General features: G+C 40.6%; 77 protein-coding genes, 2 tRNA genes and 1 pseudogene. 22 read left to right on the top strand and 58 right to left on the bottom strand.

Annotated elements, in window-relative coordinates; all coding sequences use genetic code 11:
* Positions 1-222: 222 nt before the first annotated feature.
* On the bottom strand, positions 223-1,038 hold the full coding sequence (locus A3GM_RS0105805; RefSeq protein ID WP_018362452.1) for a PepSY-associated TM helix domain-containing protein: 816 nt from the start codon (positions 1,036-1,038) through the stop codon (positions 223-225).
* A 557-nt stretch (positions 1,039-1,595) separates the two neighbouring features.
* Between A3GM_RS0105805 and A3GM_RS0105800 the strand changes: the two genes are divergently transcribed.
* Positions 1,596-2,336 carry a class I SAM-dependent methyltransferase gene (locus tag A3GM_RS0105800; protein WP_018362451.1) on the top strand — a complete coding sequence of 247 codons (741 nt, stop codon included), beginning with the start codon at positions 1,596-1,598 and terminating at the stop codon, positions 2,334-2,336.
* A 115-nt stretch (positions 2,337-2,451) separates the two neighbouring features.
* Here the strand turns inward: A3GM_RS0105800 and A3GM_RS0105795 are convergent, their stop codons facing one another.
* Positions 2,452-5,652 carry a glycoside hydrolase family 2 TIM barrel-domain containing protein gene (locus A3GM_RS0105795; protein WP_044124938.1) on the bottom strand — a complete coding sequence of 1,067 codons (3,201 nt, stop codon included), beginning with the start codon at positions 5,650-5,652 and terminating at the stop codon, positions 2,452-2,454.
* Positions 5,653-6,252: 600 nt separating this feature from the next.
* Here A3GM_RS0105795 and leuS point away from each other — a divergent pair.
* The 9 genes from leuS (at position 6,253) to ispF (ending at position 20,542) form a co-directional block, all read left to right on the top strand.
* Positions 6,253-9,123, top strand: coding sequence for a leucine--tRNA ligase (gene leuS / locus A3GM_RS0105790; protein WP_018362449.1), 2,871 nt, complete (start codon positions 6,253-6,255; stop codon positions 9,121-9,123).
* Positions 9,124-9,154: 31 nt separating this feature from the next.
* Complete coding sequence (locus tag A3GM_RS0105785; protein ID WP_018362448.1) at positions 9,155-10,132, top strand: YitT family protein; 978 nt, start codon at positions 9,155-9,157, stop codon at positions 10,130-10,132.
* Positions 10,098-10,703, top strand: a complete 606-nt coding sequence (locus A3GM_RS0105780; RefSeq protein WP_018362447.1) for a non-canonical purine NTP diphosphatase — start codon at positions 10,098-10,100, stop codon at positions 10,701-10,703. The genes A3GM_RS0105785 and A3GM_RS0105780 overlap by 35 nt, the downstream gene beginning before the upstream one ends.
* Complete coding sequence (porZ, locus tag A3GM_RS0105775; RefSeq protein ID WP_018362446.1) at positions 10,700-12,703, top strand: type IX secretion system anionic LPS delivery protein PorZ; 2,004 nt, start codon at positions 10,700-10,702, stop codon at positions 12,701-12,703. The genes A3GM_RS0105780 and porZ overlap by 4 nt, the downstream gene beginning before the upstream one ends.
* A gap of 93 nt (positions 12,704-12,796) precedes the next feature.
* Positions 12,797-13,825 carry an acyltransferase family protein gene (locus tag A3GM_RS0105770; RefSeq protein ID WP_018362445.1) on the top strand — a complete coding sequence of 343 codons (1,029 nt, stop codon included), beginning with the start codon at positions 12,797-12,799 and terminating at the stop codon, positions 13,823-13,825.
* Between the two features lie 771 nt (positions 13,826-14,596).
* A complete protein-coding gene (locus tag A3GM_RS0105765) occupies positions 14,597-15,214 on the top strand; it encodes a fumarylacetoacetate hydrolase family protein (RefSeq protein ID WP_018362444.1) in 618 nt (205 codons plus the stop codon).
* A 44-nt stretch (positions 15,215-15,258) separates the two neighbouring features.
* Complete coding sequence (porU, locus tag A3GM_RS0105760) at positions 15,259-18,825, top strand: type IX secretion system sortase PorU (RefSeq protein ID WP_018362443.1); 3,567 nt, start codon at positions 15,259-15,261, stop codon at positions 18,823-18,825.
* Positions 18,826-18,881: 56 nt separating this feature from the next.
* Positions 18,882-20,063, top strand: a complete 1,182-nt coding sequence (gene porV / locus A3GM_RS0105755; RefSeq protein WP_018362442.1) for a type IX secretion system outer membrane channel protein PorV — start codon at positions 18,882-18,884, stop codon at positions 20,061-20,063.
* 5 nt (positions 20,064-20,068) lie between these two features.
* The gene (gene ispF, locus A3GM_RS0105750) at positions 20,069-20,542 is read left to right on the top strand and encodes a 2-C-methyl-D-erythritol 2,4-cyclodiphosphate synthase (RefSeq protein WP_018362441.1); all 474 of its coding nucleotides are present in this window, start codon (positions 20,069-20,071) and stop codon (positions 20,540-20,542) included.
* Between the two features lie 226 nt (positions 20,543-20,768).
* On the opposite strand, the gene A3GM_RS0105745 is transcribed toward ispF, so the two are convergent.
* Positions 20,769-21,326 (bottom strand): sugar O-acetyltransferase, encoded by a 558-nt coding sequence (locus A3GM_RS0105745; RefSeq protein WP_018362440.1) that lies wholly within the window; start codon positions 21,324-21,326, stop codon positions 20,769-20,771.
* 645 nt (positions 21,327-21,971) lie between these two features.
* On the opposite strand from A3GM_RS0105745, the gene A3GM_RS0105740 reads away from it, so the two are divergent.
* Both A3GM_RS0105740 and crcB read left to right on the top strand, forming a co-directional pair.
* Positions 21,972-23,147, top strand: a complete 1,176-nt coding sequence (locus A3GM_RS0105740) for a thioredoxin-like domain-containing protein (RefSeq protein WP_018362439.1) — start codon at positions 21,972-21,974, stop codon at positions 23,145-23,147.
* Between the two features lie 52 nt (positions 23,148-23,199).
* Positions 23,200-23,586 carry a fluoride efflux transporter CrcB gene (gene crcB / locus A3GM_RS0105735; protein WP_240430786.1) on the top strand — a complete coding sequence of 129 codons (387 nt, stop codon included), beginning with the start codon at positions 23,200-23,202 and terminating at the stop codon, positions 23,584-23,586.
* A 270-nt stretch (positions 23,587-23,856) separates the two neighbouring features.
* Here the strand turns inward: crcB and A3GM_RS0105725 are convergent, their stop codons facing one another.
* The gene (locus A3GM_RS0105725; protein WP_018362436.1) at positions 23,857-25,578 is read right to left on the bottom strand and encodes an ArnT family glycosyltransferase; all 1,722 of its coding nucleotides are present in this window, start codon (positions 25,576-25,578) and stop codon (positions 23,857-23,859) included.
* A gap of 251 nt (positions 25,579-25,829) precedes the next feature.
* A complete protein-coding gene (locus tag A3GM_RS0105720; protein ID WP_018362435.1) occupies positions 25,830-27,488 on the bottom strand; it encodes a T9SS type A sorting domain-containing protein in 1,659 nt (552 codons plus the stop codon).
* Between the two features lie 260 nt (positions 27,489-27,748).
* Between A3GM_RS0105720 and A3GM_RS11570 the strand changes: the two genes are divergently transcribed.
* Positions 27,749-27,889 carry a hypothetical protein gene (locus tag A3GM_RS11570; RefSeq protein WP_018362434.1) on the top strand — a complete coding sequence of 47 codons (141 nt, stop codon included), beginning with the start codon at positions 27,749-27,751 and terminating at the stop codon, positions 27,887-27,889.
* Positions 27,890-27,983: 94 nt separating this feature from the next.
* Here A3GM_RS11570 and A3GM_RS0105710 read toward each other — a convergent pair whose 3' ends face one another.
* From A3GM_RS0105710 to A3GM_RS0105680, 7 genes are all read right to left on the bottom strand, one after another.
* Entirely contained in the window at positions 27,984-29,342 is a 1,359-nt protein-coding gene (locus tag A3GM_RS0105710; protein ID WP_018362433.1) for a RagB/SusD family nutrient uptake outer membrane protein, read from the bottom strand.
* A gap of 65 nt (positions 29,343-29,407) precedes the next feature.
* Positions 29,408-32,671: a SusC/RagA family TonB-linked outer membrane protein gene (locus A3GM_RS0105705; protein WP_018362432.1), complete on the bottom strand. Its 3,264-nt coding sequence runs from the start codon at positions 32,669-32,671 to the stop codon at positions 29,408-29,410.
* A gap of 71 nt (positions 32,672-32,742) precedes the next feature.
* On the bottom strand, positions 32,743-35,319 hold the full coding sequence (locus A3GM_RS0105700; RefSeq protein ID WP_205618963.1) for a zinc-dependent metalloprotease: 2,577 nt from the start codon (positions 35,317-35,319) through the stop codon (positions 32,743-32,745).
* Positions 35,320-35,965: 646 nt separating this feature from the next.
* Positions 35,966-36,643, bottom strand: coding sequence for a GNA1162 family protein (locus A3GM_RS0105695; protein WP_018362430.1), 678 nt, complete (start codon positions 36,641-36,643; stop codon positions 35,966-35,968).
* Complete coding sequence (locus tag A3GM_RS0105690; protein WP_018362429.1) at positions 36,640-36,984, bottom strand: DUF4810 domain-containing protein; 345 nt, start codon at positions 36,982-36,984, stop codon at positions 36,640-36,642. The genes A3GM_RS0105695 and A3GM_RS0105690 overlap by 4 nt, the downstream gene beginning before the upstream one ends.
* Complete coding sequence (locus A3GM_RS0105685) at positions 36,984-37,322, bottom strand: hypothetical protein (RefSeq protein ID WP_018362428.1); 339 nt, start codon at positions 37,320-37,322, stop codon at positions 36,984-36,986. The genes A3GM_RS0105690 and A3GM_RS0105685 overlap by 1 nt, the downstream gene beginning before the upstream one ends.
* Before the next feature lie 5 nt (positions 37,323-37,327).
* A complete protein-coding gene (locus A3GM_RS0105680) occupies positions 37,328-38,266 on the bottom strand; it encodes a CsgG/HfaB family protein (RefSeq protein ID WP_018362427.1) in 939 nt (312 codons plus the stop codon).
* Between the two features lie 630 nt (positions 38,267-38,896).
* Between A3GM_RS0105680 and A3GM_RS0105675 the strand changes: the two genes are divergently transcribed.
* Entirely contained in the window at positions 38,897-39,154 is a 258-nt protein-coding gene (locus tag A3GM_RS0105675) for a hypothetical protein (RefSeq protein ID WP_018362426.1), read from the top strand.
* Positions 39,155-39,200: 46 nt separating this feature from the next.
* On the opposite strand, the gene A3GM_RS0105670 is transcribed toward A3GM_RS0105675, so the two are convergent.
* The 6 genes from A3GM_RS0105670 to A3GM_RS0105645 all read right to left on the bottom strand — a co-directional run bounded on the left by A3GM_RS0105670 (position 39,201) and on the right by A3GM_RS0105645 (position 50,463).
* Entirely contained in the window at positions 39,201-41,060 is a 1,860-nt protein-coding gene (locus tag A3GM_RS0105670) for a SusD/RagB family nutrient-binding outer membrane lipoprotein (protein WP_018362425.1), read from the bottom strand.
* 12 nt (positions 41,061-41,072) lie between these two features.
* Complete coding sequence (locus A3GM_RS0105665) at positions 41,073-44,549, bottom strand: SusC/RagA family TonB-linked outer membrane protein (RefSeq protein WP_018362424.1); 3,477 nt, start codon at positions 44,547-44,549, stop codon at positions 41,073-41,075.
* Positions 44,550-45,422: 873 nt separating this feature from the next.
* A complete protein-coding gene (locus A3GM_RS0105660; RefSeq protein ID WP_018362423.1) occupies positions 45,423-46,247 on the bottom strand; it encodes a CPBP family intramembrane glutamic endopeptidase in 825 nt (274 codons plus the stop codon).
* Positions 46,248-46,272: 25 nt separating this feature from the next.
* On the bottom strand, positions 46,273-47,211 hold the full coding sequence (locus A3GM_RS0105655; protein ID WP_018362422.1) for a bifunctional riboflavin kinase/FAD synthetase: 939 nt from the start codon (positions 47,209-47,211) through the stop codon (positions 46,273-46,275).
* A 4-nt stretch (positions 47,212-47,215) separates the two neighbouring features.
* Entirely contained in the window at positions 47,216-47,839 is a 624-nt protein-coding gene (locus A3GM_RS0105650) for an HAD family hydrolase (protein WP_018362421.1), read from the bottom strand.
* Positions 47,818-50,463, bottom strand: a complete 2,646-nt coding sequence (locus A3GM_RS0105645; RefSeq protein ID WP_018362420.1) for a calcium-translocating P-type ATPase, PMCA-type — start codon at positions 50,461-50,463, stop codon at positions 47,818-47,820. Before A3GM_RS0105645 ends, A3GM_RS0105650 begins: the two co-directional genes overlap by 22 nt.
* Before the next feature lie 598 nt (positions 50,464-51,061).
* On the opposite strand from A3GM_RS0105645, the gene A3GM_RS0105635 reads away from it, so the two are divergent.
* The 3 genes from A3GM_RS0105635 (at position 51,062) to A3GM_RS0105620 (ending at position 55,569) form a co-directional block, all read left to right on the top strand.
* A complete protein-coding gene (locus tag A3GM_RS0105635; RefSeq protein ID WP_018362418.1) occupies positions 51,062-53,272 on the top strand; it encodes an anaerobic ribonucleoside triphosphate reductase in 2,211 nt (736 codons plus the stop codon).
* Positions 53,273-53,425: 153 nt separating this feature from the next.
* Positions 53,426-53,929: an anaerobic ribonucleoside-triphosphate reductase activating protein gene (gene nrdG, locus A3GM_RS0105630; RefSeq protein WP_018362417.1), complete on the top strand. Its 504-nt coding sequence runs from the start codon at positions 53,426-53,428 to the stop codon at positions 53,927-53,929.
* Between the two features lie 293 nt (positions 53,930-54,222).
* Positions 54,223-55,569, top strand: coding sequence for a TIGR00341 family protein (locus tag A3GM_RS0105620; RefSeq protein ID WP_018362416.1), 1,347 nt, complete (start codon positions 54,223-54,225; stop codon positions 55,567-55,569).
* Here A3GM_RS0105620 and A3GM_RS11565 read toward each other — a convergent pair.
* From A3GM_RS11565 to A3GM_RS0105535, 15 genes are all read right to left on the bottom strand, one after another.
* The gene (locus A3GM_RS11565; protein WP_154648094.1) at positions 55,519-55,806 is read right to left on the bottom strand and encodes a hypothetical protein; all 288 of its coding nucleotides are present in this window, start codon (positions 55,804-55,806) and stop codon (positions 55,519-55,521) included. The genes A3GM_RS0105620 and A3GM_RS11565 overlap by 51 nt on opposite strands.
* Positions 55,807-55,870: 64 nt before the next feature.
* Positions 55,871-56,722, bottom strand: coding sequence for a leucine-rich repeat domain-containing protein (locus A3GM_RS0105615; protein WP_018362415.1), 852 nt, complete (start codon positions 56,720-56,722; stop codon positions 55,871-55,873).
* A gap of 370 nt (positions 56,723-57,092) precedes the next feature.
* Positions 57,093-57,166 (bottom strand) — tRNA-Ile (locus A3GM_RS0105605).
* A 129-nt stretch (positions 57,167-57,295) separates the two neighbouring features.
* Positions 57,296-57,901, bottom strand: coding sequence for a ribonuclease HII (locus tag A3GM_RS0105600; protein WP_026216135.1), 606 nt, complete (start codon positions 57,899-57,901; stop codon positions 57,296-57,298).
* Between the two features lie 101 nt (positions 57,902-58,002).
* Positions 58,003-59,217 (bottom strand): cysteine desulfurase, encoded by a 1,215-nt coding sequence (locus A3GM_RS0105595; RefSeq protein ID WP_018362412.1) that lies wholly within the window; start codon positions 59,215-59,217, stop codon positions 58,003-58,005.
* A 138-nt stretch (positions 59,218-59,355) separates the two neighbouring features.
* Positions 59,356-60,741 (bottom strand): Fe-S cluster assembly protein SufD, encoded by a 1,386-nt coding sequence (gene sufD / locus A3GM_RS0105590; RefSeq protein WP_018362411.1) that lies wholly within the window; start codon positions 60,739-60,741, stop codon positions 59,356-59,358.
* A 5-nt stretch (positions 60,742-60,746) separates the two neighbouring features.
* Positions 60,747-61,502 (bottom strand): Fe-S cluster assembly ATPase SufC, encoded by a 756-nt coding sequence (gene sufC / locus A3GM_RS0105585; protein WP_018362410.1) that lies wholly within the window; start codon positions 61,500-61,502, stop codon positions 60,747-60,749.
* A gap of 12 nt (positions 61,503-61,514) precedes the next feature.
* Positions 61,515-62,288 (bottom strand): hypothetical protein, encoded by a 774-nt coding sequence (locus tag A3GM_RS0105580; protein WP_018362409.1) that lies wholly within the window; start codon positions 62,286-62,288, stop codon positions 61,515-61,517.
* Positions 62,289-62,316: 28 nt separating this feature from the next.
* Complete coding sequence (gene sufB / locus A3GM_RS0105575; protein ID WP_018362408.1) at positions 62,317-63,771, bottom strand: Fe-S cluster assembly protein SufB; 1,455 nt, start codon at positions 63,769-63,771, stop codon at positions 62,317-62,319.
* Between the two features lie 107 nt (positions 63,772-63,878).
* Positions 63,879-66,740 (bottom strand): translation initiation factor IF-2, encoded by a 2,862-nt coding sequence (gene infB / locus A3GM_RS0105570; RefSeq protein WP_018362407.1) that lies wholly within the window; start codon positions 66,738-66,740, stop codon positions 63,879-63,881.
* Positions 66,741-66,828: 88 nt separating this feature from the next.
* Positions 66,829-68,094 carry a transcription termination factor NusA gene (gene nusA, locus A3GM_RS0105565; RefSeq protein WP_018362406.1) on the bottom strand — a complete coding sequence of 422 codons (1,266 nt, stop codon included), beginning with the start codon at positions 68,092-68,094 and terminating at the stop codon, positions 66,829-66,831.
* A 5-nt stretch (positions 68,095-68,099) separates the two neighbouring features.
* Entirely contained in the window at positions 68,100-68,567 is a 468-nt protein-coding gene (gene rimP, locus A3GM_RS0105560; RefSeq protein ID WP_018362405.1) for a ribosome assembly cofactor RimP, read from the bottom strand.
* A gap of 190 nt (positions 68,568-68,757) precedes the next feature.
* Positions 68,758-70,047, bottom strand: a complete 1,290-nt coding sequence (locus A3GM_RS0105550; RefSeq protein WP_018362403.1) for a histidine-type phosphatase — start codon at positions 70,045-70,047, stop codon at positions 68,758-68,760.
* A 430-nt stretch (positions 70,048-70,477) separates the two neighbouring features.
* Complete coding sequence (locus A3GM_RS0105540) at positions 70,478-72,460, bottom strand: glycoside hydrolase family 16 protein (protein WP_025830053.1); 1,983 nt, start codon at positions 72,458-72,460, stop codon at positions 70,478-70,480.
* A gap of 459 nt (positions 72,461-72,919) precedes the next feature.
* Positions 72,920-73,744 carry an alpha/beta hydrolase gene (locus A3GM_RS0105535; protein WP_025830052.1) on the bottom strand — a complete coding sequence of 275 codons (825 nt, stop codon included), beginning with the start codon at positions 73,742-73,744 and terminating at the stop codon, positions 72,920-72,922.
* 88 nt (positions 73,745-73,832) lie between these two features.
* Here A3GM_RS0105535 and A3GM_RS0105530 point away from each other — a divergent pair, with 88 nt between their 5' ends.
* Positions 73,833-74,366 (top strand): NUDIX hydrolase, encoded by a 534-nt coding sequence (locus A3GM_RS0105530; RefSeq protein WP_025830051.1) that lies wholly within the window; start codon positions 73,833-73,835, stop codon positions 74,364-74,366.
* Positions 74,367-74,554: 188 nt separating this feature from the next.
* Here A3GM_RS0105530 and A3GM_RS0105525 read toward each other — a convergent pair whose 3' ends face one another.
* The 4 genes from A3GM_RS0105525 to A3GM_RS11560 all read right to left on the bottom strand — a co-directional run bounded on the left by A3GM_RS0105525 (position 74,555) and on the right by A3GM_RS11560 (position 76,430).
* Positions 74,555-75,145, bottom strand: a complete 591-nt coding sequence (locus A3GM_RS0105525; RefSeq protein WP_018362398.1) for a DUF3109 family protein — start codon at positions 75,143-75,145, stop codon at positions 74,555-74,557.
* 62 nt (positions 75,146-75,207) lie between these two features.
* Positions 75,208-75,876: a uracil-DNA glycosylase gene (ung, locus tag A3GM_RS0105520; RefSeq protein WP_018362397.1), complete on the bottom strand. Its 669-nt coding sequence runs from the start codon at positions 75,874-75,876 to the stop codon at positions 75,208-75,210.
* 198 nt (positions 75,877-76,074) lie between these two features.
* Positions 76,075-76,329 carry a 30S ribosomal protein S20 gene (rpsT, locus tag A3GM_RS0105515; RefSeq protein ID WP_018362396.1) on the bottom strand — a complete coding sequence of 85 codons (255 nt, stop codon included), beginning with the start codon at positions 76,327-76,329 and terminating at the stop codon, positions 76,075-76,077.
* A 29-nt stretch (positions 76,330-76,358) separates the two neighbouring features.
* A tRNA-Glu gene (locus A3GM_RS11560) sits at positions 76,359-76,430 on the bottom strand.
* A gap of 513 nt (positions 76,431-76,943) precedes the next feature.
* On the opposite strand from A3GM_RS11560, the gene recO reads away from it, so the two are divergent.
* Positions 76,944-77,669, top strand: coding sequence for a DNA repair protein RecO (gene recO, locus A3GM_RS0105505; protein ID WP_018362395.1), 726 nt, complete (start codon positions 76,944-76,946; stop codon positions 77,667-77,669).
* A gap of 313 nt (positions 77,670-77,982) precedes the next feature.
* On the opposite strand, the gene A3GM_RS0105500 is transcribed toward recO, so the two are convergent.
* The 16 genes from A3GM_RS0105500 to A3GM_RS0105425 form a co-directional block, all read right to left on the bottom strand.
* Positions 77,983-80,817, bottom strand: coding sequence for a M16 family metallopeptidase (locus A3GM_RS0105500; RefSeq protein WP_018362394.1), 2,835 nt, complete (start codon positions 80,815-80,817; stop codon positions 77,983-77,985).
* Between the two features lie 51 nt (positions 80,818-80,868).
* Positions 80,869-82,140, bottom strand: coding sequence for a DUF4876 domain-containing protein (locus A3GM_RS0105495; protein WP_018362393.1), 1,272 nt, complete (start codon positions 82,138-82,140; stop codon positions 80,869-80,871).
* Positions 82,141-82,186: 46 nt separating this feature from the next.
* Entirely contained in the window at positions 82,187-83,704 is a 1,518-nt protein-coding gene (locus A3GM_RS0105490; RefSeq protein ID WP_018362392.1) for a DUF6850 family outer membrane beta-barrel protein, read from the bottom strand.
* On the bottom strand, positions 83,701-84,078 hold the full coding sequence (locus A3GM_RS0105485) for a hypothetical protein (RefSeq protein WP_018362391.1): 378 nt from the start codon (positions 84,076-84,078) through the stop codon (positions 83,701-83,703). The genes A3GM_RS0105490 and A3GM_RS0105485 overlap by 4 nt, the downstream gene beginning before the upstream one ends.
* Entirely contained in the window at positions 84,075-86,810 is a 2,736-nt protein-coding gene (locus A3GM_RS0105480) for a TonB-dependent receptor (RefSeq protein WP_025830047.1), read from the bottom strand. Before A3GM_RS0105480 ends, A3GM_RS0105485 begins: the two co-directional genes overlap by 4 nt.
* A 500-nt stretch (positions 86,811-87,310) precedes the next feature.
* On the bottom strand, positions 87,311-88,591 hold the full coding sequence (locus A3GM_RS0105475; RefSeq protein WP_018362389.1) for an FtsW/RodA/SpoVE family cell cycle protein: 1,281 nt from the start codon (positions 88,589-88,591) through the stop codon (positions 87,311-87,313).
* 75 nt (positions 88,592-88,666) lie between these two features.
* Positions 88,667-89,998 (bottom strand): UDP-N-acetylmuramoyl-L-alanine--D-glutamate ligase, encoded by a 1,332-nt coding sequence (murD, locus tag A3GM_RS0105470; RefSeq protein WP_018362388.1) that lies wholly within the window; start codon positions 89,996-89,998, stop codon positions 88,667-88,669.
* A 98-nt stretch (positions 89,999-90,096) separates the two neighbouring features.
* The gene (locus tag A3GM_RS0105465) at positions 90,097-91,365 is read right to left on the bottom strand and encodes a phospho-N-acetylmuramoyl-pentapeptide-transferase (protein ID WP_018362387.1); all 1,269 of its coding nucleotides are present in this window, start codon (positions 91,363-91,365) and stop codon (positions 90,097-90,099) included.
* 243 nt (positions 91,366-91,608) lie between these two features.
* Positions 91,609-93,063, bottom strand: coding sequence for a UDP-N-acetylmuramoyl-L-alanyl-D-glutamate--2,6-diaminopimelate ligase (locus tag A3GM_RS0105460; protein ID WP_018362386.1), 1,455 nt, complete (start codon positions 93,061-93,063; stop codon positions 91,609-91,611).
* Positions 93,064-93,166: 103 nt separating this feature from the next.
* Positions 93,167-95,323: a penicillin-binding protein gene (locus A3GM_RS0105455; protein WP_018362385.1), complete on the bottom strand. Its 2,157-nt coding sequence runs from the start codon at positions 95,321-95,323 to the stop codon at positions 93,167-93,169.
* Entirely contained in the window at positions 95,320-95,844 is a 525-nt protein-coding gene (locus A3GM_RS11760; protein WP_018362384.1) for an FtsL-like putative cell division protein, read from the bottom strand. Before A3GM_RS11760 ends, A3GM_RS0105455 begins: the two co-directional genes overlap by 4 nt.
* On the bottom strand, positions 95,841-96,779 hold the full coding sequence (gene rsmH, locus A3GM_RS0105445; protein ID WP_018362383.1) for a 16S rRNA (cytosine(1402)-N(4))-methyltransferase RsmH: 939 nt from the start codon (positions 96,777-96,779) through the stop codon (positions 95,841-95,843). The genes A3GM_RS11760 and rsmH overlap by 4 nt, the downstream gene beginning before the upstream one ends.
* 413 nt (positions 96,780-97,192) lie before the next feature.
* A complete protein-coding gene (locus A3GM_RS0105440) occupies positions 97,193-98,248 on the bottom strand; it encodes an IS5 family transposase (protein WP_018362382.1) in 1,056 nt (351 codons plus the stop codon).
* A gap of 143 nt (positions 98,249-98,391) precedes the next feature.
* Positions 98,392-99,816, bottom strand: coding sequence for a TolC family protein (locus A3GM_RS0105435; protein ID WP_018362381.1), 1,425 nt, complete (start codon positions 99,814-99,816; stop codon positions 98,392-98,394).
* On the bottom strand, positions 99,800-102,988 hold the full coding sequence (locus A3GM_RS0105430) for an efflux RND transporter permease subunit (RefSeq protein WP_018362380.1): 3,189 nt from the start codon (positions 102,986-102,988) through the stop codon (positions 99,800-99,802). Before A3GM_RS0105430 ends, A3GM_RS0105435 begins: the two co-directional genes overlap by 17 nt.
* A gap of 115 nt (positions 102,989-103,103) precedes the next feature.
* Positions 103,104-104,183, bottom strand: coding sequence for an efflux RND transporter periplasmic adaptor subunit (locus A3GM_RS0105425; protein WP_018362379.1), 1,080 nt, complete (start codon positions 104,181-104,183; stop codon positions 103,104-103,106).
* A 587-nt stretch (positions 104,184-104,770) separates the two neighbouring features.
* Between A3GM_RS0105425 and A3GM_RS0105415 the strand changes: the two are divergent.
* Positions 104,771-105,001 (top strand): annotated as a pseudogene (locus A3GM_RS0105415) (transposase); the annotation flags it as partial.
* A gap of 272 nt (positions 105,002-105,273) precedes the next feature.
* Here A3GM_RS0105415 and A3GM_RS0105410 read toward each other — a convergent pair.
* The 5 genes from A3GM_RS0105410 to nrfH all read right to left on the bottom strand — a co-directional run bounded on the left by A3GM_RS0105410 (position 105,274) and on the right by nrfH (position 111,340).
* Positions 105,274-106,554 (bottom strand): THUMP-like domain-containing protein, encoded by a 1,281-nt coding sequence (locus A3GM_RS0105410; RefSeq protein ID WP_018362377.1) that lies wholly within the window; start codon positions 106,552-106,554, stop codon positions 105,274-105,276.
* A gap of 262 nt (positions 106,555-106,816) precedes the next feature.
* The gene (ccsA, locus tag A3GM_RS0105405; RefSeq protein WP_018362376.1) at positions 106,817-107,689 is read right to left on the bottom strand and encodes a cytochrome c biogenesis protein CcsA; all 873 of its coding nucleotides are present in this window, start codon (positions 107,687-107,689) and stop codon (positions 106,817-106,819) included.
* Complete coding sequence (locus A3GM_RS0105400) at positions 107,686-108,657, bottom strand: cytochrome c biogenesis ResB family protein (protein WP_018362375.1); 972 nt, start codon at positions 108,655-108,657, stop codon at positions 107,686-107,688. Before A3GM_RS0105400 ends, ccsA begins: the two co-directional genes overlap by 4 nt.
* A 466-nt stretch (positions 108,658-109,123) precedes the next feature.
* Entirely contained in the window at positions 109,124-110,620 is a 1,497-nt protein-coding gene (gene nrfA, locus A3GM_RS0105395; RefSeq protein ID WP_018362374.1) for an ammonia-forming cytochrome c nitrite reductase, read from the bottom strand.
* Between the two features lie 117 nt (positions 110,621-110,737).
* A complete protein-coding gene (nrfH, locus tag A3GM_RS0105390; RefSeq protein ID WP_018362373.1) occupies positions 110,738-111,340 on the bottom strand; it encodes a cytochrome c nitrite reductase small subunit in 603 nt (200 codons plus the stop codon).
* 333 nt (positions 111,341-111,673) lie between these two features.
* On the opposite strand from nrfH, the gene A3GM_RS0105385 reads away from it, so the two are divergent.
* Together A3GM_RS0105385 and feoB are read left to right on the top strand one after the other, a co-directional pair.
* Entirely contained in the window at positions 111,674-112,678 is a 1,005-nt protein-coding gene (locus A3GM_RS0105385) for a metal-dependent transcriptional regulator (RefSeq protein ID WP_018362372.1), read from the top strand.
* Between the two features lie 85 nt (positions 112,679-112,763).
* Positions 112,764-114,914 carry a ferrous iron transport protein B gene (feoB, locus tag A3GM_RS0105380; RefSeq protein WP_018362371.1) on the top strand — a complete coding sequence of 717 codons (2,151 nt, stop codon included), beginning with the start codon at positions 112,764-112,766 and terminating at the stop codon, positions 114,912-114,914.
* Positions 114,915-115,343: the final 429 nt, after the last annotated feature.

Here is a 115,343-nt window from a genome sequence, read left to right as displayed (position 1 = left end):
CCATGCAAAAGGATTGTTATTACACTGCAAAAGCAATGCTTTTTGCAAGTGGGCTGAACTGTAAACAAAAAGAGATTATCGTCCTATTCATACAAAATAAAATCGCCTTCTATAGGATATAGAAAACGATTTTATTTAGAAATAGAGAACATTCGATGTTCAATTTATTTGCATTATGTACAAGATATAAATATTCTTGCCTACTTAAAAGGAACTTGTACACTACGCTTTCGCCTTCTTTTTCTTTGAAGAAGTACGTTTCCACCACATATAATAACCGCTGATAGGAAGGAAACCGCCTATGAGTGCAGCAAGAGCATAAAGGATTTTAGAGAACATTCCACCCCATGTACCTGTGTGAAGAGCTTTGAAAAGCTTGCCTTTTTTAGTTTTTTTGCCCTTTTCATCGTGCTTTTGGCCTTGTTTTTCATTCTCGAGCGTTTGTGGGTGCACCATCACTTGCTCGGGATTGGCGTGCGCAAAGGCATCATCTTTAGTTGGAACATTTTTAGTATCATCGCTCTTCGCCTCCTTCTTCACTTCTTTTTTCTCTATCTTCTGTCCAAATAGCTTCGACATTCCTTGTCTATACCAACCAAAAGAGAATACAGGTCCTGTTAATGCCATAAGAAAAAGGAAAATAAAGACATAAATACCCAAAGAAACATGAGTGTCGTAAACAAAACGACGGAAGCCTTGATTGGTTGTCACTTTCAAGCGATTTTTAAGCATTGCTTTGCTCTTTGGCCACCAAACAACAACGCCCGTTAATAGTATAAGCGATGCACACATTGCCGAAGTGCCCATGATTACACGCCCAAGAGATAAACCTCCATGTGGATTTTCGGGCATCATAAAGAGCCAGCGGTGTAGCTTCTTTACGGCAATAAAGAAGGGCATTTCTTTTGCATTGGTGTCTAATAGCGACGCAATATCGTCTCTAAACACTAAAAGAAGGCCAGTGAAGCAAGCTATACACATAAAAACTCCAAACGGAAGGGCTAAGTATCTGTGGACTTTCAAACAAAAATTTCTCATAATTTCTAATTCTTTTTGATCATTGCTCTATTTCTTATAGACAACAATTAGACTCTGTCTATACGTCAAAGGTTATCTATTGAAAACACTCTTATTATACACCTGCAAGAAAGCAAAAGGGTTCTTTCTACAAGTTGGTGCAAAGATAGCGATTATTTAGCATAAAAACGGGTTTTAAGGTCTTTACCTTTAGTTATTAGGAACATCATATTTTGAATTCAAGTTCAATGACTTCTAAACAATATAATATCGCTAAAGTTATGAAAAGCAGAATAGAGAGAATGAGTTATTAGTAATAATAATCCATGTGTTTGATATTATCCAATATCTTTTTCGCTGTCATTATGTCAAAAAAACTTGAAGAATTAAAAATCAGCTTAACCTCAACCCCTCCTATAATATATATTTTATTAACTTTGTTTCCACAGCTATCGCTAATTTAGATATAATTATTTGTAGATCAGCCCCTTAAAAGATGCAAAAGGCTTTACGTATTACTTGAATTATAGAGCTTTATAAACTCTTCAACCCCCTATTAAAATTATAACTTAATTATTATGACAACAGATATTTCAAAATGGCTAAAGCCGAGTATTAAGGCAGAAAACTTACAACAAGAAAATGGTATCTTCGTGTATATGAATAATGACTTTGTAAGTGGAGATAACCATAAATACATGAAAATGTACGATTGGATGTCTTATGTATATGACTTTGGAGAGAAATGGATAGGACGCCTTAAGTATGGTAAGGGAATCGATCTAATGCGCACAGAACTAATGAGCCGTTTAGAATGGCAAAACAATATTTCTGTACTATACGTTTCTATTGGCACAGGAACTGACTTGCATTACATACCCAAAAACATCGACCTTAAAACAATTGACATGGTAGGTGCTGACATTTCATTGGGTATGCTTAAGAAATGTAAGAATAAATGGCATAAAAAAACAAAGCTAACACTTGTGCAATGTCCTGCAGAAGAACTGCCTTTTGCTGATAATACTTTCGACATAGTTTTTCATAATGGAGCAATAAACTTCTTTAACGATAAGGCTCGTGCAATGAACGAAATGCTCAGAGTAGCAAAACCTGGCAGTAAAATTCTTGTTGCCGATGAAACTGCAGACTTTGTAGAAGCTCAATATAAGAAAAGCGTTTTCTCAAAATCTTATTTTGAGGGTAAAACGGTAGACTTACATGAGATTGAACAATGTATTCCAGCTTCAGCAGAAGAAATAAAAACAGAGTTATTCTGGGACAATCGTTTCTATGGCATCACGTTTAGAAAAAAGTGATGCAACCCCTTTTAAAGCACAAAAGAAAAGAGCTTCTACCTCCATGGCTAGAGGTAGAAGCCCATAAGAGAGGTTTTTAGGCCTTTCTTTATTTACTTTAAACTAACTTTCTATTTTATTTCTTGCAACATCCTTTTGCTTTACCCATGCTAAACTTAAAGGTTCTGTCGATGCAATGGATGCGATATTGCTCGAGAGCAATGCCTCGTTTACTCCAAGAATCTACACCTCCAAGACCTGCTTGATATGCATCGATGCACAAGTTGGTGAATTGCGACTTAGGAACTTGTTGGCTATGACGTTGTGTTTTCTTTTCACCATCGTCTAAGTCTTCGATGTTATAATGTAAAGCACTCATTGAACAAGGTTCGAATGGACGAAGAACTAGTCCTTGATCTGCTTTATTTGTTTGCTTCCAAACACGAATATCGCTCTTTGTTCCTGTTTCTTGTGGACGCACATAAGCAAAGAATTGATCGTCTACATTTTGCTTATAGATACCTACAAGCTGCGACTCTTTACGGTCTGAATAGTTCTCTACTGGACCTCTTCCATAGAATGTAGACTCGTCCATGTCGTAAGGCATTTGCATTAACATACCAAATCTAAACATATCAGGATTTTTCTTTCCTGGTGTTGTTTGCATGGTTTCTTCTACATCTACTCTACCTGTTGGATAAATGGTGTAGGTTAAGAACAACTTAGCCTCAACTTTTGGCATATCATAGCTAGTCTTCACTGTAATAATTGTTTGCTTATCACCAGTTGCTTGCTTTTCTTTTTGAACGTCTAATGCAGTAAGTTGCATTTCAGGATTGCGCCAAACAGCATAGTCTTGTTGTATGCCTGCACCCATATCGTTATCGGTTGGAGCTCTCCAGAAATTAGGTTTAAGTGTTCCGCCCTTAGCAATCATTGCTTGATTGTCTATATTATAAGAGGTGAGATAGCCGTTTTGCTTATTGAAAGTGAGACTAAACTTAGAGTTTTCTACTGTAAGTTCGTTGGTCTTCTTGTTTTCTTTCACCTTCACCTTGTTATCAACTTTCACGCCTTTTTCGCAAACTGCATTTAAGAAACAAGCTTGGAAAGGCATAACACCTTCTTGTAGTTGAATTTGATTGTATGCAACTACTTGTCCTTTTTCCATCAATGGTTCAGCATTCTTCAATGTGAAAGAAACATTTAAGAATACTTCTTCCTTTGGATTTTTGATGTCTTTCCATCCTAACTCAATCTGCTTAGAAGTTTGTGGCGCAATGTCTAGATTTTCAACAACACCCTTTTCCACTGATTTTCCATTAGCAATAACCTCCCAGTTCAACGCATAATTAGACAAATCTTTAAAGAAGTTTTCGTTGAACACGGTAATTGTCTTTTTCTCTTTGTTGATATTTCTCACCCAAATATTTTGGTAGAAATAGCCAATTTCAAACGCTTCGGGATTAGGAATACGATCAGGATTAATCAAACCGTTGCAGTTAAAGTTGTTATCACTTGGGTCGTAAGTGTTAAAGTCGCCACCATAAGTGTAGATAACATTTCCTTTTTCATCAGTTTTACGCAATCCTTGGTCTACGAAGTCCCAAATAAAGCCACCTTGAAGCTTGTTAGGATATTGACGAATGATATCCCAATATTCTTTGAATCCACCGCTTGAGTTACCCATAGCGTGAGAATATTCGCATTGAATAAGTGGACGTTGGTCTTCAGGAGCAGTAGAGTTAGCATAATCTTCCATTTCCTTTTGACTTCTATACATTGGGCAATAAATATCTGTGTGACTGTTCTTTATTGCTCTTTCGAATTGAACTGGACGAGAATAGTCCATTCCTTTAATCCAATCGTATGCAGCAACGAAGTTTGGTCCGTCTGCAGTTTCGTTTCCAAGTGACCAGAAAATAATACTTGGATGATTGAAATTAGTTAGAACATTGTGTTGATTGCGTTCTAATATCTGCTTAGCAAAGAGTGGAGTCTTTGATATTGCATCGTCTCCATAATGGAAACCATGACTCTCTTGATTTGCTTCTGCGCATAGGTAAATACCATATTCGTCGCAAAGGTCATACCACATTGGATCGTCTGGATAGTGACATGTACGCACTGCGTTGATATTAAAGCGTTTCATCAACTTGATATCTTCTATCATACGCTCACGAGTTACAACATAACCATTTAGTGGATCTACCTCATGACGATTGGCTCCTTTGAAGAATACAGGCTGTCCGTTTACCCAAACTTGGCTTCCTTGTATCGAAACATTTCTGAAACCGACTTTAAAAGGAATAACTCCTACTGTGGTATAGTTTACTTTTGCGTTCTTGCCTTTGCCCTTTCCTACAACCTCTTTGCGCATTACGTCTACTAAAAGAGTGTAAAGATAAGGATCTTCTGCATTCCATTGGCGAACATTCTTAACCTCATAAAGGTTTTGTTTGTCTGCAGATGTTGCATCAAGAACAAGATTTCCTTCTTTATCATACAAGCGATAACGAGTAGCGACATTGCCATTAGTCTCTTTCTTGATAAAAATTGTTCCATCTTTATAATCGTTTTTCAAACCAGCAACAAAGCGTATATCGTTTACACTTGTTGTTTTGTTACGCTTATACAAATAGCTTTGACGTGCAACTCCCGACAAACGCCAGAAGTCTTGGTCCTCACAATAAGTTCCATCGCACCATCTAAAGGTTTGGAAAGCTATGAGGTTCTTTCCTGGTTTAATATAAGGTGTAACGTCAAACTCTGCTGCTTGCTTTGAATCTTCAGCATAACCAACGAATTGTCCGTTTACCCAAAGATAGATATTAGATGTTACTGAGCCAAAATGTGCAATGATTTGCTCTCCATTCCAATCGCTTGGAACGTCGATATATCTACGGTATGAGCCTACTCTGTTATGCTCTGTTGGAACCATTGGGGGGTTATCTTTGAAATGACCACGCCATGGGAAGCCCACATTTACATAAACAGGGTCGCCAAATCCATTCAATTCCCAGTTGCCAGGAACAGGCATTGTTCCCCACGAAGAATCGTTGTAATCAAGTTTATAGAAATCGGTTGGTCGTTCATTGGCATTCTCAACACCTTTAAAGCTCCACTTTCCATTCAAAGACAAATAATTGCTTGATTGTTCTTGAAGTCCTTTTAAAGCACTGTTCTCATTTTCATACATAAAGAACGACGCATGAACAGGGAATCTGTTCAATTCATTCACACTCATATCGTGCCACTCTGTAAACGTAGGTACAACCGTAGCACTAGCAGAAACTGCGCTAAAAAGTAGGGCAGCCGTAATAAATGATTTTATCATGTATAGGTTGTTATGATTTAAGTTTGTGCAAATATACTTAAAAAGAACTACTTTTGTATCACATTCTCGTTTTTTATAAATCATTATTTAAATCAAACGTTTTTTATATAGTACCTTTTTATATGTCATTTCTCACCTAGTCGTATGACAGACGACCTGAAAGTTGTAAATAACAGAAAAACAATTTCTTACCAAAACGATGATGCTACTCACTTAAATATTTTTAAACGACCTACAACACCTCTCCTTTTATATTATCTTTGCAATAGAGTTTTCAAGGCGTTGAAATACTTTCAGAATATAAAAATGTTACCAAAAAGTTCCATTTCATCGAAGAAATCCTCCTAAATTTTCATCTGTTTGAAGAAAAAAGGTATAGGTTTACTTACAATTTATCACCTTTTATCTCGTAACACACTTTCTTCAGTGATTCATTCTATCTATATTTTATAGATAAAAAAGCAAATTAAAGGCTTTAAAAGCCCTGTAATAAATTTGTTCATTTATTACTTTTATACTAACTTTGCACATTAGCATAATATACAAACAATAACGATTTTCGTTAACTTTCATAACAATCACTGCACAAAAAGGAAAAAGATGGAATACAATTTTAGAGAAATCGAAAAGAAATGGCAACACTATTGGGTTGAGAATAACACTTATCGTGTTCAAGAAAACAATGAAAAACAAAAGTATTATGTACTCAATATGTTCCCATATCCTTCGGGTGCAGGTCTTCATGTGGGCCATCCTCTAGGTTATATTGCAGGCGATATCTTTGCAAGATACAAACGCTTGCAGGGCTTCAACGTATTGAATCCTATGGGATACGATGCTTATGGACTCCCAGCAGAGCAATATGCCATTCAAACTGGACAACATCCTTTGATTACAACTCAACAAAATATTGAGAGATATCGTAGTCAATTAGATAAGATCGGCTTTTCTTTCGACTGGGAAAGAGAGGTTAGAACTTGCGATCCTAAATACTATCATTGGACTCAATGGACATTCGTTAAGATGTTCGAGAGCTACTATGATACTGAAAAGAACAAGGCTTTGCCTATCAGTTTGCTTGTTGAGCAATTAGAAAAAGACGGCACTAACAACATTCATGCTGCGACTTCGAATGAAGAAAGCATTTCTGCTGAAGAGTGGAAAGCGATGAATGAAGAGGAACAACAACGTTTCTTGATGCATTATCGCATTGCTTATCAAGCTGAAACAAAGGTAAACTGGTGTGCAGCATTGGGCACAGTACTTGCTAACGACGAGGTTGTTGACGGCTTAAGTGTGCGTGGTGGTCACCCAGTTGTACAACGCAATATGTTGCAATGGTGCTTAAGAGTGTCGGCTTATGCGCAACGTTTGTTGGAAAGTCTTGACAACTTGCAATGGACCGACTCAATAAAAGAAACCCAAAGAAACTGGATTGGTCGTTCAGAAGGTGCTGAAGTAGAATTCAGATTACAATCAAACGATCTCCCTATAACCGTATTTACAACTCGTGCTGACACCATTTTTGGAGTGACATTCATGGTGCTTGCTCCTGAAAGTGAATACGTTGATCTCGTAACAACAGACGAACAAAGAGCTGAAGTTGAAGCATATATAGCTGAAACAAAGAAGAGAACAGAGCGTGAAAGAATCTCAGATCGCCGTGTAAGCGGTGTATTCTCGGGCTCATACGCTATCAATCCGCTCACAAAGGTGGCTGTTCCTATTTGGATTAGCGATTATGTTTTGGCAGGATATGGCACTGGTGCGATCATGGCTGTACCCGCTCACGACAGCAGAGACTATGCTTTTGCTAAGCATTTCGACCTTCCTATTATCCCATTAATTGAAGGAGCAGATGTTAGCGAGCAAAGTTTTGATGCCAAAGAGGGTATTGTAATGAACAGTCCTGTTGCCGAGTTAGAAGCTGAACTCAAAGCAAACGGAGGCTTAATACTTAATGGTTTAACTGTAAAAGAAGCTATTAAGACCACAAAAGCATACATTGCACAACATCATCTCGGTAGAGTGAAGGTGAATTATCGTCTTCGTGACGCTACATTCTCACGCCAACGCTATTGGGGAGAGCCCTTCCCTGTGTACTACAAGAATGGTATTCCTTACACACTTCCTGTAGATTCCCTTCCATTAGAGTTGCCTACGATTGACAAATACGAGCCAACTGAAAGCGGAGAGCCACCTTTAGGACGTGCAAAGCTATGGGCTTGGGACGAAAAGAACCGACAAGTGGTAGACAAGAGCTTGATAGATAACCAACAAGTGTTTGCTCTTGAGTTGAACACTATGCCTGGTTTTGCTGGAAGTAGTGCTTACTACCTTCGCTATATGGATCCTACTAACACCAATGAGCTTGTTAGTAGCGATGTAGTGAACTACTGGAAGAATGTAGATTTATATCTTGGCGGATCTGAACATGCCACTGGTCACCTTATTTATTCACGTTTTTGGAATAAATTCTTGTTTGACTTAGGCACCGCAAAGACCGAAGAACCATTTGAAAGACTTGTGAATCAAGGTATGATTCAAGGTCGTTCTAACTTCGTTTATCGTGTAAAAGACAGCGATAAAGAAGCTCCTTTATTTGTTTCACTCAATTTAAAAGACCAATACGACACCACACCTATTCACGTAGATGTGAACATTGTATCGGGTGATGTCTTAGATATTGAAGCCTTTAAGGCATGGCGTCCAGAGTTCAAGAATGCACAATTCGTTCTTGAAAACGATAAATATGTTTGTGGATGGGCTATCGAAAAGATGTCGAAGTCTATGTTCAACGTTGTTAATCCCGACATGATTGTAGAACGATATGGCGCCGATACCCTTCGACTTTACGAGATGTTCCTCGGTCCTTTAGAGCAAAGTAAGCCATGGGACACCAACGGAATCGATGGATGTCACCGCTTCTTAAAGAAATTCTGGGGATTATTCTTCGACAATAGAGACAGCGATCAGTTGGCAATAAACAACGAACCCGCAACAAAAGAGCAATTAAAATCTGTGCACAAGCTTATCAAGAAGATCACAGCAGACATCGAAAACTTCTCGTTCAACACTGCTGTTTCTGCCTTTATGATTTGCGTTAACGAGCTATCTCAGCTCAAGTGCCACAACAAAGAATTGCTCGAGCAAGTTGTTATATTGCTCAATCCATTCGCACCTCATATCACTGAAGAGCTTTGGAGCCTACTCGAACACACCAATAGCGTATGCGATGCAGCATGGCCACAGGTGAACGAGGCTTATCTTGTTGAAGATGAGCAACAGCTTACCATATCATTCAATGGCAAAGCACGTTTCCAAATGAACTTCGCAGCCACCGCTTCATCAGACGAAATCCAAGCTATCACCTTGCAAGACGAGCGTACTATTAAGTACATCGACGGCAAAACAGTAGTGAAAGTGATTGTTGTTCCGAAGAAGATTGTGAACATTGTATTAAAAGGATGATAACTATTTAAACACGAAAAAAATACTATTTATGAATTTACACAAAGAAATGGTATACGCAGAGATTAAAGACTATGCCTTCATAACCTTGGGTTTGCTTCTTTATACCTTTGCTTGGACTGTATTTCTACTACCTTATCAAATCGTAACAGGTGGAGTTACAGGTATCTCGGCATTGATATTCTTTGCTACTAAGATACCTATTGTTTACACCTATGTGCCTATTAACGCCGCACTTCTTGTGGTTGCACTCTTTGTCTTGGGCTTTAAATTCATGGCAAAGACCATCTATGCAATCTTTGTACTTGGTTTCTTCGTTAGTATTGCCCAGCAAATGGTTACCCAAGCTGATGGAACTATGATCCAAATCCTTGGTCCTGGACAGGAATTTATGTCGGTTATCATTGGTTGTTGCATAACAGGAACCGCTCTATCTATAGTCTTTCTTCACAATGGTTCAACGGGTGGAACAGATATTGTTGCTGCAGTTGTAAACAAATATCATAACCTTTCACTTGGAACAGTGCTCATCATTGTCGATGTAGCAATCATTTCAACTTCTTATTTCGTGTTTAACGATTGGAAGAGAATTGTTCTTGGTATGAGCTCTATGGCAGTTGAGTGTTTTGTTCTCGACTTTGTGATGAATAGTAGACGTGAGTCTGTGCAGTTCTTGATTTTCTCTCGCAAGTATAAAGAGATTGCAGAGGCTATCGGAACAGAGCTTTACCATGGTGTAACCATATTAGATGGACACGGATGGTATACAGGAAACGAAGTAAAAGTATTGTGCGTTTTAGCAAAGAAATACGAAAGTCAACACATTTTCTTCCTCATCAAGATGATAGACCCTAACGCCTTTGTGAGTCAGAGTGCCGTTATTGGTGTCTACGGACAAGGATTCGACGAGATGAAAGTGCGCAAAGCCCAAAAGAAAAAACTAAAACAAGTAATAAGCAAAGATGAAGGAAGTAATGAAAATAGTGTTTGCAACCAACAACAATCATAAGCTTTCCGAGATAAGAGACATTCTTAACGAGGCTTGTGAGGTAAAGAGTTTAAAAGAGATTGGTTGCGATGTAGACATTCCCGAAACAGGAACTACACTCGAAGAGAATGCTTTAATCAAAGCCAACTATGTGTGGGATCATTTCCATACCAACGTCTTTGCCGACGACACAGGTCTTGAAGTAGAAGCACTTAACGGCGAACCAGGCGTTTACAGCGCACGATATGCAGGCGGAGAGGGGCACGATAGCGAGGCTAACATACAAAAAGTGCTCAAGAACCTCGATGGCATAGAAAACCGCAAGGCACGCTTTCGCACCGTTATAGCATTCGTTCGCAAAAACAAAGTCACTGGCGAAAAAGAAGTTTCGCTTGTCGAAGGTATCGTCAATGGTAGCATCACCACCCACAAAAGGGGAACCGCTGGCTTTGGATACGATGCCATCTTCATTCCAGAAGGATACGACCAAACCTTTGGAGAACTTGGAATGGACATTAAAAACGAGATTTCTCACCGTGCAAGAGCCGTGAAGAACTTTGCCAAAGAACTTGAAGATTATATTAAAGAATGAAGAAGATATTAGTTTGTAGTATTCTTTTATTAACATCGTTAATAGCTTTCTGCGCTCCAGTTGGAACGTGGAAGAATTATTTATCCTATCACACTACCACAGAAATAGAGCACGTTGGCGACATCTATTACGTGCTTGCGTCGGGCGGTTTATATTCTTATAACGCAAAAGACGGAAGCATTTACACTTATGATAAGACCAACGGACTCAGCGATACAGGCATAAAAGCTATTCAATGGAATAAAAGTTCACGCAAACTGGTTATAGTTTATAAAGACAATAACATCGATCTGCTTTCTGAAAATGGCAAGATCGAGAATCTTCCCGACTATTATTTAAAGGCCATGACCGAAGATAAAACGATACACTCTATTTATAATAATGGTGTATTTGCTTATCTTTCCACCGCCTTTGGTATTCTTAAAGTCAACACAAAGAATGCCGAATTCAGCGACACTTATTTCCTTAACGAGTCGGTTGAATACGCTTATATAGCCAACAACCAGCTCTATGCAGCCATACCCACAAAAGGTTTAATGGCTTGTTCGCTCACATCTAATCCACAAAACAAAAGCAATTGGAGCGTAGTGGGAGCCTATGTAGCCCCCAACAAACAGCTCAACGCCAGCGACCTTGCTGTTATTAATAAGGTAAAACCCAACGGAGCGCAATACAATAGTTTTGCTTTCATGACCATAAAGGGCAACACACTTTACACCGCTCCAGGTGGATTCAATTCCGTTATAGATGCTTCTACCCCAGGAGCAGTGCAGGTTTACGATGGACAAAAGTGGACTATGTATGAAGACGACTTAACAACTAAGACGCCTAATATACCTTATGTGTCTATAACATCAGTGGCAGTAGACCCCAAAGACGCCCAACATGTATTTGCATCGGGCAGAACTGGCTTATACGAGTTTAGAGATGGCAAGTTTGTTAAGCACTACACCTATACCAATAGTCCGCTCAAAGCCTTCAAACCCAATAACCCCAACTATGTTATTACATTGAGCATCTCGTTCGATTCACAAGGAAATTTATACGTACTCAACGGCAATAACCCCGATGGAACATCTCTACTTCGCCTCAACAGCAATGGTTCTTGGGACGATTTGCATCAAGATGCCCTTGTTGCCAACGGCTATTCATTCCGCATTCTCACCAACCTCACATGGGATTCACGCAACCTTCTTTGGTTTGTTAACGACCACTGGGACAACAAGAGCTTAGCTTATTTCAACCCTAAAACCAATCAATTGAAGCTCTACTCTACCTTTTACAATCAAGATGGAGTAGCTTTAGGCGATGGACGAGTGCATTGTGTGGCTGAAGACAAACAGCAAAACATGTGGATTGGCACAGGAAATGGCCCTGTTATGCTCACCCCTTCGCAGATAAGAAGTGGCAGCGAGAACTTTAATCAGATAAAAGTTCCCCGCAACGACGGCACCAACTTTGCCGATTATTTATTGAGTGGAGTAGACATTACTTGTATTGTTGTAGACGGAGCCAATAGAAAATGGTTTGGAACCAACGGCAATGGTGTTTACCTTATCAGTGCCGACAACATACAAGAGCTAAAGCATTTCACTGCAGAAAATAGTCCTTTGCTCTCTAACACCATCGAGTCGATGGCCATTAACAACAACACTGGCGAAGTGTTCTTCGGTACTTCAGAAGGACTTTGCTCTTATGTCACCGATGCTACCGATGCTCCAAGCACCTCAAGCGATAGCGATGTGTTGGTATATCCTAACCCTGTGCTACCCGATTACACTGGTTTAATCACCATAAAAGGACTTGCTTTCGACTCACATGTGAAGATTGTCACCACCAATGGTGCATTGGTTGCAGAAGGAAGAAGCAATGGTGGTAGCTTTACTTGGGACGGAAACGACCAAAACGGACAACGTGTTGCAGGCGGAATGTATATCGTTTTATCGGCAACAGCAGAGGGTGAATCGAGCGTTGTCACCAAGATTGCTATCATAAGATAATGTCGTTTTCGAGGTGCAACACAACCTTTTACACCTTTACACCCTATTTTTATTAAGAGAAAACAAGCTAAGTGTCCTAACCAAACAATAGAGATGAAACCTTCTCAAAGCACCACTACCGAGCAACACCTCATTCAAAAAAATGCAAAAGCGGGTTCAAATCCACGCATTGAGTGGTTAGATGTGGCACGAGGACTATGTATGTTACTCATCATCTACGACCATTCCGATAGCTATTTCACCCTTCTCAAGCCCCTCTTACCCTACAATTGGTATGTTGCCAACGTGCTTTGCGCCTTCGTTTTCATTTCAGGCTATTTGTTTCCAACGCACACACAGCTTGTAGTGAGCAAGAAAATAAAAAGCATTTTCAGAACCCTTGTGGTGCCCTATCTCTTTTTTAGCACCCTTTTCACCTTCCCAAAAGCCTTTATTCATCAGCAAGATATAAGCATTTCAGAATCGCTTTTCAACATACTCAGCGGTCAATCGTCTTGGTTTATCTGCGCCCTTGTGGTGTCAGAACTGCTCTTCGTGGGTTTAGTTCAGCTGTTTAAAGGCAACAAAATAGCCGTTCTCATCGTGTCTTTAGCGTGCTTCATTCTTGCAACGCTATTCCCTGAGCCCAACAATAACTATTGGAGTGCCGTGCAAGCCCTCATTTTTATGCCCTTTTTGTGCATGGGTTGGCTCGCCAAACAACACTCATTCAAGATCAGTAACAAGCTTTTTGCCCTCGTTTTAGTCCTTTTCATCGTTTTAAAAGTGGTGGGCACACAAATCCACTTCAACGAAGTTATTGCGCCCATGCTCATCAATCAGCCCCTTCTTTTTATGGTAGATATGTTAGTTGGCATTGCTCTTCTCATCTTTATAGCACAGAAAATCAATCGAAACACCTTTATAGAACATGTTGGAAAGCACTCTTTGATATGTTATTTTCTATGCGGAGGCGTTCCACTTCTTTTCACTAAGCTATTCGAAAAGATAGGTTTGGGTTATCACAACGCCCCCTATCTCTTGCCGCTTATCTTTCTTTTCTCTACCATTATCATCGTTGTGGCTGCCACTTTGATACAAAAATATTTGGGCTTTTTATGGAGTTCTAAGCGTAAGTCATAATCAATTGAACTGCAATGGCAGTGCAACCAGGTGAAAAGGAAGATTAAAGGGCTAATTTGTTTAAACTCTTTCACATTTCAAAAGGCACTCTTTGAGTTACATTCTAAGTCATTTTTACAGCGTTTTTAGTCTCATCAGCCCTAAAAAGTTGCGGTTTCATCGCTTCTTTTTATCGATGAAATGGGCAAAAAGCATCGTTTTATAAAAATATTAGAGCTGTTTTTATTTTTCAACTTCACTCCTCTCTCACTGCAAAAGCATTGTTTTTAGGGCTCATCTCTCGCCTTCTTTCCAACAAAAAACATTCCTTTTGCCATCTTATCTCATTGCTTTTGCTTGCTAAAAGCTATCCTTTTGCCTCCTCAACTCAATGCTTTTACCTTCTAATTGATGCAAAAGCTATGCACTTTCTTGTCTTATTGGCTCTCAAGCGAAATCACATTAAAATCTACTCTCATTCTAAGTCATTTTCATAAGTAACTTTCTTTGTCTCCCTTTCTTCGCCTAAAATAGAAAAAAATCACTCCTTCAGATTAAAAAATCTTAACAATTAAATCATAAGAAAACAGCCATTTCATCGTTTTTATAACACACAAGCACCAAATGTTGCCCATTTCTTGAAAGTATTATTATTCATAATAATAACGAAATATGGGTAATAATAACTATCTTTGTACTCTTTCTACACGACTTTTACACTGCGCATCAGCATAAAAAGGGCGTTCAACAAAAAATGAAAAGACAACAAAAGCAATTTAAATACGTAAAAAGATGAAGATAATAGGCATAGTGAACAACTATCCCCAACACGATAACAAAACAGAAGAAACCAACAAAACAACTGCACAACCAGTTCTTTTTACTAAAACTGACGCTACCATTTTGAAAGATGGAAAGCCTTTCTTTGTGCCCGACAACATGGGAACAATATCTTGGAAGAGTGCTTTGGTGGTGCGTTTATGCAAATTGGGCAAGTCGGTTCCTGCTCGTTTTGCTCACAGATACTATGATGCTATTACCGTAGGAGTGGACTTTACGGCTACAGATATGCAAAAGCAACTGGCAAAAGAGGGTCTTCCTTGGGACTTAGCAAAAAGCTTTGATGGCTCGTTGGTATTGGGTTCGTGGCTCAGTATCGACCAAATTAAAGACGTAAACATGATTCAATTTAACACCAACATCAACGAAACACCCAGTAGTGAGGGCTTTACCAACGACATGTTGCACAAGATTGATGAACTAATTGAATATATTTCGCAATTTATAACCATCAAAACTGGCGATTTACTTATCACTGGTGGCGTTGGAGAAGAGCAAGAAGTGCTTATCAACCAACATTTCGAAGGATTTATAGAGAATAGAAAAGTGCTCGATTTTTATAGTCGATAACACTCTAAACCGCTTATCCTTGCACCGCAAAACTCCCTTTATCAATGAAACAACGACATGTGCATATATTGCTTTTAACGCTTGTGCTGACCTTTGCTGCACAACTATTACATGCCCAACGCTTTTATAATTTAACTTCAGATCAAGTTAAAATCGACTCGGTGTTGCCTCATTTCACCTACACCATTCCACTTTCTGAGAACTATAACGACTCTATCTATACCGTAGAAATTCTCTATCCTGAGTTTATAGATATGAGTTCTACCGACATTCAACGTTATAATGCGTTGTCGGGAAGCATTCTTCCCAATCTACCTGCAATACAACAACAGGTGGTTTTCGATAGAAAAAAGCCTTCTTTGCAAATTTCTTTCACTCCATTGGCTATGCGCCAAAACACCAGAAAGATTTTGGTGAGCTTTATGTTGAGCGTTAAATCAACAGCAAAGAAACGCACTCAAAAAGCCTCTCTCACCCGAGTTGCAACGCTTCCTGCCGATAGATATGCGGCTAACTCTAAGCTATCTACGGGCAAATGGGCAAAGATTAGGGTAAAAAACACGGGCGTTTATCAGTTGACTAACGATGTAATTAAACGTGCAGGCTTTACTGATATCAACAAAGTGAAGATATATGGCTATGGAGGTTGGTTGCAAAACGAGCAGTTAAGACCACAAGAATTGGAGCAATTAGACGACCTAAAGGAGGTGCCTACATGCAACATCAATGGCAAACGTTTGTTCTTTGCCAAGGGAACGGTGTCGTGGAATAGCAAAACAGCTACTCGACGAACACGTAATCCCTATTCTGATTATGGCTATTATTTCATCACTCAAACCGACGAAGAGCCACTTAAAATGGATAGTACTGCCTTTTTGGCGTCGTTCTATCCCACTTTTAACGACTATCACAGTCTTTATGAGGTGGATAACTATGCGTGGTTCGAAGGCGGACGCAATTTGTTTGATGCTGAAGTGCTCAATAATGGGGCATCAAAGACCTACTCTTTAAAGGCTCCTAAAGGGGTTTCAACTGCTAAAATGTTGGTGAACATCACCTCTAACAACACTTGTGAGGTGCAAGTGAGCTGCAATGGCAAGGTATATGGTAACATTCCGCTATCATGGAACAATTCTTCTAATGGCTCAGATGCCTTTAGTAAGGCGAAAGAGGTGGCTTTTGGCTATACCATCGACAATGTTTCTGAACAAAACAACATCACGCTTCAAGTAACAAAGGGCAACAATGTGCGCTTAGATTATATCACATTAACTTTTAATACTCCCTTTGCTGCTCCGCATTTAAAAACAGATAACTTCCCAAGTGCAGAGTATGTGTATAACATCACCAATCAAAATCTACATGCAGATGATTTCTATGACATGGTGATTATTATCCCTACCACACAGAAACTACTTGCACAAGCTAAGCGTTTAAAGGCTTTTCACGAGGAATTTGACAAGATGAAGGTGCGCATTGTGCCTGCTGATGAATTGTATAATGAATTCTCAAGCGGTACACCCGATGCCAATGCTTATCGCAGATACATGAAAATGCTATACGATAGAGCTGGAAATGACGAACAGAAAATGCCTAAATATCTTGTTCTTTTCGGTGATGGTAGCTTCGACAACCGCATGAATACAACGGAATGGCGTGGCAAAAATCCTGATGATTACTTGCTTTGCTATGAAAGTGAGAACTCTTTTCACAAGGTATATTGCTATGTTGACGACGGCTTTTATTGTCTTTTAGACGACAATGAGGGCGGAAATCTATTGTCGGCAGATAAACCTGACATTGCAGTAGGACGCATTCCTGTTGTGAACGACGCACAAGCTAAGGTGGTAGTAGATAAGATTGTGGCTTATAACACTAATCATAACGCTGGCGATTGGCAAAATACTATCTTCTTTATGGGCGACGATGGGAACGAAAACTTACACATGCAAGATGTGGAAGACGCTGCTACTATGATAGAAGGGCTCAATCCTGCCTATCATATTAAAAAGGTAATGTGGGACGCTTTCAACAGAGTTAACTCGGCACAAGGTGCTACTTATCCTGATGTTAGTAAGATTATTAAGCAACAACAGGCACAAGGTGCATTGATAATGGATTATGTTGGACACGGAGTGGAATATCAAATATCTCACGAAAACGTGTTGCGTCTGAGCGACTTCACCAGCTTTAACAACAAAAATCTACCCCTTTGGATCACTGCTTCGTGCGATATTATGCCCTTTGATGGCACTGTTGCGAACATAGGAGAAAGCGCATTACTGAATCCAAACGGTGGTGCTGTGGCGTTCTTTGGTACTACTCGCACGGTATATGCTAACTACAATAAACGCATCAACATGTCTTTCTTGAAGCATGTGCTTAGCAATGACGCTAAAGGAAAGCCCATTTCGATTGGTGAAGCACAACGTTTAGCGAAGAATGATATGATTGATTCGGGAGCGGATCACACGGAAAATAAACTGCAATACGCCCTTCTTGGCGACCCTGCATTGGTTCTTCGTCGTCCAACTCTCAACATATCTATCGACGAAATCAATGGAACTCCTTGTGTTGCAGGTAGTAACATCGTGATAAAGGCGGGCGAGGTGACTACCGTTAAGGGTCACATCGTGAACCATAACACCTTTAAAGGCAAGGCAACTATACTTGTTCGAGATGGCGAAGAGACCATTGTGGGCAAGCAAAACGATAAGGAAGAGACCACAACTCCATTTACATATAAAGACAGAACGAAGGTTCTTTTCAATGGAACGGATAGCATTAAGGACGGAAAGTTCACCTTCTCGTTTGCTATTCCTAAAGATATTAGCCACAGTAACAATAGCGGTTTGATCAATGTTTATGCAGTAAACGAGGATAAAACGGTGTCGGCAAACGGCTATAACAAAGACTTTACCATCCAAGGGGGCAACATCTCGCAGACAGACTCAGTGGGTCCGTCTATCTTCTGCTATCTCAATTCACCCTCATTCACTAACGGAGGCAAGGTGAACTCTACTCCTTTGTTGGTTATTGAGCTATTGGATAAGAGCGGAATTAATGTGAGTGGCAACGGAATTGGACACGACTTGCAAGTGACTATCGATGGAGATATGAACAAAACATATAACCTAAATAGTAACTTTAAATTCGACTTTGGCTCTTATACCAAAGGAACTGCGTTGTTTAACATACCTGAATTGGAGCCAGGAAACCACCAATTGCGCATAAGAGCATGGGATATCTTTAACAACTCGTCGACAACTGAAATGAACTTCACTGTTGTTAAGGGTCTTGAACCAACGATTTTGAATATCGATTGCTCTGAGAATCCAGCCAAGAACCACACAACCTTCATTGTGAACCACACCTATTCGGGTAACAACATGAATGTAAGTATCGAGCTATTCGATTCTAATGGTCAGCTACTTTGGACTCATTCGCAAAACAATGTGTCTACAAATGGCTCGTATATGGTGCCTTGGGACCTTACAAGCAACAAGGGATTTGCACTTAAAACAGGCGTTTATCTCTATCGAGTGCTTATCTCTGCAGAAGGAGGTAAACAGGTTTCAAAAACAAAGAAACTAATTATTTTAAAACAATAAAAATGTACTTTATGCGTTTATTGCTTAAAATACATCTCTAAAACATTGATAATACTATGAGTAGAATTAAACTGTTTTTCGCTACTTGCGCCCTTTTAAGCTGTTCACTCCATAGCTTTGCACAAATAGATAAGAACAATATATTTAACCCAGTCACTACTTCTGTAACCTCACAAAGCGTTGCTCCTGATGCAAGAGCAGGCGGTATGGGAGACGTTGGTGCTGCAACCGATCCCGATGTTGCATCACAATACTGGAATGTTGCTAAGTATCCGTTCACCATTAGTCGTGCAGGTGTGTCGCTAAACTACACTCCTTGGTTGCGAAAGCTTGTTAGTGACATGAACTTAGCATATCTTGTAGGTTATTATCGCATTGGAGAACACTCTGCAGTGTCGACCTCTTTGCGTTATTTCTCATTGGGAGAGGTTCAAACAAACTATAACTCTACAGGACAAGGAGGCGGTATTACGGTGAATCCTTATGAGATGTCGTTCGACGCTGGCTATTCTTTAATGTTGTCAGAGAAGTTCTCTATCGGTACAGCTGTACGCTTTATCTATTCTGATTTGAAAGCAGATTACACCGATGATGTCACTCCTGGCTCTGCATTTGCAGCCGACTTGGGTGCTTACTATCAAGATTATGTCAACATAGGACAACGTGAATGCCAGTTAGGACTTGGTTTAAACATCTCTAATATCGGTTCAAAGATCTCATTTGGAGGCGACAATAACAGCTATTTTATACCCACAAACCTTCGTTTAGGTGCTTCTCTTATGGTGCCAATCGATGAATATAACCGCATAACTTTTGCCGCAGATGCTAACAAGTTGCTTGTTCCTACTTATCCAAAGATAAGAGATGGCGAGTCACCAACAGACTTTGACGCTCGTGTTCAGAAAGAATATTACGACGTTTCGAGCATCAGTGGTATCTTTAAAAGCTTCGGAGATGCCCCCAATGGCTTTAAAGAAGAGTTGCAAGAGATACAATGGAGCCTCGGAGCTGAATATGTTTACAATGATAAATTCACACTACGTGCGGGCTATCACCACGAAAGTGAAAACAAAGGAAACCGCAAATATTTCACAGTGGGTGCGGGTTTCAAAATGAATGTGTTCTCTCTTGACGCTGGATATGTCATCTCTACAGCTGCAACTAACCCGTTAGACCAAACGTTAAGATTTACCTTAACATTTGATATGGACGGACTTTCAGACCTATTTAAACGATAATTGCCATGATAAGAGTTGGATTTGGATATGATGTCCATAAGCTTGTAGAAGGTAGAAGCTTATGGCTTGGCGGAATAAAGATCGACTATTCTCTCGGACTTCTTGGTCATAGCGATGCCGATGTCTTAATACATGCCATCTGTGATGCCATACTTGGAGCTGCAAACATGCGTGACATAGGCTTTCATTTCCCTGATACTGCGAATGAAACGCTCGACATGGACAGTAAGATTATCTTGAAACAAACCATCGAACTCATCGCAACAAAGGGCTATCACCTTGTGAATGTCGATGCAACAATATGCGCCGAACAACCCAAAATCAATCCCCATATACCCGCAATGCAACAATGTATGGCAGAAATAGCAGGCATAGACCCAGATTGTTTCAGCATAAAAGCCACCACAAGTGAACGTATGGGCTTTGTAGGAAGACAAGAAGGAATGGCTGCTTACGCAACTGTTCTCATCGAGAAATAAAACACTTTAATGATAAAAGCATTACTTTTACACTCTAATTGTAATGCTTTTGTTGTATAATAACAATGCTTTTACCAACCAAAAGGATAGCTTTTATTTTGCAATAAACAAGCCCCTCTTTCTCAATGGTTTAGCTATTGCCTTGCAACATCTTTTGGTTAGAGATACACTTCACAAACAAATAAAAAAAAGCGTCGACAAATGCAATTGTCAACGCTTACTATGTTTACTCCTTATTGAGCTTTCTCTTAATCACAGCAGGGCTTCCAGCCACCACACAATCATTAGGAATGTCATGCATTACCAAGCTGCCAGCAGCAATAATACATCTGTCTCCGATGGTTACACCAGGTAAAATTACCACTGAACCACCAATCCATGTGTCTTCTCCAATAGTTATTGGCAAGCAAACTTCTTGCGGTTTACGTCGCTCTAAATAATCTGTTGGGTGTTGATTGGTGTACAACTGGCAGGCAGGACCTATCAAAGTGTTCTTCCCTATTCGTATTTCTCCACCATCAAGAAACACACAATTACAATTAATAAACACGTTTTCGCCTAACACTATACCATGACCATGGTCACAATTAAATGGAGGTGTAACTACTGAAGAATTAGGAATACCAGGTATTAACTGACTAATCACCTTTCGATAATCATTACTATACACTGTCAGATTTTGTAACTGTACGCATAATTCCTTTGCATGTTTAAAGCTTTCTACGATCTCTTCTTTACTAAAGTCATAGAGTAAAGAAGCTCGCATCTTGTTCATCTCTTTCATACGTACCTCTCTTTCAATATAAAACTTTATTCAACCGCAAATATACTACATTGTTTTTACAATGCAAGAATAAATTACTTTTTTATTTAAAACATTTTTACGAGGAAACAATATATAAAATTTATTTGTACTTAAATTCTTTTATTATAACGTTAATATGTGTTTTTATTCTTCTTGAAAACGCCATTTTTCGTAACAGAAACATAACTGTTATATAAATTCAACACTTAAAGTATAATATTCTTCGAATATAAGTTTTTTCGATAAAAATGCTCTTTTTCAACAAGTGCTATCTATTTGCGAGCAAAGTTTCAACAATTTGAATCTCAATAGCTAACCAATTTGCCACAAATGGCTACAAGTTGAAAGCCAAACAGTATGAGTTGAAGCTTTAAACTGCAAGAAATAGGGTGACAAATAATAAGAAATTGCATTACAAATAGCATCGAATTACATTCAAAAAGAGTCGATAAAAGGAACAAAAAGCATTGAAAATGCAACTCCACACAACCCTTTTAGCCTCTAAGAAGAGCGAGAACGCACCCCAACGAAGCACGAAAAGGGACTAAAAAGCAAAAACATAGTCTTTTATTTTGTTGTTTATTGCTTTTCCACTACTTTTGTATTTAAATCAGAAAAACCTCTATGAAAAGACCAGTTACACAAATTGTACGTGCCATTTCATTTGCCTTTGCTCTATTGGCAATAGCATCTTGTGGCGAAAAGAAATTCCATGTTCAAGGCGAAATCAAAGAAGCTAAAGACTCAATGCTTTACTTTGAGAACATAAGTCTCGATGGAATTAAAGTTATCGACTCGTTAAAACTATCGGAAGAAGGTAGCTTTAGCTTTGCACAAAAGGCGCCTACCGCTCCTGAGTTCTATCGACTTAGAATTGCAAATCAAATCATTAACGTATCAATAGACTCTACTGAAACTGTTGATATCAAGGCTTCTTATCCTGATATGGCAGTGAAATATGAGGTGAAAGGATCGGAAAACTGTAGTAAGATACAAGACCTTGCCTTGCAACAAATTAGACTTCAAAACAGAATTAACGCCATTGTGAATAGTCCTTCGCTTGGAGTTAAAGCCGTTGAAGATAGCATTTCAAAGGTAATCTATGCTTACAAAGATGGCATTAAGATGAATTACATCTTCAAAGAGCCTATGAAAGCATACGCTTATTTTGCGCTTTTCCAAACCATTAACGTTGGCAATATCTCTACATTAATATTTAATCCTCGCTCAAATGAAGAGGATGTGAAAGCGTTTGCCGCTGTTGCTACCAGCTGGGACGCCTACCATCCCAACTCAGAAAGAGGCTTAAACCTTCATAATATCGCTATCGAAGGAATGAAAAACATTCGTATTATGAAGTCACAACAACAGCTTACAATCGACCCAAGCAAAGTAAAAGTGACCAATAGTGTCGACATTTCACTCGTAGACAATAAGGGAGTGGTTCGCAATTTGAGCGATCTTACGGGCAAAGTAGTGCTCTTAGACTTCCACATGTTTGCGAGTAAAGAAAGCACTAAGCGTATTATGATGCTTCGAGATCTATACAATAAGTATCATGATAGAGGCTTAGAGATCTATCAAGTGGCGATAGATGGCGACGAACACTTCTGGAAAACACAGACAGCAGCATTGCCTTGGGTTTGTGTTAGAGAAACAGAAAGCACCAAAGGTCAAAGCCTTGTGAGATACAATGTACAACAAATACCTACATTCTTCTTAATTGGTAAAGACAATGTAGTGTATAAACGAGACATACAAATTAAGGATTTAGATGCCGAAATAGCATCTTTATTATAACAAACATATCGGGTGTTGATTGCAACAAGCAGTTAACACCCTTTTTAAAAGAATGATGTTACTCAAAACAACACTAATTATTGCACTCGGAGGAGCACTCGGTTCGGTGGCACGTTTCATGCTTTCAAAACTCATTAGCGAAAGTTCTACCACCTCATTTCCCCTCTCTACCCTCGTTGTTAACGTGCTTGGCTGCCTCATCATCGGCTTTGTTTATACCTTGTTCGATAACAAAGAGAATGCAAGTGTTGCGCTAAAGCAGTTCTTAACCATTGGTTTTTGTGGCGGATTCACCACCTTTAGCACCTTCAGTAACGAGTCGTTCAACCTCTATCAACTGCAACATTTCACCCAATTAGCCCTCTACATCACCGCAAGTGTGGTACTTGGCTTCCTTGCTATTGCCTTAGGTGCCACCTTAGGTCAATGGATTAAATAAGCTATTTATTTGCGTTGAGACGCCAGAACGTACACTCAAGCAATAGCAACTCAACGCACTTGCAAACAATGCGCTATGCGCTTTAAAAACACCTTTCACGACATTCGTTCACAAAAGCATTGCTATTGCAAGGTAATATCAATGTAATTACAAGGTAAAAGCAATCCTTTTACCACCCAAAAGCAATGCTATTGCAAGATAGCATCTATCTCATTAAAATAGAAGGTTATACAACAAAAAGAGCAACACCTGTGATGTTGCTCTTGTATATTATCTCTTTTCGAAGTGAATAAACAAAATAATATCTTTTGTTTCGGTTCTCTTTCGTTGCGTTTTAGCAATCAATTTAAATTGATAAGTTGGATATTTCTTCATCCATTTGTTTATTTCTCCCTCCGAAATCAATAGTATTCCGCTCTGAGGTTGATCGAGATCGAATTGTCGAATGCGGTTGTTTGCATAGAAATTCAAACAGAAGAAGTGCATCATTCTACTCTCGATATAGCTGTAAAGCTGTTGATTGGGATAGTGATGCATGATATATTCGCCCACTTCTTTGTCGCTTTGAGGAGCCAACAAACGTGGAAGAACCACCCCGTCGAGGGTGAAATACAACGCAAACACGGGTAGGAACATCGCCACAAGTAGCTCGTGCGCCCACAAAGAGTTGCGTTTTATCTCCATCCAAACCAGTAAACAAATACCCAATATCATTGGAAGTAGACCCAAGAACCACTCTAACACATTCAAATCACTTGTAACAAGCGAGCGTAACATCAGCACTTTCACTGCTACATGCTTACCTGTGAAGATGGTAGAAGGCACTAAATCCATTCTAACAATGATGAAGATGCAGGTCATAAGTATTCCTATAACGCTCATTATAAATATAAAGATGCGCAAAGGACGTTGTCTTTCGCCAGCAAGCCACGCCACATAACGTGCCAATAGATAAGCCATAAAGGGATAACAGGGCAACAAATAGGTGCTACGTTTGCTCGATGGGAAGCAGAAGAACAGTAATATTAAACCGAAAGAGAGCCATGAAAATAGCTCAACAGGGTCGGCTTTTTTCGCTTTTTCTAATATTCTTGCCATCTTTTTAGTTCCTTTTGCGCCCTTTAAGCATACTTTTAATCGTCTCATTCCGTCTTTCCATGGAGCGAAGAACAAGCCTATTAAAGCTAAAAGAGTGTAGGGAAGCCAACCAGATAACAGCGAAGTGAAATTGTAAGTGAATGGATGTATGTGCGAGTCGTAGCTCATCTTGCCCATCATTCGACCGAAATTCTCTTCAATAACCAATGCTAAAAAGGCGTCGCCACCTTGTTTATAGGCCGCAACATACCACAAAGCGGGAACGATGCACGCCATTATTCCATACAAAGCAAAGCGCAATGTGGTTTTAAAGAAGCTTGCACCACGCAATAAAAAGAATGCCCACATCACCAAACAAGGCAATATTAAGCCTATAGGACCTTTGGTTAACACACCGCCAGTCATTGCTATTATGGCACCAAATGGCAACCCTTTGGCTCCTTTTTCCCACCATCTGTAAAATAAGAAGAGTGCCAATACAATGAAACAAGCCAGCATCATGTCTACTCTTGATGCCATTCCAGCTCGGTGACACTCAAAGTTTGTGAGCACAAGTAGTGCTGCAACCATTGAAATAACAGAATCTTTACGCTTAGCATAGAAGCAATAGGTGCCTAAAGTGGTTGCAATGAGCGACAAAGCAGATGGAAAACGTGCCGTGAACTCACTTACATAGCCTTGCAATAACGACGCAAGTGCAATGCACCAGTGAAAGAATGGCGGTTTATAAGGAATGTCTCCACCATTGTTTATGGGTAGAATCCAGTTCCCATCGTTTATCATCGACAGAGCAACAACAGCCTCTCTTGGTTCACCTTTCGAGTAGAATAGGGTCAAACCAATGAACGGAAGCACTGTAAGAATGCTCACTATAAGGAGTAAATTTCTGCGCATTATAATCTCTTTAGAGTGTTATTTATACCTAATTGTTAACGAAGTGAAATGTTGTTCGCTGTAAGTTACGTCCTAAATGCAATGCTTTTAGGAACTAAAAGGTATGTTTTTACACTGCAAAAGTAATACTTTTAATTTTAAAAAACAATACTTTTATTTCACAACTATTATGTTTTATCATAAAAAAAGCGATAGAACGCTGGAATAACTCCTTTGCCCTATCGCTTAAAATATGATTCTATGAAAGTTCTTTACTTCACAAATTTCACAGCTTTTGTACCAACTTTTAAGACGTAAACACCTTTAACAAGGTTGTCTACCGATAGAGTTGTGGTGTTAGAAGCACGAAGAACAACACGTCCTTGCAAGTCTACTACAACTGCATCTTGTGCCTTTTCGAAGCTAAACACGTTGCCATTGCGCACAACATCGTTTGTTTCTGTTAATTGATTGATGCCTGTTGTGGTAGACAAAGCATAACCATTGAACACAGAGTTAAGCTCGTTTACGCCTGAAGTAACCACTTGTTTGCTGTCACTTGCAAGACCTAACACTACATTTGAGCCTACACTTGTCTTTGTTCCGCTTGTTGTTACGTTATAAACGAAGCCATCTTTAACAGTATGAGTAGATGTTTCTTCTGTATAACCAGTTAAAAGTAGTTTGTTATCTGCAACAACTAAGCCTGTAACTTTCTCTGCATATTTAGTTGCATCGCCTTCATTTACACCGCTATTCACTAACCATTGAACGTTAGTTGTGCCTTTTGCGAATGCAGCAACGAAGCTATCTGAACCGCCTTGGAATGTAACTGATTGTCCAAAGACGTTGTTTGTGTTGTAAGTTCCAGCAACATATACATTTGAATCGTCTACTACTAGGTCGTTAATGCTATTGTTGCTATTCAAAGTTGCAAGCTTACCACCATCGAATAGCTTATTATTAGTTGTGCTACCTACCTCTGAATAGATGAAACCATACTTCAAATCTTCGCCATCTTTGCCTGCATTAAAGTTCTCAGTTTTATTAGATGTTTCTACAACTACAGCACCTGTTGCAACCGAAGCCACATAAAGTGTGCCGTTGTTTACTGCAAAGTTAAGGCTCTTAACGCCTGTTTGCTCTTCTAATCCTGTCACATTTGTTTTAACAGTATATTCTTTTTTCAAGCCACTTAAATTAGAAGCGTCTACTGAAAGCACTGACATTCTTGGAATATCAATTGTCATTATACCAGCATAATCTAAGTAATCACCTTCTAATTTCACATCACTTAAAGTTGATTCTCCAGTATATTGAGCAGTGAAATATAACTTATTATTAGACCAAACTGCCTTTGTACTTCTTATATAAGAAGCGTCTGAAGGTTCGTCAAAATATGTTCCTGAAGCCAAAACTGAAGCTTTTACAGCAGAAGTTGCTGATTTATAAGCTAACAAAGCACCATCTTTGCTATACTTAAGAACGAACAAAGACGACTTGGTTGTGCCGCTATTGCCTTGTAGTGTTGCAGCGGTTGTACCTGTTTTGGTTGTTAATTTCAATTGATCTGCAAAGACACCCACTGCATAAATATTACCATCTGTATCGCTTGTAAGGCTCTTTACCTCTGCAGCACCAAGCAAAGCAACTGCCCATTGTGATGTTCCTGCAGCATTCAACTTTTGAATATAAGAGCTTTTTGCAACGGCTCTAACCATTAAACTACCAACAGATAGGGTTCCTGAGTTGAATGATGAAGATACAATTACATCGCCATCGGCTGTGATGGTCACTGGAGCTGAGTTAACAGCATCGGTTTTTTGCTTGTAAACTGTTTGTGTTTGGGTCCATGTTGGACTACTGAAATTTTGTGCATTAGATGCTAATACGGTGGCACAAAGACCAAAAGTGAGTAGAATTTTCTTCATAAATTTTCTTTCTTTAAATGGTAATTAAAGTTGCTAATCAAGTGTTTTCTGCACCAAAATCAAAGGAGTGCCACCCTAATTGCACGCAACTTTAACAATTTCTTTTTATCTTTAAATTACAATCTTCTCAATGTTTATGCTGCAAAGTTACGGCAAATTTATTGAAAAACATACATTTTTGAATAAAAATATATAGATTTACCTCAAAATAATTTCAAACAGTTATATTTTAGTTGCTTTTTTGTTTAAATCGTAAATCAATGCTTTTGCCATCTAAAAACAGTGCAATTGCATCTCAAAAGCAATGCTATTGCGCTGTAAAAGCATTGAGTTTGAAACGCAAAAAGAAAGCAATGGCTTGGCAACAATTGATAACTAAGAAAGAAACCAACGGAAAATAAAATGAAAGAGGGGGATAAAAAAATAATAAGCAACCCCACTTTACGTGCAGATTGCTTATTATGCCTGTTGCAACAACGGCTATTGTGTTGTTGATTATTTATTTGGATTCCATCGAGCTAAGTCGGGATTAGCCTCAATAGCTTCTGTTGGGAATCGAAGAGTGTATCGACTATCATTGGCATTCAACTGATATGTGTTGCCATTGTAGGTTCTTTGCATTGCAGGACGTGTGGTTCTTCTTAAATCAAACCATCTATGTCCTTCGAAAGCAAACTCTCTTAAACGCTCATCGGCTATGTAACTAATTAGATCTTCTTGCGAAAGTGCATCTACATCACTTGCATATTGTGGGTAGAGCGACGCCATATAGCGTTTTGCCATCAATTGTTTTAAGTAGGTTTTAGCGGTTGTTAAGTCGCCAAGTTGTGCCGAAGCCTCTGCCGCAATGAGGTAGAATTCTGCCGAACGGAAGGTTGAACGATAATCGCCTCCACCGCCTTTGCTCACTGTTGTGACGCTGGCTGTAAGCTGATTATAATAGTAGTCGTAACGATAGTCGCCCACTTTGTAAAGCGATAGCAAATCGTCGGCTACCTGACCTGCACGTGCATAGGTAGCAGTCATCACCTGTTCGAGCGACACTATGCTTTCGTCTGACTTGTAACTATTGGGCAATGTGGGGCTCGAAACAGTTAAATCTTGCAACGCTGGGTGTGCTGTTATCACGTTTTGAGCAGCTTGCAATGCTCCACTCCAATTGCCTTTGTATAATTCTACACGTGCTTTTAAGGCTTGTGCAGAGATCTTATTGAATCGATAGTTAAAGCCTTGAGACCACGAATCTTTATTCATTAAGCTATAAGCTTTGTCGATGTCGCTTTCAACTTGTGCATAAACCTGTGCCAAAGAGCTGTTTGTGAGAACTGCATTGACGTCTGCTTCGAGCGAAAGGGGCACTCCACGAGTGGTATCGGGCTTGACTTTGGTGTAGGGTTCTGCATAAAGATTGGCTAAAAGGAAGTGACAATAAGCACGCATCATATATGCTTCGCCTACCAACTGATTGTTGTCTGCGGTAGAGAAGTTGGTCATCTTGCCATCGTTGGCTATGATAGTGTTGGCAACGTAGATAGCATGATAGTAGCGTCTCCAGCCAAATGAGGCAGTAGTTCCTTGTGCCGAGTTGTCGTTCCACGCCCAAATATCGAAGAAAGAGCTATAGTCTTCGGTTGAAGTACTACTGCTTGTGAGGTTCATCTCATCACTTCTGAATGATGCTAAACCACGATCTTCTGGGAAATTCTTATACTCATAAGTCAATAAAGCACGGTATTCCTCTCCTGTTTCGGCAATAACTTTACCTGTAGGACGTATGTCTAAGAACTTATCGCACGAAGAAAAGCCCAATAAAAGCAATGCGGCAAAAAGCCAGTTGATATATCTTGATTTCATAAAATATCGTTTTTTAAAATACACCTTATTATATATTGTGTTCTAATTGCATTCTAACGCTGTTCTTAGAACTGCACGTTGATTCCGAGAATGAAGCTCTTTGGAATGGGTTGTGCAAATGGATTGCCCATTGTTTCGGGGTCTAAATAGTTGTCATAGTTCGACGCAATGGCAAATAAGTTACGTGCTTCTAAAGACAAAGATGCACTCTTTACACCCACTTTTGTTAAGAGTTTGCTTGGCAATTTGTAGCCTAATCGAAGGCTTTGTAAACGCCAATAGCTGTTATCTCTTACCCATGTATCGAGCATACTATATAGGTTGTATTCTGAATATTGTATGTATTCGGGCACACGCACATTCTTTTCCATAAGTATTGCGTATCTTCCTGCAGGATTATCGGTAGTGAATCGATTGAGAATGTCACGATTGGTGTTGAGTCCTCTGTCGAAAGTTGCAGGCGAATAAGATGGACGTACTCTCACTTTCATACCGAGATTGAAGATGAAGTTCACGCCCAATTGCCAGTCTTTATATTCAAATGTGTTGATGAAACCACCCGAAACCTTTGGATCTATGGTACCCATATATTTATAAAGGTTGCGCTGTTGTTCTGCTGTTAATGTGCTTGCGCCATGCGAGTTCAATTTAAGTAGATCTTCTGCGCTTACCTTTGATCCATCAGAAGCAACGAAAACGGGATAGCCTTGTGCGTCTAATCCAGCTGTTTCGTATGCGAAGATGGCTCCAACGGGGTGACCTTCACGGCTTGGATAAGTGGCATTTTGAGCCACTGTCTCACGTAATACGGTGTTAGAGTTGAATCCTAAGTTCAAATTAGTGGTCCAAGTGAAATCTTTTGTCTTGATATTACGAGTTGAAAGGGCAATTTCAAGACCCTGATTCTTCATACTTGCCCAGTTGATTACAGTTGAAGCGAATCCTGTTTCCAATGGAAGCATACGTGTTCCGATAAGGTCTGTGCTCTTACGATAATAGTAATCGGCACTAAGATTAATGATATTGTCAAATAAACTGATATCTAATCCAAGGTTTACGTTTGCTGTCTTCTCCCAACGTAGATTGGGGTTTGGAGCTGTTTCTGCCTTAATTACGGTTTCAACATTGCCTGGTAAGACGGTAACTTTATCGAATGTACCAATTAAGTAAGGTGAAGTATTCTTATCAATGTTACCTTGTAGTCCGTAAGAAGCACGCAAAGCAAGGTTGCTTAACCATTTACTTGCACTGCTGTTTTGTATGAATGGCTCGTTAGAAACACGCCAAAGACCACTCAATGAGTAAAGAGGTAGGAAGCGATATTTCTTTGCAACGCCGAAAACATCAGAGCCATCCCAACGCACACTCGCTCCAAATGTGTAGCGACTAAGTAGTGTATACGATCCAGTTGCAAACCAAGAGACATAAGCATTCTCTAAGTTTGTTTCGCTATGTAATGGATATTGGCGGGCTAAGTCTTCTGTTGGGAAGATCACGGGCTGTGTTGTTAGCGTGCGATTGTCGTATCCATAAGCTGCAGAATACAATGAAGTGGTCTTTAATCGACGTACCTCTGTACCCAACATCAATTCTAAGTCGTGGATAGAGTTAAATCTCTTGTTAAACTCTGCCATTGCTTTCCAGGTCCATTGGCTTGTATGTGCCTCTGTCATCTTATGCATTCCGCCTGTAGGAAGGAAGGTTCTTTTACCATCAGGATATGAATATGTTGCAAAAAGTTTCTCCTTTCGCATTGCATAACTATTCTCTCCTGCATACTTATCCAATGTATAGGCATCTTGTTGTAAGCCGAATTGGGTGGTAAGCTTTAAGTTACTGTTGATTTTAAGCTCTGCATCAAAGATCGCCATAAGCGACTTATCGGTTCTAACATTAGAGGTGTTAGCTCGCTCTTCGAATATATTAAAGTCGAGAGAAGAGTCTTCTCGGCCTTGAATATTGGTGTCATACACATAGCTTCCGTCTGCATTAAAGGGCTGAGTGTATGGATTTGCGAGGCGAGAATAATACACTGGATTAGTGAATCCGTTTGTATCTGTAAGGTAACTGTTTTGCTTTCGTTGGTTAGCAAACACCGAAGCGCCCACCTTTAGCATGTTATTGATGCGGTAATCTGTTTTGAGTGAGAGGTTGAAACGATTGTTCTTTACACCTTTAACAGTACCCATTTCGTCGTAATAACCCACAGATGTGTAGTAATTAGCTTTCTCACTTCCACCAGAAAGACTCAAGTTATATTCTTGATTGAATACATCTCTAAACAAGATGTCGTTCCAATTGGTATTAATATTGCGCAATTGGTTGATTTGTTCTTGTGCATTTGTGCTCAAAGAGTTCCAACCTGAAGCCTTAAAGGTAGACAATTCGCCTAAAGAAGTTAAGATTTTAGACACATCTCCTTTGCCTTCACGATAAGAATAACCGCTTCTTAGCAGCTCAAGTTCAAGATTTACCTTCTCACTAGAGTTCAACATGTTCAATTTATCAATGTTACTCTTTGGCGAGAAGGTGAATTTAGAAGAGAAAGAGATATTTGGTTTACCTGCTTTTCCTCGTTTTGTGGTGATAACAATCACACCATTAGCTGCTCGAGCACCATAAATTGCAGTGGCAGCAGCATCCTTTAACACCGTGATATTATCGATATCGGCTGGGTTAATACCTGCAATTGAGGTTTGATAGATATTATCTATGTCTTTAAGATCTTCCATATTAGGAATATCTGTGCCCTCCATTGGCATGCCATCAAGCACCCATAGAGGCTCTTGTGAGCCGTTTAGCGACGCAGTTCCACGTATTCTGATCTTCACTGGCGCTCCTGGTGCACCCGAAGAGCTTATTGCTGACAATCCAGCTATTTGTCCAGAAAGAGCCTGATCGATGCTTTTTACGGCTCCAATCTTCTCGTCTGAGATATTAACAGAGGTGACAGAAGCAGTTAATTTGCGTCTATCTATCTTCTGATATCCTGTAACTACGACCTCACCAACCACCTTTGCATCTGATTTTAGTGCAATAGTGTATTCAGACTTGCCTGCAATGATATTCACAGTTTGTGTTTGATAGCCCAAATAACGAACGGTAAAGCTCTTTGTTAGCGAGTCTACTTTCAGCGTAAAACGACCTTCATAATCGCTAACGGCACCCGTTTCAACTCGTGAACCTGCTGTTGCTACCGAAATAGTTGCCCCTGGAAGCGGGTCATTATTTAATTCGGCATCTACCACAACACCTGTTATTGTGCGCTCTTGTGCATACAATGCCACCGCAACGAACAACAAACAAAATGCTCCTAATAGTCTTTTCATATTGTTATTTTTATTCTTTGTTATTACTAATATTCTTCTATCGTGTTTTAATTACATTGCTTTTCTTTCTTCTACTTAGTCAATCCAAGAGCCGTTTGAATACGTAAAATCACGTCTTCGTAATGCAAACGAGCCGCAGTATCAGCTGTTGTAGTACGTTGTTTTAATAACTTCATAATGCGAATAAGCTCTCCTCGCTTCACACTTATAGCATCACTCACTCGTGTAGCCTGTGTTCCTGTGAGCTCAATGATACGTGGAGCCGAGCTCAACTCATTGCAACCGAGCTGGAACTCATCGTTTTCAATGATGTTATTACTATGATTTAGCTTTTTATTTATCTTCACTCCTTCGCTTTCTGCCGCTGCAGTTATGAGCGCATCGACGAAGTTTTTCTGTAGACTTCTTTGCGAAATAGATGGCGAAACGCCTGCAATTGTGGTCTTAAAGATATGATTATGCAACATATCCATGAGCTCTATCACCGTAAAAGCTTTGTCTTTGCCGTTGCGCATCTCATTTTCGAGCATACGAACAAGGCGTGTATTGTCGAGAATGTCCCACAAGATGTAGCTTTGTTGATTGATAAGCGAGTAGGTAGGAGACATCTCTTGCACCCCAATAGGAGTCTTCTTATTTAAATAGGTATAGTTACTTATCGGCGTGTTGAATAGCCATGGCTGATCGCTTAGCACCTCTTTTAACAAGAATTGCACTGCTCTTTGCTGTATTGGCTTCTCAACATAAGTGAAAGTACGCTTTCCATCGCCCACAACTGTGTTCTCAACATACATTCCACCCACGTTAGCTAACACGTGATAGCTATACAAACTCCATTGATAAATAATGGAACTATAAAACTTCGACGCCTCATCATAGGTCTGACCTTGCTCTCCTGTGGTGGTCCAAGAAATCACATTAGGCACAATTCGCTTTAAGTTAGCAATACCATAAGATGCAGATTTCATCGCATCATCGCCTAAATCCTCGCTTAATGAGCGTGGATCGATTGCCGAACGCTGACTTTGCGCCTCGCTATACTGATATTCTTTGCTTTGATGTTTATTGAGGAAGCTATATAATTCGTTCTTTGCTACACCCTCATTAGGATACCAACGATAGCCCCACTCAATCGCCATAAGGTCGTATGGACCGATGTTTGGAGAGTTTTTAACGATCTTATCGCCTGGTTGTGCAATGTAATTAAAGCGTGCATAGTCCATAATAGAAGCCGAAGTGCCTTCTATTTTATCTGTAAAGCTACGTGAACGCAACGAATCTGTGGGATAAGCGTTCGAAGCTCGCATGTTATGACGCAATCCAAGCGAGTGTCCTACCTCGTGACAAGCCACAAAACGAGCCGCATCACCAATTAAACTATCGGGCAACACCACGTTTCTTGCAGCAGGATTGTATGCACTTGTTTGCACCATAATCCACTCTTTCAACAAAGAACGCACGTTGTGCCACCAAATAACATCTGCTTTTAAAATCTCGCCTGTGCGTGGGTCGATCACAGAAGGACCCATTGCGTTAGCCTTTTCCGATGCATCATAGGTTAAAACGCTATACTTCACGTCGTCACCTTCTAAGGCCATGCTATCTGTAAACTCGTGAACTACCACCGCATTCTTAAACCCTGCACGTTCAAAAGCTTTGTTCCAATCGAGTATTCCCTTTTTAATATAGGGCAGAATGTTAGCTGGAACGGCATGATCAATATAGAATTCGATGGGTTTTACAGGCTCAACCAACTCGCCACGCATATAAGCAGCGGTGTCTTTAGGCTCTAATTTCCAACGAGTGATATAGTTTTTTGTTGCCACTTCGGGCTGATTGTCGCCGTAGTGCAATCTACTTGTTGTGAAATAGCCCACACGTTGATTCTCTAAACGGCCCATCATTGGGCGAGAAGGTAACAAAATGAGCGATGTACTCACCACAATTGTGATGTTGGTTTTGCTTTTTCCTTCGTGAACAACAGTGGTTAGCTCTGAAGTGGCTGCCACATTGTTTTCGAAAGCCTTCATACTTAAGATGCGAGAAAGCTCACTATTAGCACTGGTTCCTAAGTTGATGAGGTTGAAAACATCGTTCAAACACTCGTCTTTACCATTGAACAAGTTGGTAACTTTCACCACTACCGAAGCCGAATCCTTACTAACTCCCTCGATTTTAAGACTTGCAATCAACGGATTGATATAGTTATCTTTCACCGAAGGTGCCATTGCATAGAAGCTATAAACCTCTGGTGTGAGTCGTTGTTCACGGATATTGAGTTTGTTTAAGTCTTTCTCCCACTCGAACTTAATGGTTTTATTCTCGTAATTAATACCCTTGTTCACACCCGCTTCGTTTAATTCTTGGGGCACTTGAAGGAGCTTATTCGACACAAGAATCTCTCTTCCGATCAGTGTTTTGGGAATTTCTAAATAATAATCGTTTTCTTTTTGAATCACTCCCATCAAGCCTTTAATGGCCATAGTGTCTCTTCCAACGAGCTTATTATAATCGCTTTGAACGGGTTTTGTGGTTTCTTTCTTATCTTTTTTGCTACCGAAAAGAGTCATTGCAGACGCACTTTGCGATAGGGTTTGCATACAAAAAAGGAAGGAAAGAAGTATGGTTTGTTTTCTTATCATCATCATTTGAATATTATCTTGTCACAATCTTGTATAATTAGATTACAATATTACAGCTTACAAAATTACTGCTTTTTTCTGATTTAAAATGTGTTAGCGATTTAGTTTTTGTGTTATTTCTTTCAATTTGCAATTATTTTGACCTATTTCAAGCTGTTTTGTCACCGCAAACCGCCCCTTCCCTCCTCCTTTTAGTTATGACATTCAAAATCAATGGTTTGCAACACGGCAAACAATCTCAATACTTTTACCCTGCAATTACGTTGCTTTTACCCTGTAATCTCATTGACTTTTCACCCTAAAAGCAATGCTATTGCAAAGCAAGAGAAGTGTAGGCGATTGAAAGAAGGGTACAAGACACCACTAAAGGCGAGGGGAATTAAAGAAGAAAACGAGAGAACGAGGAAGCTAAAAGGGGAATAACAAGATGTTTTTAAAGAGAACAAAGGAGGAGAAAAGGAGTAAAAAGCATTTCAATAGCTACCAATTCGACTTAAAGAAAAGACTCTTTAAGCATAAAAGAAGGGCAAGATAGAACGCAAAAGCCTTTCTACACGGCTCAACAACAATGCTGAGAACGTGCAGAAAGGACATCCATTAAAACTTTAAAATTATGAAAATACTCACACTCTGCTCATCGCAAGCGGATCAATTATTTTACGGTTGCTTTGATAAAGCTCTTTCCTGCTGGACTCTTCTCGTCCTTATTATAGTGCACTTCATCGTAAACACCTGCAGGAAGGTTACTCAACACAAATGCAGAACAGCGTCTTCCAGCAATCACTTTGTCTGTTGCTGCGGTATTAATAGCCGTTGCTGCCATATTAATAAGAGCTCCAAAGAGACCTCCACCCGATACTCCTACACTGGTATCAAGGCGTATTAATCCCTCACGTTGATAGAGTATTTCATTTGTTCGGGTTGACTTTAGAGTGTATTCTACGTCCACTGTGATCACTCCTCCAAGGTTATTACGCTTCCAAGACTTGATAGTTGTGAACATACAAGCATCGGCTCCAAGGATAGAACGGAATTTCTTTAGGTCGCCATTGATAAACATTTCGCTATCATAAGCACTCTCGCCTTTAAACAAATCCATTGTCATCAAGGGTGAAAACACATAATATCCCTTTTCACAAAGAGGTCCATAAAGTGTCGTGTAGAAGTATTCTTTAGCCTGAACAAAGTTAGTTTTATTGATAGGAGGCATGATTACGATAGATGTAGGCTTATCAGTATACATCTTAGGGTATTGAGTTCCAAGTGTAACTGTTTCTGAACAAGAAGCGAGTAGCAATATCGTTACTACGATGAATAAGTACTTTTTCATTTCTCTAATTGTTTAATTATTCTACTAACGTATGTTGCTGACTCGGGATAAAGGGCGATTTCGGCCTTTAAATACTTTATTCCTTCTTCTTTTTTACCTAGCTTACAAAGCAAAAAACCATACTCAGCGTTGAGTCCTGGGGGCACAGTTTTGCGCAATCCCTTTTGCTTTTCAATCATTTTTTGATATTCTTCCAACAAGTGTTGTTGAGCAGCTTCGCTCTGCTTTTTATCGAACTTGTAGGTAGCATCTTCGTAGTTATACCACGAATAGAGCGGTTTTTGGGTCGAACAAGCCGTCATTAAGCCAGCAAGTAGGGCAATAGATAAAAGTTTTTTCATTATGGTAATTTAATTTGTTTGGTCTCTTGTGGAGATAAGAACAGCTTTTTTGAGTAGATAACATCGTTGCCACTGCGCACAATAATGTCACGTGCTCCAGGCTTAACGGCATAAGATTCTCCTTTATAAGTTGCCTTTCTGTCTTTCACTGCCTTTGCAGTAAAGGTCACACCACCATCTAAAACAACTGTAAGAGGCTTGTTTACATATTGCTTATACGACACAAATAGCAAGAAAGCAACATCTTCTTTGCCCGATTGTTGTTCTCTTGGATAACTTGTTTTGCATGCAACTAAGAGTACCAAGACACTCAAAAACAATATAATTTTAGTCTTCATAGTTCCTATTTTTTAATTTCTTCGATATAATAGTCATTGATTTTACTTGCATCGATAGGTGTTGTTGCCGACACTTCTACCACAGAATACTCGGTTTCAGGAGTGTCTCCAGCAGTAGAAAGCACCTTCACTTGTCCCACAGTCTTACCTGGAAGCTCTATCATTACACCTGTTTGAGGATTCTTTACCTTCTTTCCTTTCGTCTTAACAGCAAACACATCGCCTGCAACAATGCCCTGACTTGCTCCTCCTCCGATAAGAACTGCATCGTCGTCGTAGCTTAAAAAGTAGGTACGCCATGGTTTATTGGTGCATTTATTGATGATGTTTTCCACCAATTGACCTATCGCTTCAGATATAGCTTTATCGCTTAAAGACGCATCATAGTCTGCATTACTACCCACTCCCAAGGTTGTTTTACTGGTAATTTCTGCTGAACCCTTTGCCTCATCAGAGTAAACTATCAAGCCAGAAGCCACATCTACCAATCGAATAGCGACGGCAGCGTCAACGGTTTGCGTTTTAGTATTGGTGAAAACGCCTTGCTTTCCCACGTTCTTTCTACCGAATTCGGTAATCGAACCGATAATTAAATAGTCGGCACCAATGGTGTTTGCGCCTCCATCTCCTTTCTTAACCTCTTCTAATAAGGCATCAAGATCGCCACGTTCGAGCAACAAAAACTTACCAGAAGCTGCCAATTTAGATGATAAAATATCGAGGGCTTGCTTTCCCATTGGGTCGTTTTCTTTATCATAGAAAAGTCCTTTTCCATATTGGGTTTCATTAGAAAAGCGTCCAATTGCCACTTTTCTTTTGATCACTTTGCCTGCAGGTGCGTTGGTATCCACCTTCACTTTTTCCACAACTTCAACCTTTCGTTGTGCGAAAACGCCAGTAGACAAGCAAAGAAATGCCATTACAAGTGCTAATTTCTTTTTCATTTTCGATTAATATTAATTGTTTAAATTCTTCTAAGTCGGTAAATAACAGATTGTTCGAAGATATTTCTTACTTCTTATTATTTATTTTATAACGCAACAAATATACATCTTTTTTCACAAATAAAAAGCATTTTCGCTTAATATTTTTACAGTTTAAGCCAAAATATTTACAAAAAGTAGCAGAACAAGAGGATAAAGACTTAAAGAAACAAAATATAAAGATGTATTTTGAGAAGAAATGAACTGCAACGCTATAACATGGATCATGCAAAGTAAAAATTCCCCCATTCTTCAACCATCTTTCTCCTTTTATATCATTCTCTTCATGCTATTGCCTACCCCTCACACCTCCTTTATTTTCAACCTATTACGCTTTCATCTTGCAAACGCTATGCTTTTACACTGTAAAAGGACTGCTATTACGTCCTAAAAGCAATGAGATTTCACCCCAAAAGCAATGCTATTGCAAAGTAAGGTGAATAGAATGGAGTTGAGGAAAGATTCTTTCAAGATTTTAAAGACGAGCAAAAGGAGACGAAAGCAGAATGAATAAAGGGCGGAAAGATACCCAAAAAGAAACGAAAGCGAAATGAATAAAGGGGCAAAAAGATACTTAAAAGGGAACGAGAAATGGCTGAATTCTACATTAAAAAGAAAATAAATAGACAGGAAAAGAATGGCGTTGGGCACCCAAAAGCTTTCAAGGTGCCAACAAAAAAGAACACAGGTATGGATGAAAACATACCTGTGTTGGCGAAAGACAGAGCTAAAACAATCTTATATCCCTATTATATAACCTATATGAAGGCTCTGCTTTCAATATTAAAGTCTACTGCTTCCTTGCTTAGTAACAACTTTTTAAGACTTGTTTTTGACTTTCTATTCTAACATAACATGAAAAAAAGGAATGCAGTAGACTATCTTTTCTATCCCATTAGGGTTGTGTTCTAAAGTTATTTGGCTTCTTCCAAACGCCTTGTTCGTCGTTGGTATCGTCCACATCCCACCACAATCGCTTGCCTTGACTATTCATATTTTGAAGCTCTTGATGGCTTGTGAAGTATTGATTACCCGCTTCTGAGTTTGGATAGAATATGCGTTTGATGGTCTTTCCGTTAGGAACATCGCCACCACTGTTATTAGTTAGCTGATTAAGTATGCGTGGATAGTCTGTTCTTCTCAATTCAGCCCAACCCTCATTTCCATTTGGAAAGATGGCCATCCACTTCTGAGTGATAATCGCTTCGAGTACTTTTTCTTTGTCACCACTATTAAATGTGCCGTCGTTTAGCACCTTTAAGCCTGCCATATAGCTATCTGCTGCACCTGGAAGGTTGGTGTTTTGAGGTATCATATAATAGTCTAACGACGCCTTTACACCTGCTTTGAAATAGTCTTCAACGCTCATTGTAAGCCCAGTTGCAGTCCAACCACGTAACACCGCCTCTGCCTTTAGGAACAAACTTTCGGCATATCCCAACCAAACTGTAGGCTGAGCATAGTTAAACCAATAGTTAGGATTGAGCTGATGTGATGCTGGCTTGGGTTGTGTTCGTGTGATACTGTACATCAATGTACCCATAGATATGTCGGGAACTTGCGCTCCTCGCTTGCAACCTTTGAAGTCTTCACGAAGACTTTCCTCACCTGCTGCAATCGTATTGCTTGTCATTCCACCTCGATACCAGCACACTAAGCAGCGAGGGTCAATCACTTTCTCTTCGTATTTGTTTCTACCTGTCTTTATTTTGTAGGTTCCTCCGCCTGTAGATAGATTGCGATAGAACTGCTCAAGATCGTAAGACATCACGCTTTCTCCACCATAAGCGACGCTACACATAGACAAAACGTTCTCGTTTCCACCATCTTCTAAACCGCCAAGTGCCACAGATGCGTGCTTAGGAACAGTCTGCATGTTATCGGCATTGCTTGTCATTAAACCGTATTTGTTATTTAATGCAGCCTCAGCTTCAGTCTTTGCACGAGCAGGATCGATGTTAGAAATGCGCAAAGCCATACGCAAACGCAATGTATTTGCAAAGCGTAACCACTTATTTACATCGCCAAAGTAGCATATATCTTGCTTATCTACATTGTATTGGGTGTTGTCTTCGGGTGCAATACTATCCACAGCTTGCTCTAACATGCGAAACATTGCATCGTAAACCTCTTGTTGTGTGTCGTAAGCAACATTGTTGGTTTCGGGTATTCTCGCACGAACATACTCTCTAAAAGGCATAGATCCGTATGTATCTGTATTGGCAAGCGCTAAGAAAGCATAGTAGATGCGAGTGATGTAGAACATGTTTTTATAGCGTTCTGGGTGCTCATTGAATTTAAAAGCACGTAAAAGGTCTCTATATTCGCTTGAACGATTCTCGTAAAAGTGTCGCCAACGTGCTCCAGACCAGCCGTCTCCGTAGTTGTAATCAGATGTTTTTCCAGCGTGTTTGGGTTGATTATTAGCCACAAAGCCTGCATAGATGTCGTGCGATAAGTTCGTGGTGATCTGATAATCGTTATAATATCCTTCGTATAAAAAGTTGCGAAAGATAGCTGGAGCATCTGCAAGTTTACTCTTAAGGTTCACTGAATCGTTTGCAGATACAGCGAAGTCGATATTGATATCGGCATATTTTGAATTGTCTTTCTCGACGTTTATCTCTTTAGATTGAGACGAGTTGTCGGGCAATTCGTATGGGTTTTTACTTAAATCATTTAGGTCGTAGCAACCAACAAGGGCGCTTACGGCAGCCAAGTATATTGTTTTTCTTATGAATTGACAAGCTTTCATATCTTTATTACATTAAAATCCAACGTTAATAGAGAAACCAAAGGTTCGTGTATAGGGCACTGCTGCAAAGTCAAGTGCTTGAGAAAACATTGTAGTATCATAGCCTCCGTCAGGATTTCCTGGTGTATGTTTCATCAAGAAGCAGAGGTTTCGTGCCACAAATGATAGTTTTAAGGCCGTAAAAGGAGTCTTTTTGAGCATGCGTTGTGGGAAACTATAACCCAAAGACAATTCCTTTAGCTTGATATAAGATGCGCTATGAATGAACTCTTCGGCATAACCTTTCTGTGATTTGTATATACCTATGGTTGAATAATATGCCTGAGCGCTCACTGGAATGTCGTTAATTGAACCGTCTTCCTTCACTCCTGGCACCACCATATAATAGTCTTTCACACCTGATATCTCTTTATATTCGCCACGATTCAAGGTTCTTTCAGATGTACCTACAGAGGTTGCCATACCTTCTGACACTGACATTATGCTACCACCAAAGCGCATATCGAACATAGCTGTTAGCGAAATGCCTTTGAAAGTCAATGAAGGTGTAACCGACATCAATAGGTCTGGCTGTATATTTCCTATGGGGTTGCTCAACAAATACTGTTCCAAATTACCGTTTCCAGTGGCAGGTTGGGGTAATCCTTGTGCGTTAACTATCACTTGACCAGCATCGTTTCGCTTCATAAGATTATTGGCATAGATGTCTCCAAGCTTTCCTCCTACAACCGCACCAACACGTACTGGCATATTATTATCACCGTTAAAGTAGATGCGTTGCACACCAGGTGCGAGCTCTTTCACGATAGATCGGTTGTGAGCAAAGTTCATATTGAAATTGAAGGTCAAGTCCTTTGTTTGAATAGGAGTGGTATAAACCATCATTTCTACACCTCTATTCAAGATCTTTCCTGCGTTAACCCACTGCTGAGACCATGGTGCTGCGGCATCAACTAACATCGATTGGTTGCGTGTTACGCTATAATAATAAGTGAAATCGAAGCCTAATCGGTTGTTAAGGAATTTCATATCGAGACCCAATTCATACGAAGTTTTGATCTCAGGTTTAAGCATATCGTTCATTTTAATGGTATTAACAACGGGCTTTCTGATACCTGATTCAAATTCAAACTTACGTGTATTGTATAGATTGTAGGGGCTTGGATCCTTACCAACTTGCGCTAATGAGGTTCTAATCTTAGCGAAAGTAACCCAAGAAGGCAATGGTTTATCAATCGACTTCATAAAGTCTGAGAACATAAAGCTGATGCTTGCAGAAGGATAGAAGAATGAGTTTTGACCCTTAGGAAGCGTAGAAGACCAGTCGTTTCGAGCGGTTAAGTCTAACGAAAGGTATTCAGAATAAGCCAATTGAGCCGATACAAATACCGAATACATTGCTCTATTAAAACCGTTATCGCCACCACTTACGAGCTTTCCACCAGTGTTATACACCCAAACATCTTTGTTTAACATGTTTTGAACGCCTCCTTGAAAGAGCTCATACTTTTGATACATGACATTACCTCCTAACGAATAATCAACACGAAGCTTTGGAGTTAGTTGGTTATTGCCAAGTAATAGCATTTGAATGTTGTGTTCAAAGTGATTCTCTTCGCCACGTTGCATACCATCAGTAGTGATCTTCTCTTGCCAAGTTGATGTGCCTGTGGTAATCGCTTGATCTGCTAAACTAAGGTCAGATGTTTGCAATCGAGTTCTATAATAATCGAAAGAGTATTTCGCATTGAGCTTTAAATTATCGAGAAGGTTGATGTTTGCGCCATAATAACCAAAGGCTCTCCATCGTTCATCGCTGTTTTTATAGCGGTGACGAACGTAATATGGGTTCGAATAATGTTGGTTAGGACCGAACCAGTTGCGGTGAATTTGAGTCTCAGAGCTTTGGTTTTCTTCCAAACTTCTTAATGAAACGTTACCTGGAATGAGTAGAAGTTGAGCCACTTCGCCATTCAATCCGAGTAAAGGACGATTGCAAGCCTTCATGTGAGACAATGAGATCTTACCATCAAGAGAAAGATATTTGTTCACAACAGTACCTGCATTGAGGTCGATAGACAATTTATCTAAGGTTTCATTCTTAAACAATCCCTTGTTATCATTGTAGCCAATAGATAGGCGATAATGTCCTTTTTCGCTGTTATTGCCTAGTGCAACGGTATGAAATTGAGAGAAACCCGTTTTAAAGTAATCACGAAGTTTATCGCCAGTGTATTGATAAGGCGACTTCGTTCCATACCAATTGTATTCTTCATGTCCATCTAATTCAGGACCAAAAGACAACTCTCCGTTCAAACCTTCAATGTCTCCACTGGCATTGCGTTTATAGTTTACAGCGCCATTGCTACCTTGTCCAAATCGATTTTGCATCTTAATGGCTTGCGAAACGCTGCTCCATGTAAAGTTTCCGTTATAACTTACACCGAAACCAGACTTATTTGCGCCCTTTTTAGTGGTGACTAAGATCACACCATTACCTGCTCTTGAACCATAAAGAGCAGCTGCATTAGGGCCTTTTAGCACCGAAATGCTTTCGATATCGTCTGGGTTAATATCTAAAGAAGTGCCTCCTCGGTCGTAACCTCCATAGGCAGAAGCGTTAGAAGTGTTGTTATCTGAGAAGGGAACTCCATCTACAATCCATAAAGGTTGGTTGTTATCGGTGAGTGATGAGTTACCTCTTATGGTTATTTTAGTAGATCCTCCAAGACCAGTACTAGCGGTATTCATCTGCAAACCTGCCACTTTTCCCGACAAAGCACCTACAACAGAGGGATCACCAGTGGTGTTCAAAGCATCGCTTTTGATGTCTTGCACCGAGTAGCCCAACATCTTTTTATCTCTTTTAATACCCAAAGCGGTTACCACCACCTCGTCTAATGCTTTCGAATCCACGTCCATAGTGGTTGTAATAGCATCTTTTCCCGAAGCCTTCACCTCTTTTGTTTTATAGCCAAGGTAGCTAAATTGCAACACAGGAGCAGTCTCACTTGTTTGCAATTGATAGTTACCGTCTATGTCAGTAACGGCTCTTGTGGTACTACCTTTCACTGCAACAGTAACGCCAATCATTGGTTGTTGAGCCTCATCGAGCACCTTTCCAGTGATTTTACGTTTAGAATCTGTAGCCTTTTCCTTTGCTACTGGTGCGTTCTCTTTGCGCAAATACACCACATTATCTTCCACCTTAAAAGATATACCCTTTCCTTTCAACAATTGATTCAACACGTTTTGCACTTTTTCGTCTTTGACATCAATGTTGTTCACCATCACTTTTGCTAAGCTATCATCATAGAAAAAGCGAAGGTTCATTTGCTTTTGAATCTTCTTTATAACAACTTCAAGGGTGGTGTTAGGTGTTTTTAGGGTTACTTGAGCCTTTGATTCACCAATAGGAGCCATTGCTATTAAAGCACCAAATGCGGCTTTAAGCATGGTTTCTTTTAATAGATGCTTATTACTTTTCATCGTTGTTTTTAGTTATTTCTTTTCTTTTTGTAAGGTAGTTGTAGTTCTAGACGCTTTTATTTCTTGTATTTTGCTCTGTTATAGGGCATTTTCAACGGCTAGTGGAGACTGCTTTAGGTTGGTTGTTCTTTACTAATAAAGTAGTAGCTCTTATCCTTTAAACAATATTTTTTTATAAACTACTTAATAAAAATTCGACTTTTTATGCTTTATTTGTTAATTAATTTAAATTTACCATCCTTGTATCTTGCCCCTATTTCCCTTTCTTTGGGGTCGCTCACTCCTTGCTTTCCAATAACAAAAACACAGCGCACACTTTTTTATTTCATTGAACCATTCTTTTAAAAGATGATGCAAAAGAGATGAAAATACGCAAAGAATGAGCTAAAAGCAGTGAGTTGACAACGCAAAAGCAATGCTATTGCAACACGAAAGCAATGTGTTTGCTCGATGAAAACGATGCTTTTAGGGTGTTTTAGTGATATGTAAAAAGGAAGAAAAGCCACCTTTTATCGATAAAAAGGGGCAAAATTAGACTCAAAGGAAGACTGCTTTTGAGTGATCTTTTACTGAAATAGAAAATAAAAGGAATGTTTTTAGTGGACATCTGCACATCATCAAGGGCACAAACGAGAGCCTTAAGATGGGCAAAAATACTAAAAACACTCCTTTTCTTAACTTAGAATGGTGCGCAATGCACATCGTTTCTCTATCTAATATTTGTTAAAAAGAAAACGATTGGCACGCTCCTCACCTATTTATATATAAGTCATTTAAAACGAGTTGCATCTTCTTTTAGAATAAAGTGCATTACCTTTCAAGATATTCTGCACTCACTTCACAACACGCAAAGACGCTAAACGGATCGGTATTCTATATTTTTTTACGAATAAGAAGGAAGGTTCCAATTGCTAAAAGAGCCGACACTGTGAGGCAACCAACAGCAAGTGGAAGGTTGTTTCCAAACATTTCAATCACCTTTATATCTGGATCTGAAGAGAAAGCAAGCGTCATTACCACTGCAGAAATGTTGTTCACCAGGTGCAAAACCATAGATGGAACGATGCTTTTGGTGCGATAATAGAGCCAACCAAGTATCAAACCAAGGAACGAAGCGTTAACTGCTTGCGCCAAATTGCCATGGAACAGACCAAATGCAACTGCCGAAATAACAATGGCAATCCATGCTTTCTTGCCCGAGAAACACTCTAACAAGAGTCTTAAAATAGCTCCTCTAAACACAATTTCTTCCACAATGGGTGCCAATATCGCCACAGCTACAATACCAAAGGGCTTTTGCATGATTGCATTAAAAAGCTTTTGAATGTCTTTCGACAGCTCTAAGCCTGTCCATTCGTATATTCCTGCCAAGGGAAGAACGATGAATAGCGAGAAAAGAACAATGAGACCTAAAAGCTGATAGGGCTTTTTTGAGATATAATGAGTTGATATGGGTGTCCATTTTGCCAACAAAAAGCAAACAATGGTTATGATATGTCCTAATATGGTCGATGGAATAATCACCTCATTGGCTAACTCCCAGCCCTGAGTTGATATCACATGCATCACTTCTTCGAATGGAGTATCGGAAGAAACAGCATAAACTGCGCCCACAATATAGAGCGAAATGGCTTGAATAATGGCTACTAAAATAAGGAAACCAACGGCTTTTAAACAGATTTTTAATGTAGGATCCATAGTGTATAGAATTTGTATTGAATAATTATTTCAGCGAGTTAAGAATTTGTTCTACCCTCTTTTTATCTGCAATAAGCTGTTCTTTGAGCTGCTCTACTGATGAAAATTTCACCTCATCACGCACTCTTTCGATAAAGAACACACGCACTTCGCTATCGTATATCTCTTCATTAAAGTCGAAGATGTGCACCTCTATGGTTTGTTTAAAGGTGCCATAGGTGGGTCGATTGCCTATATTGAGCATGCCATTATAGCGTTTGTGGGTAGCAGAAAGCTCTATTTGAACGGCATAAACGCCTTCTTTTGGTAGAATTGTCGTGCTATATTTGGGTTCGATATTGGCGGTTGGAAAGCCTAATTTGCGACCTTCTTGATAGCCATGAACCACCTTTCCTAAGAAAGAATAAGGGCGACTGAGGAGCTGTTGCACCACATCTACCTCGCCATTGTGCAACATCTTGCGTATAGTTGACGACGAAGCACGTCCTTGTGGCGTGTCGAATGGAGTGGAAAGCAACACTTCTATGCCCAATTCTGCCCCAAATCGCACATAATCTTCAAAGGTTTCACCGCTTTGTTTGCCAAAACGATTGTCGTAACCAATGATGAGTTGCTGTACGTTTAACTGCTCTTTTAAGATGGTTTGCATGAAACGAAATGCCGAAAGCTGTGCCATTTCTGCAGAGAAGGGCAGCACTGCGGTGACATCTATACCCGTATGAGAAAGCAAGTGCAGCTTTTCTTCGAGCGGAGTGATGAGCTCTGGCGTGAAATTTGGTTGCACAACGACTCGTGGATGCACATCGAATGTGATAGCAATAGATGTCCATTGCCTTCTATGAGCATGCTCAACCACCTGCTTTAGCACGTGTTGATGCCCTAAATGTACCCCATCGAAAAAGCCAATAGTTGCCACACTGGGTTGCAACTGCTTTGTTTCTGGGGTGAGATATAGCGTTGTCATGTTTCTATTTCAATAGCTTTTGGGGCCAAATAGTACCCTTTGGGTCGTGCAATACGTTAAAACCAAGTTGGCAAGCAGCATCGCAATTGGGTTGAAGATCGTCGATAAATAAAGTCTCTTCGGGCTTTATTCCCGTCCGTTTCACCACCTCTTGAAAGATCTCTGCACTGGGTTTGATGAGCTGAAGCTTGTTAGATAGGAAGATATCTTGAAAGAGTTGCAACACGTTTTCTCCCTTTTCGGTTGTAAACAAAGGCTCGCAACACGCCCAATGCATTGCGTTGGTGTTACTAAGAATAAACAATTGGTGCGTTTTAGCAAGCTCTTTAATGGCTTGTAGCTTATGTTCTGGAATGGTTCCAATAAGCGAATTCCACGCACTTTCAATCTCTTCGTCTTTCAAGGGCAATTCGGTTAGCTCTCGAACTGCCTCACAAAAGGCCGCATTGGTGATCTTTCCCACCTCAATATGATAGAACAAATCTCGTGTTTGATGTGTTTCTATATACTTTGCAACGGCTTCTGCGCCCAAAGAACGAAAGGAATCGATGCAACGTTGTGGGTGAAGTTCAACCAAGATACAACCTAAGTCGAATATAATGTTTTTTACTTTGTTCTGCGAGTCCATAGTCTTTTCAATTCTTCTACCCACAAAACAAGCGAAGTAAGCGCAATAATTACGCCCCATTCGGTGAGAGATAGGGGTTCAGTTCTAAACATCTTACCACCAAACGACACGATAAGCCACTGCCCTATCAACACAATTAGGAACACAAAGAGCAGTCCTTTACTCTGTTTTAGATGACTAAAGGCAGAGTCTTTGCATCCAAATGTCTTCGCATTGAATAGGTTCCACAGTTGAATCATCACGAAAGTGGTGAAGAATATGGTGAGATGATGAGTTGTTATGCCGTTACTTACCTCGTTTCCATAATAATATAACATCGAGAAAAGCACGATAAAGAAGAATATTCCGTGTGTAAGTATTCCCCTAAACATCTTATTTGAGATGATGAAGTCGCTTTGTTTGCGAGGCATTTCCTTCAAAACATCTTTAGAAGGAGGCAGAGATGCCAATGCCATAGCAGCGAATGTATCCATGATAAGGTTCACCCAAAGGATTTGAGTAACGGTTAATGGCATGTTAGTTCCGATGAATGCGCCTCCCACAACCAATAACAATGCGGTGAGATTCACAATCAATTGGAAATAAAGAAAGCGTTGAATGTTGCGATAAAGCGACCTTCCCCACATCACAGCCAATGTAATTGAGCTGAAAGAGTCGTCTAATAAGGTCATAGCACTTGCCTCTTTGGCTACCGAAGTGCCTGAGCCTAACGACAAACCAACATGTGCATGGTTCAAAGCAGGAGCGTCATTGGTTCCATCTCCCGTAACTGCTACCACCTCATTGCGGGCTTGTAGCAATTCAACTAAGCGTTGTTTGTCTGTTGGACGTGCACGAGACATCACCTTTAAAGATGCTACTCGCTCGTAAGCCTCATTGTCATCGAGGTCTGCAAACTGCGTTCCTGTGATGTGCCAACGTTCCTTTTCGCTCTCAGAAACGCCCTCTTCGTTCCAAATACCAATCTGTTTAGCAATCTCAATGGCTGTTGCCGAAGTGTCACCAGTAACCATTTTAACGTTAATACCAGCTCTTTGGCATTCTGAAACGGCGTTAGGAACGTCGTCTCTGATAGGGTCTGAGATGGCAAAAACAGCCTGTAAGCAGAAGTCTTGCAATAGTTCTGCGCTCAAAGAGTTGTCTTTTATGCTTTCAACCACATCGCTATCGAGTTGCTTATAAGCCAAAGCAAGGGTACGCATAGCCTTATCTTGATAGCCACGAAGAGTGCTTTCGGTTTCTGCTTTCTTGTCTTCTGTGATATTACAGAACGACAATACCACTTCTGGAGCACCCTTTATAAAGAGATAAGGCACGCCATTATAGAGCGAAATGGTGGCCATGTACTTTCTTTCTGTTGAGAAAGGAAGTTGATGAAGTATTTTTGTTTCGCTCCGATAACTATTATAATTCTTGCCATTTTTATAGCACCAAAGCAGCAATGCCACTTCGGTTGGATTGCCAATACCCTCTGGAATAGTGGTAGTTGCATTGTCTTCATCGTTTGGAGACAATGATAATTCGGCAGTAGTATTGGCAGATATCGCCTCAAAAAGCAGCTCATCGTCTTCGCAACTTCGTGCAAAATCATTCACTTGCATCTTGTTTTGGGTAAGTGTTCCTGTTTTATCGGTACAGATAACCGTAACTGCTCCCATCGTTTCAGATGCATGTAGCTTTCTAACAAGATTGTTACTCTTGAGCATTCGGCGCATATTGAGAGCCAACGACAATGTAACCGCCATTGGAAGTCCTTCTGGAACAGCCATAACAATAATGGTTACGCTGAACATAAAGTAGTGAAGAACCACCTCAAACATATCTAAATAGTGATTAGTTTGCCATATTGGGTTCACCAAAATGTCGTGAACAAGAAAGACAACAAAGGCCAATACTGCCACTGTTACGCCAATCTTACTAATCATCTTGGCTAACATTGAGAGCTGAATGCTTAGCGGTGTCTTCGTAAAAGTGAGTTCTGTAGACTTATGCGACACCTTTCCGATCTCTGTTTCGTCGCCAACTGCGGTAACAACTGCCGTTCCTCGACCACTCATTACCATGCTTGAGCGAAGCAATACGTTAGGGGGGTAAGCCTCTGTGCCTTTAGATGAGGTTATTTCTACATGCTTAGTGGTAATGGGTTCGCCTGTAAGTGACGACTCGTTCACCTGTAAATCTATCGCTTCTACTAAACAAGCGTCGGCTGGTATCTCATCTCCTGTCTCGATTAATATCACATCTCCCACTACAATATCTTTGCGCATCACTTCTTCTACCACTCCATTGCGACGCACTTTCACCATCTGTTCTTCTTCAAGTGTATTGAGAACCTCGAACTTTTTGGCTGCATCTAATTCGAAATAGAAGCCTATTGCGGTGGCAAGAAAGATGGCAATGAAGATTCCAATGGTTTCAATAAAGTTGTTTTCTACGAATGCAAGCAGTAAAGAAACAACGGCTGCGATGAGTAAAACTTGTATAATGGGGTCTTGAAACTTTTCAAGATAAAGCTTAAAAATGGACACTTTCTGAGGTGGAGTAAGTACGTTTTCACCATGTTTCGCCCTACTTTCACTTACTTCTTGAGGTGTTAAACCTCCTAACACTTTATCCCGTGACATCTAATTGTCTAATTTTAAGATTTTAATTACTATCCTTTTGCATGCTAAAAGCATTACAATTAGCCTGCAATAACAATGCTTTTACCTGCTAATATCAATGCTTTTAAAATGGAGTTATTTTTGAGTTATAACTCAACTCTTATTTTGTTCGCTTGTTTGAGCTTACAAATTTAAGAAAAAAGGAAAGCATGTGCAAACCTTCACACACAAATTATCGAACAGAAGGAATGCCATTGCAACTCAACAACTTGTTTTTTGCTTTGAATCAAGGTTCATAATACCCCCTTAAACAAGTCTTTAGGCGTTTCAGTTGAAAGAAAACTCAAATCTGTTTTTCGCTCTTTTAGCCCCTAAAAATCGCCTTTACACCATATAATAATTATTTTCTTTTTGAAAAATATCAATAAAACAAGAATTTAAAAAGTTTTCCATTTTTATTTTATAAGATATTGATTATCATATAATTGACATATATTAACTATTTAAAAGTTATCCAAAAGTGAAATTATATAAGAACTTTCATTATCTTTGCTGCACCAATTTAAGTAGAAAGAAAATCAACTTTAGATACAAAACCAAACTTTAATATTTCCCAAAAATGATACAGACAGTAGTAAAAAGAGATGGCCGCATCGTGGGCTTTAATGAACAAAAGATCAGTGGAGCTATCAGAAAGGCTATGTTACACACCAATAATGGTGAGGATAGCAATCTTATTCAACAGATAACCGACCGCATTTCGATGAGCGGTCACTCGCAAATGACTGTTGAAGAAATCCAAAACAAGGTTGAAAACGAATTGATGAAGAGCCGCAGAAAGGACGTGGCTCGAGCATATATCTCGTATAGAAACCTTCGTAATGTTGCCCGAAAAGCAAAGACAAGGGATATCTTCCTCGAAATAATCAACGTGAAATCGAATGATATTACACGTGAAAACGCTAATATGAACGCTGACACTCCTGCTGGAATGATGATGAAGTTCTCGAGCGAAACAACCAAACCATTCGTCGACGACTATCTTTTAAGCGAAGATGTGCGTGATGCTGTGGCGCATAACTACATTCATATTCACGATAAAGACTATTATCCCACTAAGTCACTCACCTGCTGCCAACATCCATTAGATAACATTTTGGAACACGGTTTCAGTGCTGGTCATGGCTCATCTCGCCCTGCAAAGCGCATAGAAACAGCGAGTGTCATTGCTTGTATCTCATTAGAAACAGCGCAAAACGAAATGCATGGCGGTCAAGCTATACCCGCTTTCGACTTCTATCTCGCTCCTTATGTAAGAATGAGTTACGTTGAAGAGGTGAAAAACTTAGAGGCTTTGATGGGCGAAGACTGCTCGGATCTATACGAATCGGAGATTAACGACTACCTAAAACTGCCCCTCGATGGTCTAAAAGGCAAAGAACGTATCAAGCAACACGCTATCAATAAAACTGTAGCTCGTGTGCATCAAGCTATGGAAGCCTTTATACATAATATGAATACGATACACTCTCGTGGTGGAAACCAAGTGGTGTTCTCGTCTATCAACTATGGAACCGACACTTCTGCAGAGGGTAGATGCGTTATAAGAGAATTGCTCAAAAGCACTTATAGCGGTGTGGGTAACGGCGAAACTGCTATCTTCCCTATTCAGATATGGAAAAAGAAACGTGGCGTTAACTATCTTCCTCAAGACAAGAACTACGACTTATACGAGTTAGCTTGTAAGGTTACAGCACGTCGTTTCTTCCCTAATTTCCTCAACTTAGATGCTACTTTCAATCAAAGTGAGGACTGGAAGGCTGAAGATCCAAAGCGTTATGTTCACGAAGTGGCTACAATGGGCTGCCGAACTCGTGTATTCGAGAACTATTTCGGTCCTAAAACCTCAATAGGAAGAGGTAATATCTCTTTCACTACCGTTAATATTGTGCGCCTTGCCATTGAATGTATGGAGATAAAAGACAAGGAAGAGCGCATCAATTCGTTCTTTGCTAAATTGGACAAGGTATTGGATTTAACCGCAAAACAATTGGTAGAACGCTACAATTTCCAAAAGACTGCCTACGCAAAGCAGTTCCCTATGGTGATGAGAAGCCTGTGGTTAGGTGCTGATAAGCTGAAAGCAGACGACACTATCGAGTCGGTTATCAACCAAGGAACGCTCTCTATCGGCTTTATTGGATTGGCTGAGTGCCTCAAAGCCTTGTTAGGTAAGCACCATGGAGAAGATAATGAGGCGCAAGAACTGGGCTTAAAGATCGTAACTTACATGAGAGACCGCGCCAACGACTTCACTAAAATGTACCAACATAACTTTAGTGTGCTTGCAACTCCAGCGGAAGGACTATCGGGTAAGTTTACTTTGAAGGACCGAAAGGAGTTTGGTGAGCTCGAAGGTATTACCGATAGAGACTATTACACCAATTCAAATCACGTGCCAGTGTACTACAAATGCAGTGCAAAACACAAGGCTGAAGTGGAAGCACCTTACCACGATTTGACCCGTGCAGGACACATTTTCTATGTGGAAATTGATGGTGATGCAACCCATAACCCACAAGTTATTATGAATGTTGTGGATATGATGGACCACTATAACATTGGCTATGGAAGCGTGAATCACAACCGAAACAGATGTATGACATGTGGATTTGAGAATGCCGACAACACTCTTGAGACCTGTCCTCATTGCGGTGGACATCATATCGACCGCCTTCAACGCATCACTGGTTATCTTGTTGGCACAACCGACCGTTGGAATAACGGTAAACTGGCAGAGCTAAACGATCGTGTACGCCACGATATTTAAGTCTCGACAGACCTCTCTTTCAAACAAACAACGATAATAGTAAATTGTAAGAATAACCACAAAAGACTGAAGGAGTAGCCTCAACTGCTCCTTCTTTTTTTGCTTTTGAAAAGGACAAACAGTCCTTTTAGACCCTCTAATCAGCCTATATACATGCTTTCTATATTGAACATACTCGAAGATACCACTGTTGATGGACCCGGATTTCGCACCTCTATCTATTGTGCAGGCTGTCCTCATGCTTGCATAGAGTGCCATAATCCCCAGTCATGGGACATCAACAACGGCACAATGATGAGCACTAACGACATCATGAAGATTGTTACTGCCGACCCTTTTGCCCATGTTACCTTCTCAGGAGGCGACCCTATGTATCAGGCAAAGGGCTTTACTGAATTGGCAAAGACCATTAAACAGCAGACAAACAAGAACATTTGGTGCTACACGGGCTTTGTGTTCGAGTCGCTTTTAAAGATGAAGGAGCAACGAGAACTATTGCAATGGATTGACGTTTTGGTTGATGGTCCGTTTATAAACAGCAAGAAAGACCTTTCATTATTGTTCCGAGGAAGTAGCAACCAACGCCTCATCGACGTGCAACAATCGCTCCAACAAAACAAAGTGGTGTTGTGGACACCCAACATCGGCATTGAGTAAGTCTGCCCACTTCTTCCCCATTTTCACCCTTTCTCTACACTTTTTAATTCACACAAAAAGGCTTTCCACTTTCATCTCCTTCTTCTTCTCTTTCAATATCAATGCTTTTGTCTTGCAAAGTCATTCTTTTTAGGCTCTAATTCCATTGCTATTATGGCCTAAAAGCAATGTTATTGCCACGTTACCTTACAAAGACTTTAGCACAAAGGCATTGCAAGCTCTCGGCTTTTCTACATACAAGAGGATCAAGTTTGCATTTTTATTCGTATATTTGTCGTCAAAAAAGGACGACAATGAATAACGACTCATTTTGGAAAAACATTAGGGGATACTTCAATGCATTACCCGATAAAGAGAACGAAACAGAGATTATTAAACAGATAAGCAGTGGAGTAACCTTCCACGGAGCGAACCTTTGGGTACTTATTTTCGCTGTTTTCATCGCTTCATTAGGTTTAAATGTCAATTCAACAGCAGTGATTATAGGTGCCATGCTCATCTCTCCTTTGATGGGACCAATCAGCGGAATGGGTTTAGCAGTGGGCATAGACGACTTCAATTTGCTAAAACGCTCGGTGAAAAATTATCTTGTTGCCACGGTAATAAGTGTTATCACTGCAATGATATACTTTATTATCAGTCCGATTAGCGAGGCTCAATCAGAGCTATTGGCACGCACCTCGCCCACGTTATACGACGTGCTCATCGCCATATTTGGTGGTGCTGCGGGTATTCTTGCTTTATGCACAAAAGGCAAAGGTAATGTAATTCCAGGCGTTGCTATCGCTACAGCCTTGATGCCACCATTGTGTACTGCTGGTTATGGACTTGCAGTTGGAGAAATTTCGTTCTTCTTTGGGGCGTTTTATCTCTTCTTCATCAATACCGTCTTCATTGCGCTTTCTACCTTTATAGGCGTTAGAATGCTTCGTTTTCAACGTAGAACCTTTGCAGATGCAGCCGCTTTGCAACGCGTTAGAAAATATATCTTTGCCATTGTTGTTATCACAATGATTCCAGCAACATATATGACCACTCAAATTATTCGTGAAAGTATTCAAGACAACAACACTCAACAATTTGTTAAGAATGAGCTAACGTTGAAAGGAACATATATTATTTCGAACAAAAGAAACGACGAAAGCAAGACTATTCGTATTGTAGCGGTGGGCGAACCCATTGGAGAAGATACCATTAAAAAGGCTCAAGAAAACCTAAAGGAATATAGTCTTGAGGGTTATAAACTGGTGATTATTCAAGGAAGTCAAGGTAATAATACTCTACGAAAAGAAGATTTGTCGGGCAACTCATTAGCCGACACCAAGGAACAGCTTATTACACAAAGCGAACAACTGAGCAACTTAGAAAAGCAACTGAAAAAATATTGGAGCTATGAGACATTAGGTAAGGAGCTTTCTAAAGAGATTAAGGCTATTTGTCCGCAAGTAAATACCATCAGTTTGTCGTTAGTATCTGAGGAAAGAACCGACACTTTGGCTACCAAAAACTATGTTTTGGCATTGGTGGGATATAAAAATGCGCTATCAACAGCAGAACAGCAACAGCTTCAACGCTGGCTAAAGACTCGTTCAAAAGCCGATAGCTTGCGCCTTGTCTTGCAACCTACCACAGGCAAGTAAAAGTATTTTTTGAAATAAAATCCCTGCTTTTAAAGGGGAAAGACATACAACAAAACCAAAAGGAGGTGCCTCATTGCGAGGCATCTCCTTTTTTATTGATATTCTTTTTTTATTGACAAAGCGGAGCAAAAGCTCGACAAGAGGAAACAAACGCACATAAAAAAAGCAGTTCGCAAGAGATGTTTTGCGAACAGCTTTGTTTGTATCAATGTTTCTTTTTACATGTTCTGTCCTCATTATTAGGCTTTTTCATGCAAAAAGAACATACAATGAGATCCAGTGCAATTAGTCTTTTATTTTATTATTTGATAACTATCTTTTTACCATTGATTATATAAACGCCCTTAGGCAAAGCATTTATTTCGTTAACATTGGCTTTGCTTAAACGTTTTATTCCATCTATTGTGTAAACATCTACATTATCTATTTTATTGTAGATGTTGTTTTTAATGCCAGTAGTGGTACCCTCAATAAGGAAAAAATGCCACCAAACATATGCTCTTTTATAAGCATCTATACTATTCTTTGGTACAAAAAGTTTACATTCGTTTCTGTTAACCCCATCAAAAGCATATCTAGAACAATATGGTGGAGTTACTGCCTCACTTGTAATCTGTTTTACATTCCCACAATCAGAGAAAGCCCCATCCTCAATTCTTGTTACACTACTAGGAATGGTTACAGAAGTAAGAGAATAGCAATTAGCGAAAGTCCTCTCCCCAATTGTTGTTACACTATTAGAAATGATTACGGAAGTAAGAGCACGGCAATAAGAGAAAGCATAATCCCCAATTGTTGTTACACTATTGGGTATGGTAATCGAAGTAAGAGAAGAGCAACTCTCGAAAGCATTATCCCCAATTGTTGTTACACTATTTGGTATGGTAATCGAAGTAAGAGCACGGCAATAAGAGAAAGCCCAATCCCCAATTGTTGTTACACCATCACCTATGATAACTTGTTTAACACTTTCGTTTTCGTACCATGGGCTACTATAATCATTCCAATCTTGCATTTCTCCTGTTCCTGTAATGGTTAACACGCCTTCATCTGTGAGTTTCCATTGTAGATTATCACCACAAGTTCCAGATTTTTCGGCATAAGCTGATAAACTTACGAGCAGGGTTATCAGCAAAAGATAAAGTTGTTTCATATAAGTTCTTTAATTAAATGAATAATATTTTTTGTTTATTGATTGCTTTTAATTTCTCAAACCTTTATAAATTTGATCCTAACAAAGGAGATTTTTATAACGAGCAGATACGTTATAAAAGTATTTCAAAGATAAATAAAAACATATTATCAAATGTTCTTTTCTTGCAAAAAGATATAAAAAGATGATATTTTTTAAATTAAAAGAGCGTTATTCTTTATAAATTGGTGAACAATAACATTTTATGAATGCCGTATATAAAAAGATGATAGCTGTTATAAATACCATTATTGCATCGTCATTTTATAGAAATCCATATCAAACAAACATAAAAAAAGCAGTTCGCAAGATAAGTTTTGCGAACTGCTTGTGGGCCATCTTGGGCTTGAACCAAGGACCTCCAGATTATGAGTCTGTTGCTCTAACCAACTGAGCTAAAAGCCCTAATAATATAATTCTACACAGAATTACACGTGCAAAGGTAGTATATTTTAAACAAACAACCAAATATCTGCCCGTAATTTTTAATCAAAAGAACCGCTTTTAGCGTTGTTTATCCGCCTTTTTGGGGTCTTAGAAATCGAAAGAAAGCTGTTTTTCTTCGCCTAAAAGATTGAACGACATTCGATGAAATGGCGTTGTTCCATATTTTTTTATCGCCTCTCGGTGCGCAACGGTGGGATAACCTTTGTTCTTACTCCATTCGTATTGCGGATATTGACTGTGGAGTTCTTCCATATACTCATCTCGATAAGTCTTCGCAAGAATACTTGCTGCGGCAATAGATAAATACTTTGCATCGCCTTTTACAATAGGCGTGTAGGGCAAGTTCTGATAAGGAGTGAAGCGGTTGCCATCGATAATGAGGGCTTCGGGGCGCACTTTGAGTTGATCTATGGCTCTGTGCATGGCCAAAAAGCTCGCTTTAAGGATATTGATTTCGTCGATTTCTTCGGGCGAAACCACACCTACTGCCCATGCAATGGCATCTTTTTCGATGTCCTTTCGCAATATCATTCTGCGCTTTTCGGTGAGCTGTTTCGAGTCGTTTAGATAAGGATGCGAATAGTTTTGCGGTAGAATGACCGCCGCAGCATACACACTTCCAGCCAAACAACCACGTCCTGCCTCGTCGCAACCTGCCTCAATCAATCCATCATAATAATGTGATTGAAGCAAATGGATGGGTTTCTTTTCCTTAGAATCGCCTTTTTTCATCTATTACCATTAGTTTATGCCAATGCTACTAAACTTGCTTTAAAACGCACTTTAGGCGCATTTTAGAACATGGCAGCCACTCGTTCGATGCCTTTAACCAACACATCGATCTCTTCTTTGGTGTTATACAAGCCAAAACTTGCACGAACGGTGCCTTGAATGCTCAAGCGTTGCATAAGCGGTTGAGCGCAATGGTGACCTGTGCGCAATGCTATGCCAAGACGATCGAGCAGTGTTCCTAAATCGAAAGGATGAATGTCGCCCACTAAGAAGCTCACCACTGCATCTTTTTGACGTGGTGTTCCGATGAAACGGATATCTTTTATCGTTGACAATTGCTCCATTGCGTATTTTGTGAGCATGGCTTCGTGCTTTTGAATATTGTCCATTCCCAAGTCGAGCAGATAGTCTACAGCTGTGGCTAAGCCGTGAGTTGCAACGTAATCGGGTGTTCCTGCCTCGAATTTCAAAGGTGGTTTTTCGAACGTTACCTTATCGAACGAAACTGTTTCGATCATCTCTCCGCCTCCTTGATAGGGTGGCATGCGGTCTAACCACTCTTCTTTTCCATACAAAACGCCTATTCCTGTGGGTCCATACATCTTGTGTCCGCTCAACGCAAAGAAGTCGCAATCCATCGCTTGCACATCTATTGCAAAGTGAGGAGCACTCTGTGCGCCATCAACTAACACGGGAACGCCTTGCGAATGGGCAAATTGTATGATTTCATCGATAGGATTAACTGTTCCGAGCACATTGCTAACGTGGGCGATACTCACCAACTTGGTACGCTCGCTGAACAGCTTTTTAAAGGCTTCCATATCTAAATTGCCTTCGTCGTCGATAGGAGCAACCTTCAAAGCAATGCCCTTTCGTGCCATTTGCAACTGCCAAGGAACAATGTTGGAATGGTGTTCCATCTCTGAAACAATCACCTCATCGCCTGCATTCATAAAGCCTTCGACAAACGAAGAGGCTACAAGATTGATGCTTTCGGTGGTGCCTCGGGTGAAAATAATTTCGTTGGTAGACTTGGCATTGATAAACTTGCGCAATGTTTCTCGAGCACTTTCGTGTAATTCGGTAGCCTGTTGCGACAACCAATGCACGCCTCTATGAACATTGGAGTTGACATTTAAATACTCATTGTTCATGGCTTCTATCACCGATAGAGGCTTTTGGGTGGTGGCTGCATTATCTAAATACACCAAAGGCTTATTGTAAATGGTTTTAGAAAGAATGGGGAAATCTTTTCTAACGTCCTCTATTTGATACATACCTAACTATAAATAAAAGGTGAATAAAATCTATTTTGCACCTGAATGGGCAAATAGAAAGAGAGAAAGAGTTTGTTAATGGCTTTTTGAGCACAAGGCTATTGCCATTTGAACAAACTCTTTATGGGTTATATCTACTTAGACACAAAGGTTACAATTACCGCAAGTTCCAAGCTCGCCTCTGAACCTTTTCTCTACAAGATGATGCAAACGCTCTCTTAAAGGCTCAAGCTTTATTTGGTCTACTACCTCATTGATGAAGGCAAACTCTAACAAGAACTTAGCCTCTTTCTCGCTGATTCCTCGCTGACGCATATAGAATAGCGCTGCATCATTGAGCTGTCCTACGGTTGAACCATGCGCACATTTCACGTCGTCGGCATATATTTCTAACTCGGGTTGTGAATACATGCGAGCTTCTTTGGTGACACATATATTTTGGTTGCGCTCTTCTGACGATGTTTTTTGTGCATCTTTCTGAACCAATACACGGCCTGCAAAAGCTCCTGTGCTGTGTCCGTCTAACACATACTTATACAATTCGTTGCTGGTGCAATGAGGAACTGCATGGTCGATGAGGGTGTTATTATCTACATGTTGTTGCTTATCGGCAATGACACAGCCATAAAGATTGCACTCTGCACCTTCTCCACTGAATCGAAGAGAGGTGGTGTTGCGAGTTACTCCGTTATGAAGTGTGATGACATGGTGTGTGAGTCGACTGTTAGATGCTTGGTCGAAATAAGCGTTACTTACACGTTTGTTGTTGTAACTGGTTTCTTCCATGCAATAAAGATCGAGCGATGCATTCTCGCCTACGTATGCTTCTATCACCTGTGTAGCAAGATAATTGCGGTCGTTAGCAGTGTGATCGCAGAACAACATCTTTACTTCGGCTCCTGGTTCTACAACTATCAAGACACGTCTGTTGAGCATTAAGTCTACATCAGAGCGCATGATGTTGATCACTTGTATTGTTTTTTCTACCTTTGTGTTCTTTGGTACATAAACAACCAAGCCGTCTTGTGCAAGCATTGTGTTTAAAGCTGCAATGCCATCTTTATCGGTTGCGGCTAACTTAGCATAGTATTTCTCGATGAGATCGGGATTTTTTAGGGCATATTCCTTTAATGAATCAACCACAACTCCTTCGGGTAGCTTACCCTTTGGCAATGAGTTAACATCGAAGACGTCGTTCATTAAGAAATAAACTGAAGTGCTTAAATTGGGCACATCGCACGAGAACACCTCTTCTGGACGGAACGAAAAGGGCATACGATGAAGGTTTAAGCCATAATCGGGGGCAAAAATTGCCTGCATATCGGTATATCTATAACGCTCGTCCTTGCGTTGTGGAATACCTAACTGCTTGAAATGTTGCAATGCTTCTGCTCGCTTTGCATTCATGGCAGGGGCACTATTCTGACAAAGCAGATTTTGTTCTGCCTCGAAAAGCTGAATATATTGCTCGCTGCTGTTTTGCTTTGCTGTTACAGAAGTTGATTGACTTTGTTGTAATGCCATATCAATTACTCCTCTCCTATTTCAGCTTTAATCCAATCGTAACCTCTTTCTTCAATCTGTTTAGCAAGCTCTGGTCCTGCTGTTTTCACGATACGACCTTTGTAAAGCACGTGAATAACGTCGGGTTTGATGATGTCGAGCAATCGATCATAGTGTGTAATGACAATCGTACTGGTTTCTGGTGTCTTCAACTTATTCACACCTTCTGCCACAATACGCAAAGCATCAACGTCCAAACCAGAGTCGGTTTCGTCTAAGATGCGTAGAGTTGGCTCGAGCATTGCCATTTGAAAGATCTCGTTGCGCTTCTTTTCTCCACCGCTAAAGCCTTCGTTCACGCTTCGGTTAGAGAGCTTAGAGTCGAGCTCAACGATTGCTCTTTTCTCACGCATCAACTTCAAGAAGTCGGCAGCATTCAAGGGTTCTTTGCCTTGATACTTACGTTTTTCGTTGATAGCAGCACGCATGAAGTTGGTCATTGATACGCCTGGAATCTCTACTGGATATTGAAATGAAAGGAAGATACCTTCGTTTGCACGATCTTCGGGCTTCATTTCAAGAAGGTCTTTGCCATTATAGGTAGCTGAACCTTCGGTTACTTCGAACAAAGGATTGCCCACTAAAACGGCACTAAGGGTACTCTTTCCTGATCCATTAGGACCCATAATGGCGTGTGTTTCGCCATCTTTTACTGTGAGGTTGATGCCTCTTAATATTTCTTTTTCGCCGATATTGGCATGAAGATTCTTTACTTCTAACATATATTGTTGTGTTTAATATCTTATTTTTTCTTTTACTCTCTTATAATCTAATAGCCCAAACAATGTAAATAAGTCTACATCTTCGAAAGTGAATGGGAATGAGACTTTTAATGTTAGGGCAATAGAGTGTCGATGCAAAGGTGCACTAAAGACCGTTGGGGGTACTGTCTTCTTTGCTTGAACATTGGTTTGCACTTTTGAACTCAAGCCTAATCGATAGCCATATTCCAAACCTACCGAGATACTTTTTGTCATTGCGATGTCGGTTCCCAACACGGGTGAGACGCTGAAACGAGGATATTGAATAATGCTATGTTGCGAATATCCTGGCAAATAGGCTCCTTCTGACTGAGAAACGAAATCTTCGGTTCTCTTTCTTCCTATGTTGTAATAGGTGTCGAAACCCACATAAGGTCGAAAAACCTTTAACATTCCTATGGGATAGTAGCGACCTCCTAACATAATTTGTTTTAAAGGCTCGCTGACATAGCTATCTTGTATCTGAAAACTCTCGTTCTCTATTCCTCCTTTGATAGAAAAGTTAGTCGATGGAATGTAATATTCTCCACGTAACTTAAAGGACATTCCCTTTACATAACCACTGAAGTTATGATTGGTCCAAACGTCTTTCGTGCCATTATCTGCCTGCAATCGAGGTGCGAAAAGAATTCCTCCACCTACCTCTACCGAGAAATTGTAGGGGTTATTGTAATCTTCTGCCAAAGCTATTGAACTGCTGAACAGCATGAAGAAGAAAGCGATGAGACGAGAAAGACGTGCTGACATAATCTTACTGAATGTTCTTTTTATCTGTTTATCCTACTGTTCCTTCTAATGATACCGACAAGAGTTTCTGAGCCTCAACAGCAAATTCCATTGGAAGTTTATTCAAAACTTCTTTCGCATAGCCGTTAACTATCAAGCCAATAGCCTGCTCTGTGGGGATTCCTCGTTGATTACAATAAAGCAATTGGTCTTCTCCAATCTTACTTGTTGTAGCCTCGTGCTCAATAACTGCAGAGTCGTTATGAATGTCCATATATGGGAATGTGTGCGCTCCACACTTGTCTCCGAGCAATAAACTATCGCAAGAGCTATAGTTGCGGGCGTTATCTGCATTGGGAGTTGCACGCACTAAGCCTCGATAAGAGTTCTGGCTGTGTCCTGCACTGATTCCTTTTGAGATGATAGTACTCTTGGTGTTCTTACCCATGTGTGTCATCTTTGTACCCGTATCGGCTTGTTGATAGTTGTTAGTAACTGCCACACTGTAGAATTCTGCTTGTGAGTTGTCTCCTCTAAGTATGCAAGATGGATACTTCCAAGTGATGGCACTACCTGTTTCTACTTGTGTCCAAGAGAGCTTAGAGTTTACTCCTCGAAGGTCACCACGTTTGGTTACGAGGTTAAACACACCACCTTTACCATTCTCATCGCCTGGATACCAGTTCTGAACGGTTGAATATTTCACCTCTGCATTGTCTTTAATAATAATCTCAACAATAGCTGCATGAAGCTGATTTTCATCTCGCATAGGTGCTGTACAGCCTTCCAAATAACTTACATAACTATCGTCTTCTGCCACGATGAGGGTTCTTTCGAACTGTCCTGTGTTGCGGGCATTGATTCTAAAGTAGCTACTTAGCTCCATAGGACAGCGCACTCCTTTGGGTATATACACAAAAGATCCATCACTAAAGACTGCACTGTTCAACGCTGCAAAGAAGTTATCACGATAAGGAACTACTGTTCCGAGATATTCTTTGATGAGCTCTGGGTGCTCTTGAACAGCCTCTCCTATAGACGAAAAGATGACTCCTTTCTCTGCAAGCTTCTCTTTGAAGGTTGTTTTAACAGAGACTGAGTCCATAATTGCATCTACAGCAACTCCACTAAGTACAAGCCTTTCTTCTAAAGGAATACCTAGTTTGTCGAATGTTTTCTCTAGTTCTGGGTCTATTTTACCATCTCCTGCAGGCTTCTTCGCCATTGGATCGGCATAATATGATATGGCTTGATAATCGATCTCTGGTAAATCAAGATGCGCCCACGTTGGTTGCTTCATTGTTTTCCAGTGTTCGAAAGCCTTAAGACGAAATTCCAAGAGCCATTCGGGTTCGTTTTTCTTTTGCGAAATCAAACGAACTACGTCTTCGTTTAAGCCCGTTGGAATGATATCTGTGTGTACATCAGTAGTAAAGCCGAACTCATATTTGCGCTCGGCGACACTCCTAACGTATTCATTTTTCTGTTTTTCTTGTCCTTCCATACAATTATATATTGTGTTATCCGTTAGAGGGACGACCCGAAGATCGCCCCTTTTCTTTTTTTTTATAACAAATTGCATACCACAATACTATATGGTAACAAATGTTACTATAAGGTTTGTTGTACCTCTATTTCCATGAATGTTTCAAGAACATCACCTACCTGAATGTCGTTAAAGTTGGTTAGACTTATACCACATTCGAAGTTTGCTGCAACGTCTTTCACATCATCTTTATATCGTTTTAGCGCATTGATTGGAGCAGTGTGGATAACGATTCCGTCACGAACAACACGTGCTTTGTCGGTGCGATGCACTTTTCCTTCGGTAACAAGAGCACCTGCAACGGTTCCAACCTTAGATATCTTGTAAACCTCACGCACTTCAACTTGTCCTGTAACGACTTCTTTCTTCACCTTATCCAACATACCTTCCATCGCCTTCTTCACATCGTCGATAGCGTCATAGATAACTGAATAAGTGTTGATTTCAACGCCTGCGTTCTCTGCTTGACGGCGTGCTGCTGCTGAAGGACGCACTTGGAATCCAACAATAATAGCATCACTAGCGTCTGCAAGAGTCACATCGCTCTCTGAAATCTGTCCTACTGCCTTGTAGATCACGTTTACCTTAATCTTTTCGGTAGACATCTTCAAGAACGAATCGCTCAATGCTTCAACAGAACCGTCGGTATCTCCCTTCACAAGGATATTCAATTCCTTGAATGATCCCAATGCGATACGGTGAGAGATGTCGCTCAAGGTCAAACGTTTTTGTGTACGTAAGCCTTGTTCACGTTGTAGTTGTTCACGCTTATTAGCAATATCTCGAACCTCTTGTTCAGTCTCTAACACGTGGAAAGAGTCACCAGCGGTAGGCGCTCCGTTAAGTCCTAGGATGATTGCAGGCTCTGATGGACCAGCAGATTGTATGCGTTGGTTACGCTCATTGAACATAGCTTTGATACGACCCCAGTGTGTTCCAGCGATAATGTTATCGCCCACTTTAAGTGTACCGTTGCTAACTAAGACGGTAGAAACGTATCCACGTCCTTTATCTAATGATGATTCGATGATTGAACCTGTTGCTCTTCTGTTTGGATTAGCCTTTAGGTCGAGCATTTCTGCTTCCAAAAGAACTTTCTCTAACAATTCTCCTACACCGATTCCCTTCTTCGCACTGATCTCTTGTGATTGGTATTTACCACCCCATTCCTCTACTAATAGATTCATTTGAGATAGGTCTTCACGAATCTTGTCAGGGTTTGCTCCTGGCTTATCGATTTTATTCAAAGCGAATACCATTGGAACGTTTGCTGCTTGAGCGTGTGCAATAGCCTCTTTTGTTGTAGGCATCACAGAGTCATCGGCTGAGATAATGATGATTGCGATGTCGGTTACCTGTGCTCCACGTGCACGCATCGCTGTAAAAGCTTCGTGACCTGGAGTATCAAGGAATGTGATACGACGTCCATCTTCTAGCTGAACGTTGTACGCTCCGATATGTTGTGTGATTCCACCAGCCTCACCTGCGATGACATTGGTGTTGCGAATATAGTCGAGAAGACTTGTTTTACCATGGTCAACGTGACCCATTACAGTTACAATTGGTGAACGTGGAACAAGATCGTTTTCATCATCTTCCTCCTCACTTACAGCCTCTTGCACTTCTGCACTCACGTATTCTGTCTTGAATCCACATTCTTCTGCAACAAGATTAATGGTCTCTGCATCTAGACGTTGGTTGATAGAAACCATGATTCCGACGCTCATCAATGTTCCAATTACTTTGTTAACTGAAACGTCCATCATTGTTGCAAGCTCGCTAACAGTTACGAATTCTGTTAGTTTTAGTGTCTTGCTGTCTTTACGTTCGGCATTTGCTTCAGCGTTCATCTTCTCTTGAACGGCCTCACGTTTTTCCTTTCTATACTTCGCACCCTTCTTGTTTTGGTTCTGCTTGTTGGTTAGTCGAGCCAAGGTTTCTTTCACTTGTCTTGCTACATCCTCATCATTTACCTCAACAGATTTAACGGGTTTGTTTTTCTTTTTCTTGTTTTTGTTGCCTGCGTTGTTATTAGGTGTGTTGTTATTGTTGCGATTGCGGTTTGCATTTTGACTCACCTCTGCATTGATATCAACACGTTCCTTATTAATACGCACACGTTTTTTGCGCTCTCCTGCTTGTTGTTGAGCCTTTTCTTCACGCTCTTTCTTGCGCTCTTCCTTTGTTTTCTTCTTAGGACGAGTGCTTTGATTGAGTGTTGCAAGATCGATTTTGCCTAATACATTCGGACCATTAAGTATTTTCTTCTCACTATTGAGCTGGAAAATATCATCTTTTTTGTCTTCTGTTTCCACTTTCTTATCTTCTTCTTTTGCTTTTGGCTCTTCAGAGATCACCGCCTTTGGAGCTTCTGCAGCTGGCTTTTTAGGTCCAGCTTCTACAGCAGCAACAGGAGCCTTAGCCTCTTTATGAGTCTTGTGCGACTCTTTGCTATGTTCCTTTGCGTGCGCCTTTGCTTCAGACTTTGGTTTTACCTCTTTCACAACAGCAGGTTGTTTTTCTTGGCTTTCGGCAGTAGCCTTAGAGTTACTATCAGTCTTTTCAGTTTGAGCTACAGACTTCTTAGATGATGTTTTCTTTTCAACGCCATCAAGATCGATTTTACCTAATGGTGTAAACTTTTGTTGGTTGGTTGATTGCAACAAGTCTTCACCACGGGTGTCCTCGCTTACTGCAGCACGTTTCTTTTCTTTTTGTTTCTTTGGGAAGATCTTTTCCGCTTGACTTTTCACATCAGCTTCGTGCTTAAAGGCTTCTACCAATGCATTATATTGTGCATCGTTTAATTTAAAGTTGGCGTTATCCTTAGGCACTTCTCCCAAGTCTTTTCGTTTTTCTAGGAATTCAACTGCCGTTTGCATTCCTATATTTAATTCACGTATTGCTTTGTTTAATCTGATACTCATTCTTTTCTTAAAACTCTATTTTAATTTTCTTTTTGTAATATATCAAGGAAATTGCAGTCCCTCATCTGTTTTAGTGAGTTTGAAGTGATTATCCTTCAAACTCTGCACGAAGTACATTTAAAACATGATCAACTGTTTCCTCTTCAAGATCGGCTTTCTCTACAAGCATTTCTCTTGGCGCACTTAGCACGCTCTTAGCTGTATCTAAGCCTATTGCTTTAATTGAATCGATAATCCATTGTTCGATTTCATCAGCAAATTCGTCTAAGTAGATGTCTTCATCTGCTTCATTTTCATTGATCTCACGGAATACATCAATTGTGTATTCTGTAAGCATTGATGCAAGTTTAATGTTCAAACCACTACGTCCAATAGCCAAACTTACTTGCTCTGGTTGTAAGAATACCTCTGCTTTATGAGCCTCTTCATCGATGTTGATGCTATTGATTATAGCAGGACTCAACGCACGTTGAATGAACAACTTAATGTTAGAAGTATAGTTCACCACGTCGATATTCTCGTTGCAAAGCTCTCTTACGATACCATGAATACGGTTTCCTTTCACTCCCACACATGCTCCTACTGGATCGATGCGCTCGTCATAGCTTTCAACAGCAATCTTAGCACGTTCTCCTGGCATACGAGCAATCTTCTTTATAGCGATTAATCCGTCGTTAATTTCAGGAACTTCAGCTTCTAAAAGACGCTCAAGGAACATTGGACTTGTACGAGACAAGAATATTTTTGGATTGTTATTTTCGTTGTCTACACGAGCAATTACGGCACGAACAGTTTCGCCTTTGCGGTAAACGTCAGCAGGAATTTGCTCTGTTTTAGGTAGTTTCAATTCGTTGTTTTCATCGTCTACCAAAAGTACTTCACGCTTCCAAACTTGATAAACCTCTGCAGAAATAATTTGACCCACACGGTCTTTATACTTATTATACAAGGCATCGTGTTCAAGTTCTAACACTTTTGATGCTAATGTTTGACGTAAGTTCAAGATGGCACGACGCCCGAAACCTGCGAAATTTACTCTTTCAGATACTTCTTCGCCCACTTCATAGTCGGGTTCAATCTTGATTGCATCGCTCAAAGCAATTTCTTTGTTCTCGTCGCTCACCTCTCCATCAGCCACAACTACACGATTTCGATAGATTTCAAAATCGCCTTTATCTGGATTCACGATAACATCGAAGTTCTCATCGCTACCGAACAGCTTTGCAAGTACATTGCGGAAGCTTTCTTCTAGAACGCTAACAAGGGTTGCACGATCGATATTTTTGGTATCTTTAAACTCTTTAAAGGTGTCGATCATGCTCATCGACTCGTCTTCTTTCTTTCTTGCTACCATAGCTTTTATTTGAAACTTATTAAGTATTTTGTATATTTCACTTTATTCATGTCGTAGGTATGATCCACATCTTGCAACACAGGACGTTTCTTTCCATCGACTTTCACCTTTTCTTTAACGGTCACCACGAATGTAGTTCCATCAACACTTTTAAGCAAACCTTTTACTTTTCTGCCGTCAGCATCTAACACTTCCACTTCTTTACCAATGAAGTTGATGTATTGTTGTGGCACTTTAAAAGGCTGACCCAATCCTGCAGAGCCTACTTCAAGTTCATAGTCGATCTCATCTTTGCTCATGTGATCTTCTATAAACTTACTAAGTGCTACACAGTCTTCAATCCAAACACCTTCAGAATGATCTATCTCAACCACTACTCGGTCATCATTACTCACTTCAATGCCTACCAAGAAGTAGTCTTTATCTTGCAACCACTGTTCTACTAGCTGCTTTACGACATTTTTATCGATCATAAATTTGTTGTTAATTCGTTCTTTCCTTTATATTTTAAAACAAGAATGAGAAGCTCAATATGTGAGCCTCTCATTCCACTGAACGATGCAAAGTTAGTGAAAAGAAATGAGTTATACAACTTTTTTGTTACTTATTTCATTCTTTTCTTCATAAGAAATCCTATCTCATAACTCTACATTCTATACCATTTTAGGGCTTAAAGCTCTGTAACTTTGCGTTGTAATAGTTTTTAAAGTCGCTCCAACGATAATAAGGAGCATGTTTTGTGGGCAATGGAAGGATTGCTTCTTGCTCATTGAGCAGCACTTTCACCAACACATCTTTATCGTTTTCTGAACGGCGATAGAACACCAATTGCACATTAGCAGCCATTGGGAAGATTCGATAATTTACCCAACCCTCTTGTTCTAACTTGTCGATAGAACTAATTTGTTTATCGTGTCCATTGATACCAAGTAGGCAAACAAGTGGCAACACAATTGTTTCGTGTCCAAAACGAAGGGTTGCTCCTGGGCGTTTCAACTGCAAACAGCTGTCGGCTTGGTGCATAATGTTCTTTAAAAGATTGCGTTGTGAGAAGGGTTGCATACCGCCATTCTGAGGTGCTGGACCACTTGAGATATACCAATGTATGTTGTTTCGTTGCCAAAGAGCATATAGTTCGTCGTTGGTAAAGAGGTCGAACAGAGTGAGATGATTACCAATTTCTGAGTTTTGAAGAATGGTTGCCACTCTAAAAAGGGTGAGATATAACTTGCGCACACCCATTTCTTTCGCCACAAAAGTGGTGTCGGTGAATAGTTGCTGAATGCAACGTTGTGGGTGAATGTTGCTGTTTTCCCAGTTATTGATAAGGTCTGTCACCTCTTTAGGTCTTCTTTTCGAGAACAAAACGCTATCGTTTAAGTTCATATAATACATGTCGTGATGACTTGCATCGTGCTTCATTTTAAGACGAGGATTAAGCGTTGCGAACTTCAAAAGTTCGTTTTCCATCGACAAGATACAACGAATCACAACCGTACTTTTTGCCTCAACGCAATTAGAATCGCTAAATATCACAGGGAAACGATGATACATACGTTCTGCAATTTCTTGATGCTGACGAGCTCCTAAGTCGGTTAGTTCTCCATAACGATTATGACTCTCCGACTCTATCTTTTTCAATTTCTCGAGCACTTCGCAACCTTTTTGTGTCAAAAGGTGTTGTGCATCGGCTTTTAAGAAGAGTGCAAGGGGCTTAAGATAATCGTTTTTGTCGATCAAAAAACGTGAGCCATGACGGCCATAATGACTAAGATAACAAGGTTTATAACCTTTTGGTGCTGGCGTATCCTTGGTGTTTTGGGGCATAGGATAAGCCAAATAGTTACTTGCACTCAGGTTTTTGTTGGCAATAATCTCGCTTTTCACGTCTTGAGCCAAGAGCATTTTGCTCACAAAAAGCGAGGCAACGGCAACTAAAAGTATTTTCTTCATACTGAAATATGTTTAGAATAGATAATAATAAAATATTTCTTTATTGGTTGTGCAGACTCATTTTTCTCTACAACTTCGTCCTTTATTCGGCTTATAAGTATCAGATAAACAAACACCTACCAAAAGAACAAACTACTTTTGTTGTGCTTTCTTTTGCTAACAACGTAACTTGCAGAAATCCATTTCTTGCCACACATAGGGCAAAAATACGAATAAAATCACAGAAAAGCACTCCTTTTCTTCAAGAATATTTCAATAATGAGATGGTACAACATTGGTATTCTTACTACCAACTAAATGAGAAGTTCAATAAGTTCTTTTATTTTGAAAACGTAAAAGACCTACCGACGTATAGATAAAAAAAAGAGATCTCTCCCCTTTCTACGAGATATTGCCCATAGAAAATGAGGAGAGACCTATTGAATAATCATTATTTTACAACTATTTTTTTGCCGTCTACAATATAAACTCCTTTGGGAAGGGTTCCCTCTTTATAAGAGTCTGCCACCTTAATACCGCTAATGGTATATACCGCTCCTGGATTTTTGGGTGCAATTTCCATTTTTGAAACAGACGAAGTGAGCATTTGTCCGTCTACAACACGCACACTTCTTAAGAAAAAGCCCTTACCTGTTACGCCCAATCCATAGGTTTTCAACTCTTTAACGGCTTGTTCATTGGGCACAAAGGTGTAAACTTTCTCATCGCTTCCCTCCGTTAATTTCAAAATATGTCCATATTGTTTATCAGAAGAAAGAGATGGTCTACTGCGATTACCTGGCTCTGGTTTTCTATATTGTTGCAAGTAAACCTTTGCATTAGGCTCAACATCTCGCACCATAATCTCTATTTTTTGGCCATATCTTAGATCTTTAAACTGCTCTGCTGGGACAATCGTTTCGCCCCATTTCATTTGTTTAAAGCCCACCCATTTTGCACTATTCTTAGAAGAACGACACACTGAGAACAAACGAACATTCTCGCCTTTTAACACACAGCCTTCGCTTTTTAGCTTATTGCAAAAGTCTTCTGTATCTACAATAAAGGTCACTTGCGCATCTTGTTGCGAAAGTCCTGGTTTCAAAGTGGTGAGAGATTTGCCTTGCTTATCATATATATCGAGTTTTATTTTACCAGACTGTCTAAACTCAGATGCACTCAAAGTATCTATATCAATCACCAGTTGATCGCCTACTTGTAGATCGGCAAATCTCACTGCTGGCACCGCCACTTCAGCCGTAGTGCTGCGCCAATCCCAGCTTACAGGCACCGAACCCAACCACAAAGGTTTATTAGTACGTTTATAAACACGCAACCAATCGACATTCATATCATAGTTATGAGGGGTTTTATTGATATCTCCTCCATATTTAGGATTTTGATGTGGGTATAAAACTCCACCGCCCTTGCCATCGGGCTTACCTCCAATTCCTCCGTTAATAGCCACGTCCCATACATGTTCTAAGTCGCCATTAACAAAGTATTCGTTTTTTAAAACTTCGTTATATTGATAGATCGAAGTGTTTTTTATCTTATAATCTTTTGTAGAGAACACCGATCTCACCCTACCATCTAATAAGAAACTTACTGCAAAATGCACGGCAGAGTCGCCAGGTAGCGGATCTATTTGCGCACCATAGACGTGAAAATCGGCTGAAGGATCAAACGATACCTCTCTAACACGTTCTGAATATGGATTATAATTGTAGCTGTTGTCTACCACTACCTTATTATTCTGGTCTAAAGTGCGTCTTAATCCATGAATAGATTGGTGTAACACTTTCTTACCTGCAAATTTAAAGGTGTGATTTTGCCAGTTTGTCCAGTCCTTATCATCATCGTTTACGAAGAATTCGAGCAAGTCTATTTCAAACTTACTTGCACCCATTCGGTGACGAAGCCATAAAGCCATCCATGTACCAAACTCGTAAGGCACCTTTGCTTTTACTTCTATACGAGAATAAAAGGGATAATACTTCTTTGCATCTCGGCTCGACATGAAGCCAGACCACCAGCCAATGTCAGAGAAATTGTGTTCAGGATGCAAAGGGGTACGAGACATTACGCCAGGATTTAGATTTTTCTTCTGTGCGTAATTCGTATTAAGTCCTGTTTCTATCGCATCACGAGTGGCACGAATGGTAGCAACTCCATCTTTTACCGTCACCATTTTGTCACGATAAATTTGCGCCATTCCTTGCTTTTCATTATTGCCATAGAATTCATTTGAATAGTACTTTGCAGGATCACCATACAGCCCCCAATTGTTTTTATCAATAGAAGAACCATTAAATTCATCACCAGGTATACTTCTCCAACCTGGTAATGAGGGAATAGTAGAATCTACAAACTGCGCATTGGCATTGGTTGTGCTCAATCCAAGGACAACCGTCATTAGTAAAATGTTTTTCATCTTTTTCATTGTTTATGTTTAATCATAGTTGTTCTGGTTACTAAATTTTTACTCTCTCTATTGAAAAAACGACTTTTATTGAAAAACATTGCAGTAGAAAATTCTGCCTTTTGTGAAATATTCTTTCCTAAAAGAGAACATTTTATGTCTTTATTTACTCCAAAAGATGCCTTTTCCCCCTTTCTATTTCAGCTTATTCGACTCATTTCACCACTATAAGTAAAAGGGAGAAAATACACTTAATTCTTTAAATTTCTAATGCATATATACTTGTTTTTTAGCTTTTAGGTAGGGTGTATTTATATCTTTTTTGCACACTTTTATGTCATATTTTCATACGAAATACGCCCAACAAGGCACAAACACCTTTCTTTTACAATCGGCTTTCATGCTTATGCTATCCTAAAAGCAAAATAACAGTCTCGCAGGGAAGCAAGACTGCTATTAAAAAGAATTTCTTTAGAAACTTGAAAGCCACGACTTGATGAGCAATAGCATTTCTGGTTGGTATTTAAAACGTGGTCGCATGCCCCAACCATGACCTCCATCGGGGAACACAAAGAGCGATGCTGGCACGTCGTGACGATAGAGTTCGTTATAGTAGTTCACACCATTTGCAGGCGCAACTGTGCCGTCGTCGTCACTAAGAATAACCAATCCACGAGGAGTGTTGCGGCTTACTTGCATGTCGGTGCTATAATCTCGCTCGTCTTTTTTACGTGCAGAGCTACCCAAGAAGTTATCGTGTGAACCCTGATGTGTGTAACCTGGGATCATAGTGATAACGGGATAGAAAAGTATTTGAAAGTTAGGTCGAGCCGCAACACTGGCTTTTGTAGCAATGACAGATGCCAAGTGACCACCCGCTGAGAATCCAACTACACCCACATTATTAGGATTAATGTGCCATTGTACAGCGTTCTTTCTAATCAATTTCATTGCCTCTTCGGCGTCAGAAACAGGAATATCGGGGTTACCTTTGGGCAAACGATATTTCAAAACGATTGCTGCCACACCCATGTGGTTAAAGAATGGAGCCCAATCTGTACCCTCTGGTTCCATTGAAAGATATTCGTATCCACCTCCAGGCATAATCAAAACGGCACGTCCTGTAGCCTTTTTCGCATCAGGAAGAAACACCTTCACCTTTGCAGTGTCGTTTGCAAGTCCGTTACTATTAGGCGCAGTGCCATTCCAAAGGTTATATTCAAAGGTTTTTTGAGCATTCATTGCACAACAAACAAAGAGCATTGCGCAACTTAAAATCAGTTTTCTAACTTTCATCTTTTAATTGTTTTATTAGCTTATTCTTTTGCAAAGATAGTATATTTTTCGTAATATTGCATTGTATTATTTAATGAAGCGAATAAAGATGCACCCATTAGAGAAATTTAATTATTGCCCCGTTTGTGGCAAAAATCATTTTGAAGAGCAGGATAAGAAAAGTAAAAAATGTGCTGATTGTGGTTTTGAATACTACTTAAACCCAAGTAGTGCAGCCGCAGCATTTATCTTTAACGACAAAAAAGAGCTATTGGTTTTGCGCAGAAAGCACAACCCTGGCAAGGGAATGTTAGACCTTCCTGGAGGCTTTGCCGATATGCATGAATCGATAGAAGAGACTATTAAGCGAGAGATTAAAGAGGAAACAGCTCTCGAAATCACCACTTCTCGCTACTTATTCAGCATTCCTAATAAATACACTTACAGCAATTTCGACATTCCTACACTCGATGCTTTCTTTATCTGCACCGCTAAAGACACCACAACACTTAGTGCAGACGACGATGCCGACGAGTGTTTTTGGCTTCCTTTGACCGAGATTCACACCGAACAGTTTGCCCTTCGCTCTATTAGAAAGGCACTTTCGATGTTATTGGAACAAGGTTGCGACTTGTTGAAATAATGGTTTGAGGTGTCGATAGGACACTCTCTTCTTTCCCCTAAGATAACATACTGATTTGGATTGTTGTGTTATCGTTTTTCAAAAGCATTGACATTGCACTGCCAAAGCATTGAGTTTATATGCCAAAAGCAATGCTATTGGAGTGTAAAAGTATAGAAAATAAAAAGTCCCTAGTAGACCATTGTTTACTAGGGATTATTCTTTTCTTTTAAAACTTCATTCGCCACTTCTTCTAATTCGCTATACCACTGCTCGCCAAAGCGACGTATGAGCGGATCTTTTAAAAACTTATAGATGGGCAACTGCAACTCTTTTCCTTTCTTCACGGCGTCTTTACACACGTCCCAACGATGATAGTTCAACCCTACAAGGTCGTTACTGAAACGCTTTTCTCGAATGGGATACAAGCTACATGATATGGGTTTGCAAAACGAGGTCTTGCCTTTTCGATACAAACGCTCGAGGGCACACAAACAAGTTCCGTTTTCATAGCAGGTAAACACGCAATCTTTGTTGTTCACAATAGAGGTTACAAGGTCGCCATCTCTGTCGGTATAAACAACGCCTTGCTTGTCTATTTGCGCCTGAGCCTGTGCCGAAAGCTCGCTCCAAGCTATCTCGGTGACTTCTTCGAGGGGCGCTATCTCTTCAAAAAGCACGGGTGCTCCGGCATCACCTTCTATACAACAAATTCCTTTGCAGGCGTCTAAATCGCAGCAAAAGCACTCTGTTATTATATCTGATGATAATAAAACGTTTCCTACTTGTATAATAGACATCATAATGTGTTGTGGCTTTTTGTATAATAAATGGTGGCTTGTAGAGGGCGACAGCGGGTGTTTTACCAGCTTATGGGTTCTATTCCGTTACTAATGAGGTAGTTGTTGGCTTGCGAAAAATGGTGATTTCCGAACCAACCTCCACGATTTGCCGACAAAGGGGATGGGTGAACGCTCTCTAATACCAAGTGTTTGGTGGTGTCGATAAAGACTTTCTTGCGACGAGCAAAGCCTCCCCAAAGAATAAAAACGAGGTGGTTGCGGTGTGTACTCAATGCTTTGATAGCCGCATCGGTGAAGGGTTCCCAACCAATATTTTGATGGCTCGCTGCCTGATGCGCACGAACGGTGAGGGTGGAGTTGAGCAATAACACGCCTTGCTCTGCCCAATGGGTTAGGTCTCCGTTAGCGGGTAGCTCCTTTCCGATATCGTTCTTCAACTCTTTGAATATATTGATGAGTGATGGAGGCATGGCTATTCCTTCTTGAACTGAGAAACTTAGTCCGTGAGCTTGTCCTATTTCATGGTAAGGATCTTGCCCTAATATCACCACTTTTACATCGTTAAACGGACATAAGTCAAAGGCTCTGAATATATTTCGACCTTCTGGGAAACAACGATTTGTCTTATATTCGAGCTTTACCGCATTGGTTAAACGCTCAAAATAAGGTGCCGCTAACTCGTCTTTGAGCACCTCTTTCCAACTGGGTTCCATCTTTACGTCAACCATGTTCTCTATCTTTTTATTCTGTATAAGCTTCTTTCGCCTTTAAAGTGGTAATTCCTTGAAATGCAACTCTCTTCAGATTGGAATATAAGTCACTTCAGTTTGAAATACAACTTACTTCAGTTTGAAATGTAATAAAAAATAAAAGAGCCGCAAGCAATATGCTTGTGACTCCCTATATTATTCATACATAACAGCTAATTAAGCAAGGCTTGCAACGTGAGCAGCCAAACTTGACTTAATGTTTGAAGCTTTATTCTTGTGTATGATATTTGTTTTAGCAAGCTTATCCAACATTGCTTGAACAGTAGGATAAAGCTTTAGAGCTTCTTCTTTATCTGTTAGTGCACGCAATTTACGCACAGCGTTGCGCATTGTCTTTGCATAATAACGATTATGCAATGTGCGAGTTTTAGTTTGACGGATTCTCTTTAACGCCGATTTATGATTTGCCATCTTTGTTTGTTGCTTTTATTTTATTATTGTAGTCCCTAGGAGAGTCGAACTCCTCTTTAGAGAATGAAAATCTCTCGTCCTAACCGATAGACGAAGGGACCATAAGTTTTTGTTTGCGGTTGCAAAGGTACAACAATTTATTTAATTACCAAATCTTTTGCGAAATATTTTTTCTTAAGAGCTTAATTTTTTATACTTTTGTGGTAAAAACGGGTCAATTTCTATTCATTTAGACTGAAATTGCATTGTTTTTGCATTTCAATTAAATTTGAATTGCAGCGACAAAAAATCATGATTTCACCCCTTTGGGGATACAAAATAGGTGAAAATGCTATACAAAAGCAAGCCCATTTGATGCGAGAAAGAAGAAAAGCAGACAAAGAAGTAGCAGTTGTACGACACAACAGAAGCAAAAATACACCTCAAAAACGCACGAACGGGTTTTAAAAGACACCCATCTCTTTCGCACGCACGCATGTACTTATAATAATATACGCACGTATGTAGATACAAGCAACGCACGCAATTCTCATCACTTACCCATACATCACCCCATAAAAAGGGCGAAACAACATTCAAAAAGTCCACTCATCACAACAAAACACCCCATTTTTATGCTCGTAAACACATCTGCTATTGTTCTACACTCATTCAAATACAAAGAGAATCAAATGATTGTCGACATGCTAACAGAGCAATTAGGACGCATTAGTTTTATTGTTCGAGTGGGCAAAAAGGGCTCTGCAGCCACCAAGAGACAGTTTTTTCAGCCCCTAACCTTACTCGAACTCGCTTTCGATTATCGTGAGAACGTGGGCTTACAGAAGTTGAACGACATCAAAATTGCGCATCCTTTTAATTCGATTTTCTTCGATCCTTTCAAGTGTAGTATCGCTCTTTTCGTGGCAGAATTCTTGTATCACGCCACCAAAAGCGAAGCACAAACCGCCCTTTTGCACAATTATATTGAGGCAGGACTTTTGTGGTTAGACAGCAGCACAGGCTCTTTTGCCAACTTCCACCTCGTGTTTATGATCAAACTCACACGTTTCATCGGTTTCTATCCCAATACCGATGGATTCGAGGAAGGCTGTATTTTCAATTTGAGAACGGGCTGTTTTGAAGATTATTCGCCCATACACACTGACTATCTAACGCCCACCGACTCTATTGCCATGTATCAATTGCTCCGCTCGAACTATAACACTATGCACTTATTCGAGATGTCGCACGAGCAAAGAAACCGCTGTACAGACATCATTTTGAATTATTATAAGTTGCACCTCCCCACCTTTGCAGAGCTTAAATCGCTACAAGTGTTGAAAGACATCATGCGATAAACCACCCACCCGAGTTGCCTTTGCACCGCACCCCGTTTACCTTTCTTTTCCTCCTCCACTCCCCTTTCATTCCAGGGATTGAGCCTTCACGTCCCAAAAGCAACGCTTTTACCTTTCAAAAGCAGTGAGATTGAGGTGTAAAAGCAATGAGATTGCGCCCTAAAAGCAATGGGTTTAGAAACGAAGTGCCGAGCTATACTTTCTCAAAGTGAAGCGAACCCAATAAAAAAGAGATATTGCAACTTGTCATCTCACCTCAATTGGCAATCAACAAACCCTGCAATATCTCTAAAAAAATACGCTCTTCTCTGCGTTATTGTATCTTTTCAGAACTCATTGTCACTTCAATTCGCTTCTTATTCTCTACAACCAGCTTAGCAAAACGCTGCATATCTTGGGGTGTTAGCTGTTCAACAAAACGCTGATAGCCCGCATCTGCGTCTACATTATTATAGAGATAGTTAAACAAAAGCTCTTCCCAATACTCGTTAGTGTTCACTACCGACTTGTAAGTTTTAAGCAAATAGGTCTTTATTTTGTCTAACTCTTGCGCATCAACTCCATTGTTTGCAAGTTTCAAAAGCCCTGCATCTACCAGCGGAATAAGCTCTTTATACTTCTCAGGAGCAGTACTAAATGCCACTTTTAGCACCATTTGACTATAGGGATATTGCGCCAATGTACTTGTAACTTTGATGTTATAAGCTCCTCCTTTGTCTTCTCTAATCGACTGAAGATAGTCACTTCGCAAGAGAGAAGCAAGGATATCGAGTTTTATTTCGTTCTCTACACTATATGGAATACGTGCAGAATAGAGCACACTTGTGCGCACAACGGGTGTAGCTTGTGGATGAACCATGAGGCGAGTGATATTCTTTTCTTGTATTTCTGGAATATTCTTGCCTCGCATCTCTCTACCTTTTGCCGATGGAAGCGATGCTAAATACTGACAAAGGAAGGGCTTTAACTGCTCAACATCAACGCTTCCTGTTATGATAACATTAAAATCTGAAGCATTGGCAAAGCGTTCTTTGTAGATCTCTATAATTCTTTTATAGTTCACTTTGTCTAAGTCGGAAGCCGAAAGAGATAGCACTTGTGGATTATTTCCATAAACAACACGCATCAAACTATCGTTATACACCACACCAGGTTTCTGATTTTGCAATTCTGTAAAGCTCTTCTGCTCGTCTATCATCTGCTTAAATGCTACCGAATCTACACGAGGCGAGGTGAAATAAAGATGCACCAACTCGAACAATTCCTTTGCATTTCGAACCACACTGTTACCCTTTATACCTTCGATATCTTCACCAATAAAAGGCGAAACATTCACGGTTTTACCAGAAAGCATTCTATTTAGAGTCAATTCGTCGAACTTCGACAGTCCACCCGACGTGATTCCTGCTATGAGATAGGTTAAGTTATGAGCATCTTTTGTGCTATATAAACTCTTACCTCCAATGCTAAACGCTCGCAAGTTGATTTCATCATCTTCAAAAGAGGTTGGTTTTACATACACATTCATGCCATTCGACAAGGTGAAGTGGGTATAACCATATATCGTTTTCTCTTCTTTCACAATCGTTCCACTTTGTGGTAGGACTGAAATAAAAGAAGATTCGGTTTTCATATCCTCGTATTTTGGATAGTCTTTTTGCTGCGCCAACACAATAGTTTGCTTCAACTGTTGTTCCGAAAGCTCTTCTGCTCCCTTCGAATCGGGCACAAACAAGGTTGCCACCTCATTGGTGTTGTGCACCAGTTCTGCAAGCATTGCGTTCACATCTGCCAAAGAAACCGAGCCATTCAAACGCTTTGTTTCTTGCAATTCCACTTCAGGAGTAAGTATATTACTATTATTTAGGAAGTTGTTCACGCACATTTCCACATACATACTATTGCGAACTTTGTTGCGATCGTTATACGAATTCTGTGCATCATTCAACGCTTCGTCTTTCGCTCTCAATAGTTCTGTTTCGGTAAAGCCATGCTTTCGAGCTCTTTCCAGCTCGCCAACAACCAACGAAATACCCTCTTTCACACGTTCTTTCACCAGCGTTGCCGTTAGCATAAAGGCGTCTTTGGTGTTCGATATGAAGAAGTTTCCATCTTGAACCGATGCTGCAAGGATTTCTTTACTATGCTTCTTTTGCAAAACATCAAAGCGATTGTTGAGCATAGAGATAACCAAATTGGTGAGATAATTATCCTTATACGCCTCAACGGTTTGTCGTTCTGCCCACGGAGTGACGTCTCTTTTCATGTAAAGACTAAAACTTGGAACGGGTTGTTCTGCATCTTTAGCACAAAAAACAATCATCTCTTTGTTGTCACTCACAGGATAATACACACGTTTTTCTGCGTTTTTAGGTTGAGGAATGGCTCCAAAGCACGCCTTAATCTTTGCTTCTACCTTATCAACATCAACATCTCCCACCACAATAACAGCTTGCAAGTCGGGGCGATACCATCGTTTATAATAGTCTTTCAAATGCTTATAGGCGAAAGAACGCACGATATCCATCGATCCAATGGGCAAACAATCTTCGTATTTCGTACCCTTATAAATGATAGGAGTTGATTGTTCTAAAAGGCGTTGCATTGCCATTGCCGACCTACGGGTGCGCCATTCTTCTTCAATAACTCCCCTTTCCTTGTCTATCTCCTTATCAGTGAGCAATAAACCACAGCTCCAATCGTGCAGAACCAGTAAGCAAGAGTCTACTATTCCTTCACGAGTTACGGGCGCAGCAGATATGTTATACACCGTTTGGTCAACGCTTGTATAGGCATTTAGGTTTGCTCCAAACTTAATTCCAACGCTTTCACACCACTGAACAACGCCTGGTTTGTTATCTGTTTGTGGAAAGTTTACGGTGCCATTAAATGCCATGTGCTCTAAAAAGTGAGCCAAACCACGTTGATTAGACGTTTCTAATATAGAACCAACTCGCTGTGCAAGATAGAAATCGGCTTCGTTTTTAACAAACGAATTGTGTTTAATATAATAGGTAAGTCCATTAGATAGCTTTCCAATTCTTACGCTATTATCTTGCAACATGCGTTGTGCAAAGGCGTTAAACGACATCATGCACAAAGCAATAAACAAAAGAATACGATTATATTTCATCGCTTTAAAAGGCATAATCTCCCCTCTTCTGCATTAGAAAGAAGGGAGATTATTATCTAATTCTAATTAATATACAAAATAAGAAGGCTTTGCAGCGGCTTCAAAGTCATTGGTTGAGTTATTGGTATCGAGCCATTTTGTACCGTTTTTCTTACGCAATACAGCCTTTCTATAGCTGCTTGCATCGTTCATTTGCTCTGCCCAATAAGTGAAACCAGCATCTAATGAAGGTGCAACCACGTTCCATTGGTGATCTGACTTCACTGCAAGATTCACTGCATCAATCACCCATTTGTTAGGAACCATTAAGTAGTTCTCTTCGTTTTCGAGGTTATATGGGTCGTCAGCTTCAACGTATTTCACTTTATATTCATAGTTCTTCTTAAATGTTTCCACATCACCTTCGATGCGAACAAGCGCATATGCCTTCACACCATTGCGGTTTGGGGTTACTCTTCCTTCGCTATCACCATACACATGCTTAAGAACTGGAACATTGTTGTTTTGCTTTTCGATGTCAATCTCTTCACCATCAGCGTCTACTCCCTCTATAAACATAGAAGAATAGAATTGGAAGTTGGCTTTACTTAGATCGATAGAGTTAGCATTAAACTCTTTATGATTGCGGGCATTGAATGCAATTACGATCTCTTCTCCTGGCTTAATAGGATATTGTTTGCCTGTTCCTGGAATTACAAAGATATCTTCTACGGTCATACCTTGAAGCATAACGTTGGGCTTATAGTCGTTCTTTGCATTGGTTTGGAATTGAGATTGCACGATAGCAAGCCCGTCGGCATACATCAAAGAGTCGCTATTATTGGCAATTTTGATATATTGATCGTCGCTATAGTCTTTGCCTTCAGGAGTCTTTGAGAATGAGAAATAGATCTCAGTAATCACCAATCCAGCCGCAGCATTATAGGTATTGAGGGCTATTTCGGTTGAGTTTGGAATACCTTCTACACCACTTTTAGTTACAGATACATTGCTCTTTGTGGCACGAACAGCCGATGTTAGCGGCTGATTGTTTACCTTATACGCCAAAGTACCATTCACTTCAACATTGTAAGTGCCTGCAGGAAGCGATAAAACTGCATTGTATTTACCATCTTTCTCTTTGAAGTTAGAGAACGAATAGGTTGTTTTATCGAGCACATTGGTAAACACTGCGGTTGCATTTTGCAAGCTTCCGCCTTCTACATCCAATGGAACATTAAGGCTTAGACCATACTCTACCTTTTCAACAGTAGCGGGTTCATTATCGTCTTTACATGAAGTAAACACGAAACATACAGCAAATAGTGCTGCAACTAACATAAAAATGTTTCTTTTCATACTATCTTTTATTTTCTGTTATTGATTATTTTATCTTCTTATTGCATTAGAAATAGACTCCCAAAGCAACGCTCATATTGGTTTGTTGGTATCCTTTTAATCCTACAAAACCACCATTTAAGCGAGCAAATAGGGTTTTATTGCTTTTCCAACATGCCGGTTTATAAGTGAAAAGCACGCTTCCTTCTAACTGAAAAGCATTGGCTTTAAGATGCTCATAGCTTAAGTTTATCATCTCAGTGATATTCTTATCCATCACAGCAAAGGGCATAATCAACTGCTTTTTCACGTTATTCATCACCGTAGAGCTAACATCTAAGGTGAGTGTTGATCGACTATTCACTGCCTGTTGATATTGCATTTGAGTATTAACATATATAAAGTTCGCCTCCATAACACGCAAAGGCTCTACATATTGCATTTTATTTGTTTTGTAACCGCCTTGCACATGGGCTGTAAACACGTGTTTATCGCCTGCTTTAAGTAGTGCTCCTACCGCATAATCCCATTGCCTATTCTTATACATCGACATACTTATGAGCTTTCGATACTCTCCTCCTGCAGCGTTTCCAACGACATTTTCGTTGCCTAAACGGCGGTTATGCACCACAGAAGCATATACACTCCAACCCAATTGCTGTTCTGCTTTCCACCCAAAGTGGGCTTTCCACGTTGTATTATATAAGGTTGTGAGGGGTAAAGCGTTGAGTTTGGGAAGGATTTGGTTATATGGAACGAATCGATAACCTGCCGAAATAAAGGCTCCTTGCTTTGTTTTTGGATTCAAATGAATATCGAACAGCAATCCTGTAGCTTTGTAATAGGCAGATAAGTTGTTGCCCGAAAAGCGTGCATAGTTGGTTCCTAAGCCTGTATAAAGATATTCTTTGCTGGTTCCTTCCTCACGAAAAAAGGCCACATCGTTGGTTTGTTTGTAGAAAATTCCACCCATATCCAAACCCAAGTCGTATGTTGTAAAGGCATATTTTGCCCCTACTTTCAACACTAAGTCGGTGGCAATACTGCGTGTTCGTGGGTCTTTTCTACTAAATTGTTGCATCGCTCTAAAGTCAATTACAGCCCCAATGGTCCACTGTTTCATTGTGGTTGCTGCCCCACCACTAAACGAATACTGCTCAATAGTAGGACTTGTTTGCAATGTATCGCCCAAAACATAAGGATAAAGTATATCGAAGTCGGCAGCAGAATTAAAGCTTATGCGCTCTATTTTACCCCTTTTATAGCCCGCACTTCCCCACAAACAAAGGTTCGAAGGTAACAAAAGATACGACTGAATGTCTATCTTTCCCACCTTATGTCCTGTGCCTTTTTGATATAAGAAAGGCTTGTTTGAATGCTGATAATCGAACGAAACGCTTCCACTTGATAACGAAGTGGAATATAAAGTGGGAGCCGCTGCTGGATTGTCGGCATGCTTTTGCAGAACACGAGTCCACAAAGCGTTGTGCTCTAATATAGCTATTGAGTCTAACGAAGAGGCATATAACGCATTGAAAGCACCCAACCAAAGAACCAAAAGTATTGCTATTGTTTTTCTTTTCATAACCAAATAGGATGTAATACAATTGTTGTTGAATTGTTAAGTACCTCTACATAGCTTTCAGACACACGGAAGTAGCGCACCGAGACGCTTCCATCTGCCATCTTAACACGCACTGTTCCCTCTCCTTGCAACGAATAAACACCTCGCAACACCTGCATTGTTGTTTGCGAATTGCTAAATGTTGAAGTGGAATAGGCTTGTTGATTGGTGATATTGAGCAGTGTTATTGTACCTTGAATCTGCATCAATTCCTCGCCTTCTGATAGCTCTAAGCGGGTAATTGCAGTGGTATAATAATTGGTTTCCTCTTTTTCACAGCTCGAAAAAGCCATCAACACCAACACCAAACAAATGATATATAATTGCTTTATCATAGTTTCACACTCATTTCTAATCCAAAATAAGGCACAACGAAACGTCGAACCACCATGTTATTGCGCTCATAATCGGGGTGAGCATCCCACAGCTTATTAACAAAGAGGGCAACCATTAGCTGGTCGTTCCAAAGCTTTTTAGTGGCTTTCAGATTGATATTCATACTAAAAGGCACTGTTTGACGCTCGAACGCACGTTCGTTTTGCACCCTTACAAGATATCGAAGCGCATTGTCTTGTTGCTCTGTTGCAGTATAAGGCAATATCTCTCCGTTCTCATTCATATAGCTTTGAGGAATCGTTTCCTTTCTCATCGACTGGCTTGCAGTTTGCCATAAGCATTGAAAAGAGAGCGAAACGCCCAGTTTTATTTGTGGAATACTACTATCAAAGGTAAAGTTTGTGTTCACCATTTCACGTATATAGCCCTCGTCGTCTTTATATATTCCAACAGCATTCAGTGCCTTTCCATTCACAATCTTTGAGGGTTTCTCTTGCACAGGCAATGCATTTTGATAGTGAGTTTTAAACCATGCACCCGTAATTGTTAAACGAGTGTTGAACAAAGGCACACGAGCCGAAGCGAAAGTAAATTCTAATCCTCGTTTAAAAGTTCTGCTTCCGTTAGCCCATACATTGTAACTTTGAAGTCTACTGCGCATTGTAAAGGGCAAATCATCGATATTTGGAGGTGTGATTAAAGCCGAACCGCTGAGCGAAGCCAGTGAGTAGAGTTTATATTGGTAGGGCTGAAACACTGCCATAGACCTGAAACCCGAGGTCATATCCTCATGGAAATAGGTCAAAGTGAGTCGATTTCCTGCCCAAGACACATCGCCTCTAATCTCCTTTTTCACATTGCGTGCAGCCGTTAAAGAGGGATTTCGAGGGTCTACCACATAGGTTTGAAGACGCATTCTGCGGTTTTCTCGTTGCTCATGATAGTAACTAAACTCCACAAAATCCATGTATTCGTTTTCGGGATAGAGCTGATCTATGGTTGGAAACATAGTGTGTAAGCCCACACCTGCCGACAAACTGAAGGTGAAAGGGTGTCCTAACACGTTGAAAGAAGGCAGCGTTAGCGAGGCATTAACACGTGGATCGAGATAGTATTTGTTATGTAAAGCATAGCTATTAGGTAGGTTTAATGCTGTTTGGGCACGTATTCCAGCCGAAAGATCGATATTATAACGTCCTAATTGCTTGCTCATTGTTTCTTCAACATAAAACGAAAGGGTGTGCGAAGCAGGTATATCACTATATTTTCGAGGTCGATGTAGCGTGCCAGGGTATAGCGGATAGAGCACATCAAACATCTGTCCTTGTCCTAAATTCTTATCAACTTGAAAGTCTGCACCTATCAAAAGCTCATTGGTTAGGTCTTTTAAGGGGAAAGAAAAGGTGCCATTTGCTCGCATAAACACGTTAACTGGCTTGCCATCTACTGTTTGTGAGCCCGTGTAAGTGTAGGGATAGATAAAAACAGCATCGCTCTCACCCGTAACATTGTTAAGAGCTGCAGGCGTGTCGCTGGTGAGTTGCACCAAACGAGTGCGTTCTAAGCGGTCGTTTTCGTAGCTTGCCGAGGTAGAAAAATCAAGTGATCGCAACCAACTTTGGGTATTCTTGGGTTTCAACTCGATATCGAACATTGCGGCATAGCGTTGATATTTGGAGCTATATTTATCCACTCCGCCATAATTTAGCTCCTCATCCACCTTATCTTCGTCGAAAGATCCTCCATAATCGATGTTGAGTGTGGTGCTTATTTGATGCGAACGGGTTTCGAACACCTTATTCATTCGGGCAGAAAGGGTGATTCGTTTATAGTTTTCGAGAATGTTTCGAGGGTCTGATTGACTATCAAGATAGTCGCCACTGAAGTTAAATGATAGGCGTTTGGCGGTGTTTTCAAATCCTTTTCCCACATAAAACAGCTTACTATTCATATCGGCTTTGAAGCGTGCCGACAAGTTATTGCCTCCTTTTCTACGGGTTATTTTCACCAATCCACTGGTTAAATCGCCATATTTCACAGAGGGAATGCCTCGCACAATCTCTACTTCTTGAATGTCGTCGGTGGCTATTGAGCGCATATCTACACCCATATTGGTGAAGTTGCGCACGTTAGATGTGCGGTCTAAAGCCCCTGAAAGGCGTTGAATGTTGGCGTGCATACTTATCGGTGCGCCATCAACTACGAACTGAGTACCAAGAGATGAGGTGGCATAATCGCTGCCAGAGATGGGCACTTCACGCAAAGATATAACGTTAGGTGTGGTGAGTGTGCCGTTAGAAGCACGTCCGCCTGGAAGCAATTCTAATATATCTACGAAAGAAGAGGGTTGCAGATGGTCCATAGCCTGTCGTTTAATGGTAGACGAAGTGGATAGTTTTCGTCCTTCTTGTGCCGTTACAATCACTTCACCAAGTGCCTTAACATCGGCTTGAAGATAATAAACTGCAGTGCTATCAGTGTGAGTTAAGAGGGATTTATAGCCTAAATACGAAATGACTATAGCTGTTTTAGGAGCCACTTTCAACACAAATACTCCATCTTTATTGGTAGTTGTATGTTCGTTTGTAGTCAATTTCGAAACCACAAACGCTCCTATTATTGGCTCGTTAGTTAGCTTATCGAGCACAACACCTCTACATATTGTTTGCGAAAAGACATTATTAGAGATCTGTAACAACAGTAATATAAATAAAAATTTTGCGTACTTCATCCTGATTCGCATTTCGTTTGCAAAGTTACACACATTATCAAAACGAAACAATACCTAAAAATTATGAAGGGAAGTATTGCATAAGTAGCTGATATAATTAATTATGGGTAGGTTTATTGCCTTTAATTGCACAACTAAAAAGCATCTGTGCTTTGTCTATAAAAAAGAGATTACAGGGTGGTTGTTTGCTCTTTTCCCAACTTAGTTGTTGTAAATAAAAAGAGATTGAATTGCACTCATTCTTCAAAGACTCTTTTCCCTGTTTTCAAAAGCAACGCTTTTACCTATCAAAAGCAGTGAGATTATGATGCAAAAGGATTGAGTTTGCAGTCTAAAAGCAATGCTATTCCCCCACATTACCATTTTTGTTCTCTATTCAATGCGATGCGTCCCACATCAAACGACAAAAGAATGAGGGTGAGAAATGATGAAAGATATAAAAAGAATGAACCGCCCTAAATAGATAACTTAGAGCGGTTCGGTATATAGAATTTTAGATATTAGTTCGATTCTGTGTCATTTTCTGCCACTGGTGTAGGTGTAGTTGCCGACTCGTCTCTTACCTTTGCCGAACGACTTACACTTAAAATCACTCCTAAGAAAACACAGTTGATGATGGTAGAAGTACCTCCTTTACTTACAAGTGGTAAGGGTTGACCTGTTACAGGCGCAAGTCCTACAGCCACACACATATTGAATACGGCCTGAGTTGCTAACAAAAGCGCATATCCCATGGCCAAAAATGCAGGGAAATTGTTCTCACATCGTCGGGCGATAGTTCCTGTTCTGAACAAGATAACCATATAAAGTAGAGCCACAAAGAAGGCTCCTCCGATACCCATTTCCTCTATAATTATGGCGTAAATAAAGTCTGAAAAGGCTTGAGAAAGGAAGTCTCTTTCTACTGAATTACCTGGACCTCGTCCCACAATGTTCGACGATGCAATGGCAATATTAGCGTGTGCCACCTGCGCATCCTTATCTAAATCGACCTCATTAGGGGCTAAATCTTTTCCTGAAGTAAACTTATTGATACGTGATTTCCATGTATCTAAACGCTTTAAGTACGATCCTATACCGCCTTTTTCTTCCTTTTTAGGCTCTACTTGCTCTGTAAGTAGCTTCTTGTTGTCGGGTTGTTCTTCTACCTTACCAATGGTCATAATTAGTAAAAAGCCCACAACAGCAAGTCCACCAACGCACGCTACCATATAACCTAACAGCTTTTTAGGCACTCTACCCAGTACAAACATCATGAAAACAACCAACGAAATAAGGGCAGCCGTTGAGAAGTTCTCTTTGAATATCAACAGAATAAGGGGTGCAGAAAGTCCTAAAATCCATTTAACAGCACGCTTATCGGCTCCGTTTTCGGTTTGAAGAGCACTCAAAATTTGCGCAGTTAGCAATATAATAGTACCCTTTGCAATCTCTGAAGGCTGAAATTGTATTCCTAAAAAACTTATCCATCGCTGAGCATTATTAGTGGCTTCGCCTGCTATTACTGCCCACAACAAGCCGAGAATAGACCCAAAATAGAGGATAAGAGTGGGCGTTTTGAAGTATCGACAGGGTATGTTTAGGGTGAAAATCATAGCGATTGCACCTAAACTTAACAAAAACATGTGCTTAAAAACGGGTGCTAAATAGCTACCACTTTTATAAGTTAAGCCCGAAGAAGCAGAGAAAACCTCAATAATACTGATGACACAAAGGAAGAAAAAAGCCATCCAAATCACTTTATCTCCTTTGAAAATATTTCCTAATTTATTCGTATTCATCGTTTTGTTATATGCCCTTTTATTGTTGCTCGATGTGACTTTCTGTTTTATTGTTACTGCTATTAAAAGCTATTATTACGCTTTTCGTGCCCAAGTTTTAAACTGTTCGCCTCGGTCTTCCATGTTTTTAAAGAGGTCGAAGCTGGCACAACAGGGACTTAAAAGAATGGTATCGCCCTCAACGGCACGCTTTTTACATTCTTTCATGCACTCTTCCATGCTGTGAGTGTCGGCAATTTCAATTCCAAGTCCATCGAAGAACTGATGCAACACGCTGTTATCTGCGCCCATAAACACAAGCGCTTTGCACTTATCTAACACCAATTGCTTTATCTCATTGTAGTCATTTCCCTTGTCTAATCCACCTAAAATGAGGATAGTTGGGGTGGTCATGCTCTCTAAAGCCCATCTACATGCGTCTACATTGGTTGCTTTTGAGTCGTTAATATAACGCACTCCGTTGGCGGTAGTGACGTATTCTAAACGATGTTCCACGCCTGCAAAGGTGCGTAAGCCATGCTTTATGGCCTCCACATCAACGCCATTAGCTGCCGCTGCCAATGCTGCTGCCAACGAATTGTAGAGGTTATGGCGACCAAGAAGAGAGAGTTCTGCTCGTGGCATGGTGAATTCTACTGGCTTTTTCACCACAATCTCACCATTATCTACGCATGCTGCCACGCTATTTGATGCGTATTCAGAGAATGTAAGCTGTTGTGCTTCGATGTTATACTTATGCAATTCGGCTGCAACTACTTCATCATCGGCCCAATAAACAAAGCTATCGTCTTTCGTTTGATTTTGAATTATACGCATCTTTGCATCGGTATAGAGTTGCATTTTATACTCATAGCGATCTAAATGATCTGGAGTGATGTTCAAAAGAACGGCTGTGTTGGCACGGAAGTCATACATATCGTCGAGCTGAAACGAGCTAATCTCGATGATATAGTATGCATGTGGGGCCTCAGCAACCTGCAATGCGAGGCTTTTTCCTATGTTTCCTGCAAGCGAAACATCATAACCTGCTTCTTTAAAGATATGGTATATCAACGAAGTGGTAGTGGTTTTACCGTTACTTCCTGTGATACATATCATCTTAGAGTTGGTGTATCGGCCTGCAAACTCTATCTCGCTGATAATAGGAATGTTGTGTTTTACAATCTCTTTTACCATCGGAACCTCTTTAGGAATGCCCGGACTCTTAATCACTTCGTCTGCATTTAAAATCAATTCTGCAGTGTGTTGTCCCTCTTCCCAGGGTATATTGCGCTTGTTTAGCTGCTCTTTATATTTGTCTTTTATAGGTGATTTATCAGAAACAAAAACGTCGAAACCTTGCTTTTGCGCCAATACTGCAGCTCCAATACCACTCTCTGCAGCCCCTAAAATTACTATTCTTGCCATAATTTATTATTTCTTCTAATTCTTTTCATGGTGCATGTCGTCTCTATTAGCAATGCCATTGCAAGAGCCTTCCACGCTTTTTGAACGAAAATACTATTTTATCGTATCTTTAATGTGATGATGGTGAGAGCAGCCAAGATGATGGTTACAATCCAAAAACGTATGGTTATCTTTGATTCATGATACACTCCGTGAGGCTTTTTCAATAGATATTTGCAGTCAGGATCAAGCTGTGCGTCTTGAGTTCTGAAGTTATCGTGAATCGGTGTACGCTTAAATATACGTTGTTTAATGCCCTTTCGCTTTCCTAACTTATAGTACCACACTTGCATTATCACGCTTAAGCTCTCTACAAAGAATACTCCACAGAGGATAGGAAGCAACAATTCTTTATGAATGATGATGGCTCCCACAGCTATAATACCGCCAATTGTGAGCGAACCAGTATCTCCCATGAACACTTGAGCAGGGTAAGCGTTATACCATAAGAATCCTATTAGCGCACCAATGAAGGCACAAAAGAACACAACTAGCTCTTGCGAACCAGGTATGTACATAATATTCAGATAGGACGCAAATTCGATGTGCGAGCTGACATAAGCCAAAATACCCAGTACAACACCTATAATGGCGGAGTTTCCAGCGCACATTCCGTCCATACCATCGTTGAGATTGGCTCCGTTACTCACTGCTGTTACCACCAAAATGGTCATAACAACAAACAAAATCCAGCCTGCTGCCGTCTTATATTTACCGAAAACAGCGGTTAATCTCGAATAATCTAAGTTGTGTCCCTTCACAAATGGGATCGTTGTTTTCAACGATTTACGAGCTTCTGTGCGGTGTTTTATCACCAATTCACTACCCTCTCGTTTCACAGCAATGTTCTCATTCACTTTCACATCGGGTGAAGACCAAAGCACAATGCCCACAATTAAGCCTATACCTATTTGTCCAATGATCTTATATCTACCGCTAAGTCCGTCTTTATTCTTCTTGAAAATCTTGATAAAGTCGTCCATTCCGCCTAAGAAACCCAACCAAACTGTGGTGATAATCATTAGGATAAGGTAGATATTACGCAAGCGTCCGAGGAGCAATACGGGTAGAAGTATTGCCAAAATGATAATGATTCCACCCATAGAAGGAACGCCAACTTTGTTCACTCCGAATGGATCTATCTCTGCACTACGCTGAGTTTCGGTGATTTGTTTACGCTTTAAATACTTAATAAAACGCTCTCCAAACCACGAAGAGATAACTAATGATAAAATCATTGCTAATAAAGCACGGAACGAAATGTATCCCCAAAGGTGCGAACCAGATATTCCGTATTGCTCTAAAAATCTGAAAAGATAGTATAACATGTTGTCTTTATTTTACTACTTGTATTTCTTTCGTTCGATAAATGATTGGTGGGCAGTTTCTAATTGCATTGAGTTTGCACCCCAATTGCATTGCTTTTACACCTCAATAGCTATGCAATTACACGCCAATAGCAATGAGTTTGCAAGCCAACGATTAAAAGGTGTTTTGGCGAGAGATAGGATATGATGCTCTGATGCGATAAACACTGCGACGGAGCAAGGTATCAACTGCCACGAAAACGATTAGTCGTTCTGAAATATTTCGTATAGAACTTCTTTATCGTTAAAGTGATGTTTCACTCCATTTATCTCTTGATAGTCTTCGTGTCCCTTTCCTGCTACCAACACAACATCGCCCTTTTGCGCCAAAGAGCAAGCGGTTCTGATAGCCTCTTTGCGGTCTACTATGGTTAAAGTCTTCTTCAACTGAGCGTTGTTCAAGCCTTCTTTCATATCGTTTAGAATGTCTTGTGGGTCTTCAAAACGTGGGTTGTCGCTGGTTAAAATCACCTTATCGCTTTGTTTAATAGCTTCTTGAGCCATTAAAGGACGCTTTCCTTTGTCTCGATTTCCGCCTGCTCCGCACACAGTTATCACCTTTCCTTTGCCATTTAGCACGTCGTGAATAGCCAAAAGCACGTTTTCGAGGGCATCGGGAGTATGTGCATAATCTACAATACAGGTGAATCCTTCGGGCGAATAGATAGGTTCTAAACGACCACTAACGCTATGTAGGGTGCTAAGTGCAAGGAGAACATCTTCTGGTTGTTGCTTAAGCATCACCGAAGCACCATACACTGCGAGCAGATTACTTACGTTAAACTTACCGATAAAGCGCACGCCTACTTCTCTTCCGTCGATTTCTAGGTACATACCTTCAAAGTGACACTCAATGATTCGTGCCTTAAAATCGGCCAAAGAGCGTGTACTATAGGTCTTAACTGTCGCCTTTGTGTTCTGCACCATGTACATTCCATTCTTGTCATCTGCATTAGTTATGGCGAAAGAAGTTTTGGGTAAGCTATCGAAGAAGGCTTTCTTTGCATCTCGATAGTTCTCGAAGGTCTTATGATAATCTAAGTGATCACGGGTGAGATTGGTGAAGATTCCGCCTGCAAAGTGTAGTCCTGCGATGCGTTTTTGGGCGATTGCGTGAGACGAACACTCCATAAATACATACTCACAGCCTGCTTCTACCATTCGAGATAATAAGTAATTGAGTGCGATAGGGTCTGGAGTTGTGTGGTCGGCAGGCACTGCTTCGTCTTCAATATAATTGCAAACGGTTGACAATAGACCGCACTTGTAGCCTAATTTTCTAAACAAGTTATATAATAATGTGGCGATTGTTGTTTTGCCATTGGTGCCTGTTACGCCTACTAACTGCACCTTTTTAGAGGGTTCTCCATAGAAAACTGTGGCAACAACGCCTGCTGCTTGGGTGGTATCTTGTACTTGAATGTAGGTTACATGGGCTGCTTTTTCTTCAGGAAGGTCCTCACATAACACTGCGACAGCGCCTTTTTCAATGGCTGTTTCGATGTAACGATGTCCATCAACTTGTGTTCCTTTCACGGCAATAAATAAGTGATTAGCTTCTATTTTGCGTGAATCGATGTTTACACCGACTATCTCTTTGTTGACATCACCAATGATATTGATTGGTTTAATGCCTGAAATAAGCTTACTTATTATCATATTTCGTATTTTACTTGATTCCTTTTTTATTTCTTCTTAACGCCCTTCTGTATTTAGAAGGATAAGCCTCTGCAAACGAATGGGCGTTGATTTGATTGCTGGTTTAGTCTAAAGTGAGTTCGCAAATAGAGCCTTTCACAATGCGATGTCCTGCTGATAGGCTCTGTTTCACTACCTTTCCTCGTCCTATGATGCGTGTTTTCACGCCTCTACTCTCTAACAAATACACTGCATCTCGTGCACCCATGCCGATTACATCGGGTACAAATGCGCTTCCAAACTGCTTTATTCGCTCTAAACGAAGGGCTGTTTGACCTGCTTTCTGTGCCTTTCCCCAAACGGGTTTGCTATTGGTTGGCACGCTGCTCCATGGCGATTGCGTTTTAATGCCTAACTTATCTAAAACATAAGTGCTTGATAATACATTGCCAATCTTTACCTCTGGGATAAGAACTGACGATGAGTCTCGAGCATCTTTGATATCTAATTTGATGTCTTGAGCCATGATTCCCTCTGAAATATGATGGAAAACAGGACCGCACATACCACCTCCTGAAGCTGGAAGACCCGACTTTTGGATACAAACAATGCAACTATAGCGGGGGTTATCGGCTGGGAAAAAGCCCGCAAAGCTAAGCAAATAGTCTACCATTCCAGACTTATAGCCCGCAATTCCTTTGGACATCTGAGCCGTTCCCGTCTTACCTGCAACCTTAAAGGACTTACTTCCGGCCTTTCTTCCTAATCCATAGGTCACAACATACTCTAAAACGTCTCGCATTTTACTAATACTTTGAGGCTTTGCAATCTGCTCTCGCAATACTTTAGGTGGGTATTCCTGAATCACTTCGCCATTCTTTACTACTTGTTTAACGAACCTTGGCTGCATCATCTTACCGCCATTGGCTATCGCATTGTAGAAAGTTAGTGTTGAAATAGGTGGTATCTGTGTTTCATAACCAATACTCATCCATGGCAATGCGGTGTTACTCCAGTTCAACCACTGTCCATTTGCAGCCTTTTTAGGCATTCTTATTCGGGCAGGAGAAGCACCTAAGAGAGGGATATGCAAATCATCTGCAAGACCAGTTCTATATATTCCTTTCACAAAACGTACGGGATCGTCGTGATAAAACTTATCAACTATACGGCTAACTCCAATGTTTGAGCTCACCATAAGGGACTTTGTGAAGTTAATTGTGCCGTAACCGCCACGTCTCCAGTTGTGATCTTTCATCTCTCTACCATACATTGGCCACACACCTCCGCCTGTTTCGACCACATAAGAGGTGTCTACATGTCCATCATCCAATGCAACTAGCATCGAAGCAACCTTAAATACCGAGCCAGGTTCAAGCAAATCGCTCACAGCATGATTCTTTCTTTCTCGATATTGACCATCACCACAACGCTCCATGTTCACTATTGCCTTGATATCTCCAGTCTTAACCTCCATCACTATGGCCACTCCTACGTTACCATTGATTTCCTTTAGCTCGTTGATAACAGAGCGTTCGGCTAAGTCTTGCATACCAACATCGATCGTAGTAACGATGTCTAAGCCGTCGATAGGAGCCTTTACAGGAATGTCTAAGAATTTATTTAGCACCTTTCTACGGTGGTTAATACCATCAGTTCCACGCAAAATAGAGTCATAAGACAGCTCTAAACCAAAGCGAGCGGTGTCTTTTGCACCATACATCTCACCTATTGTGCGACCAGCTAACGAGCCATAAGGACGCTGACGGGCGTTAAATTCCTCGAAATGGAATCCTCCTTTATATTGAGCTAAGCGAAAAATAGGAAGCGCTTTCACATCGGTAAACACGTTATAGTTTACTCTTGAGGGCCAAATAGGCCAGTGACGGCTTTCCTTTTTATATCCTTCTTGAAGATAAGCCTTAAACTCTTGAGCTGATTTAGAAGGGAAGATTTGATTCAATCCCTTTGAGATAGAATCGAGCTTTACATGCCATAGCGAGTCATTTTTAGCCTCTTTCACAGCTTTAAAGTCCATATATATCTTATATTCGGGCAGAGAACTCGCCATTAAACGGCCATCACTGCTCAAAATATTACCTCTTGTAGGCTTCACTGGCACGCTATCGCGTTTCACACGGTCGGCCACTTGCATCCAATATCCACGCTGAGCAGTCATAATATACATTGCTTTCACAAGTACACTAATGCACAACAGCACCATAACCCACACAAAAGCTTTGTATCTTGGGATTACTTTTTTATAATTAAACTTGCTCATTCTTCTGGAATTGTTATGATATATGGGGGTTCACTTGCTATCTTTATCGTACTATCATTATAGCTTTTAAGCATCTCGAGCACGTTACTTTCACGGCTTTTCTCGGTCAATTCGCTACTACTCGACAAGGCTTTATACTTTGCATCTTGCAGTTCTTTCTTCAATTTGTCATACTCAATCATTTGTTGTTGATATCTATAACGATTGGCAATGTATAGAAAGACGAAGAAAGTGATAAGCACTATGAGCCAAATTTGGCGTCGAAGAATGGCAGCAGTAAGGATATCGCCACCCAATACCGTTTGAAGCGTAAAGTTTTTGCTCATTGGGCGTTCGCCTTCAATGGCCCTATTCTCTATGATTTCCTTTAGAGTAGGTAGCTCTTCGCTGGGCTCTTGGGTGTCGTTAGCAGCGTTATTGTTCGCTGTTTGTTGTTTCTTTGCCGCCTCATCAAGTGCTTCTTGTGGTATTTCCACCACGTCGATCACTTCCAAAGGCTTATTTGTTTCTGTCTCTTTCATTTCTTTTCTGCAATTCTTAGTTTTGCACTTCTACTGCGAGGGTTTTGCTCTTGCTCTTCATCTGTGGGCACAATCACTTTGTTATTGATGAGTTTAAACGGCGTGTTGATGCGTCCAAAGAAGTCTTGTTCAATCTTTCCCTCTATATTTCCTGCTTTCATTATGTTCTTAACGATGCGGTCTTCGAGCGAATGATAAGTGATAACGCTCAGTCTACCGCCTGGTTTTAGAATATCAACAACGCTTGTTAGCAATTCTTTTAGAGCCGACATCTCACCATTTACCTCAATCCTTAGAGCCTGAAACAGCTTTGCAAGGTCTTTCTTTTCACGTTCTCTTTTAAACAAAGGCTCTACAACAGCAATAAAATCGCCCGTTGTTTCAATCTTTTTTTCTTGTCTTGCCTTCACCAAAAGCGATGCTATTTTGCGTGAATTCTTTAGTTCTCCATAGAGATAGAAGATGTCTGCCAATGCTTCTTCGGTGTAGTTGTTCACGATGTCGGCAGCAGTTTTAGACGAACGTTTATTCATTCGCATATCAAGAGGCGACTCAAAGCGAAACGAGAAACCACGACTTTCATCGTCGAAGTGATGACTCGACACCCCAAGATCTGCCAACAAGCCGTCTATTTGCTCTACACCATGATAGCGCATCCAATTCTTTAAGTATCTAAAGTTAGAACGAACGAAGGTGAAACGCTCATCATTCAACAGGTCGTCGCCATGATTTTGTTTAAGATTGGCTTCGGCATCGGCATCTTGATCGAAGCTATAAAGGTGTGCATTAGCGTCTAATCGCTTTAGAATTTCATGCGAGTGTCCGCCTCCACCCATTGTAACATCAACATAAATGCCACCCGGTTGAATATTTAATCCATCAATACTTTCGTTCAAAAGCACTGGTATATGATATGTTTCTGCCGTCTTTACCATTCGTTTCTTTTGTTTACACAAGATTGTTGTGCGTAACTTGGTTGTATTGTTGCATCACTAGGAAATAACATTCTGAATAATACAACTCCAAAACTCCGCCTTATAATGTTTCATCGAGCTTTTATGCTTCCTAAGAAACATATTATTGTCTTACACATACTTGTATTTGGGTTTCAAAGTTACTGCTTTTTCCCTACATTTCTCTACTTTAAGATGGTATTATTATCATTTTCTTTACAGAATATTGATTTCTATAAATTACATTGAAAAATTATTATGAGACCTCTGCAAAACCTACTATCCTCTCAATTTTCACCCATATACTCTTAGAAGAATGAATATTTTTGACCAAAAGATGCCGTTGAAAGTTACTTTTTGAGTAGATAACAATCTTTTATCGGTGTATTTTCATATTATCTGATAGAATTTGACACAATAATCCCAGGCGTTCGGTATAAGTTGTAGGCAATGGATTCCATAATATGCTGCGCATGTGTTTTTGAAAGTCCGACGTATCTTGCTATTCCAGCACCAAACCATCTATGCATAGAACCAAAGGAACGTTCTACTTTGTAGCGTATCTTACTTCTCGCAACGTTGATACGCTGCTGCCTTTCAGTAATTTCATGTCCTCTTGTTCCCTTATGCATGATACGGCATTTAAGTTTCATACGTTTGAGGGTTTCTTTGTTCTCCATCGAGTCATATCCTTTATCGGCATAAACAAGTGCTTTCCGTGGTAGCTTGGCTTTCTTCAGAGGTGTTTCTAAGTGTTTCATATCACTTTCATTGGCAGCTGTCGTTTCCTCGGCAAGCACCATTCCGTTTTCATCCGTTACCGTGTGACGCTTGTAACCGAAGTGGAGCTTTCCCATCTTCTTTACCCAACGGGCTTCTGTATCTACGTTAGGCCTGACAACTTCTTTGAGCATGGCTTTCTCAGAAGCCTCTATGTTCTCATCCTCTTTTCTATCCTCAACGACCTCATAGCTCTTACGTCCGTGGGGGCGGCGGGGAGTATTCGTAATGCCGGCATCAATAATGGCACCACGCTTAACAATGATTCCTTTAGCTTCCAATTGCCGATTAAACTCCGCAAGAAGCGTATCATACAAATCTGCTTCAACAAGAATGTTGCGAAAGCGGCACACGGTAATACTATCAGGAACAATATCCTCCATGCCAATACCTGCAAAGCGGCTAAAAGACTGGCGGTCGTTAACCTGATCTTCAACTTCTCCGTCACTCAGACCATACCAAGTGCGGAGTAATTCAATCTTGAATAAAACAAGGCTGTCATAGCTGGGCCGGCCGGTAGACTTATAGCCTTTTGTATAAGCCACCTCTATTATAGCACGAATAGGTGCCCAATCAATGACTGTATTTATTTGTGAAAAGAATGTCTGCTTGACCTTTCTTTCACCAAGGAATAGATCAGCAAAACTGGGAGAGGATAACTTCTGTTTCATACCATAAAGGTACAAAAAATATTTAAGAAAGACAAATTATAGGAGGAGTTTTGCAGAGGTCTTAATATGTTTGCCTCTGAGAAAATTAGTGATTACGAATAAATCATTCCAAAAAAATCATTTGCTTTTATACCTGATGAGCCTTATTCTCCGAGACTTCTATATAGGTCTACGACACAGGAAAGCTGCTGTTGGCGTGTTTCAAGCAGTTCCATTTGGGCATCAAGCGCATCGCGTTCGGCCCCAAGTACATCGAGATAAGTAGCTCGTCCGTTCATATAGAGTTGACGAGATACCTCAACCGAGTGTTCCAAAGTCTTCACTTCTTCCTCTTTTAGCGCATAATAGGCGACGAGATTCTTATGCTTTGACAGCAGCGTACATACCTCAGAATAGGCTGTAAGCAGTATTTTGTCATATTCATATAAGGCTTGTAGCTGTGCGGCGTCAGCCTGTTGGAAGTTAGCTTCGATAGCTTTTCGGTTGATAAGTGGTGCAGTTAGTCCTCCCACGACACTGTAAGCGAGCGACTTTGGCATACGCGTTAGGTAGGTAGGATTAAAGGCTTCAAGTCCCAAAGTGGCACTAATGTTTACCGAAGGCAAGAAGGCTTTGCGCGCCGTTTCTACGTCCCAATGAGCTGCAGCGAGTTCATGTTCAGCCTGACGGATATCGGGTCGATGGCTCAGGAGATTGGAAGGAAGTCCTATAACGACCATTTTCACGTCTTCATTCAACAACTGTTTGGCATCTCGTTGAATAGGCGTTGGGTAACGACCGAGCAGTAAGTTGAGTGCATTTTCACATTCAGTAATCTCTTGTTTCAATACAAACTCCTGTGAACGCGCCTTTGCAAGCTCTGCTTTGAACTTCTCAACAGCCAGTTCTGTGTCGCTATCGGCCTCCTTTTGTATCTCTGCTATCTTTTCCGCCTGACGCTGAAGATCGATGTATTTGCGTATAAGTGTGAGCTTATTATCTAGAGCCAATAAGGTATAATAATTGCTTGCGACTTGTGAAATTAGTGAAGCGCGCACGGCATTCTGGCCTTCTAAGGTTGCCAAATAACGCTCGACAGCCGCTTTTTTGCTTGACTTCAACTTGCCAAAGAGGTCGAGTTCCCAGTCAAAGGCAAAGCCCGGGTGGTAGTTCATGAGTGGATCGGGGATGAGTTTTCCTGGAGTCATCTCGGTGGAAGCATTACCGGCACCCTCACTTGTGTATCGTCCGGCCTTGCTAACTCCTACTTCTGCCCCCACGGAAAGCGATGGAAGCATGGCTCCTTTGGCTGCAATCATTCCACTTTTTGCTACAGCTATTTGCTGCAATGTTATCTTTAAGTCTTGATTATTGACTAAAGCGGAGTCGATAAGTGCCTTGAGTTGTGGGTCGGTGAAAAACATTTTCCATGACGTAGGCGTAGTCTTCGCCGTCAGCGTATCACCATTATATTGCGTGGGTAGCTGCAAACGTGTGCGGCTATTGACTTGCGTCGCTTGGGGCGTCTTGCAAGATGACACTCCGATGGCAAGCAGAATAAGAAGGAAAATATTATTTCTTTTCATCATTTTCAAGTTTATATCGTTTGTCTTTCTCTTCAGTCAATGGCTTGTTTCGTTGGTAACGAACCATCTTTACATGGTCGGCCATGCGTCCAAAGATATAATATAAGCCTGGAACAAGAATGAGTCCGAAGCATGTTCCGAATAGCATTCCACCCGCAGCTGCCGTGCCAATGGTTCGGTTTCCAATAGCCCCTGCACCGTGAGCAAATACCAACGGCAGCAAGCCGGCTATGAAAGCGAACGATGTCATGAGTATAGGACGGAAGCGAGCTGCCGCACCTTCGATGGCCGCTGCACGTATACTCCTGCCTAAATTGTGGCGTTGCACGGCATATTCAACCATTAACACGGCATTCTTTCCAAGCAAACCAATCAGCATGACCATAGCAACTTGGGCGTAGATGTTGTTTTCCAATCCCGTGAGTTTTAGGAAAATGAACGTTCCACAGATGCCTGCGGGCAGACAAGTAATAATTGGAAGTGGCAAAAGGAAGTTCTCATATTGTGCTGAAAGGATGAGATAGACGAACGTTAAACATACAATAAAGATGATCAACGCTTGGTTTCCTTGGTCTACTTCGTCTTTAGTGATGCCGGCAAAGTCGTAATCATAGCCGTGAGGTAGCGTCGAAGTAGCCACCTCTTCGATAGCTTTGATGGCCTGACCACTACTGTATCCAGCTGCTGCTGAGCCTGTAACTTCAGCAGAATTATATAGATTATGACGCGTCATCTCACTCATTCCATATACCTTTTCCATGTGTAAAAAGTCGGCATAAGGCACCATTTCACCTTGGTTGTTCTTAACATTTAACTGCATCAAGTCTTGTGGAAAAGCACGATATTTTGGGTCGGCTTGCACGATGACCTTATAGGGCTTACCAAATCGAACGAAGCCCGTTTCGTAGTCAGAACCAATCAATGTGGAGAGATTATCCATGGCTGTACCAAGTGTAATGCCTTTTTGTGCGGCGATATTATTATCTACTCGAAGCATGTATTGAGGGAAACTGGCCGAGTAAAAGGTAAAGGCTGAGCCTATCTCTGGACGCTTATTAAGAGCTGAAACGAAGCTCTTGCTGACCTTTTCCATAGCATGATAGTCGTTACTTCCAGTCTTATCAAGGAGTCGAAGCTCGAAACCTGACGCCGCACCATAGCCTGGAATAGAAGGTGGTTCGAAGAATTCTATGTTGGCATCTGTTATCTGTTTACACTTGTTTTCAAGGTCATTGATAATCTCTTTTGCCGTCCGACTGCGTTCCTTCCAAGGCTTAAGATTAATCAAACACGAACCCGAGTTGGCACTGGTTCCTTCAGAAAGGATCTCATATCCAGCCAAAGAAGACACACTTTCTATGCCATCTTCCTTTGCAATTATACTCGCAAGTTGATGTGCAACCTTATTCGTTCGCTCAATAGTAGCACCTGGTGGTGTCTCAATTACAGCGTAAATCATGCCCTGATCTTCTTGAGGAATAAAGCCCGAAGGTAACGAATTGTTGATAAAGAAGGCTCCAATGCAGAACAAAAGTAATAGCGGAAGCGTGATAATCTTCCTCGAAACAGTGCGTTGAAGCACGTTGCGATAGCCGCCGATTCCTTTGTCAAAACTCGCATTAAACTTATCAAGTACACGATTAAGCCACGTCTTTTTGATGTGGTTATCACGCTCTCGAGTCAATATTAGCGCACAAAGCGAGGGCGTAAGTGTTAGGGCTGTGAAGCCCGAAAGCACGATACCAGAAGCTATTGTGATTGAAAACTGCCGATAAAACATGCCTTCTGGCCCACCCATAAAGGCTACAGGTATGAATACAGATGCCATAACCAATGTCACGGCTACTATGGCTCCACTGATTTCTTTCATTGCCTTTTGCGTGGCTTCCAAAGGTTCTAAGCCCTCTTTGGCTATCTTTACATTGACCGCTTCGATTACCACAATGGCATCATCGACCACGATTCCAATCGCCATTACTAAGGCAAAGAGCGATATCATGTTAAGCGTTATACCGAAAGCATTCATGACTGCGAAGCTACCTATTAACGAAACAGGGACTGCAAGGCATGGAATGAGGGCAGAACGCCAGTCTCCAAGGAACAATAATACAACGAAACCAACGAGTATAAAGGCTTCAAACAGCGTGTGAATTACCTTTTCTATAGAGGCATCAAGGAATCTACTGATGTCGTAACTCAACTCATAATGCATGCCCTTTGGCATGTCTTTTTGAAGATGAGCCATTGTTTTCTTGACGTTCTGGATAACTTGTCGCGCGTTCGATCCATAGGCTTGTTTCAGTGTTATGGCTGCGGATGGGTGATTATTCAACGTAGAATATATGTCATAAACCTCACTCCCGAGGCTCACATCTGCTACATCTTTGAGTCTAATAAATTGCCCATCAGGAGTTGATTTCACGACAATATTGCTATACTCTTCAGGCGTTGTATAGCGTCCCGGATACTTCAACACATACTCAAAGCTTTGTGCATGCTTGCCCGAACTTTCCCCAAGCTTGCCTGGAGAGGCTTCAATGCTCTGCTGTTGTAAGGCATCTGTGATGTCGGTTGCAGACAAACCATAGGCTGTAAGCTTATCAGGTTTGAGCCAAACACGCATGGCAAAGCTCCTCGTTCCAAGGATATCAAGATCTCCAACGCCATCAACGCGGGCGAGTTCTGGTGAGATATTGATGTCCGCATAATTGAAAAGGAAGTTCTGATCGACTTTAGGATCATCGCTATATAGGTTGATATACATGAGGATATTAGGCTCCTCACGAGATATTTTCACACCTTCGCGCACAACAGCTGGCGGTAGTTTGTTGGTCGCTGCCGACACTCGGTTTTGCACATTGATAGCATCGACGTTGGGATCTGTACCAAGTTTGAAGACAATGTTTATCTCTCCTTCGCCGTCATTGCCTGCATTCGACTCAATATACTTCATTCCCGGCACACCATTCAGTGCCTGTTCAAGAGGAATAAGCACTGACTTAATCATCAGTTCATTGTTGGCTCCCGGATAATCGGCTACCACATTAACCTTTGGAGGGGATATAGATGGGAACTGAGTAATGGGTAAATTGAACAGCGAAAGAATGCCAATGAAGACGATTACCAATGAAACAACGATGGCAAGTACTGGTCTTCGAATAAACTTTTGAAACATATTGACTGTTTATTAGCGTCTTTTTTTTCTTATAAATGGTTGTTCTCATCATGAAATAATATGGTGTGAGAACCTTTTTCTGTTGTAAAGTGTGATGAAAAGCCACCTGAAAGCCTTAGTCGGCATTCAGTTGAACACGCTTCATGGCTTCACTCGGTGTGTAATAACGCGTCTTTACGTGTTGACCATCATGCACTTTCTGCACTCCACTCAATAGAATCTTGTCGTTGGCAGTTACTCCTTCGGCGATAATAAACACCTCTGGTTGTTCAAAAGCCACTTTAATCTCACGTGAATGTGCATAGCCCGCGCCATCAACAACAAACACATAACGGCGGTCTTCCTCTTCATACGTGGCCTGTTGTGGGATTACCAACACATTGTGTAAAGGCATATTGATGCGCACTGTGCCTGTTTCACCATTTCGAAGCAAGCCTTTCGGATTGGCAAAGCGAGCACGAAGAGCAATATTTCCAGAGCTACTGTCAAACTCACCAGCTATATTTTGGATGTAGCCTTTAGCTGAGAAGGCACTTCCATTGGCAAGAATCAGCGTCAAAGGAAGTTTGTTTCGCTCGGCAGAATGTTGCTGATAGTCTATATATTCGGGTTCAGAGATGTTGAAATATACGTTGAGTGACGAGTTGTCGGATAGTGTAGTGAGCAAGTCACCTCCCTGCACTAAGCTTCCAATCTTTTTCGGAAGATTCCCTATAACGCCTGTAAATGGGGCGCTGATTAAGCATAACCGTGCTTGAATCTGTGCCAATTTATAATCTGCCAAGGCTGCATTGAGCTTCGCTTTAGCCATTTTCTGTGCATTGGGCGAAACAATTTGCCCCCTCGTTAGCGTTGTTGTGTTTTGCAGTTCAATGCGTGCTTGCTCGGCTTCTGCCTTTGTCCGCGCCACATTCTGTTGCGCTCCAACAATCGAAATGCGGAAAAGAGGCTGACCGGCTCGCACCTGTTGCCCTTCTGTGACATAGACTTGCTGCAGAATTCCCTCCTGCTGTGCGCATACTTCTATGTTTTTTCGCGATTCAATATTGGCCACATAGTCTTTTGAAACTTGTGTATTGGTTACCCAAGGAGACGTTACTGCATAGACCGTTTGGTCGCTTTTTTCCTTGTTTTTGCGGCATCCTGTGACTACAATCAACGTGATGATAGCCATCAACAGCATCTCTTTCTTCATACCTAACTAATGGGTTATCCGATTATCTTTTACTAATGATTCAAGAATAAGGTACAAATTTATAGATTTTTTAAGTAGGTTGCCGTAAATCTATCATTAAAAAGACTTAATAGATAGAAATTAATTGCTTCTTTAACTCTATTTTTATATAATGTAAAGTGAGGTTAATCATCTCGCAATCTGCCTCATTTCGTCGTGCGTTTTGCCTCAGATTACGCTACAAAATCATAGGAATTGTGAGCGCATCTCACTTATTGTGTTTTTTAATCCAACTTTACTCCCCTTGTCTTTGGATTTGGCGTGGGTTATCCTTTGGCTTTCAGTGTGCTGAAATAAAACACAATGTGTGGCATCATACAACAGAAGCATCCCTATAACTCCTTTGAGAGAACAAGATGATTTGTTTGCTTTTTTACAAAAATAATGCAGGATTTTGTAAATAAGTTATGACATTTTTCATTTATCTTTGTATTTAAGAACGAGACAAAAAGTTTGTTTCTATAAAACGTTATCATTGCTTATATGGCATCATCTCAGTTGATTTCTCTGCCGAATACATTGTCGGTATCGTCCCTTCTCACGATAGAAAGGGGGCTTTGATGAACGTTTCTGACAGACTATTACTCAGAAAAAGAGCTATTGTAGAAACGGTGAATGATGAACTTAAAAACATTGTCCAAGTGGAACACTCCAGACATAGATGCTTTGACAATTTCATCGTCAACTTATTAGGGGCTATTGCTGCCTATTGTCTGTTTCCAAAGAAGCCGCGCATCAATGTACAAAGGAACTTTGACACACAACTTGCTTTGTTCTGAATTCGTCGAACTCACGTTTTCTTAAATATTTTTTGTACCTTTATGGTATGAAAGAAATACAATTGAAGAGAGGTTCTTTCCTCCTACACAACAAAGGCATTGTTATTGGTTGGCAATAGCATTGCTTTTAGAATGCAAAGTCGATGCTTTTGGCTGGTAATTGCATTGAGTTTGCAAAGCAATAAAAATAAGGGGCAAAACATTGGTGATGTAACAATGTTTGAAGTACTTTGAAATGAGAGGAAAAGACCGATAAAATGGCTGATTTTCGTTTATTCTTTGCTACACATCAACAAGATATGCGTATTGCAACCGAGCGTTGTTCCAAACAGAAACGAACCGCCTTCTTTCAGCTTTAAACGTTTTCTTAGCTCGTTAGCACTCAACGGAAAGTTGCGAACAGCAACGTTGGCGTGTGTAAAGGCAGCGAATTTGGTTTTCAGTTCCTTTTTATTTAGACTTGAAACAGCTTGTATCTTGAACTTTCTACCATGCCAATTCTCGATGAAATGGAGCGAAACAAAGAGGTGACTATTAGCAGAAAGTGCCTTAACACCATATTTTTGTGACAAAAAAGCAAAACAACCCGCCTTCATTTGCGAAGCGTTAGGCTCGTAGAGATATTGGTTTTGGAGCATTTCGCTATGCTCTTCTATTTCAGAAGAAATGGTTTGCAGAGCCACTTCGTTATCCGTTGGACTGTAACTCATCACCTGTTGGTCGTTAACACAATATATTTGGGGTTGCTGTGGAGCGTTTTTTTGCAACACAAAGAGCAGCTCTTTGCACTCGTTTTGCACCGAAACAATGTGTATTTCGCTCACTATTGGGGCACCTTCGTTCAGACTTTTCAGTGCTTTATGCCAGTCTAACATAGGCGAAAGCTTCACAATAGCCACACAACACTTTTGCAATAGCGTTTCTTTCAATGCCAAAACATTGGGCGTGCACTGCTCTATTTCGACCGTTTTTGCCCCACTTGCGTCACGACGAGCAGGGTCTAAGAAGATAAAAGATGTGCCGTTCATTTCTTTTAGATACTTTTCGCCATCGCAACACATCACTTTAAAGTTGCGAACTCCAAGCAGTGGCAAGTTGTTTTCTGCTATATCACACAATACTTGTTGCTGTTCTACATAGTAAGAATTGTTTACTTGTTTTGCCATGAGCGTGAAATCGACCCCGAAACCGCCCGTTAAATCGGTCAAACTGAGTATTTTTGTTGCTTTTTCGCCCTCTTTTTGCGATGAAATGGGCATTTTTTCTACATCTAACCCCTTTGATAAACGATTGAGAAGTTGCGCTTTATACTCTGCTGTTTGTTGCGAAGAGCATTGCTCGAGCGATAGTGTTACGGGGAAAACGATACCTTCTGTACTTGCCCAAAGAGGCAGTTTGGCGCACGATGTTTGGTGTCCTTTGATCTGACTAAGGGCAAAAGTCATGTCAACACCTTTGGTTTTAGCACCTTTCAAAGCCAATGTTTGCACATCACTCTTTAGGTTTTGCTCTATAAAAGCCGCTGTTTCGCTCGATATTTCGTTTATCTTCATGTTTAAATGGGGGTTCTTCGTTATCACCACTACAAAGTTAATGCTTTCTATCGAAATGCCTATTGTTATGCTCTTGTTTTTGTTTTTCTACCTAATCTCACACTCTTGCATCTGCATCTCACCTCTGTTTGCATCGCATCTGCAAGTGCTTTGCAAGCTATCTACCCTACAAAAACAAGGCACCCCCTACCTTATTACCAGGCAAGGGGTGAGAAAATAGATTAGAGTATTATTTATGTTTATTGGTTTCTGTGTTGTTTTTCTAACTGTTATAGGTGTGAATACTGGTGCCTTGAGCCGATGGAAGGTAGTTAATTCCCCACCAACACATTTGTAACAGTAAGAATCCTACGACGAGAATGTAAAGCGAATACTTTCTATTATGCGTAGGAACGAGGCGATAGTGCATATAAAGCAGGTAGGCAAACCATGTTATTGCCGCCCAAGTTTCTTTGGGATCCCATGCCCAATAGTGCCCCCATGCATCCTTTGCCCATAGCGATCCGAAGAGCATTCCTATGGTTAAGAATGCCCAACCCACGCAAACCATTCCGTCGATGATGCCAAACTCTACTGAAGCATCAAAGCGATTGCAGGGCGTTTCGGCATTTTCGGGGTTCAAAGGGGCTGTTTCTACATCAGAACTACTAAGGCTTTGCACCTTTTTATAATGTCGATGCGCTTTGAAAAGAATGTAAAGTGCCATAAGAGTAGATGCTCCAAAGAGCGCATAAGCAAACATATACACAATGACATGAGGCGCAAACCAAGGACTTTGCAATGCTGGCATCATGGCTTTGGTGTGTATTTCGGGCTTAAAGAGGTTCACTCCGATGAACACAAGCGCAAGAATTGTTGAGAAAGAGAGAATCCAATGGTATTTACAACGACTGTAAACGAAGATTCCTATCAATGGAAGAAAGAACGAATACCATAGTCGTGTCTCTCCCATTGTACGCATTGGAGGACGTTCGAGCGTTATCCACATAATCAAAATGTAGGCGAAGAACACCACAAGACCAATGCTTGTAGCTATTACCGATTGTGTTAAACGATTGCGCCAAGCAAGATATGCGCCCGCAATCCATAACAAAGCAGCAACTAAAGCGAAGTATATAAAATAGTCCCAAATCATAAATAATCGTTCTCCTTTCTATCTTTTAGGGTCTCTTTGCCAAACCTAAAGAACATTAATAGAGCGCCCAAGAGCATCATTCCGATACCAATATAAACAAAAGGAAGCCATGGATCGGTTATTAACTCAAAGATACTAACGGTGTTGTTCTTTCCAAAACGCTCGTCATAGCTAAACTGATAGATCTTCCAACCATTGACTGAGAAGGGCTTGTTCACCTCAATTGTGGTTTTATAGTAGCCTCCTTCTTCGGTATAAATCTCCACATCGCTAGCATATCGCTTTGGAGTTGGAATCTTCATCATTGTTGTTTTACCCTTATCTGCACGCACTTTTTGCAGTTCGGCAGGGTATTTTTCGAGGATAAAACGATTCAGTTCGATGGCAATAGGCAGTTCTTTAAGATGTCCATGCTCGTCCATTGCACGCCATTCAGCTTCTCCTGCCATACAATACATCTTTAGTTTCTGGATATCTGCAGAGCCTAAGGTTCCACAAACGATAACAATAAAGAGTCCTAAGTGTGATATAACGCTGGCAAAACGTTGCTTTTTGAAATGCACAAGGCGTTGAAGTGTTGCCAAACCAACGGTGGTTGTCATCCATAAATAGATGAGAACGAAGGGCCAAAACGACAACATATTGGTTAAACCGATAGGGTCTACGGCTTTATTTCCACTGGGAACCTGACGTGTTAAGCCCATGATAAAGGTGAGACCTACCACGAAAAGCATAGAGGTAGCTGCCGACTTGGTGCTCATGAGATAGCGAATAAAGTAGACTTTCTCACGCATCCAATAGGCGGTTCCTATCAATAAAAGGTAGATGAGCAATGCAAGTGCATTGGCTGGGAAGGCAAAAAGCTGCCAAAGTATTCCTCCTGTGATGAACTGAAGGATTGCTCCTATCACAAGAAGTCCGCACCCAATGGCGATTCCTTCACGCAATTTCCAAGGTTTTTGCCACATTCTTTTTTCGTTATTATTAAACTTGTCAAGAGTAGTTACGGCTCAGGTGCTTTCAAGGCGAACAACCTTTATCTACAAAGGGTTTTGAGGTGGGGTTGAAATGGCATTGCTTTTATGCTTTAATTGCATTGACTTTGCAGACTAAAAGCAATGGTTTTGCAAAGCAATAGCACCTCTTTTGTTTTTCACAAAGATGATCTTTGTGCGGCTCGTCTTTTCTTTTTATTAGCTCTTGAGAACACAATATGAAATAGATGTCAAACTGCTTTCAAATGAACAACACCTTTATAGCAGTTGCTGTACACGGTTTTTGAAAAGCAATCTGACATCTATCATTGTTAACTATCTATTTGTTTGAGTTCTGTAATCTTATTATTTCTTTTCCTCTTTCGTTTCTATTGCGATTAGAACGTGTGCCGTTGAAGGGCAATGGATGAGCTCTTAGGTCGCAACAGATGCGCTGTTATTAAAGAGGTTGAGTGATAAATCTTTTCTTTTGCTTAGCTCTCTCAATCCACTTTGGAACGATGGTGTTAAGGAACTTAGTCTTCTTTTGGTTCAAGCTCTTCATATCTAAACCGATATAAGCTTGTGCTTTCGCCTTAGTTGAGATGTCTGGGAGAGGCACTTGACCTGTGAATCCATGCTTAGCAAGTACTCTTGCGATCTCGATACGAGCGCTCTTAGCATACGACATTGATTCTGCAAGGAGTCGCATCACCTCTTGTGGAGCGTGGAATGCAGCACCATGACTTGCTAAAGAATAGTCCCAACGCCATTGACTCTTGCGAATATCGTTAAGAGCAGTAGCCATTTCATTTTCAGTTGCACCCTTCTTCCAAGCAAATTCTGCTTCTAAGTGAGTGGTTGCAAGTTCTTTATTCACCTTAACAGCGAAGTCATACACCTTCTTTTGACGATCATAAACGTTCTGACGAAGCACTTCTGCATCTTGTCTGTGGCATGTTTGGCATGTTCTATCAATCTTTGCAAGAGGACTTTGCACGTGGTGATCGGTGAATTTAATACCACCTTGTTGCATATAAGGCATGTGGCAGTCTGCACAACTCAGACCTCTTTGTCCGTGAATACCTTGTTTGAACATTTCATATCCAGGGTGTTGAGCCTTTAAGATCTTAGCCTTTGACAATGGATGAATATAATCATAGAATCCAATACTATCGTAATAAGCCTCAGCATCTTCGCATGTTAAGCCCTTATCTTGTGGGAACTTAAGGTACTGATGGTTCTCTTTTTCGAAGTAATATTCGGTATGACACTGCGCACAAACAAGTGATCTCATTTCTTGATGACTTGCTTTTTTAACGTCTTTACCTGATCTTTGCCATGCTTCATATAAGGCTGGACGAGCTGGTTTCAATTCCATTGTGCGTGCATCGTGGCAATCTGAGCATCCAACTGTGTTCATATTCTCATCTCCCCACTCGCTCCATTTAGCCCCATAGAATGCTGCTACACCCTTTTCACGCATCAAACGTGGCACATCTGGGCCCTTACAAGTCCAACAAGTACCTGGTTGTATGTCGGTATCATTATCTACTCCGGGGTTACCTGTACGCAAAATCTTACGCATATCTTCAATAGCATGTCGGTGACCACGTGGAGTATTGTATTGTTTTGAGAAGGCATAGCCAGCCCAAATAATTACAATATCGGGATAAGCTTTGAGAATATCTCGCTCTTGTGAGCCGTTATACTTACTTTGAAACGTTGTATCTTCGGTCATTGCCCATGTTTCATACTCTCTAGGAAAGTCCTCTTTGAACTTCTCATTCTGTGAAACAATAGAGTCAGTCATCGCTACTCGGCGATTATTAAAAATGCTTGCAACCTCTGCTCTGCGCTCTAATAGAGAGAAACAGATAAGTCCTAACACAAATACAACTAGCATGGAACCACCAAAAAGCATCCATCCTTTCCATTTCTTCAATTGCTTTGCCATATTCTTTTAGTTTTAGATTTCAAGTTATTATAATGATTGTTCGCTTTATTTTCTTTTTAATTCAAAAGAAGCTGAAATTCTATTCTTTTCTATTGAGTTATTAATTAGGAATTAAGTTTATCGTTTTAAAGCTTTTTGTAACCACTCGGGAACAGGATTTGGAGGCAAAGGTACCTGCGATTCTGCATTCGGTGTCTTAGTAAGAGAGTTCATTCCGCCATGTGGAACATCACGATGACAATCCCAACAAGCCATTCCCTCGCCTCTTTTAGCAGCCATATAATCTATTCGTCCCGTTTTAACTGCAGCTTGATTTAAATCTGAGTGACATCTAATACAATTGTCCATTATCACTTCCGAAGATGCTTCTTCGGCTCTAATGGCTTGACGTTCAGAATTAGTAACAAAGTAAGCGACGTGTTTCATTCCGTCTTTTCCTTTGAAAAAGTATTTCATTGCGATGTTTTGATGTGGCACATGGCAATCGTTACACGTTGCATTTCTTCCGTGAGAAGAGTGTGCCCATGTTGAATAATAAGGTGTCATGATGTGACAATTGACGCAAGCTCCTGGATCATCTCCTATTAAATAAGTATGCAAACGCAAGTAATAGGCAAACACCAGAACCAAACCTACAATAGTACCACACATTATCAATCCAACAACCTTTTGACGATAGGTGAACAAAGTATTCACTTTTATCAGCTTACGTATATCCATAGGCTAATTAATATGTTTATGGGGCAAATATAATATTTTAATTTTAATGTTGTATAAAATTTGAAGATTTTTTTCCTCATTTATGAGGATAAGGTGTATTTCCCTTTTTTCTGGATTGCTCTTTCAAAGTCATTGAGAGCCAATCGCCTACCACTTTATTTGCAATATCTATCTAATTACCAAGCAATTGCAATGCTTTTACGCCTCAAAAGCACTGACATTACACGGCAAAAGCACTGCTTTTATTTATACATTATAATAAAAAAGAGTTCGTAAGATAAAAGCACTATATATATTATTTGTACCTTTGCATCATAACAGTAAACGAAACAGATGAATAAATATATAGAAAAACTTGTTACTTTACTGCCTTTCAAGAACTATTCGTTGAACGAACACGCTCAGAAAAGACAGAAGGAACTACAAGAAGACTTTATAAAACAACTTTATAACCTTGGCGGTTCGCTTTCGTTTGAAGATGCTTTGAAGCAGAAAAGCATTTTGAACGTTACTCAAGAAGAACTGGAAAAGGTGATAGGAGCTGTTGTTTTAACAAAAGAAATCACTGCAGGTGCGCAGTTAGAGCTTACTGAAAAGGGTAAGCGAAACGCCCTTAAATTGATTAGAGCGCACCGCATTTACGAGCAATATCTTGCTGAACACTCTGGATATGCACCCACAGAATGGCACGAAAGGGCGCATCGTATGGAGCACCTTATATCAGATGAGGAGCAAAGTCGCATTGCCTCTCTTTTAGGCAACCCTCTTTTCGACCCTCATGGCGACCCCATTCCTACCCAATCGCTTGCAATGATGCCTCACGACACTTGCGAATTGCCTTTGAAAGAGCATACTTGGTGGCGCATTACGCATGTGGAAGACGACGACAAGAAATTGTTTAAGCAGATTACAGATTTGGGACTAACCAAGGACTCGATTATTTATATCACCGAAATCAATAGCACCTCGTTCTCGTTTAAATACGAAGGCGAGCAGATGTGCCTACCTCTTGTTGCACTAGAGGCGATGAACAGGGTGGAAGTAACGAAGGAAGAAGCCGAGAGGATGCCTGAGACAAGGGCGCAACGACTAACCACTATTCAGGCAAACGAGCAGGCAACCATTGTGGGTTTGTCGCCTTCTTGTCGTGGAGCACTGCGCCGTAGGCTCATGGATTTGGGCTTTGTGAAAGGCAGTAGAATTGCCATTGACATGAAAAGTCCGATGGGTAATCCTGTAGCTTACGTGGTTAGAGGCACTGCAATTGCCCTTCGACACGACCAAGCACAATACATTTTGATTCAAAACGTAAGAAAGGTGGCCAACGATGTGCAATAGAACAGGCCTCAACAGCTCTGTTTTTCTATCGCACCAATTCAGTTCTCACCTTACGAAAGAATTACAACTCTAAAGAATTTCATCTATGAACAAAATAACAAACAATAGTCCTTGCGCCAATTGCGCACAAGCAAACCTGCACACTTTGCAGCGAAAAGGAACGCAAGGAATACAATCTAAATATGTAATTGCACTGGCGGGCAACCCCAATACGGGTAAAAGTACGGTGTTTAACAGTCTTACTGGCTTGAAACAACACACGGGAAACTGGCCCGGAAAGACTGTTGGTAAGGCCGAAGGGTTCTTTGTTTATCAAGATGATGCATATCGAATTGTGGACCTTCCTGGTACTTATTCATTATCATCTACGAGTGAAGACGAAGAAATTGCACGTGACTTTATTCTCTTTGGCAATCCTGATGTAACGGTAATGGTGGCAGATGCTACCCGATTAGAGCGCAATATGAACATGATTTTGCAGGTGTTGCAAATCACCAACAAAGCAGTTCTGTGCGTTAACTTGTTAGACGAAGCGAAAAGAAATAAGATTGAGGTGAATCTCAATGCGCTTTCACGTCGCTTAGGCATTCCTGTTGTGGGTGCATCGGCACGCTCTGGACAAGGAATAGACCAGCTTTTGGCAATGACAAGGGCTGTGGTGAAGGGCGAATATGTGTGCAAGCCTCATCGAAGCATCAACCTTCCTGCTCAAACAAGCACTCTTATTCAAGAACTATCGGATAAGGTGAAGGAGCATTTTCCTGACATTCACAATGCCGAATGGATTGCTTTTAGACTGATTGAAGGCGATGTGAGCGTGCAAGAACGCTTTAGTAACGCTGAATTAAACGCCCTTGCAGAACGTATTCACTTGCAAATTGGCAATAACTTTCACGACCAATGGATGGAAGATATCTATGCACAAGCCGAAGAAATATGCCGAGAAGTGGTGCAACAAGGCAACGAAAGGGGTAGACTTCCATTCGATATCAAGCTCGACCGCATTCTAACGCACCGCATTTGGGGCTTTCCTATCATGGTGGCACTGCTCTGTTGCGTGTTTTGGCTCACGATAATAGGTTCTAACTACCCTTCTACTTGGCTCAATGAGATTTTGATTGGCTTTGCACATCCACATCTTAGAGAGTTGTTTGTGTCGATGCATTCGCCTGAATGGTTCACGGGTTTAATGGTAGATGGCGTGTATTTGGCTACGGCTTGGGTTGTGTCTGTGATGCTTCCACCTATGGCTATCTTCTTTCCTCTATTCACTTTACTCGAGGATTTCGGCTATCTTCCACGTGTTGCATTTAACCTTGACGAGCTATTTCGTCGTTCGGGAGCACACGGAAAGCAAGCTCTTACAATGAGTATGGGTTTTGGCTGTAATGCAGCAGGCGTGGTTTCTACTCGTATTATCGACAGTAGTAGAGAGCGACTCATTGCGATTATCACCAATAACTTTTCGCTTTGCAATGGTCGTTGGCCCACTCAAATCCTCCTTGCAACGCTCTTTATAGGTGCAGCAGTGCCTTCGCAATATAGTAATGTGGTGGCTCTTTTGGCGGTGATGGCGGTTGTTTTGGCGGGAGTAGGCTTTATGTTTGGTAGCTCGTGGGTGCTTTCGAGAACGGTATTGCGTGGCGAAGTGTCTACCTTCCACCTCGAATTACCTCCTTATCGTCCACCTCAATTCTGGCAAACGCTCTACACCTCGGTCATAGACCGAACGCTTATCGTACTTTGGCGTGCTGTTGTTTTCGCTGCTCCAGCAGGTGCTTTGATTTGGTTATCCTGTAATATCACAGTGGGCGACGTTAGTATTGCTCAGCACTTGATATCATTCTTAGACACTCCTGGCTGGCTAATGGGCTTAAATGGCGTTATTCTTTTAGCTTATATCTTAGCTATTCCTGCCAATGAGATTGTGATCCCAACGATATTAATGCTCACTATGCTGGTGTTAGGCCCTGCAGATTTCGCCTCATCTGGCGTGTTAATGGAAGGAACAGACGAGCAAACGAAGATGATTTTATTGAAAGGTGGTTGGAACTTGCTCACTGCTGTGTGTGTGATGGTGTTCTGTTTGTTGCATCACCCATGTAGTACAACGATCTATACGATATATAAAGAGACGAGAAGTGTGAAGTGGACGGCTCTTGCAACCTTGCTTCCGCTCGCCTTAGGTATCATCGTTACGATGCTTATCGCCTTTATTTGGCGTCTGGTGGCATAGAAAGTTACATCATATAAATAAATTGCTCTCTAATGATTTCAGATCGTTAGAGAGCTTTTTCATGCTATCATCTCACACGTTACAGAGTTAATCACTCCACAAACCTACCCTTTCACGGCTTCAATATACCCCACTCGCTTTTCTCTCCTATTGAGTTCTTTTTCATCGCCATTCATTCCACTTTGTAAACTCACTGCTTTTGGACAATAAAAGCAATGAAATTGGAGCGCAAAAGCAATGATTTTAGTCTGTAATTGTAATGGTTTTAGACAGGAAAAACACAAACACTGCCCTACAAAGGCTTTACATTCATCTTGCACCCTCATATCTCGCAATGGTTCATTAGAATAATAAAAATGTATTATGGTGTTGCCATTTGACTAAAGTTGCCTATCTTTGCAATACCATAAGCAACGCTCATGTAGAAAT

The sequence above is a fragment of the Hoylesella nanceiensis DSM 19126 = JCM 15639 genome, assembly GCF_000379965.1.
In the GTDB taxonomy this organism is placed as follows: domain Bacteria; phylum Bacteroidota; class Bacteroidia; order Bacteroidales; family Bacteroidaceae; genus Prevotella; species Prevotella nanceiensis.
This window is presented reverse-complemented; position numbering and strand designations above follow the sequence as displayed.

Coding starts and splice junctions, on each gene's coding strand:
- A3GM_RS0105680 (WP_018362427.1), bottom strand. CDS start 38,266: ATGAAAAAGAAATTAGCACTTGTAATGGCATTTCTTTGCTTGTCTACT.
- A3GM_RS0105435 (WP_018362381.1), bottom strand. CDS start 99,816: ATGATGAAAAGAAATAATATTTTCCTTCTTATTCTGCTTGCCATCGGA.
- A3GM_RS0105525 (WP_018362398.1), bottom strand. CDS start 75,145: ATGTCTATTATACAAGTAGGAAACGTTTTATTATCATCAGATATAATA.
- nusA (WP_018362406.1), bottom strand. CDS start 68,094: ATGGTAGCAAGAAAGAAAGAAGACGAGTCGATGAGCATGATCGACACC.
- A3GM_RS0105725 (WP_018362436.1), bottom strand. CDS start 25,578: ATGCGCAGAAATTTACTCCTTATAGTGAGCATTCTTACAGTGCTTCCG.
- A3GM_RS0105660 (WP_018362423.1), bottom strand. CDS start 46,247: ATGGATCCTACATTAAAAATCTGTTTAAAAGCCGTTGGTTTCCTTATT.
- ispF (WP_018362441.1), top strand. CDS start 20,069: ATGATAAGAGTTGGATTTGGATATGATGTCCATAAGCTTGTAGAAGGT.
- A3GM_RS0105595 (WP_018362412.1), bottom strand. CDS start 59,217: ATGTATCAAATAGAGGACGTTAGAAAAGATTTCCCCATTCTTTCTAAA.
- A3GM_RS0105805 (WP_018362452.1), bottom strand. CDS start 1,038: ATGAGAAATTTTTGTTTGAAAGTCCACAGATACTTAGCCCTTCCGTTT.
- A3GM_RS0105580 (WP_018362409.1), bottom strand. CDS start 62,288: ATGTCAGCACGTCTTTCTCGTCTCATCGCTTTCTTCTTCATGCTGTTC.
- nrfH (WP_018362373.1), bottom strand. CDS start 111,340: ATGGATATACGTAAGCTGATAAAAGTGAATACTTTGTTCACCTATCGT.
- A3GM_RS0105690 (WP_018362429.1), bottom strand. CDS start 36,984: ATGAAAAAACTTTTATCTATTGCCCTACTTGCTGGCTTAATGACGGCT.
- A3GM_RS0105530 (WP_025830051.1), top strand. CDS start 73,833: ATGCACCCATTAGAGAAATTTAATTATTGCCCCGTTTGTGGCAAAAAT.
- A3GM_RS0105430 (WP_018362380.1), bottom strand. CDS start 102,988: ATGTTTCAAAAGTTTATTCGAAGACCAGTACTTGCCATCGTTGTTTCA.
- A3GM_RS0105770 (WP_018362445.1), top strand. CDS start 12,797: ATGAAACCTTCTCAAAGCACCACTACCGAGCAACACCTCATTCAAAAA.
- A3GM_RS0105700 (WP_205618963.1), bottom strand. CDS start 35,319: ATGATGATGATAAGAAAACAAACCATACTTCTTTCCTTCCTTTTTTGT.
- A3GM_RS0105615 (WP_018362415.1), bottom strand. CDS start 56,722: ATGAAACAACTTTATCTTTTGCTGATAACCCTGCTCGTAAGTTTATCA.
- rpsT (WP_018362396.1), bottom strand. CDS start 76,329: ATGGCAAATCATAAATCGGCGTTAAAGAGAATCCGTCAAACTAAAACT.
- rimP (WP_018362405.1), bottom strand. CDS start 68,567: ATGATCGATAAAAATGTCGTAAAGCAGCTAGTAGAACAGTGGTTGCAA.
- leuS (WP_018362449.1), top strand. CDS start 6,253: ATGGAATACAATTTTAGAGAAATCGAAAAGAAATGGCAACACTATTGG.
- A3GM_RS0105400 (WP_018362375.1), bottom strand. CDS start 108,657: ATGTGGCAAAAACCTTGGAAATTGCGTGAAGGAATCGCCATTGGGTGC.
- A3GM_RS0105410 (WP_018362377.1), bottom strand. CDS start 106,554: ATGAAGATAAACGAAATATCGAGCGAAACAGCGGCTTTTATAGAGCAA.
- A3GM_RS0105485 (WP_018362391.1), bottom strand. CDS start 84,078: ATGATAAAGCAATTATATATCATTTGTTTGGTGTTGGTGTTGATGGCT.
- A3GM_RS0105495 (WP_018362393.1), bottom strand. CDS start 82,140: ATGAAAAGAAACATTTTTATGTTAGTTGCAGCACTATTTGCTGTATGT.
- A3GM_RS0105685 (WP_018362428.1), bottom strand. CDS start 37,322: ATGAAGACTAAAATTATATTGTTTTTGAGTGTCTTGGTACTCTTAGTT.
- A3GM_RS0105695 (WP_018362430.1), bottom strand. CDS start 36,643: ATGAAAAAGTACTTATTCATCGTAGTAACGATATTGCTACTCGCTTCT.
- A3GM_RS0105480 (WP_025830047.1), bottom strand. CDS start 86,810: ATGAAGTACGCAAAATTTTTATTTATATTACTGTTGTTACAGATCTCT.
- A3GM_RS0105720 (WP_018362435.1), bottom strand. CDS start 27,488: ATGAAGAAAATTCTACTCACTTTTGGTCTTTGTGCCACCGTATTAGCA.
- A3GM_RS0105665 (WP_018362424.1), bottom strand. CDS start 44,549: ATGAAAAGTAATAAGCATCTATTAAAAGAAACCATGCTTAAAGCCGCA.
- A3GM_RS0105675 (WP_018362426.1), top strand. CDS start 38,897: ATGGCTGAATTCTACATTAAAAAGAAAATAAATAGACAGGAAAAGAAT.
- A3GM_RS0105800 (WP_018362451.1), top strand. CDS start 1,596: ATGACAACAGATATTTCAAAATGGCTAAAGCCGAGTATTAAGGCAGAA.
- A3GM_RS0105705 (WP_018362432.1), bottom strand. CDS start 32,671: ATGAAAAGACTATTAGGAGCATTTTGTTTGTTGTTCGTTGCGGTGGCA.
- A3GM_RS0105385 (WP_018362372.1), top strand. CDS start 111,674: ATGAATAAATATATAGAAAAACTTGTTACTTTACTGCCTTTCAAGAAC.
- sufD (WP_018362411.1), bottom strand. CDS start 60,741: ATGGCATTACAACAAAGTCAATCAACTTCTGTAACAGCAAAGCAAAAC.
- porU (WP_018362443.1), top strand. CDS start 15,259: ATGAAACAACGACATGTGCATATATTGCTTTTAACGCTTGTGCTGACC.
- sufC (WP_018362410.1), bottom strand. CDS start 61,502: ATGTTAGAAGTAAAGAATCTTCATGCCAATATCGGCGAAAAAGAAATA.
- rsmH (WP_018362383.1), bottom strand. CDS start 96,779: ATGGTAAAGACGGCAGAAACATATCATATACCAGTGCTTTTGAACGAA.
- porV (WP_018362442.1), top strand. CDS start 18,882: ATGAGTAGAATTAAACTGTTTTTCGCTACTTGCGCCCTTTTAAGCTGT.
- A3GM_RS0105490 (WP_018362392.1), bottom strand. CDS start 83,704: ATGAAAAGAAAAACAATAGCAATACTTTTGGTTCTTTGGTTGGGTGCT.
- A3GM_RS0105740 (WP_018362439.1), top strand. CDS start 21,972: ATGAAAAGACCAGTTACACAAATTGTACGTGCCATTTCATTTGCCTTT.
- A3GM_RS0105475 (WP_018362389.1), bottom strand. CDS start 88,591: ATGAATACGAATAAATTAGGAAATATTTTCAAAGGAGATAAAGTGATT.
- A3GM_RS0105455 (WP_018362385.1), bottom strand. CDS start 95,323: ATGAGCAAGTTTAATTATAAAAAAGTAATCCCAAGATACAAAGCTTTT.
- feoB (WP_018362371.1), top strand. CDS start 112,764: ATGAACAAAATAACAAACAATAGTCCTTGCGCCAATTGCGCACAAGCA.
- recO (WP_018362395.1), top strand. CDS start 76,944: ATGCTCGTAAACACATCTGCTATTGTTCTACACTCATTCAAATACAAA.
- nrfA (WP_018362374.1), bottom strand. CDS start 110,620: ATGGCAAAGCAATTGAAGAAATGGAAAGGATGGATGCTTTTTGGTGGT.
- A3GM_RS0105540 (WP_025830053.1), bottom strand. CDS start 72,460: ATGAAAAACATTTTACTAATGACGGTTGTCCTTGGATTGAGCACAACC.
- sufB (WP_018362408.1), bottom strand. CDS start 63,771: ATGGAAGGACAAGAAAAACAGAAAAATGAATACGTTAGGAGTGTCGCC.
- murD (WP_018362388.1), bottom strand. CDS start 89,998: ATGGCAAGAATAGTAATTTTAGGGGCTGCAGAGAGTGGTATTGGAGCT.
- A3GM_RS0105655 (WP_018362422.1), bottom strand. CDS start 47,211: ATGACAACGCTATATCTCACCCCAGAAACAAAGCAGTTGCAACCCAGT.
- crcB (WP_240430786.1), top strand. CDS start 23,200: ATGATGTTACTCAAAACAACACTAATTATTGCACTCGGAGGAGCACTC.
- A3GM_RS0105710 (WP_018362433.1), bottom strand. CDS start 29,342: ATGAAATCAAGATATATCAACTGGCTTTTTGCCGCATTGCTTTTATTG.
- A3GM_RS0105620 (WP_018362416.1), top strand. CDS start 54,223: ATGAATAACGACTCATTTTGGAAAAACATTAGGGGATACTTCAATGCA.
- A3GM_RS0105635 (WP_018362418.1), top strand. CDS start 51,062: ATGATACAGACAGTAGTAAAAAGAGATGGCCGCATCGTGGGCTTTAAT.
- A3GM_RS0105425 (WP_018362379.1), bottom strand. CDS start 104,183: ATGAAGAAAGAGATGCTGTTGATGGCTATCATCACGTTGATTGTAGTC.
- A3GM_RS0105550 (WP_018362403.1), bottom strand. CDS start 70,047: ATGAAGAAAATACTTTTAGTTGCCGTTGCCTCGCTTTTTGTGAGCAAA.
- A3GM_RS0105440 (WP_018362382.1), bottom strand. CDS start 98,248: ATGAAACAGAAGTTATCCTCTCCCAGTTTTGCTGATCTATTCCTTGGT.
- ccsA (WP_018362376.1), bottom strand. CDS start 107,689: ATGATTTGGGACTATTTTATATACTTCGCTTTAGTTGCTGCTTTGTTA.
- A3GM_RS0105460 (WP_018362386.1), bottom strand. CDS start 93,063: ATGATAATAAGTAAGCTTATTTCAGGCATTAAACCAATCAATATCATT.
- infB (WP_018362407.1), bottom strand. CDS start 66,740: ATGAGTATCAGATTAAACAAAGCAATACGTGAATTAAATATAGGAATG.
- A3GM_RS0105765 (WP_018362444.1), top strand. CDS start 14,597: ATGAAGATAATAGGCATAGTGAACAACTATCCCCAACACGATAACAAA.
- A3GM_RS0105745 (WP_018362440.1), bottom strand. CDS start 21,326: ATGAAAGAGATGAACAAGATGCGAGCTTCTTTACTCTATGACTTTAGT.
- A3GM_RS0105535 (WP_025830052.1), bottom strand. CDS start 73,744: ATGAAAGTTAGAAAACTGATTTTAAGTTGCGCAATGCTCTTTGTTTGT.
- A3GM_RS0105645 (WP_018362420.1), bottom strand. CDS start 50,463: ATGTCACGGGATAAAGTGTTAGGAGGTTTAACACCTCAAGAAGTAAGT.
- ung (WP_018362397.1), bottom strand. CDS start 75,876: ATGGTTGACGTAAAGATGGAACCCAGTTGGAAAGAGGTGCTCAAAGAC.
- A3GM_RS0105785 (WP_018362448.1), top strand. CDS start 9,155: ATGAATTTACACAAAGAAATGGTATACGCAGAGATTAAAGACTATGCC.
- A3GM_RS0105465 (WP_018362387.1), bottom strand. CDS start 91,365: ATGTTATACTATCTTTTCAGATTTTTAGAGCAATACGGAATATCTGGT.
- porZ (WP_018362446.1), top strand. CDS start 10,700: ATGAAGAAGATATTAGTTTGTAGTATTCTTTTATTAACATCGTTAATA.
- A3GM_RS0105650 (WP_018362421.1), bottom strand. CDS start 47,839: ATGGACTCGCAGAACAAAGTAAAAAACATTATATTCGACTTAGGTTGT.
- A3GM_RS0105795 (WP_044124938.1), bottom strand. CDS start 5,652: ATGATAAAATCATTTATTACGGCTGCCCTACTTTTTAGCGCAGTTTCT.
- A3GM_RS11570 (WP_018362434.1), top strand. CDS start 27,749: ATGCTTTTGCCATCTAAAAACAGTGCAATTGCATCTCAAAAGCAATGC.
- A3GM_RS11565 (WP_154648094.1), bottom strand. CDS start 55,806: ATGAGGACAGAACATGTAAAAAGAAACATTGATACAAACAAAGCTGTT.
- nrdG (WP_018362417.1), top strand. CDS start 53,426: ATGCTTTCTATATTGAACATACTCGAAGATACCACTGTTGATGGACCC.
- A3GM_RS0105670 (WP_018362425.1), bottom strand. CDS start 41,060: ATGAAAGCTTGTCAATTCATAAGAAAAACAATATACTTGGCTGCCGTA.
- A3GM_RS11760 (WP_018362384.1), bottom strand. CDS start 95,844: ATGAAAGAGACAGAAACAAATAAGCCTTTGGAAGTGATCGACGTGGTG.
- A3GM_RS0105780 (WP_018362447.1), top strand. CDS start 10,098: ATGAAAATAGTGTTTGCAACCAACAACAATCATAAGCTTTCCGAGATA.
- A3GM_RS0105500 (WP_018362394.1), bottom strand. CDS start 80,817: ATGCCTTTTAAAGCGATGAAATATAATCGTATTCTTTTGTTTATTGCT.